Below are 109,875 nucleotides of genomic sequence, written 5' to 3' on the forward strand. Positions count from 1 at the left end.
GCCCACGCGACCCCCCACCCGGAAGGCGACCCCACCCCATGACCGGCACCACCGCGACCGTGACCGCCGACGAGAAGCTCAGCTGGCTCATCGAGGGCCTGCTGGAACGCACTTCGGGCGCCCGGCACGCGCTCGTGCTCTCCCGCGACGGGCTGAAGCTGTGCCGTACGGGAGGGCTCACCGTGGACCAGGCCGATCAGCTCGCCGCGATCGCCGCCGGGATCCAGTCGCTGACCCATGGGGCGTCCGTGGAGTTCGGGGACGGCAGTGGGGGCGTCCGGTCGGCGATGGCCGAGTTCTACGGCGGGGTCCTGTTCATCGTCGAGGCGGGCTCGGGCGTACACCTCGCCGTGGTCACCGACGAGGAGGCGGACGCCGGGGTCGTCGGGCACAACATGAGCGAGTTCGTGGAACAGCTCGGCGGACATCTGAGCGCGCAGCCGCGTACGTCATGAGCCGCCCGGGCAGGGACGACAAGCCCGATCGGCTCTACACCGTCACCCAAGGCCGCAGCCGGCCCGCGCCCGACACCCCGTTCGACCTGGTCACGCTGGTCGTCGCCGAGTGCGATCCGGTGCCGGGCATGCAGTCCGAGCACGCGGCGATCCTGCGGCTGTGCGAGCGGCCGACGGCGGTCGTGGAGCTCGCCGCCATACTGCGGCTGCCGGTGAGCATCACCCGGATCCTGCTGTCCGACCTCCTCGCCGCGGGCCGCGTCAGCGCCCGCCATCCGCGTACGGGACTCTCCTCCGGCGTCCCCGATCCCGACATCCTGGAGCAGGTGCTCGTTGGACTCCGTAACCTCTGACGGTCGTACGCCCATCGGCGCCGACCCCGTTCCCCTCGGCGGGCCCCGGTTCCAGACCGAACCGGCCGAGCTGTACCGCGAGATGCGGCGCGAGCACGGTGCCGTGGCGCCGGTGCTGCTCGACGGTGACGTACCGGCGTGGCTCGTCCTCGGCTATCGCGAGCTGCACCAGGTCACCGGCGATCCCGTGCTGTTCAGCCGGGACTCCGACCTGTGGAGCCAGTGGCCGCACATCCCCGACGACTGGCCGCTGCTGCCGATGATCGGCCGCAAACAGCCGTCGATCCTCTACACGGTCGGCGAACGGCACCGCGAGCGCGCCGCGATGATCAGTGACGCCCTCGAAGCCGTCGACCCCTTCGAACTGCGCGGCCACGCCGAGAAGTTCGCCGACGAACTGATCGACGCGATCTGCGCCAAGGGCGAGACGGACATCGTCGCGGACTACGCGACGCTGCTGCCCGTGCGCGTACTGGCGACCCTGTACGGGTTCGCCGACGAGCAGGGCCCCGGTCTGGTCACCGCCCTCAACGACATGATCAACGGGCGCCAGGACGCCATCGCGGGGCAGCAGCATCTCGCCTCGTCCATGGCGCGGTTGGTGGCGGACCGCGCGGAGCGGCCCGCGGACGACGTGGTGAGCCGCATGCTCGCCGACAGCTCCGGCTTCACGCACGAGGAGATCACCCAGGACCTCATGGTGATGATGGCCGCGGGCCATCAGCCGACGGCCGACTGGATCGGCAACTCGTTGCGGCTGATGCTGACGGACGACCGCTTCGCGGCCTCGCTGTTCGGCGGCCGGCACAGTGTCGCCGAGGCCATGAACGAGGTGCTGTGGGAGGACACCCCCACCCAGAACGTGGCCGGCCGCTGGGCCTCCCGCGACACCCAGCTCGGCGGGCGCCGTATCCGCGCGGGCGATCTGCTGCTGCTCGGCCTCCAGGCCGCCAACAGCGACCCGCAGGTACGCGTCGACGGCTCCGCCCTCACCGGTGGCAACAGCGCGCACTTCTCCTTCGGCCACGGCGAGCACCGCTGCCCGTTCCCGGCCCAGGAGGTCGCCGAGGTCATCGCGCGTACGGGCATCGAGGTGATCCTCGACCGGCTGCCCGACCTCGACCTGGCCGTACCGGCCGAGTCCCTCACGCGCCGTCCGTCCCCGTGGCTGCGGGGGCTGACGGAACTGCCCGTGCGGTTCTCCCCGATCTCTGCCCTTGGAGGCACGCCCGCATGACGACTCGTATCGCCCTGGATCCCTTCGTCACCGATCTCGAGGGCGAGAGCGCCCGGCTGCGTGCCGCGGGGCCGCTTGCCGCCGTGGAGTTGCCGGGTGGGGTTCCGGTGTGGGCGGTCACGCATCACGCCGAGGCCAAGCAGCTCCTCACCGATCCCCGGCTGGTGAAGGACATCAACGTCTGGGGCGCCTGGCAGCGCGGCGAGATCCCGCCGGACTGGCCGCTGATCGGGCTCGCGAACCCCGGCCGTTCCATGCTCACCGTGGACGGTGCGGACCACCGTCGTATGCGCGCCCTTGTCGCGCAGGCGCTCACGCCGCGGCGCGTGGAGCGGATGCGGGAGCGGATCACCAAGCTGACGACCGATCTCCTCGACGCGCTTCCCCAGGGCGCCGGCGAAGTCGTCGACCTGAAGGCGGCGTTCGCATACCCGCTTCCCATGTACGTCATCGCGGACCTCATGGGCATCGATGACTCCCAACTCCCCCGCCTCAAGGAGCTGTTCGAGAAGTTCTTCTCGACCCAGACGCCACCGGAGGAGGTCATCGCCACACTCACGGAACTGGCGGGGATCATGGCGGAGACGGTCGCGGCGAAGCGCTCCGCTCCCGGCGACGACCTGACCAGTGCGCTGATCCTGGCCTCCGAGGACGGCGACCACTTCACCGACGAGGAGATCGTCTCCACCTTGCAGTTGATGGTGGCGGCCGGTCATGAGACGACGATCTCCCTCATCGTGAACGCGGTCGTGAACCTGTCCACGCATCCCGAGCAGCGCGAGCTGGTGCTCGCCGGGGCCGCCGACTGGCCGTCGGTGATCGAGGAGACGTTGCGCTGGTCGACGCCCACGTCCCACGTCCTGATCCGTTTCGCGACGGAGGACGTGCCGGTCGGCGACAAGATCCTCCCGGCGGGCGACGCCCTGATCGTCTCGTACGCCGCGATCGGCCGTGACGAGAAGGCCCACGGGCCTTCGGCCGACGAGTTCGACATCACGCGCGTCCCGGAGAACCGCCACATCTCTTTCGGCCACGGCCCGCACGTCTGCCCCGGCGCGGCACTGTCCCGCCTGGAGGCGGCCGTCGCACTGCCCGCGCTGTACGAACGGTTCCCGGACCTGGACCTGGCAGTCCCGGTGAAGGAGCTCCGCAACAAGCCGGTGGTGACGCAGAACGATCTGTTCGAGCTGCCGGTGCGCTTGGGCCGGTGAGGTCCGCCTGGGGATGCGGTCGGGCGGCGCCTCGGGAGGGGTCCCAGGACCGGCGGTTTACAAATGCCGGGCGGGAATCCCCCCAACCAGGAGGTCCAACTGATGAGTACCGGTATGCGCAGGCGAGCCGCGACCACTGCCCTGACGCTGACCACGGCGGGCGCGCTGGGCTTCGGCCTGATGGCGCCGGCGGCGTACGCCGCACCCGGGCCCTGCTACGACGGGCGGTGCAAGACCACTGTGTCGGCACCCAAGACCATCAACGTCAAAAGCAGCAAGTTCGGGTTCGGGAAGCTGAAGATCACGTCCATCAGCTCCCGGTCCGTGAGGATGTCGGCCGCCGGCGGGGCACTCACCGGCAGCACCAGCCCGGGCGGCGTCGTCCAGTTCAACAACCTGAAGATCTGGGTCAAGTCGGTCTCCGGCAGCAAGGCCAAGCTGCAACTGTTCCCGACGCGCTACTGACCCTGCCTGACTCTGTCTGGCCCTGTCCGGGCCTTTCGTCGAACCCCGGCGCGTTCGTCTCGCGTCGGGGTTCGTCGTCTCACCCGACGGACGACGTTTCGCCCAGGTTTCCGGGAGCGGATAGGCTCCCGTCGTGGCTGAGATCCAGATTCCCGCTGACATCAAGCCCGCCGACGGACGATTCGGCTCGGGCCCCTCCAAGGTGCGGACGGAGGCGCTGGACGCGCTGGCCGCCACCGGTACATCCCTCATGGGCACCTCCCACCGCCAGGCCCCCGTGAAGAACCTCGTCGGCAAGGTCCGCGAAGGCGTGCGCGATCTCTTCTCCCTCCCCGAGGGGTACGAGGTCATCCTCGGCAACGGCGGCTCCACCGCGTTCTGGGACGTCGCGACCCACGGGCTGATCGAGAACAAGTCGCAGCACCTGAGCTTCGGCGAGTTCTCGTCCAAGTTCGCGAAGGCCGCGAAGCTCGCCCCGTGGCTGGCCGAGCCGGCCGTCATCGCGAGTGACCCGGGCACCCACCCGGACCCGCAGGCCGAGGCGGGCGTCGACGTCTACGCCTTTACGCACAACGAGACCTCCACCGGCGTCGCGGCCCCCGTCAAGCGGGTCGAAGGTGCCGACGAGGGCTCCCTCGTCGTCGTGGACGCGACGAGCGGCGCCGGCGGCCTCCCCGTCGACATCGCCGAGACGGACGTCTACTACTTCGCCCCGCAGAAGTCCTTCGCCGCGGACGGCGGCCTGTGGATCGGCATCTTCTCCCCGGCCGCCATCGAGCGCGCCGAGCGGATCCACGCGTCCGGCCGCCACGTCCCGGAGTTCTTCTCGCTCCCGACGGCGATCGACAACTCCCGCAAGAACCAGACGTACAACACCCCGGCCCTCGCCACCCTCTTCCTCCTCAACGACCAGTTGGAGTGGCTCAACGGCCAGGGCGGCCTGGACTGGTCGGTCCGCCGCACCGCCACCTCCGCCCGCACCCTCTACGGCTGGGCCGAGGACCTCAAGTACGCGAACCCCTTCGTCACCGACCCGGCCAAGCGCTCCCAGGTCATCGGCACGATCGACTTCTCGGACGAGGTCGACGCCGCCGCCGTCGCCAAGGTCCTGCGCGCCAACGGCATCGTCGACACCGAGCCGTACCGCAAGCTCGGCCGCAACCAGCTCCGCGTCGCGATGTTCCCAGCGATCGACCCGGCGGACATCGAGGCCCTCACGAAGTGCGTCGACTACGTCATTGAGCGGCTCTGACCACTCAAGTTCGTACTCAGGGACTCGGGTACGCGGATATCGGTCTCGTACGTTGATGGGGGCGCCCGGCACTTTCCCCGTGCCGGGCGCCCCCATTTCCGTACCGCCGAAATCACCTGCTGAGCTTCTGGAACCTGCGTACCGCCAACGGCAGGAAGATCGCCGTCAGGATCACCGGCCACACCCCGGACATCAGCAGCGCGTGCTGCTCGACCCAGGAGTCGCCGCTGCCGACCGGCGTCCCGAACAGTTCGCGCGTGGCCGCGGCCGTCGACGAGATCGGGTTCCAGGCCGCGACGAAGCCCAGCCAGTCCGGCATCAGCTGGGGCGCGACGAAGATGCTGGAGATCATGGTCAGCGGGAAGGCGACCGCGAACAGGCCGCCCGCCGCCTCCGGGTTGGGCACCAGCAGCCCGAGCCACACGCCGAGCCAGATCAGCGAGAGCCGCAGCCACAGCAGCAGGCCGAAGGCGAGCAGGAAGTCCAAACCGCCGTTCGGACGCCAGCCCATGGCGACCGCGGTGAGCATCAGGATCGTCAACTCCGCGCAGGCCACGATCAGATCGGTGACACCGCGCCCGGCGACGACCGCGGACGGCGCCATGGGCATGGAGCGGAAGCGGTCGATGACGCCGTTCGTGGAGTCGTACACGACGACCGTCGCGGTGTTGATGAAGCCGAAGGCCATCGTCATCACGAACATGCCCGGCATCAGGAAGTCCTTGTAGTCCCCGCCGCCGGGCACCTGCATCGCGCTGCCGAAGACGTACCCGTAGAGGAGGACGGAGAGGATCGGGAAGCCCAGCATCCAGGCGATGTTGACCGGTTGGCGCTGGTAGTGGGTGAGGCCGCGGCGCACGATGTTCCAGCAGTCGGCGAGGGCCCAGTAGGCACGACCGTGGCTGCTCTGTCCGGTCGTCAGGTCGAGCGCGCTCATGCCGCCGCCCCTTTCTTGGAGTCCTGGGGGTTCTTGGGGTTCTTGGGGTTCTTGGAAACGTCCGTACGGTGTCCCGTCAGGCGCATGAAGACGTCGTCGAGGCTCGGCCTGCGCAGCCCGATGTCTTCCACCTGGATCCCCTCGTCCTGAAGGGTGCGTGCCACCTCGGTGAGGGCGAGCACCCGGTCGGTCACCGGTGCGTGCACCTTCAACTCGGTCTCGTCCGTCTCCGGTTCGCCGTCTGCGACCCGGGCGACGACCTTCACAGCGCGCGGGATGTCGGCGCGCTCGGCGAGGACGACCTCGATACGGTCGCCGCCGACCGTGTTCTTCAGCCCGTCCGGGGTGTCGTCGGCGATGGCGCGGCCCTGGTCGATCACGGTGATGTGCGAGGCAAGCTTGTCGGCCTCCTCCAGGTACTGCGTGGTCAGCAGCACCGTGGTGCCGCCGGTCACCAACGCCCGTACGGATTCCCAGACTTCACCGCGACCGCGGGGATCGAGCCCGGTCGTCGGCTCGTCCAGGAACAGCACGCTCGGCGTGAGGATCATCGAGGCGGCGAGGTCGAGGCGACGCCGCATGCCGCCGCTGTACTTGCCGACTCCCTTGTCGGCCGCGTCGACCAGATCGAACTGCTCCAGAAGCTCACCGGCCCGCAGCCGTGCCCGCTTCCCGCCCAGGTGGAACAGCCGGCCGAACATCTCCAGGTTCTGCCGCCCCGTCAGCACCTCGTCCACAGCCGCGTACTGACCGGTGAGGCCGATCCGCGCCCGTACCTCCCGCGGCTGCCGTGCCACGTCCAGGCCCGCCACCTGCGCCTGTCCGCCGTCGAGCCTGATGAGCGTCGACAGGATGCGGACGGCGGTGGTCTTGCCCGCGCCGTTCGGCCCGAGCAGGCCGTGTACGGTGCCCTCCCGCACCGCCAGGTCGAAGCCGTCGAGGGCGCGCTTCTCCCCGTACCTCTTCTCGAGCCCTTCGGCCCGGACCGCGTAACCGCTCATGTGCACCCCTCCCGTGAATCCCGAACCACCCTGAAATCCCTGCGGCAACCCAAAACTGAGTACGCCGTACTCTTTTGAGAGTACACCGTACCCAGTTTCTGGTCCAAGGGATTATCCTGAAGCACATGGCGAGCACGTCGGGTCCGGACACCAGTGGCAGCGGAGACATCGTCCGCACCCTCGAACTGCTGTGGGACACGGGCCGCCGGCCCAGTCGTGGCCCGAAACCGGGCCTGACGCTCGACCGGATCGTGGAAGCCGCCATCGGGCTCGCGGACGCGGAGGGCCTGGAGGCCGTCTCGATGCGCCGGCTCTCCACAGAGCTCGGCACCGGCACGATGTCCCTGTACCGCTACGTCCCCGGCAAGGGCGAGCTGCTCGACCTGATGCTGGACCGCGTACATCGCCCGGCCGGGGACGACTCCGTCTTCGGTGAGGGCTGGCGGGCGGCTCTGGAGACCATGGCCCGCGAGACTCTCGCCCTCTACCGCCGCCATCCCTGGCTGCTCCAGGTGAACCAGTCCCGCCCGGTGCTCGGCCCGAGCGCCGTCGAGGGCATGGAGAAGGTACTCGTCCGCATCAAGCCCACGGGCCTGTCCGACCCCGAGCTGATCTCCGCGATCGTCATGATCGACGGGTACGTCGTCGGAGCCGCCCGCACGCAGCTGTACGAGAAGGAGGCGGAACGGAAGTCGGGCCTGACGGACACGGAGTTCTGGTCGGCCCAGGCCCCGGTGCTGGAGAAGGTCATGACCAGCGGCCGCTACCCCGTCCTCGCCTCGCTCGGCGAAGAGACCTTCGGGTCCGGCTTCGACCACTTCGAGTTCGGGCTGCAGCGCATGCTGGACGGGCTGGAGTCGTTCATCGCCCGACGCAGCAAAGAGTGACAAACAGGGCGGTCGGTGCCTCTATGGAGGCATGAGCATTCCCGTCACGCGCCCCGAGCTCGTCCCCTTCGCCAGGCAGTGGGCCGTGCTGCTGACCACCCACAAGAAGGACGGCACAGGCGTGGGTACTCCGGTGAGTCTCGTCGTGGAGGGCGACCACGCGTACTTCCGTACGCCGGGCAAGGCGTCGAAGGTCAAGCGGCTGCGCCGCGACCCGGAGGTGGAGCTCGCCCCCGCCACCCCGCGCGGCGCCCCCGTAGGGCCGCAGATCCACGCCCGGACCCGGCTGCTGGAGCACGGCAGCGAGGAGGACCGGCACGCGGCGAAGCTGCTGCGCCGTAAGCACCCGTTCCTGCAGGGCGTCCTCGTGCCGATCACCCACAAGGTGATGCGGACGCCGACGCTGCACTACGAGGTGCGGCCGGTGGGGAAGTGAGATGCGCGGCGGGGCTGCTTCTTGGCCTGAGTCGCCGGTGAGCCGGTCAGCCGGTCAGGACCCGCGCCTCAGCAGCCGCTTGAGCCCGTACAGGACGGCGAGCCCGGCGGCGAGAGCGATGGCGGCCATCTTGAAGTCGCCGTTCGACCCGTCACCGGCACTGTCCCCGTCGGCCGCCGAACTCCCGTCCTCCGAAGGGGACTTGCTGTCCTCCGCACCCGGTACGTTGCCGGGCTCGACGGAACTCTCCGTTCCCTCGCTCCCGAACAGCAGCGTGGACCCGTCGGGGGTGTAGGCCACCGACTCCCCCTGCCTCTGGAGCGGCACGCTTAGCCGCCCCTGCCTCTTCGGCTTCCCGCCGTTCCACTCGTACGCGACCCCGCCGAAGTACGCGCGCAGGGCGAGCTGTTCGCCGTCGGGCGCGAAGGCGCCGTCGGTGACCTCCAGGTCGATGTCGGCGATACGCTTGAAGACGTTGGTGCCGCTGGGGCTGAGCGTCGCGGGCTGCTCGTACAGCCCGCCCCCCTGCTCGTTCTTCGAGGCGATGTAGACCTTCCCGGTCTTCGGATGCACCATCAGCGCCTCCGCGTCCCGGGCTCCGTCCGCGTACTTCACGACGTACTGCGTGGCACGGACACTCTGGTCCCTGAGCTGCCCGGGCTCGGGCAGCTTGTAGATCCAGACGTACTCCCATGTGCCGCCGAGGTTGTCCCCGATGTCGCCCACGTAGAGGTCTCCGTCGGGCCCGATGGAGATGGCCTCTACGTCTCGGGGGGTGCCCACGCCCGTCATGGTGATCGTCGCGACGGTGTCGCCGGTCTTGCTGTCGATGGCGTAGAGGAAGGCACCCTTGTCCTGGTCGTTGTGGGTCCAGTAGATCCCCGGGTGGGCTCGGGAGGCGACGAGGCCGCTGGACTCGGTAATCCTCGGGTCCTTGATCGTGAACCCCTCCGAGCCGTCGTCCCCGTCGGCAGCGGTGGCGGGCGCGCCGAGCGCGAGGACGAGCAGGGCTGAGGCGAGGAACGACAACGAACGGCGCATGCCCCCAAGCGTGCCATCCCCGCGAGACGTTCACGCCCGCGAGGCGATCACGACCGCGTGTCCGGCCTCACACCCCAGCTCGGGCCTTGGCGAAACCTGCTTGCGCCTTGATCAAGGATGATGAGCGGATGCTCAGGTTCATGCCCGTAGGCGACTCCCAGACCATCGGCAGCGCGGGCGAACACACGTGGCGTTACCGGATGTGGCAGCACCTGCGCGCGACGTACGGCGGCCCGTTCCGCATCGTCGGCCCCCGCGAGACGCTCTACGACAAGGCGACGGACACCGCCGACTCGTACGAGTACGCCGACCCGGACTTCCCCCGCTCCCACCTGGCGGGCTGGGGCGAGGGCTGGCACCACATGACCCCACTGATCGCCGAGGCGGTACGCACGCAACGGGCGGACGTGCTGCTGGTTTCGCTGGGCCTGATCGACCTGGGCTTCTACACGGACGCGAGCCGGACGGCGGCGAACGCCCGCTCCTTCATCACCGAGGCCCGCTCGGCCAACCCCCGCGTGGCGATGGTCTTCCTGCCGGTGATCCCGAACGTGAGGGCGGATTCGGACGCGGATTTCGCCACCGAGGTCGCCCGCTTCAACGAGCTGCTGGCGAAGGCGGTGGCGGACCTGGACGAACCGTCGTCCCCGCTGTTGCTGGCCTCGGCCCCGGAGTCGTACGACCTCAACCTGGACACGGACGACGGCACGCATCCGAACGCCTCGGGCGAGCACAAGATCGCGGCCGCTTTCGCCGAAGCGATGTATCAAGCTTGGGACTTGGGGGAGCCGTACGAGGTCTGACGCCCTCCTCGTACGACCCTGCGTGACCCGGTCACCGTGCGTATCGTTGTACTGCGCGGCTGTACTCGACCGAGGGGCAGCCGGGGAGGAGCGCCACGATGACCGTCCTTGAAGACAGGATCAAGATGGCCGACATCAACGAACAGACTTTGGACGAGCTGTTCGACCGGATGAACGTCCCCGAGGGCTACAAGGCCGAGATCGTCGAGGGGACCTTCTACATGTCGCCGCAGCGGGACGTTCACTGGGAGACCATTCGCGCGATCATCTGGGCGCTCGAGGATCGCTTCGGCAGGCGCGCGAAAGTGTTCTCGGACGTCCGCATCGACTTCCCCGGCCATGAGAACGGCTTTGCCCCGGACGTGGTGAAACTGCGCGACGGCTCCGAGAAGGACGACGAGGGCCGCTGGCGCCACGAGGACGTCGAGTTCGTCGCCGAGGTCATTTCCAAGGGCACCGGCATGAACGACTACGGCCCCAAGAAGAAGGCCTACGCGCTCGCCGAAGTCCCTGTCTACCTCATCGCCGACCCCTACGTGGGCAAGTGCCGCCTGTTCACCCAGCCCAAGGACGGCGACTACGACAGCGACCTCTCCATCACCTACGGCGGAGACGTCGACATGACCGCCACCATCCTCGGCCTCACCCTCAAGACCGACGAGTTCCCGCGCGATTAGCGAGCCGCCCGCGTTCTCCGCCGCGTGATGCCAACCCGGGCGGCAACAGCGACCTGCCCGAGTGATCTCGTCCTCAGAACATCGTGTTGTCGTTGGCGGAGTTCTCCGGTACGTCCTGGATCACGTCCCAGTGCTCGACGATCTTTCCGTTCCGCACCCGGAAGAGGTCGATGATCGCCTGGCCCCGCTCCCCCGGCGCGTTCACGTAGTGGCTGTGGACCGCCACCAGGTCGCCCTCGGCGACGACCCGCTTCGGGGACACCTTCAGCTGCGGGAACGCGTCGAAGTACGCGCCCAGGCCGGACTTCACGCCCGTCACACCGTCGGCGATGGCCGGGTTGTGCTGGTGGTACTCGGGGCCCACGTACTTGTCGACGGCGGACAGGTCCTTCTCGACCAGGAGCTGGTCGACGTACGCCGTGACCAGCTTCTTGTTGTACGCGGTGAGCCGGCGCGGGCCCGGCTTGTTCGTGCGGGGCCAACTCTCCGTGGAGAACATGTCGTTGCCGTTCGCCGTGGTCGCCGGCACCTCCTGCCCCGTGTCCCAATGCTCGGCGATCTTCCCGTCCTGGAAGCGGAAGATGTCGAAGACGGCGCTGCCGCGCGTACTCGGCGTCAGGACGACGTTGGAGTGCACGAGCACCAGGTCGCCCTCGGAGATGACCCGCTTGATGTCGTACTTGGCGTCCGGGAACTGCTGGCTGAGGGCGGTGCCGAGGTTCTTGAGGGTCTCGGCGCCGTCGGGAGCGAGCGGGTTGTGCTGGATGTAGTCGGGCCGTACGAAACGGTCGACGACCGACGTGTCGCCTCGCTCGAACACGCCCTTGAGCACCTGGACGGCGACGGACTTCTGGTAGCCGAGGCGGGCGGAGTCGCCGTAGGCGACCTGGTGCGCGGGGGTGGCCGAGGAAGGAGCCGCGGCGGCGGGCACGACGGCCACAGCGGTGAGGGCTGCGGCGGCCATGAGCGCGGTGGCGAGGGTACGGCGGGCGGGTGCGGTGGCGGTCATGGGGTGCTGATCTCCGGTCCTGTGGGGGAGGAAAGCGGGAGGCATGGCATGCAGAGCATCTAGACATTGAAAGTTCAAGATCTTGCTCACCGAAGGAAAGCACTAACCGGCAGTTAGTGTCAAGATCGGTCCCAGCACCGGCCTGCCCTTGCGTAGAGCGCACTCCAAGCTCTTGGCTTAGCAGTCATGAAGTACACGCAGCTCGGACGCACAGGACTCAAGGTCAGCCGACTCGTCCTCGGCACCATGAACTTCGGTCCGCAGACCGACGAAGCGGACAGCCACGCGATCATGGACGGCGCGCTGGACGCGGGGATCAACTACTTCGACACCGCCAACGTCTACGGCTGGGGCGACAACAAGGGCCGTACGGAGTCGATCATCGGCAGCTGGTTCGCCAAGGGTGGCGAGCGGCGGGACAAGGTCGTGCTGGCCACCAAGGTGTACGGGAACATGGCGCCGGACGGCAGCACCGTGTGGCCCAACCACGACAAGCTGTCCGCGCTCAACATCCGGCGGGCGGTGGAGGCCAGCCTGAAGCGCCTCCAGACCGACTACATCGACATCTACCAGTTCCACCACATCGACCGGCGGACCCCCTTCGAGGAGATCTGGCAGGCGATCGACGTCCTGGTGCAGCAGGGCAAGATCCTGTACGCCGGATCCTCCAACTTCCCCGGCTACAAGATCGCCCAGGCCAACGAGATCGCCGCCCGGCGCGGCGGCACCATCGGCCTCGTCAGCGAGCAGTGCCTCTACAACCTCGCCGAACGCCGCGCCGAGATGGAGGTCATCCCGGCCGCGCAGGACTACGGCCTGGGCGTCATCCCCTGGTCCCCGCTGCACGGCGGCCTGCTGGGCGGCGTCATCAAGAAGGAGGTCGAGGGCGGGCGGCGTGCCTCCGGCCGGTCGGCCGACGCGCTCGCCAACACCGCCGTACGCGCCCAGATCCAGTCGTACGAGGACCTGCTCGACAAACACGGCATCGAGCCCGGCGAGGCGGCGCTGGCCTGGCTGCTCACCCGGCCGGGCGTGACGGGCCCGATCGTCGGCCCGCGCACCGCCGCTCAGCTCGACTCGGCCGTAGCGGCGGTCGACCTGGAGCTGTCGGAGGAGCTGCTGACCGGCCTGGACGAGATCTTCCCGGGTCCGGGGCCGTCGCCGGAGGCCTTCGCCTGGTAGCACCAGTGGGCCCAGCAGCACCGGGTGCACGCCTGCGCGCGTACGCATCCACGTACGCGTGCGGGCGGCAGCGGTCGACTACATGCCGAGCGCTGACGCCAAGGCCACCACCACGAACATCAGCACAAGTACGCCGGCCATGATCCGGTTACGTGTCTTCGGGTCCACGTGGTCGAGCGTAACCGCACGGCCTCAGATGCCCGAGCCGAGGGTCCAGCGGGCGAACGTCTCGTAGCGGGGGCGTTCGCCCGGTACGCCCGACTTGGGGAGATTGCTGCGGACCAGGCACAGCTCGGCCACGGTCCACGGGCGCCCGGCGAAGTCGTTCAGCAGGGCGGTGTACGGGGCGAAGTCCGCCGGGCCCCGGCTCCGGGCGACGGTGAGGTGCGGACGGTAGCGGCGGTGCTCCTCGATCGGGACGCCCGCCTTGCGTGCCGCCGCCTCCGCTCGCTCGGCGAGCAGCCGCATCGTGCCCACGTCCCCGGTCGCGCCGATCCACAGCGCCCGGCCGCCGAAGTGGCCTCCGGCCCGCAGTTCCAGCGCGAACGGATCCGTCCGGTGCGCCGCCCGCTCAAGCCTCGCCGACAGATCCGGTACGAGTGCGTCGTCGACCTCGCCGTAGAACGCGAGCGTGAAGTGCCAGCCGGGCCGGCCCGTCCAGCGCAGGCCCTCGGCACCCGGCAGCTTCCTCAACTCGTCGACGGCCGAAGCGAGTTCAGCAGTCACATCCTCCGGCGGCAGCACTGCGGCGAAGAGTCTCATGGAGCCAGTCTCCCCGCCGTGCGCCTTCGCGCCGGAGCGTCCGGGCTCCGGCCCGCCGAACGGCCGAGGCGCCCCCGCTCTACACCACCGTCGCCAACTCCCGCTCCCGCTTCCCCTCCCGCGGCACGAAGCGGACCCGCGGATGCCCGTGGTGCCAGCCCACCGACAGCCGCAGGCCGCCGACTCGGGCGAGGATCAGGCCCACCGTCGCCGCCGCCAGGAGCGAGATCAGGCCGCCGAACGCGAAGCCGGTGCGGGCGCCGAACGTGTCGGTGATCCAGCCGACGATGGGTGCCCCCAGCGGCGTACCGCCGACGAAGACCATCATGAACAGGCTCATGACGCGGCCGCGCATGGCGGGGTCGGTGGCCATCTGGACGCTGGCGTTGGCGGTGGTGTTGACCGTCAGGGCCGCCATGCCGGTGGGGATCATGAGCAGGGCGAAGAGCCAGTACGACGGGGACAGTGCCGCCGCGATCTCCAGTACGCCGAACAGCAGGGCCGCGCCGACCAGGATCCGCAGTCGCACCGAGCCGCGGCGGGCGGTGAGCAGGGCGCCGGCGACCGAGCCGACCGCCATGAGGGTGTTGAGGAAGCCGTACGTACCGGCGCCCGCGTGGTAGACCTCGTCGGCGAACGCGGTGAGCCAGATGGGGAAGTTGAAGCCGAAGGTCCCGACGAAACCGATGAGCACGATCGGCCAGATCAGTTCGGGCCGGGAGGCCACATAGTGCAGACCCTCGCGCAACTGGCCCTTGCCGCGCGGCACCCGCTCCACCTTGTGCAGTTCGCTCGTGCGCATCAGGAGCAGGCCGGTGATGGGGGCGAGGAAGGCGAGGCCGTTGATCAGGAAGGCCCAGCCGCTGCCGACCGTGGAGATCAGGACGCCCGCGACGGCGGGGCCGATGAGGCGGGCGGAGTGGAAGTTGGCCGAGTTGAGGCTGACGGCGTTGCGTACCTGGTCGGGGCCGACCATCTCGGAGACGAAGGTCTGCCGGGTCGGGTTGTCGACGACGGTGACCATGCCGAGCAGGAACGCGATCAGATACACGTGCCAGACCTGCACCTGGCCGCTGAGCGTGAGCACGGCGAGCGCGAGACCGCACAGGCCGAGCGCGCCCTGGGTGAAGAACAGCATGCGGCGCTTGGGGTAGCGGTCGGCGATGACTCCGCCGTACAGGCCGAAGAGCAGCATCGGCAGGAACTGCAGCGCGGTCGTGATGCCGACCGCGGCCGAGGAGCCGGTCAGGCTCAGCACCAGCCAGTCCTGGGTGATACGGGACATCCAGGTGCCGGTGTTGGAGACGATGGCTCCGGTGGCGAAGAGCCGGTAGTTCCGGATCCGCAGCGAGCTGAAGGTCGACGACTTGGCCGATTGGGCCGTTGGGGTGGTGGCGGTGGGGGAATCGGGGGTGTTCGGTCCGGGGGCGGAGTCTGCTCCGGGTCCCGTACTCAACAGGGTTCGCCTCCTTTGACTAGGGGTGCGGCCCGAAGGGCCTCGGTTGAGGGTGGTGGTGGGAGACGGGCGGGATCACGACGACATGGGCTGCGTACGGTTGTGCCTGCCCGTACGGCTACAGGTGCGCCAGCTTCTCCAGGACGGGCGCCGCCTCGCGGAGCTTGGCCCACTCGTCCTCGTCGAGGCCGTCGACCAGTGAGGCCAGCCACACGTTCCGCTTGCGGCGGCTCTCCTCGAGCATCGCCTCTGCCCGCTCGGTCTGCGTGACGACCTTCTGGCGCCGGTCGTCGGGATGCGGCTCCAGCCTGACCAGGCCCTTGGCTTCGAGCAAGGCGACGATGCGGGTCATCGAGGGCGGCTGCACATGTTCCTTGCGGGCGAGCTCGCCCGGCGTGGCGGTGCCGCAGCGGGCGAGGGTGCCGAGCACCGACATCTCGGTCGGGCTCAGCGACTCGTCGACCCGCTGGTGCTTGAGTCGGCGCGACAGGCGCATCACGGCGGATCGCAGAGAGTTCACGGCGGCAGCGTCGTCGCCATGGGTGAGGTCAGGCATGTTCTTTAGCGTAACTCATTACTCTCGCTAAAGACCACCCGAACGACCATTCTTGCCCGTGACCCCGGCCACCGAAGCCCGCCTTGATCCATATGAGTGAGATAGGGCCGAAACGTGATGCGCGACACAGCCGGCGGCGGCAACCCTCGTACCCTCGTGCCCATGGGGACCAGCGTGCTCAGTCTGCGGATGGACCGGGAGTTGCTCGAACGGCTCCGGGGCCATGCGGCGAAACGGGGAATGAGCGTCCAGGACTATGTCGTCCAGACGCTCATCCGGGATGACTTCGACGAGCGGTTCCAGGCCGCGGTCGAGGAGACGGAGAAGTTCTACGGGGTCACGTGACCCTCACTCCGCCGCGGCGGAGTGGAATCGGCGCCGGCATCCGTCCGGGCATCGATGTCGGCCTCGGCCGCGACGCGCTTGATCGCCGCGTCCCACCTGCGTACGTACCAGATGCCGATCAGCCCGAGTCCGGCACCGGCCAGGCAGGTCCACAGCCACCACAGATGCCCGTGGTCGTCGAACCAGCCGTAGAAGGGAAGCTGCGCCAGGAAGAGGACGAACCAGAGGATCGTGCCACCCGTGACGGTGGCGACAACGGGCCCTTCAAGGGGTTCCGGTGCCTCGTGCCTGGGTGTCCACTTCGCCATAGGGACAGCTTACGGGGGTTACGGAGGCGGCCCCCGTGCCCCGGGCGCCCCGTACAACTACGGCACCATTTACCGGCGTTCCCGTCCTCCCCTGGTCGGATCTTTACCGCACCCGGCGTGTGAAGCCCCAAATCCCCCCGTACCGTCGTCTGCATGACGCACATCGACGCGGGCGCCGAACTCGATCCCGTGCATCCAGTGCCGGCTCCCCTCACCTGGGCGAGAGGCCTGACCACCGCCGAGGTCGCCGAGCGGGTGGCCCGGGGCGAGGTCAACGACGTACCGGTACGCAGCAGCCGCTCCACGGTCGACATCATCCGCGCGAACGTCTTCACCCGCTTCAACGCGATCATCGGCGTCCTCTGGGTGATCATGCTGGCCGTGGCGCCGATCCAGGACAGCCTGTTCGGCTTCGTGATCCTCGCGAACACGGGCATCGGCATCATCCAGGAGTGGCGCGCGAAGAAGACCCTGGACTCGCTCGCGGTGATCGGCGAGGCACGGCCGACCGTACGCAGGGACGGGGCCGCCACCGAGGTCAGCACCTCCGAGATCGTGCTCGGGGACCTGATCGAGATCGGGCCCGGCGACAAGATCGTGGTGGACGGCGAGTGCGTAGAGACCGACAGTCTGGAGATCGACGAGTCGCTGCTCACCGGTGAGGCGGACCCGGTCGTCAAGCAGCCCGGCGACCAGGTCATGTCGGGCAGCTTCGTGGTGGCGGGCGGCGGCGCGTTCACCGCCACGAAGGTGGGGCGCGAGGCGTACGCGGCGCAGCTCGCCGAGGAGGCCAGCCGGTTCACGCTGGTCCACTCCGAGCTCCGCTCCGGTATCTCCACGATCCTCAAGTACGTGACGTGGATGATGGTCCCGACCGCGATCGGCCTCATCATCAGCCAGCTCGTCGTCAAGGACAACGACTTCAAGGACTCCGTCGCGCGGACCGTCGGCGGCATCGTCCCGATGGTCCCCGAGGGTCTGGTGCTGCTGACGTCGGTGGCCTTCGCGATCGGCGTCATCCGGCTCGGCCGCAAGCAGTGCCTCGTGCAGGAACTCCCCGCCATCGAGGGTCTCGCCCGCGTCGACACCGTCTGCCTCGACAAGACGGGCACGCTGACCGAGGGCGGCATGGACGTCCGCGAGCTGCGTGCGCTGGACGGCCACGACGAGGCGTACGTACGCACCGTGCTCGGCGCGCTCAGGGACTCGGACCCGCGGCCGAACGCGTCCTTGCAGGCGATCATCGACACCTACCCGAACGGCTCGGGCTGGCGGTGCCTTCAGTCGCTGCCGTTTTCCTCGGCGCGCAAATACAGCGGGGCGTCCTTCAGCGAGGGCGACGGCGAGTCGAGTACGTGGCTGCTGGGGGCGCCCGACGTACTGCTGCCCGACGGAGACCCGGCGCTCACCGAGACCGAGCGGCTCAACGAGGAGGGGCTGCGGGTGCTGCTGCTGGCCCGGGCCGCGCGCGAGCTGGACGATCCCGCGGTCGCCCAGGGCGCCGCGCCCACCGCCCTCGTCGTCCTGGAGCAGCGGCTACGCCCTGATGCCGCGGACACGCTGCGGTACTTCGACGAGCAGAACGTACGGGCCAAGGTGATCTCCGGCGACAACGCGGTGTCCGTGGGCGCGGTGGCCGGAAAACTGGGGCTCACGGGGAACGTCGTGGACGCGCGCCGGCTGCCCGCCGAGCAGAGCGAGATGGCCGAGGTGCTGGACACGGGCACGGTGTTCGGGCGGGTCACCCCGCAGCAGAAGCGGGACATGGTGGGCGCGCTCCAGTCGCGCGGGCACACGGTCGCGATGACCGGCGACGGGGTGAACGACGTGCTGGCCCTCAAGGACGCCGACATCGGCGTCTCGATGGGGTCCGGTTCGGAGGCCACACGGGCCGTGGCGCAGATCGTGCTGCTCAACAACAGCTTCGCGACGCTTCCGTCGGTGGTCGCGGAGGGACGGCGGGTGATCGGCAACATCACCCGGGTCGCGACGTTGTTCCTCGTCAAGACGGTGTACTCCGTGCTGCTGGCGATCATGGTGGTGATCTCGCAGGTCGAGTACCCGTTCCTGCCCCGGCATCTGACGCTGCTGTCGACTCTGACGATCGGGGTTCCGGCGTTCTTCCTCGCGCTGGCGCCCAACAAGGAGCGGGCGAGGCCGCACTTTGTGCGGCGGGTGATGCGATATGCGATTCCGGGTGGTGCTGTTGCTGCGGTGGCCACCTTTGCTACGTATCTGATCGCTCGGGAGTACTACAGCGGGCCGGGGTCCTTGGCTGCGGAGACCAGTGCGGCGACGTTGACGCTGTTTCTGATCTCCATGTGGGTGCTGGCGATCATTGCTCGGCCGTATACGTGGTGGCGGGTGGGGCTGGTCGCGGCGATGGGCCTCGGCTTCCTGCTGGTCCTCGTCGTGCCGTGGCTCCAGGACTTCTTCGCTTTGAAGTTGGTGGGGGCGCCTATGCCGTGGACTGCCGTCGGGATCGCGGTGGTTGCGGCGGCCACGCTGGAGTTCTCGTGGCGGTGGGTGGACCGGCGGTTTCCGGCGTAGGGCTCCGCGGGGGGGCGGTTTTCTTCCCCAGCCCCGCCCCTTCCCGAAACTGGGGGCTGCGCCCCCCCCAGGCCCCCGCCAAGGGGGGTGGGGGGTGACACTGCGTGTCGCGGCTGCGGGTGCATCGTGGCTGGTCGCGCAGTTCCCCGCGCCCCTAAAGAGCTTCAGTCGAACCAGCGGTCCCTCGCCAGCTCCTCTGTTCTTGACGGGTCCTCCAGCAGCGCAGCCACCTCGAAGCGGCGCGGCCACTGCCCCGCCGCCCAGGCCAGGCCCGCTGCCACGCCCTCCAGGGTGGCCGCGTGCAGGACGCCGTCGCGGGTGCGGCGCCAGTCGAGTTCGGTGCCGTCCACGAAGAGTTCCTCGTGTTCGACGTACGTGGCGGGGGTCGCCGGGCCCAGCAGGACGCGGACCGGGTCCGGGACCTCGTGTTCGGTGCCCTCGCTGGTCACCTCGCCCGTCACCGACTCGCTGAGGCGTCGGACCTGGAACAGTTCGGCCAGGTCGGCGGCTCGGGACGGGCGTACGGGGAGCAGGGGGACCCCCGTCGTGAACGGGAGCAGGTCCGGGGAGTCCACGACCACCGCTTCGGTCGCGTCCACGACCACGACCTCTCCGTCCCGCACCGCCCGCAGCTCTTCCGGCAGCGTCACCTGCTCCGGGTCCAGGTCCGCCAACACGCCGTAAAGCGCGTGCAGTTGGGGGGACGAGACCTCGCGGTCCGGGTCCGCGAGGCGGTCCAGGAGTTCGGCCGCGCCGCCGGGTTCGTCGAGGAGGGCGGCGACTGATGTGCGTACGCCGAGAGCCCGGAGTACCTGCTCGTCCTCGAAGCCGGTCGCGTCGGCGGCGTCGTACAGGCCATGGAGGAGGGGGTCACCGCCCGCGACGCGCAGGCCCGCCGGGCGGCGGCCGTCCAGGACCGGGTGGCCGCGCAGCCACCACGCCGTGTACGGGCGGACGATCTCGTGCGTGCCGTCCGGGAGCAGGACGCGTACCGGCTGGGTGAGGGCGTCGCGCAGGGGTGGGCGGGAGAGCAGGGCGAGGGCCTGTGGCCAGCGGTCGTCGTCGACGAGGTCGAGATCCCGTACGGCGACGATCTCCGTGGCGACCGGTGGCACGGGGGTGTCGGGCAGGCGGTCGAGTACGTCCTCGCACCAGACGTCCACGGCGTCGAGCAGGCCGATGTCGTCAGGTTCGGCGTAGTCGCCCTCGCGGGGTTCCAGTTCGTCCGGGTCGAGGACGACATCGGTGGCGCGTACGAGGGTGAAGTTCGCCAGCACGCCGCAGGCGGCCAGCGGCTGCTCGCCCCAGCGTTCGGCCAACTCGGCGTCCACGGAGGCCAGTTCGTCCTCGCGCATGACCTGAGCGAAGGGGCTGCCGGGGAGGACGAGTTCGCCGGCCGGGGCCAGTTCGCCCTCGTCGTCGGGGAGGGCGAGGGCGCCGAGCCAGGGTTCGTCGCCGGGTTCGAGGCCCGCGTCACGTACAAGGGCCAGGACGGTGTCGGCGAGTTCCTCGGCGTCCGGGGTGTCCTGCTCCCAGCCTGCGTCGTCGTCGAGGGAGGCGGCGACGGCCGTGCGGACCTGCGGGGTGGTGAGGATGGCGCGCGGGGTGGCGGGCAGGGCGCCCAGCTTCTCCAGAAGCGGGTGGGCGGCTTCCTGGTGGGCGACCTTGAGGCCGAGGCGGGCGAGGATGTCGGAGGTGGCGGCCCAGGTGTCGTGGGGGGTGGGACCGTCGGGGACCGGCAGGAGGATCTGGCGGGGGCCGATCGTCGTACGCCCGTCCGCGAGCGGCACGGGCAGTCCCGAGAGCCGGTCCGGGTCGACCCCGGCGAGGCTGTCGTACAGCCGCCGCCACCAGCCGGGCTCCTTCTCCAGCCCCGCGAGCCGGTCGATCGCCTCGCCCAGCGGTACGCGTGCGACGCCCAGCGTCCGCAGTTCCACGCGGCGTTCGAGCCCGGCGGGCAGGAGGCTGGGCAGCACCTCGGCGAGGACCCGTACGGTCTCGGCGCCGGCCCCTTCCACCACCTCGGCGTCGCGGGGGCGGAGAGCTTCGGGCAGGTCGGTGTCCTCCGCGCCCGGCGTGAGGGCCGGAGGCAGGAAAGCGGTACGCGGCAGCCGGTCCAGGATCGCCTGGCGCAGCGCACCGTCCAGCTCGCCCTTGCCGAGCGGCCCCGGCACGAGGTCGATGATCCCGGCCGAGACCGGCCGCCAGTCGGCGAGCAGTTCGGCGTACGCGTCCGCCGCCCGCTGTACGAGGAAGTCGGTCAGCGGGCCGGGGGCGGCATGACGGCGGGTCGTGTCGAGGGGAAAGGACGCGATGAGCAGGGCGGGCACGCCGAGGGCCTCGTCGCTGGGCGTGGGCGCGTGGACGACGGGGCTGGTACGGGGGCGGGCCGGGGCGCCGTCGGCGTCGACGGGTACGGCCCAGGTCACGGACCACTGCGGGCGCAGCCGCTCCTCTACGGGGCGGTCGGCCAGCAGAGCCGCTTCGAGGGGACCGTGCGCGGAGACGGTGCGCCAGCGCGTCGTACCGTCCCGCGAGTCCTCGACGGTGACGATGCCGCCTTCGCTGTGCCGCCGCAGCGTCCGTACCCCCTCGTCCCCCTCTCCGGTCTCCACGACGACCTCCTCCAGGCCGGGCAGGGCGAGGAGCAGGGCGTCGTCGACCGAGTCGAGGAGTCGCTCGGTGAGGTCCTGGGCTGCCGGGTCGCGCAGCGGGAGGATCACGACGGTGTCGTACGGGTCCGGGGCCGTGCCCTCGGCGGCGAACGGCAGCCTCAGCAGGGGCACATGGCCGTCGCGGCGGCGGATCTCGTCGTCCAGCCCTGGGCTGTGGCGGGCGGTGTCCGTGGCGGCTTCGCGGGCCTCGGCGAGGGACCAGCGGGCGCCGCCGTGCCGGCCGACGATGGCGGGCTCGTCGGTCACCGCGAGCACGGCGGCGAAGCCGACGCCGTAGCGGCCGACGGTGCCTTCGTGGTCCTCGCGCTTGGCGGAGGCCCGGAGGGTGGACAGCGACTCGACGCCGGCCGCGTCGAGGGGGGCGCCGGTGTTGGCGGCGACGAGGACGCCGCCGCGGAGGGTGAGCCGGAGGCGGCCCGGTACGCCGGCGCGGGCCGCGGCGTCGGCGGCGTTCTGCGCCAGCTCCACGACGAGGCGGTCGCGGTAGCCGCCGAGGGCCAGGTCCTCCTCGGCGTTCGCGTCCTCGCGGAACCGCGCCGGGCTGGTCGCCCAGGCGTCCAGCACCCCACGCCGCAGCCGGCCCGTCCCGAACGGGTCCGCGCCCTCGGCTGCCGGCCGCACGAACTTGGTCACGGTTCAGTCTCCTTCTTCGGGGGGCGGCCGGGGGTGCGTATCGGTCGCGGCACGAAGGTACCGGGTGCCTCCGGCGGTTGGGCGGGTGCGGGTGCGTTGTGGCTGGTCGCGCCGTTCCCCGCGGGGTGCCTCCGGCGGTTGAGCGGTTGGGTTCGCTGCTGGGTGCGGGTGCGTTGTGGTTGCTCGCGCCGTTCCCCGCGCCCCTTTGGGTCCGGTGGGTGGGTCGGGGCCGTGGGCCGGTGCGTCAGCCCGTCGCAGGCCGGGCATACGGCCCTGGGCTGGTAGAAGGTCCTGGTTCTCCGAGACCGAACCTACGCGACGGGCATACGACGCACCGGCCCACGGCCCCTCCCGCCGGGGGGAGGCTGCGGGCACGTGGTGGCTGGTGAGCATGGTGGCCGACGGCTCCGGGAGCGCCCCTTCAGGGGCGCGGGGAACTGCGCGACCAGCCACGACGCACCCGCAGCCGAGACACGACTGTCACCCCCCACCCCCTTGCGGGGGGCCTGGGGGCGCAGCCCCCAGTTTCGGGAAGGGGCGGGCCTGGGGAAAGAAAACCCCCGCCCACGCACCCGCACAGGTGGGATCAGGAATGACCCAGTTCCGCAGACGACTCGTCCGAGGCGACCGGCACGGACCCCGAGTCCGGTGACGGACGAAGGGGGAACGGGTCGACCCGGGTCTCGTCGATCACCGGCGGAGCCGGCCGCGGAGGCGCCGGCATGACCGCTGCCTCCGAGTGCCCCCCGCATCCGTACGCCAGCGAGACCACACGGCCGTCCGCCGGCGAGAACTCGTTGCCGCAGACACCGAACGCCTGCCCCAGCGACCCGCCGATGGGATACAGGAAACCGCAGCTCACACAGGGGGCCGGCGCCGCCTGGGCCATCGCGGTCTTGGGACCGTGTGTGTCCTCCCAGCGATCGGCCGCGGTATGGAGGCCGTACCGGGACAGCACCCGGGCCCGCCGCAGCCCCAGCTCCTCCGCGACGGCGGCGATCGAACCACGGGAGGGCACGACGGAAAGCGTTGCCGGCGGCCCGGCCGTCACCTCGAGGTCCTCCGCCTCGACGAGCTCGGCCATCTCCTGGGAGACGGGCGAGTTCGGCGCGGGCTCGTCCTCGCCGGTGAAACCGGGCTCAAGCCGGAGATCCTCCGCGTCCGTGGGGAGCAGATCGCCCGGCCCCATGTCCCCGGGCCGCAGCCGCTCGCTCCACGGCACCCACTCGGGGGCGAGCAGCGCGTCAGGGCCGGGCAGCAGCACCGTTTCGTCGAGCGTCACGATCTTCGCCCGCGAGGCCCGTGCGACGGTCACCGCCCAGCGCCAGCCGCGATATCCCGGCTCCTTGCACTCGAAGAAGTGCGTGACGACGCGGTCCCCTTCGGAGATGAGCCCGGAGTGCTCCCCGACGACACCGGGCGCGGCGGCCTCCTCGGCGGCGGCCCTGGCGAGGTCGACGGCCTCTGCGCACAGACGGTCGGGGGTGCGGCTTCGCGTTGTCGCGCTCACAGGTATCGCTTCTCTCCTACGCCGTCTCACGAGTGCGCCATCCTCGTCGGGGGTGCGGACGGAGCGGCTGGGGGCATCTCCCAGGCCCTTGAGGCACCGGGGTGGCCGCGTCGACGTCCGCGCCCGATCGCACTCGGGCGCACCTACACCATCCATTCTGCGGGATGGCCGTCAGGCGCGCGGCCGAGAGCCACCGTCGCGGGGCGCGCTACGCACGCTACCCTCTCGCCGCCGCCGGGCACACACCGAGTCGGCAGGCCTTTGCTGTTCTCCCGTGCTCCGCGCCGGGTTCCCGTGCCGCTCCGCGGGCCGGACCAATCAGTCCACTCGGCCCTCATACGCGCGGTAACCCCCTATCACCGCCCAACAAGGGGCACTATGACGGAGTGGCAACCGCAAGGTCGTCCCAAGGCGCCGCCGGATTCGGTGGAGGCGGTACCGAGGGAAGTGGTCGGATGAGCGGAGCAGGCCCGGTGCGCGGGGCCCTCCGTTCCGTCGGGCGTGCCCTGCACCTGCCATTCACCGGGACGGCTCGGGGCATCCGCAAGGCGACGCACGCGCACGGAGCGGGCGAATCAGGGCTCGGCAAGCTGATCGAGCTGCACGGGGTGAACGGCGCGGGCGACATGATGATCACCGTGGCGCTCGCCTCGACGGTCTTCTTCTCAGTCCCGACGGACGAGGCCCGCGGCCGGGTGGCGCTCTACCTGGCGATCACGATGGCCCCGTTCACACTCCTCGCCCCGGTCATCGGCCCGCTCCTGGACCGCCTCCCGCACGGCCGCCGCGCCGCGATGGCGAGCGCGTTCCTGGCCCGCGCGTTCCTGGCCCTGCTGCTGTCGGGCGCGGTCGTCACGGGCAGCATCGAGCTGTATCCGGCGGCGCTCGGCGTGCTGGTGGCGTCGAAGGCGTACGGCGTGGTCAGAAGTGCCGTGGTGCCCAGGCTCCTGCCACCCGCGTTCTCCCTGGTGAAGGCGAACTCGCGGGTCACGCTGGGCGGCCTCCTCGCCACAGGTGTGGCCGCGCCGATAGGGGCGGGGCTGCAGGCGCTGGGGCCCCGTTATCCGCTCTACGCCGCCTTCGTGATCTTCATGACGGGTATGTTCCTGTCCTTCTCGCTCCCCCACAAGGTCGACTCGGCCAAGGGAGAGGACAAGGCGCTGCTCGCCGCGGACGAGGAGCATCTGCACGGACCGCATCTGATCAAGGAGAAACTGCGGCGGCCCGGGCTGCGAACCGTCGGTACGTCCGTCACCCACGCGCTCGCCGCGAACGCGACGCTGCGCTGGCTGTCCGGGTTCCTGACCTTCTTCCTCGCGTTCCTGCTGCGCGAGCATCCGCTCGCGGGCGCGAGCGCGGCGGTCTCGCTCGGCATCGTGGCCGTCTCGGCGGGCGCGGGCAACGCCCTGGGCACGACGGTCGGGGCGGCGCTGAGGTCGCGGGCGCCGGAGCTGATCATCGTGACGGTCATCGCGGTGGTGCTGGGGGTGGCGATCACGGCGGCGGTGTTCTTCGGGGTGATCCTGGTGGCGGTGCTCGCCGCGTTCGCCGGCTTCGCGCAGGCCCTGTCCAAGCTGTCGCTGGACGCGCTGATCCAGCGGGACGTCCCCGAGCTGGTCCGTACGTCGGCGTTCGCGCGCTCGGAAACGCTGTTGCAGATGTCCTGGGTGGTCGGCGGCGCGATCGGCATCGCCCTGCCGCTCATCGGCACGCTCGGCATGTCGGTCGCCGCCGCCGTCGTCGCCACCGGCTGGCTCAGCACGGTCCGCGGGCTGCTGAGCGCGGCCAGGCACCATGGGGAACGCCCGCGAGCCCGGGTGGCGTAAAAGCGCTGCCCGCGAGCCCGGGTCGCGTAAAGCGCCCCAGTTGGCAGGGGCACCCCCCACGCCAGATAGCCTGCCTCCATGACCACCCTGCCCCGCGGCAGTGCCGCTACTGGACACGGCCCCGTTCGCCGTCGTCGCGCCGTCGCTGCCGTCGGCGCTGTTTCCGCCGGACTTCTCGTCTTGGCCGCCTGTGACAAGCCGACGCCGATGGCGACCGTCACGGTCGGCAAGACCTCGAAGAGCGCCGAGGCCGAGTGCTACGAGGACGGCGAGACCATCGCCCGCGAGAAGGCCGCGGAGTGCACCCGCGAGAAGGCCGCGGACACCATCAGCGTGCCGCAGGGCGAGACGCTGCGCATCGGCGTGGACCCGGAGATCGCGGACGAGGGCTGGGCCCTGTGGATCAACGGTCAGCAGGTCATCTCGCCGCTCAAGAAGACGTACTACGCCTTCCAGGGCGTCGACCTCTTCGCCGAGCAGCAGGGCCAGAGCGCGCCCGACGAGCTGAACATCAGCGTCGTCCAGCAGTCCGGTGAGGAAGTCCAGGGCGTGTGGAACTTCAAGCTCGAGAACGCGGACGCCTGAGGCGCTCGGCCCGCCGCCGCCCATGCGCATCCTCGTAGCCACCGCGGTCCCCGTCGAACGGGACGCGGTGGCTTCGGCGTTCGGCAGCGGCCCCGCCACCGTCGACCTGTTCGCCGCAGGTGTGGGCTCGGCAGCCGCCGCCGTCTCGACCGCGACCGCGCTCACCGCCGCCGCGCTGGCCGGAGAGCCGTACGACCTCGTCGTCTCCGCGGGCATCGGCGGCGGCTTCCAGCCCGAGGCCCCCGTCGGGTCCCTCGTCCTCGCCGACGAGATCACCGTCGCGGACCTCGGCGCCGAGACCGCGGACGGCTTCGTCCCGGTCACCGAACTGGGCTTCGGGGCCGTCACACACCGGCCGCCTCCATCACTCGTACGAGAAGTCGCGGCCGTCACGGGAGCCCGTACCGGCACCGTCCTCACCGTCAACACCGTGACCGGAAGCTCCGAACGGGCCGCCGAGTTGCGGCAGCGCCATCCGGGCGCGCTGGCCGAGGCGATGGAGGGATTCGGAGTGGCGGAGGCGGCTGCCGCGCACGGTGTTCCCGTGCTGGAGCTGCGCGCCGTGTCCAACCCCGTCGGCCCCCGTGACCGCGCCGCCTGGCGCATCGGCGACGCGCTCGCGGCGCTCACGGAGGCGTTCGGGAAGCTCACGCCCGTACTGGAGAGTTGGAACCCACATGACCGCTGAGCAGCCTGTGCAGATCGCCTACTCCCCCTGCCCCAACGACACCTTCGTCTTCGACGCCTGGGCCCACGGACGAATCCCCGGAGCACCCGCGCTCGGGGTGACCTTCGCGGACATCGACATCACCAACGGCATGGCCGAGCGCGGCGAACTGGATGTGCTGAAGGTGTCGTACGCCGTGCTGCCGTACGTCCTCGACCAGTACGCCCTGCTGCCCTGCGGGGGCGCGCTGGGGCGGGGCTGCGGGCCGCTGGTGCTGACGGCGGAGGAGGGAGTGGACCTCACCGGCCGCACGGTCGCGGTGCCGGGCGAGAGGTCGACGGCGTATCTGCTGTTCCGCCTGTGGGCAGCGGACACCCTCCCCGAGGGCGTCGGCGAGATCGTGGTCATGCCCTTCCACGAGATCATGCCCGCCGTACGGGACGGGCAGGTCGACGCGGGGCTCGTCATCCACGAGGCGCGCTTCACGTACCAGAAGTACGGGCTGCACAAGCTCGCGGACATGGGCGAGCACTGGGAGGACACCACCGGGCTGCCGATCCCACTGGGCGCGATCATCGCCAAGCGGTCGCTGGGCCAGGAAAGGCTGAAGCTGCTCGCCGAGTCCATCCGTACGTCCGTACGCGCCGCCTGGGATGACCCGGAGACCTCCCGTCCGTACGTCCTGGAGCACGCCCAGGAGATGGACCCGGCGGTCGCGGACCAGCACATCGGGCTCTACGTCAACGAGTTCACGGCGGACCTCGGCGAGGACGGCTACGCGGCGGTCAGGGGGCTGCTCACCCGCGCGGCGGCGGAGGGGCTGGTTCCGCCCCTCTCCGCCGACGCGCTGGCGTTTCCGTAGGAGTCTCTACACGTCCAGCTGATCCGCCACCGCCCGCAACAGGCCCGCGATCTTCTTGCCGGAGGCCTTGTCCGGGTAGCGGCCCTTTTCGAGCATGGGCGTGATGTTTTCGAGCAGAGTGGTCAGATCCTGGACGATCGACGCGAGTTCGTCCGGCTTACGGCGCTGGGCTGCCGCGACGGAGGGGGTCGGGTCCAGGATCGTCACCGAAAGCGCCTGGTCACCGCGCTGTCCGGCGACCACGCCGAACTCCACGCGCTGACCCGGCTTGAGAGCATCGACTCCGGCGGGCAGGACCGAGGAATGAACGAAGACGTCGCCGCCGTCGTCGCGGGAGAGAAAGCCGAAGCCCTTCTCGCTGTTGAACCACTTGACCTTGCCGGTAGGCACGTCTGTCCTCGTCCTCGTACTCGTCGGATGGTGCTCTGGCTGAATGATGAACGATCGGGAAAACTGCTCTGGAGAGCATTACAGCGGGTCGCGCGACCCGCCGGTACCAAGGCTAATGGTCCGGCGGCGGCTGACAAGACGTCCCCGGATTGTTCCTTCGCGCAGGGAACTACCCTGGTCGAGTGCGTGACAAAACCCAAGCGAATTCCGCCGAACCCGGTGACCGACTGGTCCGAACCGGCGGCATCGTCTTCTTTGTGGGGGCCGTGGCCACTTTGGTCACCGTGGCCCCGCTGCTGCTCGACAAGTCGCCCTTCCCGACGTACATGTTCGGACTGAGCATGCTGATGGGCGTGGGCTTCCTGATCGCGGGAGCGGGTGTCCTGCGAACGGTGGCGGCACAGCGCCGCCGGGCGCGCTCCGTGCAATAAGGGGTCTATGCGCGATACCGGTCCAGCCAGGCCGGGAACGCCGTCAGGTCCGCCAGCACGACATCCGCACCTGCCGTCCGCAGTTCCTCCGCGTCGCACGGCCCGGTGGCCACCGCGACGGACAGCGCCTCGGCGATCCGCGCACCGCGTACGTCACCGGTGTGGTCGCCGACGTACACACCCGCCCCGTACTCGCGCAGCGCCTCCGCCTTGCGCTCGGCCCACAGGTCGCCGATGACGGCGTCGGCGGCGATGCCGAGGTGCCCCAGGTGCAGCTTGGCATTCGGCTCATACTTGGCGGTGACGACGATCGCGCGCCCGCCCACGGCCTGCACGGCCGCGATCGCCTCGCGGGCGCCGGCCATCGCGAGCGTCCCGGTTATGGCGTGTGTGGGGTACATCTCACGGTAGACGTCGGCCATGGCGGCGACCTGGCCGGCCGGGAACCAGTTGACCAGCTCCTCCTCCAGCGGCGGGCCGAGCCGGGTGATGGCCAGATCGGCGTCGATGTACGTCCCCGTCCGCTCGGAGAGCGCCAGGTAGCAGGCGTGGATGCCGGGGCGGGAGTCGATGAGGGTCATGTCGAGGTCGAAGCCGACGGTCAGCACCGGAGAAGTCATATGGGCCATTGTGCCCAGGGGGTCGTACGAGCCATGCGCCCGACCGCTGGGCGCTCACAGCCACCCCATACACTCAGCGAAGCCTAACCAAACTTTTCAACCCCGTTCCCCCCTCGCGGAGTCACCGGCCCATGGCAGTCAGACGCGCTCTCGCGATGGCCGCCGCCCTCGTGGCTCTGCTGCTCGCGGTGCTGTTCAGCCTGGCCGTGGGCACCCGCGCGATCGCGCCGACCGCGGTCTTCGACGCGCTGCTGAACGGTGGTCACAGCGATGCCGCCGAGGTCGTACGAGGCCTCAGGGTGCCCCGTACGCTCATCGGCCTGATGGTCGGCGCGGGTCTCGCGCTGGCCGGAGCCGCATTCCAGGGCATCACGCGCAATCCCATCGCCGACCCCGGGATCCTCGGCATCAGCCAGGGCGCGTCGGTGGGTGTGGTGCTGGCGATCGCGTTCGCGGGGATCCACACGCTGACCGGGTATGTGTGGTTCGCCTTCGCGGGGGCGGCGATCGCCTCGGTTGCGGTGTATGCGATCGCGTCGAGCGGGCGGGGCGGGGCCACGCCGGTGAAGCTGGCGCTCGGCGGCGCCGCCATCAACGCGCTGCTCGTGTCCGTCACGACCGCCGTGCTCACCACCAGGGCCTCGGCACTGGACGAGTTCCGTTTCTGGCAGGTGGGTGCGCTGGCCGGGCGGGATGCGGAGATCGTGGGGCAGGTGTGGCCGTTCCTGCTCGTCGGGTTCGTACTGGTGTTGTCCGTGGCCCGCGGCCTGGACGCGCTGGCGCTGGGCGAGGACGTGGCGAAGGGGCTCGGGCAGCGGGTCGCGACGGTACGGGTCGTCGGCGGGCTCGGAGCCACGATCCTCACCGGCGTCGGGGTCGCCGCGGCCGGGCCGCTCGCCTTCATCGGCCTTGCGGTGCCGCACATCGCCCGCGCGATCGTGGGGCCCGCGCATCGGTGGGTGCTGCCGCTCTCCGCCCTCCTCGGGCCGACGATGCTGCTCGTCTCGGACACGGTCGGCCGGATCGTGTTCCCGCCGAGCGAGGTTCCGGCCGGGGTGATGACGGCGCTGATCGGGGTGCCGTTCCTGGTGGGGCTCGTGCGCAGGAAGGCGGTGTCGGTGTGACGACGGCGACGAAGCCGACCGTCACGGCGGCCGGATACACCGTGGTCCGCACCCGGCGGGCCACCTTCCTGCTGCACCGGCGGGCGACCGTGGTCGCCGGGGGCCTGGCCGTGCTGCTGGCGGCGGCCTGTCTCGCGTATCTCTCCGTCGGCGAAGCGTTCGTGGCGCCCGGCGAGGTCCTGAAGGTCCTGACGGGCCAACCGTCTGCGAACGAACTCGTCGTCGGGACCCTGCGCGCACCCCGGCTCGTCGTCGGACTGCTCGTCGGCGCCGCCTTCGGAGTGGCGGGCGGACTCATCCAGACCGTCGCCCGCAATCCCCTGGCCAGCCCGGACATCATCGGCATCAGCCAGGGCGCGAGCGCGCTGACGGTGGGCGCGATGACGTTCGGGGTGACGTCGTACGCGGTCCTGCCGTACCTGTCCGTCGCAGGCGGCATCCTCGCGGCGGCACTCGTGTACGCCTTCGCCTGGCGCGGCGGTCTGCAGGCCACCCGGTTCGTGCTGATCGGCATCGGGTTCGCGATCGCGCTGCGCTCGCTGACGACGCTCTTCATGACGAAGGGCGACTATCTGGTCGCCCAGCAGGCGCAGATCTGGATGACGGGTTCGCTGAACGGCCGCGGCTGGGCGGAGGCGGCGCCCCTCGGCTGGACGTTGCTCGTCCTCGTCCCGGCGGTGGCGTGGGCGGCCCGGGCCCAGCGGATGCTCGGGCTCGGCGACGACACGGCGACCGCGTTGGGCGTACGTCTGAACCGTGTGCGTCTCGGGCTCGTGGCGCTCAGCGTCGTACTCGCCTCGGTGGCGACGGGCGCGGCGGGGCCGGTCGACTTCGTGGCGCTCCTGGCACCGCAGATCGCCCGCCGGATGACGCGTACCGCACAGATACCCCTCCTCTGCTCGGCGCTGCTCGGCGCCGTCATCATCGTTCTGGCCGATCTGCTGGCACGGCGGCTGTTCGCACCGACGGAGGTGCCGGTCGGGGTGCTGACGGCGGCTGTCGGGGCGCCGTATCTGATCTGGCTCCTGGTCCGAAGCCGTACGGTGCGGTCGGACGTCGGGGCATGACCGGCAACGCCCTTGCCCCCTACGACCGTTGACGCTGAGCCCTCCACACCAGGTACAGCGCCGAGGCGACGGCCGCGCCCTTGAGAACCCAGGGCCAGGTCTCGGCGATCGCGTCGCTCATCTGGTCCCTGGCGATGGGGTCGCCCCAACGCCCCTCCGTCCGCCCCCACAGCCAGGTGATGCCCGCGGCGGCCACCAGACCGGGCACCCCCAGGACCGCCCACTTCGACTCGGCGGGAGTCAGACGCCGCGAAAAGTAGGCGATGAGCCAGCCGAGGGCGAGGACGACGAGGTTGCCGATGACGGCACCGGCGACGAGGAGGGCGGCGGCAAGCAGCAGCAGGGGGCTGGGGAGGCCGCCCCCGGTACGCGGGCGGGCCGAGGGAAGGAAACGGCGCCGCTTCTTCTCCGCCGCGGGCTCGGCCGCCTCGACCGGTACCGGTTCCTTGACCAGATCCTTGGGCTCGGCGAGCGGCGCGGGCTTCTTCGGCGCCGTTTCGTCGTCGTCCGACGGCGGCGGCTTGAGCAGCTCCGGGATCTCCACACCGCCCACAAACCCCGGCACGCTGTCCGTCAGCCCGAACGAACTCCGGTCCACCCGCCACCAGTCGGGCTGCCCGGACCCGAGTTCCTCCGTACTCGCAAGGTGCGGCGGAGAGGGCACGTCACCGGCGGACGGCTCCGCTGACCGCGGCCGCGGGACGACCCGCCACAGCCCCTTGGGCTGCTCCTCGGCTTCCTCCACGCGCGGGCCGGGCATGGCGGCCTTGGGCTCCCGTTCCCCACCACCGCTTCCCTCGCCGCCGGAGCCCGCCGCCGCGACCACCTCCTCCGGGCTGCCGAGGCGCGCGAGGATCCGGCGCACGGAGGCCGGGCTGTCGACGGTCGCCTTGGCCCGGCGCCGCTCGATCTCCCCACGCAACTCCGTCACAAGCCGCATACGCGTCCCCGACGGCAACTGTCGGCTCTGGGCCAGGTCACCCACCCGGCTCAGATAGTCGAATACGAGCTGATCGCTCTCAATCCCCACGAAGTCCCTCCGGGGGCGGCAGTGTTGGTCGTCCTCAGGCCCCTCGACACACTGACCGTATCGCGCCGGGTGCCTCCGGCGGTTGCACGGACCGCCTACGGGGGTGGGGTGTTGGGTTCGTGGGCGACTGCGGGCACGTCGTGGCTGGTCGCGCAGTTCCCCGCGCCCCTAAGGGGCGCGTCCCCGGAACCGCCAACCATCATGCTCACCAGCCACCATGTGCCCGCAGCCTCCCACCGGCGGGAGGGGCCGTGGGCCGGTGCGTCGTATGCCCGTCGCGTAGGTTCTGTCTCGGAGAACCAGGACCGTGTACCAGTCCAGGGTCGTATGCCCGGCCTGCGACGGGCTGACGCACCGGCCCACGGCCCCGACCCACCCACGCACCTAAGGGGCGCGGGGAACGGCGCGAGCAACCACAACGCACCCGCACCCAACAACGAACCCAACCGCCGGAGGCAACCCGCTACCGTGAACAGGATGAGCGTCAACGACCGGCCCCCCGAGGAACCCGCGAACCCCGCGGCAGCGGCACCGCCTCGCTCGCTCGCGGAGCAACTACGGGCCCGCGACGACGCCTCCCTCGCCGCCCTCTTCCAGGCCCGCCCCGACCTCATCACCCCCGTCCCCACCGACCTCACCCAGCTCGCCACCCGCGCAGGGACCCGCGCCTCCGTGGTCCGCGCCCTGGAGCACCTGGACCGTTTCGCCCTGCAGACGGCAGAGGCCCTGGCCGTGGCCCCGGACCCGGCAACGTACGACACACTCCTGGCCCTCCTGGCCGGCGACGACGGCGACCCGGAGGTCACCGGCGCCCTCCCCCGCGCGCTCGCGACCCTGCGCGAGCAGGCGCTGGTGTGGGGCGCGGACGACCGGCTGCGGCTGGTCCGTACGGCCCGCGAACTGCTCGCACCCTCGCCGCAGCATCCGTCCCCGACGGGCCTCGGCCCGACGGTCGCGGAGGCGACGGCGGGCATGTCCCCGGGCCGTATCCAGGAGATCCTCGCGTCGGCCGGGCTGCCCACGACGCACGACGCGGTGTCGGCGGTGGCGTCGCTGACCGAGCTGTTCACCGACCGCACCCGGATGCGGGCCCTGCTCGACGAGGCCCCGGCCGACTCCCTGGAGGTGCTGTCGCGGCTGGTCTGGGGCCCGCCGTACGGGCAGGTCACCGCCGACCCGGCCGCCCGCCTGCGCTGGCTCATCGACCGCGGACTGCTGCTGCCGACGGCACCCGGCACGGTCGTACTCCCCCGCGAGGTCGCCCTGCACATGAGGGCGGGCCGCGCGCACCGCGCAGTCGAACCCTTGCCCCCGGAGGTCGAACCCGCCGCCACACACCGTCCACAGGTTGTGGACGCGGCGGCGGCAGGCCAGGCGTACACCGCGCTCGCGACCGTCGAGGAGCTGCTCAAGGACTGGGACGAGGGCGGCCCGTCCGTGCTGCGCGCGGGCGGCCTGAGCGTACGGGACCTCAAACGCACCGCGGTGGCCCTGGACGTACCGGAGCCGATCGCGGCCTTCTGGGTCGAACTCGCTTACGCGGCTGGCCTGTTGGCCTCGGATGGCGAGGCCGACGAGCGGTACGCGGCGACCCCCGCGTACGACGAGTGGCGGGAACTGCCCGCAGCCGAGCGCTGGACGCGGCTCGCCACCGCCTGGCTGACCGCGACCCGCACGCCGGGCCTGGTCGGCGGCCGGGACGCCAAAGACCGTACGCTCTCGGCGCTGGGCCCGGGCCTGGACCGCTCTGCCGCGCCCGAGGTCCGCCACCGCGTCCTGGCCCTGCTCGCCGCCCTGCCCGAGGGCGCCTCGGCCTCCGCCGGCTCCCTGATCGCCCGCCTCCAGTGGGAGCGCCCCCTGCGCACCCCCCAGTCCCGGACCCGGACGGACGACCTGCGCACCCGCCTCGCCCAATGGACCCTGTCCGAGGCGGAGTTGCTCGGGATCACCGGCCGGGGAGCACTGTCCACGCACGGCCGGGCCCTGCTCGCGACGCCGTCCGACGCACCCCTCACGGGAGCCGAACTCGCCGCAGCCGCCTCCCGCGCCGGCCGCCTCCTCACCCCCCACCTGCCCACACCCCTCGACCACGTCCTGCTCCAGGCCGACCTCACCGCGGTCGCGCCGGGCCCGCTGGAGCGCCCGCTGGCGGACATGCTCGGGGTGCTCGCGGACGTGGAGTCGAAGGGCGGGGCGACGGTGTACCGGTTCACGCCGGGATCCGTACGGCGGGCCCTTGACGCGGGCCGTTCGGCCTCCGACCTGCATGCTTTCCTCGCCGCGCACTCGAGTACGCCGGTGCCGCAGCCCCTCGCGTACCTGATCGACGACGTCGCCCGCAGACACGGCCACCTGCGGATCGGCGCCGCGTCGGCGTACGTCCGCTGCGACGACGACGCCCTGCTGAACGAGATCCTCGCCGACAAGCGCTCCGCCGACCTCCGGCTGCGCCGCCTCGCCCCCACCGTGCTGGCCGCGCAGACCGACCCGGCCACGCTCCTCGACGGCCTGCGCGCGATGGGCTTCGCGCCCGCCGCAGAGTCGGCGGAGGGCGACGTACTGATCGCGCGCGCCCACGCACACCGCACCCCGCCGCGCACCGCCCCCGAGCCCGTACCCGACGGCCCGCCGGTCCCCGACGCCACCCTGCTGACCGCCGCGATCCGCGCCATCCGCGCCGGCGACCTGGCCTCCACGGCTCCCCGCAAAGCCACCCCCGCCGCGGCCCCGAACGGCTCCCTCCCCCGCACCACCTCCGCCGAGACCCTCGCCACCGTGCAGGCCGCCGTCCTCACCGGTGAGCCCCTGTGGATCGGCTACGTCAACGCCGAGGGCTCCGCAAGCCAGCGCGTCATCGCCCCGATCCGCGTGGAGGGCGGCTTCGTGACGGCGTACGACCACACGGCGGACGAAGTCCGCACGTACCCGCTGCACCGCATCACGGGCGTCGCGGAGCTGGCGGACGATCCGGCTTAGACCGTTGGCGAGTCATCCCGTCACCCGTACGGGCGTACGCGACGGATCATGCACACCACGCCGGGAATCATGCAACGCCACGCCGGGAGCTTCGCTCCCTTGAGGGACATTCGGCGGCTTATCGCATTGCGGCGCGAGCGGCCGGGCACCCATCGAGTGCCCTGATCAAGACGGCACCGCCCGGCTGGGAGCTCGGGCGCGTGCAGCAGAAAGGAAGTCCCACCATGCGTGCTGCCCGTCGTATCGCCACCGTTCTGACCGCCTCCGCCATGATGATCGGTCTCTTCGCCACCCAGGCCGCCGCCGTCATCGACCCCGGGGCCCTCCTCGGCCCCGGGGCCGCCCCCGGGGTCGCTGTGCCGGCCGCCCCCGAGGTCGCTCCGCTGGCCCTCCCCGAGGTCGCTGCTCTGCCGCTCTGACCCGCCCCCGCACACCCCACGGGCCGGACTCGGCGCACCGAGTCCGGCCCGTCCCCACCTCAGTTCCCGAAGTTCCCGACCGAGTTTCCGAAAGGTCCGAAAACAGTCATGCGTTCTCGTGCTGTCGCCACCACCCTGCTCGCCGCGGTTGCCCTCGTCGGCGTACTCGCCTCTCAGGCCCAGGCCGCGCCCGCGCCGCCCGCCGGGTCCGAGTCCCTCGTCCCATCCCTCACAGCCGGGTCCGAGTCCCTCGTCCCATCCCTCACAGAGGGCGTCGGCGGCGGCTTCGAGGGGAATGTGTTCAACAGCCCGCTGGTCAAAGACGTCACTCTCATGAAATAGCCCGGCGCATGCGGTAGCTGTCCCCGTCGAGCCGGACGATCTCCGCGTGGTGCGCGAGACGGTCGACCAGGGCGGGGGCGGCACCGCCGAAGATCTCCTCCCAGCGCCCGAGGGGGCGGTCGCTGGTCACGATCAGCGAGGCCCGCTCGTAGCGGTGGGCGACGAGCTGGAAGAGCAGGTGCGCGGTGGCCGCGTCGAAGGGGGCGTAGCCGACCTCGTCGATGATCAGCAGCGGGTACGCGTCGAGCGAGACCAGCTCCTCGGCGAGCCGACCGCCGTCCCGCGCCTCGGTCAGCCGGTACGCCCACTCCGTGGCGGTCGCGAACAGCACCCCGTGCCCCGCCTGGCAGGCCCGCACACCGAGCCCGACGGCGAGATGCGTCTTGCCGGTGCCGGGTGGCCCGACGAACACCGCGTTCCCGCGGGCGGCGACGAAGTCCAGCTTGCCGAGGCGGGCGACGGTCTCCCGGTCGAAGGACCGCGGGTGGCTCTCGTCGAAATCCTCGAGCAGCTTCCGGGAGGGGAAGTTGGCGTCCCGGACAAGGGTCTCGGTTCCACGGGGTTGGTACGGCGCGGGGAGCTCGACGGTGTAGGGGAGCGCCGAGTGGACTGCCGGCCGGGAGGTCCTCCTCACGACCGGAATCGACCCGGGCGGAACTGATACGGACGGACCCGAGACTGGCGAGGGCATCGGCTCAGGCTCCTGGGAAGCGTGGTCCGGAGCAGGGTGGCCCATGGGCTCATCGTGACCCGAGTCCGCTCCCGCCCCGGACATGTACCAGAGGATCGCCGCCGAGAGAATGAACGCCATGTGGATCACCGTTCCCCACATCAGCGAGTGGCGGGAAGTGTGGTGCACGTCCACGAACATCTGGAGCAGATGGACGGAGGAGATGCCCACGATGGCGGTGGCGAGCTTCACCTTCAGCACGTTGGCGTTGACGTGCGAGAGCCACTCGGGCTGGTCGCGGTGGCCCTCGAGTCCGATACGCGAGACGAAGGTCTCGTAGCCGCCGACGATCACCATGATCAGCAGGTTGGCGATCATCACGACGTCGACGAGCTTGAGCACGGCGAGCATGACGTACGTCTCGGTCGCGTGCCCGCTCACGATCTGGAGGATTAAAGTCCACAACTCGTTGAAGAACTTGTAGACGTACACGGCCTGGGCGGCCACCAGGCCGAAGTACAACGGCGCTTGAAGCCATCTGGTGGCGAACAGGGCGTAGCCGAGCGTCGTGGTGGGCGGGGATGCGGTGGGCTTGGGCGGGGATGCGGTGGGCTTCAGGAGCCGCCTGCGAGTTACCTGCACAGTCCGCCATTATTCGGGACTGAAGCCACAAAACAGAACTGACGCCACTCATTCGAATGAAAAGACATTCAATAGGACGGGACGCGGACGGCCCGCGGACCGGCCGCGGGCGGGATGCGGGGGACGCTGCCCGGGAGCGGACGCCCACCCGGTCCCCCACCCGGTCCACGACCGCACACGCCGACGATCAGGCACACTGGACGTTTGGCCGACTGGAAAGGGTGCCGCGTGTGAATGGTCCACTCATCGTTCAGAGCGACAAGACTCTCCTGCTCGAGGTCGATCACGAGCAGGCGGACGACTGTCGTCGGGCCATCGCGCCGTTCGCGGAGCTGGAGCGGGCGCCCGAGCACATCCACACGTATCGGCTGACGCCGCTGGGGCTGTGGAACGCGCGGGCCGCCGGGCATGACGCCGAGCAGGTCGTGGACGCGTTGGTGCAGTTCAGCCGGTATCCGGTGCCGCATGCGCTGCTGGTCGACATCGCGGAGACGATGGACCGGTACGGGCGGCTGACCCTGTCCAAGCACCCGGCCCACGGGCTGGTGCTGACGACCACCGACCGGCCCGTACTCGAGGAGATCCTGCGCTCGAAGCGGATCATGCCGCTCGTGGGCACCCGGATCGACCCGGACTCGGTGGCCGTGCATCCCTCCGAGCGCGGGCAGATCAAGCAGACGTTGCTGAAGCTGGGCTGGCCGGCCGAGGACCTCGCCGGGTACGTCGACGGCGAGGCGCATGCGATCGAGCTGGCCGAGGACGGCTGGGCGCTGCGGCCGTACCAGAAGCAGGCCGTGCAGAACTTCTGGCACGGCGGGTCCGGGGTCGTCGTCCTCCCCTGTGGTGCGGGAAAGACCCTCGTCGGCGCCGGGGCCATGGCTGAGGCCAAAGCCACCACCCTCATCCTCGTCACCAACACCGTCTCCGCCCGGCAGTGGAAGCACGAGCTGGTGCGGCGTACGTCGCTGACGGAGGACGAGATCGGGGAGTACAGCGGTACGCGGAAGGAGATCCGGCCGGTCACCATCGCCACGTACCAGGTGCTGACGACGAGGCGGAAGGGCATCTATCCGCACCTGGAGCTGTTCGACTCCCGTGACTGGGGGCTGATCATCTACGACGAGGTGCACCTGCTGCCGGCTCCCGTTTTCAAGTTCACGGCGGATCTGCAGGCGCGCCGACGGCTCGGCCTGACGGCGACGCTCGTACGGGAGGACGGCCGTGAGTCGGACGTGTTCTCGCTCATCGGCCCGAAGCGGTTCGACGCGCCCTGGAAGGAGATCGAGGCGCAGGGCTATATCGCGCCCGCGGACTGCGTCGAGGTCCGGGTGAATCTGACGGACTCCGAGCGGCTGGCGTACGCGACGGCCGAGACCGAGGAGAAGTACCGCTTCTGCGCGACCACCGAGACCAAGCGGAAGGTCACGGAGGCGTTGGTACGCCGCTTCGCGGGGCAGCAGACGCTCGTCATCGGCCAGTACATCGATCAGCTGGACGAGCTCGGCGAGCACCTGGACGCGCCGGTCATCAAGGGCGAGACCACCAACGCGCAGCGGGAGAAGCTCTTCGAGGCGTTCCGGCAGGGCGAGATCAGCGTGCTCGTCGTGTCGAAGGTCGCGAACTTCTCGATCGACCTGCCGGAGGCGACGGTCGCGATCCAGGTCTCGGGGACGTTCGGCTCCCGCCAGGAGGAAGCGCAGCGCCTCGGCCGCGTGCTGCGTCCGAAGGCGGATGGTCACCAGGCGCACTTCTACTCGGTGGTCGCCCGCGACACGCTTGACCAGGACTTCGCGGCGCATCGGCAGCGGTTTCTGGCGGAGCAGGGGTATGCGTATCGGATTGTGGATGCGGATGAGTTGTTGGCGGACAGCTGAGTGGGGGGTTGGGGCTGGGGTGCCCGCGGAGCGGCGGAACCAGGCTCACCGCCGGCGGCGAACGCCCGCCTCCTCGCCGTACTCCCCAAGCACGATCACATCGATCGCGGCGGACGCGAAGACCTTGACGGCGCGCACGGCGTCGCCGAGGAGGTGGCGGTGATGACGGTCGTCGTGGGCGGTCGCGCCGGCCGGCGGGCCGTGCCGGGCGGGGCCGGAGGCTGGGGTGAAGGTCGCTGCGCTCATGTTTCCATGATGCGTTTCGGCCATTCGGGTGACATCGGCCTCTGGGCCGAACCTCCGCGACCCCCGCATACGCCTCTGGGCTGACCCTTCCCCCTAGAGACCCACTAGGGGCAGTAGCCGCCAGGGAGTAGCCCAGGAGCAGGGCCGCGCAATAAACCATTGGCCCTGTCATCGGCCCCTAGCCTAAAATCGCCGCTCTTGCCCGCCTCCCTCCGTGGAGTGCTGTCGCCCGGACGGAAACCGGCCGGCACCCAGCCCCGCCGTACGACTCGTACGGCGACGAGGCACACCCACGCAGCAGCACCCCAAGCAGCAGGACCCCACGCTGCATGACCACGCCCGGAGGCCAGCCGCCGTGTCCACCCCGCCCGCCGACGACCCCCTCGACCCTCTCTCCCGCGAGCGCGCCCACCTCTCCCGTTCCCGCGCCGCCCTCCGTGCCATGCGCGAGGACGTCGAGTCCCTCGACATCCGGGATGTCACCGCGAACTGGGTCAACGCGGAAGCCCTCACCCACCAGATCGACGAGCGCATCAAGTCCCTCGCGGACCTCTCCCACACCCCGCTGTTCTTCGGCCGCCTCGACTACCTGCACGAGCCCGGCGCCGAGCAGGCGGAGGGCGCGGACGAATCAAAGGGGCGCGAAGCGCCTTCCTTGCAAGGGCGGCGGTGGGAGACGGGTGGGCGCTTCTACATCGGTCGCCGTCACGTCCACGACGCCGACGGCGACCCCATGGTCATCGACTGGCGCGCCCCGGTCTCGCAGCCGTTCTACCGGGCCTCCAAGAAGGACCCGCTGGACATCGCGCTGCGCCGCCGCTTCGGGTACACGGGCGGCGACCTCACCGCGTACGAGGACGAACACCTCACCGACCCCACCGAGGCCGATGTCACCAGCAAGCTGCTCCAGCAGGAGATCGAGCGCCCGCGCGTCGGCCCGATGCGCGACATCGTGGCGACGATCCAGCCCGAGCAGGACGAGATCGTACGCAGCGGGCTGGGCGGCACCGTGTGCGTGCAGGGCGGTCCGGGCACCGGAAAGACGGCGGTGGGTCTGCACCGGGTCGCGTATCTCCTCTACGCCCATCGCGAGCGGCTCGCCCGCACCGGCACCCTCGTCATCGGCCCGAACCGCTCGTTCCTCCACTACATCGAGCAAGTCCTGCCCGCCCTGGGCGAGTTGGAGGTCAAGCAGTCGACCGTGGACGACCTCGTCGCCCACGTCGAGGTACGCGGCACGGACGATGCACCGGCCGCCATCGTCAAGGGCGACGCCCGCATGGCCGAGGTCCTGCGCCGCGCCGTCCGCTCGCACGTCACGATGCCGACCGAACCGGTGGTCGTCGTACGCGGCTCGCGGCGCTGGCGCGTCCCGGCGTACGAACTGGAGGAGATCGTCCAGGAGTTGCTCGACCGCGACATCCGCTACGGCGCCGCCCGCGACGCCCTGCCGCAGCGCATCGCGCACGCCGTGCTCGTGCAGATGGAGCGGGCCGGGGAGGCACCGGACGACCGTGTGCAGGACGCCGTGGCCCGCAACTTGGCCGTGAAGGCGGCGGTGAAGGCGATCTGGCCGCCGGTCGACCCCGCTCGGCTGGTGCTGCGCCTGCTCTCCGACGCCGGCTTCCTCGCCGTACACGCGGACGGAATCCTCACCGAGGACGAGCAGAAGACCATCCTGTGGGCCAGGCCCGTACGGTCGCCGAAATCCGCCAAGTGGTCCGCCGCGGACGCCGTGTTGATCGACGAGGCCACCGATCTCGTCCAGCGCACCCACTCGCTCGGGCACGTGGTCCTCGACGAGGCGCAGGACCTCTCCCCCATGCAGTACCGGGCGGTGGGGCGGCGCTGCACGACGGGTTCGGCGACCGTGCTCGGCGATCTGGCGCAGGGCACCACGCCCTGGGCGACGCGGAGCTGGGACGAGGCGCTGGCGCACCTGGGCAAGCGGGACGCTGTCGTGGAGGAGCTGACGGCCGGCTTCCGCGTCCCGACGGACGTCATCACGTACGCGTCCCGGCTCCTCCCGCACATCGCGCCCGGGCTCACTCCGGTGGCGTCGGTCCGTGAGAATCCGGGTTTCTTCGAGGTACGGACGACTGTCGCCGACACCGAAGTGGTGGGCGCCTGCCGGGAGTTGCTGAGCCACGAGGGCTCGGTCGGCCTGATCGCGGCCGACGCGCGCATCCCGGCGTTGACCGAGGCGCTGACGTCGGCGGGGATCACGTATATCGGACCGGGCGAGGAGACGACGTACGAGACCCGCCTCACCCTGGTCCCGGCCTCGCTCGCCAAGGGCCTCGAGTACGACTACGTGGTCCTGGACGAGCCGCAGGCCGTGGTCGACGGCGAACCGGACGAACGGACCGGCCTCCGCCGCCTGTACGTGACCCTGACCCGAGCCGTCTCGGGCCTGATCGTGACGCACGCGGCACCGCTGCCGCCCCAACTTGCCTGATCCGCAGGTCGGTTCACCGGTCCGTTCACTGGGACGGCAGCCGCCAGTACTGCCGTTTGTCCTCGTCGCGTACGACGACGCCGAGTCTCGCCAGCTCCTTGCGCAGCTCCCGGGCGTCCTCGGCGTCGTCCTGCTTCTTGAGCGCCTTCTCGCGGGCCTTGAGCAGGGCGTTCGCCCCCTTGGGCAGGCCCGGAGTGTCCGGGACCCAGCGCCGGAACTCGGTCAGGTGCGGGTCCACGTCCGACCAGGTGTAGCCGTGCTCGGTGAAGGCGTCGGCAACGCGTCGCCTGGCCAGGCCGCAGTCCTCCCGGGCGAGTTCCTCGCTGTTGTGGCCGAGCAGCACGAGTTGTCTGCCGTCCAGGACGGCCAGGCGGATCTTGTCCCGCGCGAACTCCTGGGATGCGTCGCGGATGGTGAGCACCACGCGGCGGTCGGAGACGCGGACGGACAGCGATTCGTGCAGTGAGACAAAGGCCGCGAAGAGGCCCAGCAGCGCTCCGACGGTCACCGCGCCGATGGTCACCCACGGCTCGGGAATCGAGTCCAACAGCTTCGCCGGGCCCTTGAACGGCGCCCACCGCAAGGTCACGAGCCACCCCGCGAGCAGCCTGACCAGCTCGCCGACCACGGCTCCACCCACGACGCAGACGGCCAGGACGCCCCAGGTCGACTCGGCGAGCACGGTGGACTGGTCGGCCCGTGCGTCCGGCTCCTTCTGCATATCCACGCTCATGCGCCCTCCACCCGTTTTCTGCTGCGCAGCCCTCAGTGTGGCGAGGGGCGGGACACCCGTCATCAGCCGATGGTCTACGACGCTGCCACTTTGGTATGCGGGCTGCCCCCGGCGGTTGAGCAGGGCGCCTACCGGGAGGGTGGGTTCGGTTCATGGGCGACCGCGGGCCCATCGTGGCTGGTCGCGCCCACGCGGCGGAGTCGCAAATCGATATAGCCCCGCGCCCCTAAAAGCAAAAGCCTGCGCCCCGACGAACCCTCAACTTGCCCACCGGCGGGAGGGGTCGTGGGCCGGTGCGTCGTATGCCCGTCGCGTAGGTTCTGTCTCGGCCCGCCTGCGCCCTGTGTCAGCCGAAGGGTCGTATGCCCTGTTGGCGACGGGCTGACGCACCGGCCCGCGGCCCCGCACCCACCACGAACCCAGGGGCGCGGGGAACGGCGCGACCAGCCACAACGAACCCGCAGCCGCCCAACCGCCGGAGGCACCCCGCGGGGAACGGCGCGACCAGCCACAGTCAACCCGCAGCTTCAAAACGCGCCCAGCGGAGCGCTAAGCGCCGCCCGCCACTCGCGTACAGCGGCGGCGGAGACGGGCTCCGCCCACCCACCCCGCCGCGCCGCCCCGCCGATATGGAACGCGTCCACACCAGCGGCCCGCAGCCGCGGCACGTGGTCGAGACGGAGCCCGCCGCCCACCATGAGCCGCTGCTCATAGCCCGGCTCCCCGCGCCTCGCCGCCTCGGCGAGCAGCGTGGGGAGGCCGTCGTCCACACCGGCCGCCGAGCCCGCCGAGAGGTAGGTGTCGAGCCCGGGCAGATCCGCGAGCTGCTTGCGCAGGGCGTCGCGGTCCGCCGCCCGGTCGATCGCGCGGTGGAACGTCCAGCGGCAGCCGTCCAGTTCGGCGACGATCCGCTCCACCGCGGCCACGTCCACGTCACCGGCCTCGTCCAAAAATCCGAGCACGAACTCGTCGGCCCCCGCATCCCGCAACTCCCGTGTGGCGCGCACCAGTTCCCCGATTTCCCCGGTGTCACCGGCGGTGAACCCGTCCCCCAGCCGCAGCATCACGCGCAGCGAGATGTCGACGGCGGCCCGGATCTCGGTGAAGGTCCCGACCGACGGGGTGAGCCCGTCGGCCGCCATGTCGGAGACGACTTCGAGGCGATCCGCGCCCCCGGCCCGGGCTGCGACCGCGTCCCCGGCGTCGAGGGCGATCACCTCCAGGACTGCACGCTTGCTCATACGACCTCTTTCTTTGGGCGGCCTGGCCGACTACAGGTCTAGTCCAATTCAAGGGTACGTTGTGGAGGGGAACAATGACCCCATGGCCGACCCCGAAGCCCTGCGCACCCGCTGGCTCCACACCCTGCAACGGGCCCGCACCACCAGCACCCCCGACCCCGCCCCGTACGCCGACGACCTCCTCACCCGCTGGTCGGAGCCACAGCGCCGCTACCACACGCTCGATCACCTGACGGCGGTCCTGGACCACATCGACGTACTGGAGCGGTACGCGGACGACCCGGACCTGGTCCGCCTGGCGGCGTGGTTCCACGACGCGGTCTACCTCCCCGACCGCTCCGAGAACGAGGAACGCTCGGCCCGACTGGCCGAACGCGCCCTGACCGAAGCCGGCCTCCCGCCGGAGAAGACGGCCGAGGTCGCCCGCCTGGTCCGCCTCACGGTCACCCACGACCCGTCCCCCGACGACCCCAACGGCCAGGTCCTCTGCGACGCCGACCTGGCGATCCTGGCCGCACCCCCGAGGACGTACGCCGTCTACACGGCCGCCATCCGCGAGGAGTACGCCTTCGTCCCCTCCGAGGCCTTCCGCGAGGGCCGCGCCACGGTCCTGCGCCAACTCCTTGCCCTGCCACGCCTGTTCCGCACCCCGCACGGGGCGGCGCAATGGGAGGCGACGGCGCGCTACAACATCGGCGCCGAGCTGGAGCTGCTGCTCGGTTAGCCGCTGCCCGGTTATTCGGTGCCGTTCCGCGAGCCGAGCACCTATCGTCGCCCGCATGCGAGACATGGGCGGGGATCAGATACAGGAAGCCGTCGCGGGCGCCGTGGCGGTGCTGCGGACAGCGGCCGGGCAGCGGGACTGGAGCGTCAGGGCGGGCCGTCTCGACTGGAGTTGCCGCAGGACGGCGGAGCACATCGCGTCGGATCTCATCGCGTACGCGGGGCAGTTGGCGGGCCGCCCCACCGACCGGTACGTACCGTTCCGCATCGACTGCGGCGAGTGCGAGAACCCCGACGACGTCCTGGACGTCATCGAGGCGACCGGCACCCTGCTCGCCGCAGCCGTCCGCACCGCGCCGCGCGAGGCGCGGGCCTTCCACCCGTACCCCTTCCGCAGCGCGAACCGTGAGGGTTTCGCCGCGATGGGCATCGCCGAGGTGCTCCTGCACACGCATGACATCGCCGAGGGGCTGGGCATCGCGTACGAGCCCCCGGCCCGGCTCTGCGAGGACGTACTCACCCGGATCTTCCCGCACGTCCGGCCGGGACCCGACCACTGGCGCACCCTCCTGTGGGCGACCGGCCGCGGTGAGCTGCCCGGCCGCGCGCCGGTCACCGAGTGGCGCTGGAACAACAACCTCGTCATCCCCGCCGAGCGGCTCACCCTGCAAGGGGTCACGCCCGCTGCCGCCGCCGATCTGCAGGTCGGCGGCACCGGCGGCTTCGAGTGGATCGAGGGCGGCCCTTGCGAGAACACACGGTTCTCCGCCGGGATAGTGATGAAGGCGTACGAGACCGGAGTGCACCGCCCCGAGTGGGGCGTGTTCGTCCTCGTGCGCAGGGAGGACGGCCGGGCCATCGGCGGCATGGGCTTCCATGGCGTACCCGACGACGAGGGCCGCGCCGAGGTCGGCTACGACCTGGAGGAAGCGGCCCGCGGCAACGGCTACGCAACGGAGGCGCTGCGCGCGCTGTCCACGTGGGCGCTGGCGCGCGACGACGTGAAGCTGCTGTGCGCGAAGATCGACCACGCCAACGCCCCTTCCCAGGGCGTGGTGTCGCGTGCGGGCTTCACCCGGGTGCGGGAGGACGGGGAGCAGTACGTGTACGAGCTCCGCAGAAGCTGAGACCGCTCGCTCAGAGGGATTGCGTACGGCTCTTGCGCCTGCGCAGCCCCGCCCCGTAGAGCAGCCGCACCACCTCGCGGCTGCTGACCTCGACCGCTCCGGCGCGCACGACGTCCGCGTACCGATGCGACGGGATGTCGTAGTGGTCCCGCTCGAAGGCCCGGCGCGGGACGCCCAACTCCGCGGCGAACGCGTGCAGTTCGTCGTACGAGACGTCGCTGATCAGGTGCGACCACATGCGGCCGTGGCCCGGCCAGGCGGGCGGATCGATGTAGACCGTCACGAGGAGGGCGCCCCGCCGGGGCCGCCCGGACCGCCGATCGCCGAGCCGAGCGCGCCCACCGCCGAGACCTTCACCCCTGCCTTGTGGCACACCCAGTGCGGATCGGGCCCGAGTTCCGGTTCGACGTCGAGGGCGTGCGGGTCGCCGGCGCCGCAGACGGGGCACAGCGGCCAGCGCCCGTACCGCTCGAGCAGCGCGTCCTGTACGTCCTGGGCGACCAGCCCCGCCACATACTCGACGCCCTCCGGCCACTGCTCCACCCACCAGCGCCGCTGCACCACCGACGCCTCGACGAGCGAGACGACGTCGGCCTCGGCGACGTCGCCCGCGACGAGATCGGCGATCACGAGCGCACGGGCCGCGTGCAGCGCCTGCTCCAGGGGGCTGACGGGGTGTGAGGCGGCGGGAGGTTCCATACGCCCATTGTGCGCCTACGGCACAAGTGACGGCGCTCCGTGTGGGCCGCGCGCCCGTCAGGGCTGCGAGCCGCCAGGGCTGCACCCCGTAAGGGGCGCGGGGCTGTGTCGATATGCGGCTCCGCCGCGATGGGGGTCCCCCCGCTCTGGGGGTCCCCCCAGGCCCTTAAGGCACTGGGGGAGAAGTCGAGAGTGGGGAGCGACAAGCCACGACGGACCCGCAGCCGACACACGAACCCCAACCGCCCACCACCCAGGGGCGCGGGGAACTGCGCGACCAGCCCCCACTGCCCCGCAGCGAAAACCCCTCCGAGCCACCCCTTGACCCCTCCCGCCCACCGAAAATACCTTTCAAAGGTGACCCTCAACGTGAAGGAAACTTTCGCAGGCGAGGCCCCGCCCGCCCCCGCGGCCCTCGCCGCCAAGGTCCGCACCCTCGCCCCGTCGATGACCCGCTCCATGCAGCGCGTCGCCGAGACCGTGGCCGGCGACCCCGCAGGCTGCGCGGCCCTCACAGTCACCGGCCTCGCGGAGCGAACCGGCACCAGCGAGGCCACGGTGGTCCGCACCGCCCGCCTCCTCGGCTATCCCGGCTACCGCGACCTGCGCCTGGCCCTCGCCGGCCTCGCCGCCCACCAGCAGTCGGGCCGTGCGCCCGCCGTCACGGCCGACATAGCGGTCGACGACCCGATCGCGGACGTCGTGGCGAAACTGGCGTACGACGAGCAGCAGACCCTCGCCGACACCGCGGCCGGCCTGGACACGGTCCAGCTCGGCGCGGCCGTCTCCGCGCTGGCGGCGGCCGGCCGTATCGACGTCTACGGAGTCGGCGCCTCCGGCCTGGTCGCCCAGGACCTCCACCAGAAGCTCCTGCGCATCGGCCTCATAGCGCACGCGTTCAGCGACCCCCATCTCGCGGTCACCAACGCCGTGCAACTGCGCGCCAAGGACGTGGCGATCGCGATCACGCACTCCGGTTCGACCGGCGACGTCATCGAGCCGCTACGGGTCGCCTTCGAGCGGGGCGCCACGACAGTCGCGATCACCGGGCGCCCGGACGGCCCGGTCTCGCAGTACGCCGACCACGTCCTCACCACGTCGACGGCCCGCGAGAGCGAGTTGCGGCCGGCCGCCATGTCGTCCCGTACGAGCCAACTGCTGGTGGTGGACTGCCTGTTCATAGGGGTGGCCCAGCGGACGTACGAGACGGCGGCGCCGGCGCTGGCCGCGTCGTACGAGGCGCTGGCGCACCGGCACGCTTCCGCTCCGCGGGGAGCGCGGTAGAACCACAGGCCGTCTGTACGCTGCGGGCCGTACGTGGCTGGTCGCGCCCACGCGGCGGAGCCGCATATGTCACCGCCCCGCGCCCCTGAAGGGGCGCTACACCGACCCGGAGAACCAGAGAACCACCCCCGGAAAGAGCCGCCCCACATGACCTCCCCCGCCGACGCCTCCTCCGACCGCCATCCCGGCCCCACCCCCAACTACCGTGACGTACGGGACGAGTTGGAGACCCTGACCACCGAGGCGTTCCGTCCTGAGCTCGCTCGGATCGACCAGCTGCCCACCCTCGAGATCGCGAAGATCATGAACGGCGAGGACGCGACCGTACCGACCGCCGTCGCCGCGCAGCTCCCGCGGATCGCCGCCGCGATCGACGCCATCGCGGACCGTATGGCGCGCGGCGGACGCCTGGTCTACGCGGGCGCGGGCACCGCGGGCCGCCTCGGCATCCTCGACGCGTCCGAGTGCCCGCCCACCTTCAACACGGACCCCTCCGAGGTCGTCGGCCTGATCGCGGGCGGCCCGAGCGCCACGGTCAACTCGATCGAGGGCGCCGAGGACTCCAAGGAGCTGGCGGCCGAGGACCTGGACTCCCTGGGCATCACCGCAAACGACACGGTGGTCGGCGTCTCCGCCTCGGGCCGTACGCCGTATGCGATCGGCGCGGTGGAACACGCGCGCGCACTCGGCGCCCTGACCGTCGGCCTGTCCTGCAACGCGGACAGCGCGCTCGCGGCGGCGGCCGAGCACGGCATCGAGGTCGTCGTGGGCCCCGAGCTGCTCACCGGCTCGACGCGTCTGAAGGCGGGCACGGCCCAGAAGCTGGTCCTCAACATGCTCTCGACGATCACGATGATCCGCCTGGGCAAGACGTACGGGAACCTGATGGTCGACGTACGCGCCTCGAACGACAAGCTCCGGGCCCGTTCGCGCCGTATCGTCGCGCTGGCCACGGGCGCGCCGGACGACCAGATCGAAGCGGCCCTGAGCGCGGCCGACGGCGAGACGAAGAACGCGATCCTCGTCCTCCTCGCCGACATCGACGCCGCCACCGCCGCCCGCCTGCTCACCGAGGCGAACGGCCACCTCCGGGCGGCTCTTCAGGCGGCCCTCGCCGGCGACTGAGCAGCACCCGAGGAGCGGCTGAGCAGCGGCCCGAGCCGGCTCCCGGGGGGCGACGGTCACGCCCGAGCCCGGGCTCCCGGGGCGGACTGTCAGTGGCGCATGTGATTCTTGGGGGCGTCGGCAGCACAGCTCCCGGGAGGGGATGACCACCATGAACCACGCACAGCTGACCGCCCTGGGCCGCGCCCTGCGGCTTCTCGGCGAGCACGGCGAGTCCCTGGGCACGGACACACCCGACGCGAAGCTGCACGAGGTCAAAGCGGATCTGAAGCGGGCGCTGGACCTGCTCGAGGAGACCGTCACCACGGCGAAGCCCACCACGCGCTGCTCCGAGCACCCCACGGGCCCGGTCGACGAGGACGCCCCCGACCTGTGCCTGCTGTGCGAGACCCGCCGCCGCATCGCCCGCCGCTCGAAGGTCAACGACTCGTTCACCCAGGGCCGTTCGACCACCCCGGACGAGGCGGTCGAGCGCACGAAGTCCCGCTACGGCGTACGGGGCGACCGCCCCCAGCCCCAGCAGCGCTGGCTCCCCGAGATGTGGACGGGCCAGGTCTGGCAACTCTGCGGCACCCCCCGCCGCGACAAACAGGAAGCCGAGCTGTACCTCGCCGCCCAACGCCGGGGCCCCCACCCCGGCATGGCCTACCGCCTGGTCCACGAGTTCACCGACTACGAGGTGCTCCGCATCTGGGGCACACCGGTGAAGGTCGACATCGAGCCGATGGGGAACCTGTAGCCTCACCCGGCTTACGGCACGGAGCCGCGCTCCACGACCCAGACGGCAGGTGTCCCCGTTGGTTACGGCAACCGCCCTTCCCAGTTGATCCGACGCACCCGCGCCCGCAGCACCTCCCCGGGATCCGCCTCCCCCAACGCCTCCGGCGGGCAGTCCCACTCCCGCCCGCCGCCCACCGGCCTCAGCTGTACGTAGCCGCCCTCGCGCCCCATCACCTGGCCGAGCCGCCCGTCCCGTACGTCAATGGCGTACTTCCCGTTCTCCGCGCTCACTGGCGGGCCTCGTGCAACGCGTCGGCCAGGCGCTTCGCCGTGTTCAGGTTGCAGCGGCCGAGTTCGACGAGCGGGTACGGCTCCCTGGTCGCGGCCGTGACCGGGTCCACGCGGAGGGACGGCAGGACGACACCCAACTCTTCGAGTTCCTCCCGCAGTCGGGCCACGATCTCCTCGGCCTCCCGCAGCCACTCCTCCGATTGCAACGCCATGACCTGGCACCCTTCGCTCTGAGTATCCGCTTTCACCACCCAGAGTGGCCATCCCTCGCTAGCCTGAACAGAGTCGGCGTCCCAACAACACCTCGTGTACGACCGGGAGTTGCCCATGCCAGGACCGAAGGACCTCGATCCGTCCACCTCTCCCCGCGCCCTCCTCGGCGCCGAACTCCGCCACGCCCGCGAGAAGGCCGGCCTCAGCCAGGACGCCCTCGGGCAGGCCCTCTTCGTGAGCGGCTCGTTCATCGGGCAATTGGAGTCCGGTACGCGCCGGATTCAGCCGGACATGGCCCAGAAGCTCGACGAAATACTCGACACGAAGGGGTTCTTCGAGCGCAACTGCAAGGCCGCCAACAAGTCCAAGTACCCGGACCACTTCGCGGAGGCGGCGGAGGCGGAGCGGATCGCGACGGCGATCAGGCAGTACGCGTCACAGCTGATCCCGGGCCTCTTGCAGACACAGGCGTACGCGGAGGCGGTGTTCCGCGCGTACCACCCGACAGCGCCGGACGAGGTGATCGACGACCTGGTGACGGCACGTCTCGAACGCGCGCACATCCTCGACGATCCAACAACCCCGCTGTTGTGGGCGATTCTGGACGAGGCTGTCCTCAGGCGCGAGGTCGGCGGCGACGCGGTGATGGCGGAGGCACTGCGCCGCGTGGCGGACCTCGCGCGCAAGCACCGGATCATCGTCCAGGTGCTGCCGTTCGGAGCCGGGGCACACGCCGCGATGGACGGCCCTCTGAAGCTCATGGAGTTCGGCGATGCGCCCCCGCTCTCCTTCGTCGAAGGGCCGGACGTAGGGAAGCTGCTGGACGACCCGGCCACCGTCACCCGACACACACTGATGTTCAACCTCCTCCAGGCCGCCGCGCTCTCCCCGACGGAATCCCTGGCCTTGATCGAGTCAGTGGCGCAGGATTACGAACATGGAGAACAACACCCCTGAGTACGACCTGAGCGCGGCTATATGGCACAAGTCCAGCCACAGCGGCGGCAGTGGTGGCGACTGCCTCGAAGTCGCCACTTGGCGGAAGTCCAGCTACAGCGGCGGCCAGGGCGGCGACTGCCTCGAAGTCTCGCCAGACTTCCCCGCCCTCGTCCCCGTACGCGACTCCAAGAACCCCCACGGCCCGAAGCTCGTGTTCCGGGCCAAGGCTTGGTCTGCCTTCGTAGCAAACCTCAAGCACGACTAGGGAGCTGGCCGGTAGGCGGATGCGCGTCAGCGCCTCGCCTGCACGCCGGTGCGGCCGAGCGGCCGACAGCCGGTAGGCGGGGCAGGTGGGCCGCGGAAATGTGACAGTCCCGGGTCCGAGTGTCACATTTTTCCGCGATCGGTACGGAGGCGCGGGCAGCTGGACGCATCGGCGCAACTCCGAAGCGATCAAGGCGGGTACAGGCCGGTGGGGGCTGAACCGGAGCCACCCGCAGCCGCTCTGCCCGAAGCTCAAGCGCCGAGCTCCGAGCCCTGCTTCTGAGGATTGGGAGGCGGGCCTCAACCCGCCCACCCTCCCTGCGAGTTGACGTGACGCGACCGACTTGCCACGGACAGTCACATGGGCTTAGCGTGCCCGCATAACGAACAACCCCCGCTAGGTGCGGCAAACACCTGCGGGGGTTTGACCTACGAGATCGAGAGCACCGATCCCATGGCTGAAGCCAACCTTAGTGGCACCTTCCTGCCCGCGCACGCGTCCCCGCACCCCATGGCCAATCCGGGGTACGGAAAACGCAGCGCCCCGGACCAACTCCCCCGCACCGCCCACGACTTCGCCCACCTCCCGCCTCGCGAAGCCGCCATCGCCGCGTACATCGACCGCCTCCCCAACGGCGCCGACATCTCCGTAAAGACGCTGGCCAAGGCACTCCCGTACGGCCAGTGCGCACTCCGCACGGCCCTCAACAACCTTCAACTGGCGGGCCACTTGCGCCGGGGCCGCGAACATCTGGCCGACTCGGGAAGCCCACAGTGGATCACCCGAACGTGGTTCTCGCGGACGGCGCGGGACGACGACTGGTGGGCGGCGTTCACGCGGGGCGACGTACCGCAGGAGCAGGAAGCTTCAGCGGACCGGCGAGGGCCCACCCGCTCCCGCGCGTACATCCTCCTCGCGGCCCTCGGCCGTGCGACCCCGGCCCTGTCACTGTCGGCCGCGGCCTGCGCGGACCTCGCCCCGCTGCTCACGGAGTGGTTCGCAAGGGGCGCCACGGACGACCACGTACTCCAGGCCCTGACCGCAGGCCTCCCAACCCCGGTCCACAGCCCGGCCGCCCTCGTCCGCAACCGCCTGACCAGCAAGCTCCCGCCGGAGCCCACACCGGCTGCCGCACGCCCGCCCCTCCGCGTACTGGAGTGCGCGAAGTGCGGCGCCCCGGGCCGCCCAGAGGCCCTGCCCGGCGGCGTATGCGGGCCGTGCCGGGGCGAGCCCGGGCCCGCCCGTCCCGCAACGCCCCTGTCACCCTCAGCAGTCCACGCCCGCGTCGCCGAACTCCGCGCGGCGTGCCGTTCCCGCGAAAGGGCCACCACATGAACCCAGAGCACGCAGCCGCAGACGTGCATGGTTCTCCCAGCGAACTCGAAGAACTGCAGCGATTGCGAGACGAGGCGGACATCGCGCAGGCTCGGGAGCGCGAGGCCTCCCCAGCAGGACTGGCGCTCACCCATGACGCCTTCATGGCGCGACTGGAGGCCGAGGACCGCGGCGAGGCGGCGTCATGACCCACGCCGTTGCGTGGGAGCACTCGGCCACCTACCGGAGAGCTTCGGTCTCCTCTGCAGGGGCGTATGACCCCTCCTCGCCACGCCTTGCCGCCCGGTACCGTGGCGTATCTGGAGACCGATCCGAGGAGATCCGCATGACCGCACAGCCCGCAGAGCCGGTACCGTCGGCGCCTCTCCAGGTACCACGTACCGTCGACGGCATCATGGCTGCCCTGCCCTCGGCTTCAGCCCGCATGGAGTTCCGAACCTCTTTCGGGCAGGCCGCGACAAGCCAGGAGCGGGAAGACATCATCGACGCGTGGTGGGCCGTTGCCATGACCCCGGACTGGGATGACCGTCTCGCCGACTCGGAAGCCGGGCGCAACCTTGTCTCGCTCGACGACATTGCGAAGAGGGCCGAAGCACCGTGACCACTCCGAGGTGGATCTTGTTCTTCGGGCAGCATGCGGACGAAACCCTCGAACAACTTCGGGTGCGCGATCCCGAACGTCACGCGGTCGCCATCAAGCGGTTCCTCGATCTCGCCACCGACGCCGGCCAGGCGATCGACACAGGATGGCCTCCGCCAGGACGCCTCGCCCGAGGCGCGTACGTCACGATGTGGCGGGACATCGGCCTCACCGTCACCTACCTGCCGCACCCGGATCGGAGGGAAGTCCACGTCGTCGGAGTCCTCGGCAGTGGGCCCGTTGGCTGAAGCCGACCATACCCACTGTCTGGAAGCCCCGGAACGTGTGACGGCGGCCCCCTGGCACCAGGAGGGCCGCCCTCGACGTAGCGCAGGCAGAGTCAGCTCAGCGTGCGCAGCGACGCCGGGTCATACGCGGCCAACTCGTCCACGCGGCCCTCCAGCACCTTCGCCGCCCACTCCGGATCCTGAAGCAGCGCGCGGCCGACCGCGACCAGGTCGAACTCCTCGTTCTCCAGGCGGTCCAGCAGGTCGTCGATGTTCTTGGTCTGGGAGCCCTCGCCCAGGAAGGCCTTGGTGAAGTCGCCCTTCATGCCGACCGAGCCGACGGTGATGGTGGGCTTGCCGGTGAGCTTCTTCGTCCAGCCCGCCAGGTTGAGGTCCGAGCCGTCGAACTCCGGGTGCCAGTAGCGGCGCGTGGAGGCGTGGAAGGCGTCCACACCGGCCGAGGCGAGCGGGGTCAGCAGGGCCTCCAGTTCCGACGGGGACTCCGCGAGCCTCGCGTGGTACGCCTCCGCCTTCCACTGCGAGTACCGGAAAATGACCGGGAAGGAGGGCGACACCGCCGCGCGTACCGCCGCCACGATCTCCGCCGCGAACTTCGTACGGGACACCAGGTCGCCGCCGTACTCGTCGGCGCGGCGATTGGTGCCGGACCACAGGAACTGGTCGATCAAGTAGCCGTGTGCGCCGTGCAGTTCGACTCCGTCGAAGCCGATCCGCTCGGCGGCGGCAGCGGCTTCGGCGAAGGCGGCGATGACGTCGTCCAGGTCGGCCTGGGTCATGGCCTTGCCCGTGCCCTCCGTGCCGTCGAGGCGGATGCCGGACGGGCCGATGGCCGGGGCGTCCGCGTACGGGGGTTCACCGGCGGACCGCACCATGCCGATGTGCCACAGCTGCGGCACGATCGTCCCGCCCGCCGCGTGCACGGCCTCGGCGACCTTCGCCCACCCGGCCAGCTGCTCGTCACCGTGAAAGCGCGGGATGTCGTCGCTCTGCCCGGCCGACTCATGACCGACGTACGTCCCCTCGGTCACGATCAGTCCGACACCGGCGGCGGCCCGGCGCGCGTAGTACGAGGCCACGTCCTCCCCCGGGATGCCCCCCGGCGAGAAGTACCGGGTCATGGGCGCCATCGCGATCCGGTTCGGGACGGTGAGGCCGTTCAGGGAAACGGGCCGGGACAGAATCTGGGCCGCTCGGGAGGCGGAGGCGGTCGCAGTCACGTGTGGGACTCCTCGGAGGGGTCGGGCAGACATCGAGCGGGCATGGCATTCCGAACGGTATGTGCATACGCATCTACCGTGCGTATGCGTCAACTACTCACCCACCACCAGCATTCCGCCGCCCCGCCCCATCCCCTGTGATCCCGGCCACGCCCAAGACGCACACACCCCAGGACGCCCCCGGACGCGCCCGAGGGCGGCACCCCTGCGAACAGGGATGCCGCCCTCGGTACTGGACGGACGGGTCCGACCCGGCGAAAGAACCGGATCAGAAGTCCATGTCACCGCCCGGCATGCCGCCGCCGGCCGGGGCGGCGCCCGCCTTCTCCGGCTTGTCGGCGATGACGGCCTCGGTGGTGAGGAACAGCGCGGCGATGGACGCGGCGTTCTGCAGGGCGGAACGCGTGACCTTCGCCGGGTCGATGATGCCCTCGGCGATCATGTCGACGTACTCACCGGTCGCGGCGTTCAGACCGTGACCGACCTGAAGGTTGCGGACCTTCTCCACGACGACTCCGCCCTCGAGACCACCGTTGACGGCGATCTGCTTGAGCGGGGCCTCCAGGGCGAGCCGCACGGCGTTGGCGCCGGTCGCCTCGTCACCCTCGAGCTCCAGCTTCTCGAAGACCGTGGCGGCCTGGAGCAGGGCCACGCCACCACCGGCGACGATGCCCTCCTCGACGGCAGCCTTCGCGTTGCGGACGGCGTCCTCGATGCGGTGCTTGCGCTCCTTGAGCTCGACCTCGGTGGCGGCACCGGCCTTGATGACGGCCACGCCGCCGGCCAGCTTCGCCAGGCGCTCCTGGAGCTTCTCGCGGTCGTAGTCCGAGTCGGAGTTCTCGATCTCGGCGCGGATCTGGTTGACCCGGCCGTTGACCTGCTCGGTGTCACCGGCACCGTCGACGATCGTGGTCTCGTCCTTGGTGATGACGACCTTGCGGGCGCGGCCCAGGAGGTCCAGGGTCGCGTTCTCCAGCTTGAGGCCGACCTCCTCGGAGATGACCTCGCCGCCCGTGAGGATGGCGATGTCGCCGAGCATGGCCTTACGGCGGTCGCCGAAGCCCGGAGCCTTGACGGCGACGGACTTGAAGGTGCCGCGGATCTTGTTGACGACCAGGGTCGACAGGGCCTCGCCCTCGACGTCCTCGGCGATGATCAGCAGCGGCTTGCCGGACTGCATGACCTTCTCGAGGAGCGGCAGCAGGTCCTTGACGGCGCTGATCTTCGAGTTGGCGATCAGGATGTACGGGTCGTCGAGGACGGCCTCCATACGCTCCATGTCGGTGGCGAAGTACGCCGAGATGTAGCCCTTGTCGAAGCGCATACCCTCGGTGAGCTCCAGCTCCAGACCGAAGGTCTGGGACTCCTCGACGGTGATGACGCCTTCCTTGCCGACCTTGTCCATGGCCTCGGCGATGAGCTCGCCGATCTGGGTGTCGGCGGCGGAGATGGAGGCGGTCGAAGCGATCTGCTCCTTGGTCTCCACGTCCTTGGCCTGGTCGAGCAGGGCACCGGAGACCGCCTCGACGGCCTTCTCGATACCGCGCTTCAGGGCCATCGGGTTGGCACCGGCGGCGACGTTGCGAAGGCCTTCCTTGACCAGCGCCTGGGCCAGGACGGTCGCGGTCGTCGTGCCGTCACCGGCGACGTCGTCCGTCTTCTTCGCGACCTCCTTGACCAGCTCGGCGCCGATCTTCTCGTACGGGTCCTCGAGCTCGATCTCCTTGGCGATGGAGACACCGTCGTTGGTGATCGTGGGGGCGCCCCACTTCTTCTCGAGGACGACGTTGCGGCCCTTGGGGCCGAGGGTCACCTTGACGGCGTCCGCGAGCTGGTTCATGCCGCGCTCGAGGCCTCGCCGCGCCTCCTCGTCGAACGCGATGATCTTGGCCATGTGAAGTGGTCCTCCCGGACTGGGGTGGATTGCTCCGGACCGCGCTGGCGCCCGCGACGGACGGCCTGCCTGCCCCGTGGTTCCTTGCCCCACTTGGCCTGCGGGCCTCACCGACCCGGTCCTCGTTGTCACTCTCACCTTCAGAGTGCTAACGCCAATGATTAGCACTCGGGGTGGTCGAGTGCAAGCGCCTACCGGGGTGCGGACGGGCTGCCCGTGAGCATGCCGAAGGGCCCGTACCCCTTGAGGTACGAGCCCTTCGGAAGAAGAACGTGTCGCTGCAGATCAGTCGGCGCGTGCTTCAGCCGGCCACGCGGACCATGTCCGCCTGCGGCCCCTTCTGGCCTTGCGAGATCTCGAACTCGACCCGCTGGCCTTCCTCCAGGGTGCGGTAGCCGTCCATCTGAATCGCGCTGTAGTGGACGAATACATCCGCACCACCGTCGACCGCGATGAAGCCGTACCCCTTCTCCGCGTTGAACCACTTGACGGTGCCCTGAGCCATGCCTAACTCCCCTATTACTGGCCCTTGCACAGATCCACACTTCGCGGATCCGGGTCAGACCTCACCCCCCAACGGTTGGGGGTGTGCGCCGGAACGCGTCGACCGCGGCTGAATGTATCTGCCCAACTGCCGTCTGCAACAGGTCAATCGGACGAGAAATCTGGGCATGGCCGATCCGGAATGTACGGAGAATTCGCCCTAGACTTGGGCAAGTCGGGCTCCATAAAAGGAGCGAAAGGCGCAAAAGACCTGCACACTTTGGCTGCTTCTTATCGGCCGTCGAACAGGAATGCACATGCATTCGGTCCGGGGAGGCACCAGGTTCCCCAACTGTACCGCGCTCAACCATGCAGAATTGCCCCCTCCGCTTATCTCGCGGAGAGGGCAATTCGATGAACCCTGAGTTACCGGCATTACCGACGGTAACGATCAGCCTCCGGCGACCGCCGGAATGATCGAGACGCCGGCCCCGTCGGGCGTCGCCGTCTCCAGCCCCTGCTCGAACCGCACATCGTCGTCGTTCACGTAGACGTTGACGAACCGACGCAGCTTGCCCTGGTCGTCCAGGACGCGCGCCGCGATACCGGTGTGGTTCTTCTCCAGGTCGGCGATGACCTCGGCGAGGGTCGATCCTTCGGCGGCGACCTCGGCCTTGCCGCCGGTGTAGGTGCGAAGGATGGTGGGGATGCGGACGTTGACGCTCATGCGGATGACCTCCGGTCAGGTATGGAGCGCCCCGTAAGAGGCGCGGGGGTACGTCTACGGGGCTACGCCTGGAGGAGCCCGGCCTCACGGAACGATTCGAGGCTGGGGCGGATGGTCGCGGTAAGACCAGTGTCGGAGGCCACCGCATCCAACGTCTTGAGACCGTCACCGGTGTTGAGGACGACAGTCGTCAGGCTCGGGTCCAGCAGACCGTTCTCGATCAGCTTCTTCGCCACCCCCACCGTCACACCACCGGCGGTCTCCGCGAAGATCCCCTCGGTCCGCGCCAGCAGCTTGATCGCGTCGACGACCTGCTCGTCGTTGACGTCCTCCACGGCACCACCGGTACGCCGCGCGATGTCCAGCACGTACGGGCCATCCGCGGGGTTCCCGATGGCGAGCGACTTGGCGATCGTGTTCGGCTTCTGCGGCCGTACGACGTCGTGGCCCGCCTTGTAGGCGACGGACACCGGCGAGCACCCCTCGGCCTGGGCGCCGAAGATCTTGTACGGCTTGTCCTCGACGAGCCCGAGCTTGATCAGCTCCTGCAGACCCTTGTCGATCTTCGTGAGCTGGGAGCCGGAGGCGATGGGCACCACCAGCTGGTCGGGGAGCTGCCAGCCGAGCTGCTCGCAGATCTCGTAGGCGAGGGTCTTGGAGCCCTCGGCGTAGTACGGGCGCAAGTTGACGTTGACGAAGCCCCAGCCCTCGCCGGCCGGGTCGCCGATCAGCTCGGAGCAGAAGCGGTTCACGTCGTCGTAGTTGCCCTCGATGCCGACGAGTTCGCCGCCGTACACCGCGGCCATGACGACCTTGCCCTGCTCCAGGTCGTGCGGGATGAACACGCAGGAACGGAAGCCGGCGCGGGCGGCGGCGGCGCCGACGGCACCGGCGAGGTTGCCCGTCGAGGAGCAGGAGAGGGTCGTGAAACCGAAGACGCGGGCAGCCTCCAGGGCCTGGGCGACGACACGGTCCTTGAAGGAGTGCGTCGGGTTGCCGGAGTCGTCCTTGACGAAGAGCTTGCCGGGGTCGACGCCCAGCTCGCGCGCGAGGTTGTCGGCCTTGACGAGCTTGGTCCAGCCGGGGTTGATGTTCGGCTTGGTGGCCACGTCCGCGGGGACGGGCAGGAGAGGCGCGTACCGCCAGATGTTCGCGGGGCCCGCCTCGATCTGCTTACGGAGTTCCTCGGTGTCGTACGCCGAGAAGTCGTACGCGATCTCCAGCGGGCCGAAACACTCCTCGCAGGCGAAGACGGGGCCGAGCGGCACGCGGTGGCCGCATTCGCGGCAGGAGAGCGCTGCGGCGGGGCCGAGGTCTACGGAGTTCGTGGAGGGCGCCGAGTCGGCGGAGGTTTCAGCGTTCGTGGTGCTTGCAACTGTCTGCGCAGCCATGTGAGGCGAGGCCCTTTCTCCTCATCTTCCTCACGACGCATCTCGTCGTGAGACGGATTTGGCACCTTCACTAGCCGGGAGCCTCGCGGAATCGATCATCTTCGATCGGTACGAGAACCGGCTGGAGGGTTGCCGGGGCTTCAACGGGCCGTATCCCTCTGCCCCTCTGGATGAGCGCTATTCGGTTGTGAGTATGTGGTTGTCGGCTGGGCGACCCGCGACATGCGATGGTCATCAGCGTTGTTCAAGACTGTAACCGAAGGCCTGGATCGTGGAGAGACCAGTCCGAACCGCGAGATGACAGTCACATCAGCCTTCTGCCGCAGTGGGCACTCGCGACCCGGTCCAATGCAAGGGAGAGCCGCACGTGCTGGAAGACGTCGAGCGCTGGCTGAACACGCGCTCCTGGTCCGTTGGCGACCGCCCGCTGAAGAAGCTCATCGCCGCGAAGCGCGCGGCCAACTCCACGGTGAGCGTCGTACTGCCCGCGCTCAACGAGGAGGAGACCGTCGGCGAGATCGTCGCCGTGATCCGCCGCGAGCTGATGACCAAGAAGGTGCCGCTCGTCGACGAGATCGTCGTGATCGACTCGGGCTCGACGGACCGTACCTCGGAGGTCGCCGCCGACGCGGGGGCCCGGGTCGTGCACCGGGACGAGATACTCCCGCGCATCCCCGCCGTCCCCGGCAAGGGCGAGGTCCTGTGGCGCTCGCTGCTGGTCACGAGCGGGGACATCGTCGCCTTCATCGACGCCGACCTGAAGGAGTTCTCCGCGGACTTCGTCTCGGGGATCGTCGGTCCGCTGCTCACCGATCCGGGCGTCGACCTCGTCAAGGCGATGTACGACCGCCCGCTGAACCTGCCGGGCGATCCCACCTCCGGCAGGACCGCCGCAGGCCAGGGCGGCCGCGTCACGGAACTGATGGCCCGCCCGATCCTGAACATGCACTGGCCGCAGCTGGCCGGTTTCGTGCAGCCGCTCGGCGGCGAGTACGCGGCCCGCCGCTCACTGCTGGAGCAGCTGCCGTTCCCGGTCGGGTACGGCGTCGAGCTGGGCATGCTGGTCGACGCCCTGCACCTCGTGGGCCTCGACGCCCTGGCCCAGGTCGACGTAGGCGTCCGCAAACACCGCCACCAGGACGGCCAGGCCCTGGGCCGCATGGCCGCCGCGATCTACCGCACGGCGCAGCTGCGGCTGGCCCGCGGCCATATGGTCCGGCCGCGGATCACGCAGTTCGAGAGGGTCGAGGCGGGATTCGCGCCGCGTACGTACTCCGTGGACACGGAGGAACGACCGCCGATGGCGGAGATCGAGGAGTACGCGGAACGAAAGGCGGCGTAGGTAGCGACCGCGCCCCTGAAAAGAGGCCGCAGGCCCTCTTTTCAGGGGCGCGGGGCTGTATCGATTTGCGGCTCCGCCGCGGGGCGCGACCAGCCACAACGCACCGGCAGCCGCCATACGACACAGCGTCCCGAGCTCCTAGGCACCCTGCGGAACCTAGCGGCGCGCTCACCCTTGTATACGGCTGAGGCGTACGTTTGAGCGGTTCTGCCCTGGGCTAAGTTGAGCCGTATGGCATCAACGCAAGCCCAGATACTCGTCGCCTCCAACAGGGGCCCGATCTCGTACGCCCTGGACGAGAAAGGGACCCTCAAAGCCAAGCGCGGCGGCGGCGGCCTGGTCTCCGGCCTGTCCGCGATCGGCCCGGAGGCAGACGCGCTGTGGGTCTGCTCGGCGCTCGGCGACGGCGACCGCGAGGCCGTACGGCGCGGAGTCGGCGAGCACGGCGTACGGATGCTGGACATCGACGCCGACGTACACGAGGACGCGTACAACGGCATCGCGAACTCCGTGCTGTGGTTCGTGAGCCACATGCTGTACCAGACGCCACTGGAGCCGGCCTTCGACGCGGAGTTCCGGCGGCAGTGGGCGTCGTTCGAGACGTACAACCGCGCCTTTGCCGACGCGCTCGCCGAGGAGGCGGCACAGGGCGCCGCCGTGCTCGTGCAGGACTACCACCTGACGCTGGTCCCCCGCATGCTGCGCGAGCTGCGCCCCGACCTGCGGATCGGGCACTTCTCGCACACGCCGTGGGCTCCGCCGGAGTACTTCCGGATGCTGCCCGACGACATAGCCGCGCAGTTGCTCGGCGGGATCCTCGGCGCCGACCGGGCGGCGTTCCTGACCCAGCGGTGGGCGGACGCGTTCACCGACTGCTGTCATGCCGTCCTGGGCCCCGGTATCCCGTCGGGTACGCGGATCGGGGTGCACGGGCTCGGCGCGGACGCGGACTTCCTGCGGAAGCGGTCGCACGAAGCCGACGTGGACGAGCGGATCGTCGCACTGCGGGAGCAGATAGGTGCGGGCCGCAAGGCGATCGTGCGGGTGGACCGGACGGAGCTGTCGAAGAACATAGTGCGGGGGCTGCTGGCGTACCGGCAGTTGCTGGAGGACCAGCCGTCGTGGCGTGAGCGGGTCGTGCATGTAGCCCTCGCGTATCCGTCGCGGCAGGACCTGGCCGTGTACCGCGACTACATGACCGAGGTGCAACGGCTCGCGGACGAGATCAACTCCCAGTACGGGACGCCTGGTTGGACCCCGGTCGTGCTGCACCTGAAGGACGACTTCGCCCGCTCGCTCGCCGCGTACCGGCTGGCCGACGTGGCCCTCGTCAACCCCATCCGCGATGGGATGAACCTCGTCGCCAAGGAGGTGCCGGTCGTCTCCGACGAGGGGTGCGCGCTGGTGCTCTCGCGGGAGGCGGGGGCGTACGAGGAGCTGGGCGAGGATGCGATTGTGGTGAACCCGTACGACGTTGTGGGCACCGCCCGTGCCCTGCATGAGGCGCTGACGATGCCGCGTGACGAGCGGGCCGAGCGCGCCGAGCGGCTGGCCGCCGCGGCTACTGCGCTTCCTCCGGCCCAGTGGTTCTTGGACCAGCTTGAAGCGCTTCGCTCCGCGGGTTAGGCCGTTTTAACGCTGCGGGTTCGTTGTGGCTGGTCGCGCCCACGCGGCGGAGCCGCAAATCGATACAGCCCCGCGCCCCTGAAAAGAGGGCCCCTGCGGCCCGCTCTTTTCAGGGGCGCGGCTGGTTCAGTTGCGTTGCCAGTGACACCAGGAGGCGTACGACCCCCTCTGGGCCGTCCACCACCAGGTCCGCGCGCTTCTGCAGTTCCGTCACCTCGGTGCTGCCGCTGCATACCAGCAGGCCCGGGATGCCCTCGGAGCGGAGTTTGTCGACGGCTGCGAACGCAGGGAGGTCGCCCAGGTCGTCACCGACGTACGCCACCGCCCCGGCGCCGACCTCTCGTACGTACTCGCGTAGCGCGACGCCCTTGTCCATGCCCGGTGGGCGGAGTTCCAGGACCAGGCGGCCCGGTTCGACGACCAGGCCGTGGCGGGTGGCGAGGTCCGTGAGAGGTTCGCGCAGGGCCTCGAAGGCGGCCTGTGGGTCCTCGGCGCGGCGGGTGTGGACGGCGACGGCGCGGCCCTTCTCCTCGATCCAGGTGCCCTGCGAGGCGCCGGCCCGGTCGAGGACGCCGGGCAGCTCGGCGCGGACGGTGGCGACGCCGGGGTGGGGCGGGGGCGCCGTGACGGTGCCGGTGACCGCGTCCCAGCGTTCGGCGCCGTAGTGGCCGAGTACGACGAGGTGTTCAAGGCCGGGTACGCCCGCGAAACCGCCGTGGCGGACCGCGACGTCGGCCGGGCGGCCGGTGACGACGGCGACGGAGGCGACCTTCGGGGCGAGGGCGGCGAGCGCCGGAACTGCCTCGGGGTGGGCGCGGGCCTGCTCGGGGTCGGGGACGATCGGGGCGAGGGTGCCGTCGAAGTCGAAGGCGAGTACGGCCCGTTCGGGCCGCGCGAGGAGGGCGTCGAGGCCGTCACGTCCCGCCGGCGTCGCGGGAGTCGGCAATGGCGTCGGGGTCTTTGAGGGGTCCGCTTGGCTGCCCATACGGCGACCCTATCCGTCACCGATCCGTCAGCGCTCGGCCCGGCGAGCGTCCCGTATTCGGCGCAGCCGGTTCACGGTCACCGGGTCATGGGCCAGAGCACGCGGCGCATCAAGCAGGGCGTTGAGCAACTGGTAGTACCGAACCGGCCCCATCCCCAACTCCTCCCGTATGGCCCGCTCCTTGGCCCCGGGCGACTCCCAGCCACGCCGCTCCAGTGCGAGTACGTCACGCTCCAGCGGGGTCAGCTCTTCTGCCATGCCCCGCACGGTACCCGTGCCCCGAGGGGGCCGCAGGCCCCCCAGGGGCGCGGGGAACTGCGCGACCAGCCACAACAAACCCGCACCCGCCAAACGACATCGAGCCCCGAGCTATTAGGCACCCCACCCAGCCTGCGCAGCTACTCCGCGTTCTCGGCCGCCGAAGCCGACCGCTGCAGCGACCCGAGAACCGCTGCAGGCCGCGCATTCGGCCCCACCGCCTTGCCGATCTGCTGCTTGATGTCGGCGCTGACCTGCGCCCAGGACGTCTTGGCGACGGGATACAGCTCGGCGTTCTCAAGCTCGGACAGGAACGGGTCGAGATCCTTGTCGTTCTTGTCCTCGGCCATCGCATCGGAGGCGGAGGTGGTCACGGGCAGCAGGTTGTACTCGTGGGAAAACTCGAGCACGTTCTTCTCGCTGTAGACGAAGTCGAGGAACTCACCGATCTCCTCGCCGTTGCCGTTCTCCTTGAACGCCATCATCCAGTCGGCGACACCCATCGTGGCCTTGGCCCTGCCGTCGATCCCGGGCATCGGCACCATGCCGTACTCCACGCCCTTCTTCTCGGCGGCCTGCATCAGCGAGGGGTGACCGTTGAGCATGCCGACCTCGCCGCGGGCGAACGCCTCGAAGGCGTCGGCGCGGTTGAGTTCGCCGGGCGGGGTCGGCCCGGTGAGCCCCTTGCCCACCAGGTCGTTCTTGAGCCAGTTGAAGGTCGCGATGTTCTGGTCGGAGTCGATGCCGTACGAGCCGACGGTGCCGGTGTAGCTGTCGCCGCCGCTCAGCAGCCACATCATGGTCTCGGCCTGGGCCTCCTCGGGTCCGAGGGGCAGCGCGTACGGCGTCTCGACCCCGCGGGACTTCAGGGTCCTGGCGGCGGCGGCCAGTTCGCTCCAGCTCTGCGGCGGGGTGAGGCCGGCGTCGGCGAAGAGCTCCTTGTTGTAGAACAGCAGCCGCGTGGAGGAGGCGAACGGCATGCCGTACTGCACCCGGCCCACCTCGCCCGCCTCGGCGAGGCGTGAGACGAAGTCGGCCTGGACGGGTATGGAGAGCAGCTCGTCGACCTCGTACAACTGGCCCTTCGCGGCGTAGTCGGCGTACGCGCCTATCTGCGCCATGTCGGGCGCCTCCCCGTCGGCGACCATCTGTTTGACCTTGGCGTCGACCTCGTTCCACGAGTAAACGCTGACGTCGACCTCGATGCCGGGGTTCTTCTTCTCGTACGCCTTGACCAGCTTGTCCCAGTACTTCTGGGAGCTGTTCGCCTCGGAGTCGCCGTAGTCGGCGGCCACCAGCGTGAGCGTGGCGTTCTGGGTGGCCGCGGTGTCGCCGGAGCAGCCGCCGAGTGCAGCCGTCACGCCCATAGCGGACACCATCGAGATGAAACCTGTCACTCGTCGCCGCACCGCTGTTTTCTCCATCTGTCGCACTCGTCACGGAAGTTGAAGACCGGATAACCGGAATGCAAAGGTCTACAGTACGCGAGTGGACTAGACCTCTCGTGGGGTCAGGGGCGAGACTGTTCCCGTGAAACACGTCATCGCCCTCGATGTGGGCGGCACCGGGATGAAGGCCGCCCTCGTGGGGGCCGACGGCGCTGTGCCCTCCGGGGGCCGTATCGACCAGCGGCTACCGCCGCGGATCCCCAAGCACCCCCTGCTGCACCAGGTCCGCCGCGCCACAGGCCGGGAGCGCGGACCGGACGCCGTGGTGGAGTCGATCCTCGGCTTCGCTGCGGACCTGCGCGCGTACGGCGAGCGCCACTTCGGCGAGCCCGCGTCCGCCGTCGGCGTCGCCGTCCCCGGCATCGTGGACGCCGAGCGGGGCATCGCGGTGTACGCGGCCAACCTCGGCTGGAATGACGTACCCCTGCGGGATCTGCTCGGCGAGCGGCTGTCCGGCATGCCGGTCGCCCTCGGGCACGATGTGCGCACCGGCGGCCTCGCCGAGGGGCGGCTCGGGGCGGGGCGGGGAGCCGACCGGTTCCTGTTCGTGCCGCTCGGCACCGGGATCGCGGGCGCGATCGGTATCGACGGCCGGGTGGAGGCGGGCGCGCACGGCTTCGCGGGCGAGATCGGCCACATCGTCGTACGCCCCGGGGGCACCCCGTGTCCGTGCGGGCAGCGCGGCTGTCTGGAGCGGTTCGCGTCCGCGTCGGCGGTGAGCGCGGCCTGGGCCGAAGCATCCGGTGATCCGGAGGCGGATGCGGCCCACTGCGCGAAGGCCGTGCAGTCCGGGGACCCGCGGGCGGCTGCGGTCTGGCAGGAGGCGGTGGACGCGCTCGCGGACGGCCTGGTCACCGCGCTCACCCTGCTGGACCCGCGCACGCTGATCATCGGTGGCGGCCTGGCCGAGGCGGGGGAGACCTTGTTCACACCGCTACGGGCGGCGGTCGAGCGCCGGGTGACCTTCCAGAAGCTGCCCGCCATCGTCCCGGCGGCCCTCGGGGACACGGCCGGCTGCCTGGGCGCCGGGTTGCTGGCCTGGGACCTGCTGTCCACCACCCCTACTGCCCCCTCGGAGGTAACCACCTGATGGCCACTAGCAAAGTGCTCGCCGGTGCCCAGGTGGTGCTGCCCACCGGGATCGTGGACGGCGGACGCGTGATCGTCGAGAGCACACGTATTGCCGGGAGTGCTCCCGCGGACGCCGACGTACTGGATCTGACCGGCCACTGGCTGGTCCCCGGCTTCGTCGACATCCACAACCATGGCGGCGGAGGTGCGTCCTTCACCTCCGGGACGGTCGACGACATCCTCAAGGGCGTCCACACGCACCGCCTGCACGGCACCACGACGATCGTCGCGTCGACCGTCACCGGCGACATGGACGCGCTCGCCCAGCGCGCCGGACTGCTCTCCGAACTGGCCGAGCAGGGCGACATCGCGGGCATCCACTTCGAGGGACCGTTCATCTCGCCGTGCCGCAAGGGCGCACACTCCGAGGAACTGCTGCGCGACCCGGACCCGGCGGAGGTGCGCAAGCTGATCGACGCGGCACGCGGCCAGGCCAAGATGGTCACGCTCGCCACGGAACTGCCGGGCGGCGTCGACTCCGTACGCCTCCTCGCGGAGCACGGGGTGATCGCGGCGATCGGGCACACGGACGCGACGTACGAGCAGACGATGGAGGCCATCGAGGCGGGCGCCACCGTGGCGACGCACCTCTACAACGCGATGCCCGTCCTCGGCCACCGCGCTCCCGGCCCGATCGCCGCGCTCCTGGAGGACGAGCGGATCACGGTCGAGCTGATCAACGACGGTACGCATCTGCACCCGGCGTCACTTCAGCTGGCGTTCCATCACGCGGGCGCGGAGCGGGTGGCGTTCATCACGGACGCGATGGACGCGGCCGGTTTCGGCGACGGCCGTTACATGCTCGGCCCGCTGGAGGTCGAGGTCAGCGAGGGTGTGGCACGGCTGGTGGAGGGCGGCTCCATCGCGGGTTCGACCCTGACCCTCGACCGTGCCTTCAAGCGGGCCGTCACCGTGGACCGCCTGCCCGTCGAGGACGTGGTCACCGCCCTCTCGGCCACCCCGGCCAGGCTGCTCGGCCTGTACGACCGGGTGGGCTCCCTGGAACCGGGCAAGGACGCGGACCTGGTGATCCTGGACGCCGACTTCGCCCTCACGGGCGTGATGCGCCGGGGAGAATGGGTGGTTGAGCCCCAACTGGGCTGATTCTGCCGTTCGTTGAGCCGGGCGGCTGGCCTGCGGAACTGGGCCGACCGCCGTCTGGCTGGCATGATCGGTCATCCGGACAAGGGGGTTTCTGATGGATCGCCGTGGGAGAAGGAGCGGCGTCTGGTGCGTGCGATCGCAAGGCGCCGGAGCGCCCTCGATGGGGGTCCCCCCGCGCGAGGTTGTTCGAGCGTGGGGGAGGAGCCACGTGGGCGTTTCGGCAACGCGGCATGGGGGTCCCCCCGCTCGAGCGGAGCCGAGAGTGGGGGAGTGCGTGCCAGACGCCGCGACGCCGCGGAGATCCATCAGAAGCCCCCTTGGCAAGCGCGCACTTGGGGGAGGTCGGCCCAGGTGATCCTCACGGTCACGCTGAACACCGCTCTCGACATCACCTATCGCGTACCGGCCCTGCGCCCGCACGCCTCACACCGCGTCACCGAGGTGACCGAACGCCCCGGCGGCAAGGGCCTGAACGTGGCCAGGGTGCTGGCGGTGCTCGGCCACGCCGTGACGGTCACGGGTTTCGTGGGCGGGGCGACCGGGCGGGCCCTCCAGGGCCACCTCACGTCCACACCGGGCGTCGTGGACGCGCTGGTCCCGGTGGCGGGTCCGACCCGTCGCACGATCGCGGTGGTCGACACGACGACCGGTGACACGACTCAACTCAACGAGCCGGGCCCGCTCGTCTCCCCCGCGGAGTGGCGGGCGTTCCAGGACGCGTACGAGGACCTGCTGCCCGCCGCCTCCGCGGTGGCCCTGTGCGGCAGCCTCCCGCCCGGCGTCCCGGTCGGCGCGTACGCCCAACTCATCCGCACAGCCAGATCGTTGTCGGTCCCGGTCCTCCTCGACACCAGCGGCGAACCCCTGCGCCGAGGCGTCGCCGCCCGCCCCGACATCGTCAAACCGAACACCGACGAACTCGCCGAACTCACCGGCTCCCACGAGCCGTTGCAGGCCACGCGGGACGCCCGCCGCCGCGGCGCCCACGCGGTGGTCGCCTCCCTGGGCCCGGAGGGCCTCCTTGCCCTGAACGCGGAGGGTCACTGGCGAGCGACACCGCCACACCCGGTGGAGGGCAACCCGACGGGCGCGGGCGACTCGGTGGTCGCGGGCCTGCTGTCGGGTCTGGTGGAGAGCCTGCCGTGGCCGGAAAGGCTGGCCCGCGCGGTCGCGTTGTCGACGGCGACGGTACTGGCGCCTGCGGCGGGCGAGTTCGACCGGCGGGCGTACGAGGAGTTGCTGGGGCAGGTAACGGTGACGGGTGAGGCCAGCGCGGCGTAAGGGCACTGTCCAAACGCGGCTGGCATGAGGCGCCCCGATAGGGGCGCGGGGCTGTGGACATATGCGGCTCCGCCGCGGGGCGCGACCAGCCACGACGAACCCGCAGCTTACGAACTGCCCTTCCAGCGGAGCGCCTGGCGCCTAGTCCTTGACCTGGCCCTTCTTCAGCCACAGCTGGTCCAGAAGCACATCGCACTTGTCCCCGGCCTCGCAGGACAGCGAAATCGTGTTGCTGCCCTTGTTGAGCGTGGGCCACGCGTAGGTCTTCTGCCAGCCCTTCTCGAAGTCCTTGGCCTCCGCGAAGTTGCTCATGTTCAGCTTGCTGCCGAACGGCTTGCCGTTGACGATGAGCGTCATCTCCTGGTCATCGCCAGCGACGCTGTATCCCGCGAAGACGGTGTAGACACCGTCCTCGGGGATGTCGTTGACCGTCCAGGTGACCTTGGAGCCGACCGCGTTGAGGCCCACGTACGAACCGCCCTCGGCACTGGCGCCCTTGACGTCCGAAGCCACCGTCGCGGCGCCCTCGAGCTTCAGCGCCTTGGCGTCGATCTCCGGCAGCTTCACGTCCTCGTTCTGCGCCGGCTTAGAAGCCGACGGGCTCGGCTGGGTGTTCTGCTCGGCCGTCGGCGTCGACCCCGCCGCGTCGTCGCCCGGTGGGTCCTCGTCGCCGCCGAGCATCGCGACACCGATGCCGATCACGACGGCCGCGACCACGGCGATCGCACCGATCAGGAGCCCCTTGGTGTTGGGACCACGGCCACGGCCGCCACCGCCCAGGCCGCTGCCCGGCAGTGGCGTGCGCGTCGTGGGTGCGCCGCCGGGGAACGTCTCCGGCGCCTGGTAGTGGGACTGGCCGTACGTCCCCTGCCCCTGCTGGGCCGGAGCCTGCGCGTACTGCGCGGTCGGGGCTGTCTGGGAAGCCTGCTGGGCCTGCTGGCCGTACTGGCGCTCGCCGACCGCCCGCACCCGGTTGACCGAGCCGGGGTAGCCGTAGCCACCGCCTCCATCGGGCGGTGTGGCTCCGGCGGCCTGCCCGTCGGCGTACAGATAGCCGAACGGGTCGTCGTCCTCGGGCGTGCTCGCGCCGTTGTTGCCGGGCGTCATCCCTTGGTCTCCTCAACGGGTGTGGTGCAGATGCGATAGGTGAATAGAAGGGCGAGCCTACCCGCTCCAGGCGCCCCAAACGGGTGATTCAGCTCGCACACCACCGCTGACCTGCGCCTCAGCCCGCACGCCGATGAGCTTTGGGACGAGACCGTTTCTCTACGTACATCCGCTCGTCAGCGGACTTCAACACTTCGTCCGCAGTCATGCCGCAATGTGCCCATCCGATGCCGAAGCTCGCCCCGACCCGCATCGCGCGGCCGTCGACCCGTATCGGCTGGATGATCTCGTTGCGCAGCCGGACCGCGAGGTCCTGTGCGTCGGCCCGGCCGAGCCCGTCGGCGAGGACCACGAACTCGTCGCCGCCGAGCCGCGCGACCGTGTCCCCGTCCCGTACGCCGCCGCTCAGCCGTCGCGCCACCTCGATCAGCACCGCGTCGCCGGCGTTGTGCCCGAAGCGGTCGTTGATCGACTTGAAGCCGTCGAGGTCGCAGAAGAGAACCGCGAGCCCCTTCGTGCCGTCGTCCGTCTCGCCCTGCGGCGCGACGGTGTGTACGTGATGGTCGTACGCGTCGAAGGCCTCGGAGCCCGGCCGGAAGTCGAACCCGTGCCCGTTCGCGTCGTACACGGGCGCCCCGCCGTTTTCCCCATGCTGCCCGTACTCGCCGTGCTGCGCGTAGGCCGCGTCCAGCGCGTCCACCGGCCCGGGCGCCACGGACGCTGGGCGGCTGCACAGGCGGGCGGAGAGCCGGGCGCGCAGTTCGGCGGAGTTCGGCAGTCCGGTGAGCGAGTCGTGCGAGGCGCGGTGGGCGAGCTGGAGTTCGCGGCGCTTGCGTTCCTCGATGTCCTCGACGTGGGTGAGCAGGAAGCGCGGCCCGTCGGTGGCGTCCGCGACCACGCTGTTGCGCAGGGAGACCCAGACGTACGTCCCGTCGCGGCGCCCGAGCCGCAGTTCGGCGCGACCGCCCTCCGCGGACGTACGCAGCAGGGTGCCGATGTCCTCGGGGTGGACCAGGTCGGAGAAGGAGTAGCGGCGCATCGCGGAGGCGGGGCGGCCGAGGAGGCGGCACAGCGCGTCGTTGGTCCGCAGGATGCGCCCGTGCTGGTCGCCGCCCATCTCGGCGATGGCCATGCCGGAGGGGGCGTACTCGAAGGCCTGGCGGAAGCTCTCCTCGCTGGCGCGCAGGGCCTGCTGCTCCCGCTCCAGGCGGACGAGGGCGCGCTGCATGTTGGCCCTGAGCCGGGCGTTGCTGATCGCGATGGCCGCCTGGAACGCGTACATCTGCAGGGCCTCGCGTCCCCAGGCGCCGGGGAGCCGTCCGTTGCGCGGGCGGTCGACGGAGAGTACGCCGATCAGCTCGCCGCAGGCGCCGCCGGGCACGCCCGGCGTGTACATGGGCGCGAAGAGGCGGTCGGAGGGGTGCCACTCGTCCTCGAAGCGGGGCGCGGGGCCGTCGGTGTACCACTGCGGAACGTCGTCGTCGTCGAGGACCCAGCCCTCGGTGTGGGGTATGAAACGCAGGTCGCCCCAGGCCTCGCCCATGTTCAGCCGGCGCTCCCAGGAGGCGCGGGAGCCGACGCGGCCGGTGATGAGCGCCTCGGCGGCGGAGTTGCCCGCGAAGGCGGCGACGACGAGGTCTCCGTCGGGGCGTACGAGATTGACGGCGGCGATTTCGTAGCCCAGGCCCGTCACGACTCCGTCGGCGACGGTCTGCAGCGTGTCGGCGAGGCTGCGTGCCGTGTTCATGTCGGCCATGACCTGATGCAGCTGCCGCAGGGTCGCAAGACGGACGTACGGCTCCGACTCGGTCTCCATGCTCGCTCTCCCCGAGACCTCGACAGCAACTCCAGAGTTATCCGGGCTTCTCGACTGCGCTTCTCGTCTGTGTATCTCGTCTGTACTGGTACTGATCGACTGTCGACGGTGGACTGGTCGCCTACTGAATTGTTTGGCTGATCCCTGGGTCGCCTATCGATTGCAGCGTCTCCGCCACTGAATCACAGCGCGCTGCCCACTCGGTACACAGGGTCAACAAAATATGGCCCTTGTGACTCAAGTCACAACTGAACGTGAGCAATTGAGTAGAGTTTCTGCGTTTTCACCGTGCGTTTACTGAACGCAATTATGTGGAGTCTGTGAGGTTACAGGGCCCGGGACGGACACCGGTGGGACATCGACCGGTCGTCAGTCGGTGGCCGGTCGGTGGCCGGTCGGTGGTCGGTCGGTGGTCGGTCGTCGGTCCTAGGACCTGGCTCGGGCGCTGGTCCGATGTGCGGACCGGAGCGAGGAGCCTAGCGTTTTCCGGGTGCTGACGACTCCTCCTGCCCCAGGTGTGCCCCTGCCCCCCACCTCTGACGGGCATGCTGATGGGGTGAGTGACGACGAGTTCCGCGCCGCCATGTCCCGGCTGGCCGCGGGCGTGGTGCTGGTGACCGCGCACGAGCCCGCGCTGGATCCCGAGGGGCCGGGCGGTGAGGACGTCGGGATGACGGCGACCGCCTTCATGTCCGTGTCCCTGGATCCGCCCCTGGTCCTGGTCAGCCTGCGCGAGGGCTCCCGCATGGACGACCTGCTCGACGAGCAGCCCCTGTGGGCGGTCTCGGTCCTCTCCGAGAGCCAGCGCCACATCGCGGGCCGCTTCGCCATGAAGGGCCGTATCTCCGACCGCCTCCTCTTCGAGGACATTCCGTACGTACGCGGAGAGGCGTCCGGGGCGCTGCTCGTGGGCGGTGCCCTGGCGACCCTGGAGTGCAGGACGGAGCAGCGGGTGCCCGCGGGTGATCACACGCTGGTGATCGGGCGGGTGCTGGCGGCGTCGGTGCCGAGTGCGGACGGGGGGCCGTTGGCGTACTTCCGGGGGCGGTACCGGCAGTTGGGGTAACCGAACCAGCGAAATTCGATCGCTTACGGTCCCCAGTCGCGCCCGGAGCGCCCGCGCTTGGTGTCGGATCGCTGCTTCTTCTGCCTCAGCCGGCGTTCGTTGATGCCGCGGGGGATGCGGGTGGGCCGGCGGGGTTTGGGCGGCGGGGCGGTGGCTTCGGCGAGCAGGGCGGCGAGGCGGACGGCGGCGGTCTCGCGGTTGCGCCACTGGGAGCGGTGTTCGGAGGCTCGTACGCTGACGACTCCGTCGACGAGCTTCGGGGCGAGCCGTTCGAGGGCGCGGGCCTTCCACACCGGAGGCAGGGCTTCCGTCTTCGCGAGGTCGAACCGGACCTCCACCTGGGTGTCACTCGTGTTGACATGCTGGCCACCGGGCCCCGAGGAGCGCGAGAAACGCCACACCAGCTCGGCCTCGGGGAGCGAGACGGAGCCGCGGATGACGTAGGGACCAGACATGGCTCCATGGTCGCGTGCGTGTCCGGTCCACGTCACGCGCTTTTTCCAAGGCCCGGGTTCGGGCTTCCGGGGCCCCGAGTAAAGAAAGTAAAGAGAGCGGAACCTGGGGGACCCCCCGCGGCGTTCATAGGGGTGACGGTAGCTTCGTCCCCGTACGAAGCACCGAGTTCAACCGCACCGCACTTGTCGTACGTACGTCAACGATGGAAGGACTCCCAACAATGGCTGTAAGCCTGTCCAAGGGTGGCAACGTCTCGCTCACCAAGGAGGCTCCGGGCCTGACCGCTGTCACCGTGGGCCTCGGCTGGGACGTCCGCAGCACCACGGGGACCGACTTCGACCTGGACGCCTCGGCCATCGCGGTCAACCCCCAGGGCAAGGTCTACTCCGACGGCCACTTCATCTTCTTCAACAACAAGCAGACCCCGGACCAGACCATCGTCCACACCGGCGACAACCGCACGGGTGAGGGCGCGGGCGACGACGAGGCGATCAACGTCAACCTCGCGGGCCTCCCCGCCGACATCGACAAGATCGTCTTCCCGGTCTCCATCTACGACGCCGAGACCCGCTCCCAGAACTTCGGCCAGGTCCGCAACGCCTACATCCGCATCATCAACCAGGCCGGCGGCACGGAGATCGCCCGCTACGACCTCTCGGAAGACGCCGCCACGGAGACCGCCATGGTCTTCGGCGAGCTCTACCGCAACGGCGCCGAGTGGAAGTTCCGCGCAGTGGGCCAGGGCTACGCCTCGGGCCTCGTGGGGATCGCGCAGGACTTCGGCGTGAACGTCTGAGGTTCGGCACGCCTGTTTTTGTCGGAGCCCCCGGTCACTCGGTGACCGGGGGCTCCGCCGTCATCGCTGCTGCTCGGCTTTGATGTGGCGTATGAGGCCTGCCAGGCCAAGAGGGGGCATGGCGAGTACGTCGGCGGGGGTGTCGCTTTCACGGAGGAGGAGGTGTGCTTCGGTGCGGGCGACTTCTACGCAGTTCCCGCCCTCCACACCTGAGAAGGACGACTTCTGCCACTGCACGGACACTGCGTTGCCCCTCAGAGTTCTCGCACGATGTGATGGATGAGCTGCCGGGATTCCGGCTCGCTCAGGGACGAGCGCTCGGCGATGTCGAGCAGCTGCCGGTACCTGTTCAGCTTGGCCTCATCTCCCAGGAAGAAGCTCCCCATGGGGCTGTCCAGCTGCACTGTGTCGAGTTGGGGCACGACTGCGCCGGCGTACAGCGGGGCGTCTGTCGCCTCGATGAACTCCTCGCAGGTGAAGGGGAGGACGCGCACCGTCACCGTGGGCCACTCCGAGGCCTCCAGCAGGTAGTCGAGCTGGCCCTTGGCAATCTTGCGGCCGCCGAAGCGCATACGCAGCGCTGCCTCGTGGACGATGGCCTGGAATGGGGGCGGCTTGTCCCGCTCGAAAATCCTCCGGCGCGTCAGCCTGAACTCGACCCGCGCGTCCACGTCCTCAGCGGGAAGCACTGGCCTGTAGCTGCGATGGATCGCCCGGATGTATTCCTCGGTCTGAAGAATGCCGGGCACGTTCACCACCTGGACGCTGCGCAAGTACGTTGCGTGGTGCTCCAGTTCGGCGATGTCCAGGAAGCCGGGGGCGAGCACGCCCCGGTACTCCTCCCACCAGCCCTTCGCCCGCTCCTCGGCCATCGCACACAGAGCATCGACCAGCTTCTTGTCCGAAGCCGAGTACAGCGTCGCCAGCCGCCGAATGCGCTCCGCGCTGACACCCCAGCGCCCCGACTCGATATGGCTGATCTGCGCCTGGTTGCCGCCGAGGAACGCCCCCGCCTCGCGGGCCGCCATCCCTGCCGCCTCCCGGAGCTTTCGCAGCTCCGCGCCGAGGCGGGCCTGGCGGGCGGTGGGGTTGCTCCTGGGTGGCATCCGTTTCCTCCTGGTCGAGCGGTCCAAGTCTGCCGTCCGTGCGTACGACGGGTCCACTCACACGAGTGGCTTTTCCGTCACATACATGTGCCGTCTCATAGATGTGCCCTACTGTCTGTCCTGTCAGCGCGCAGCACGCCAGTGAATCCGCAGTGCAGGCGCCCACCCCACGGTGCCCGAGCCACGGTGGCTCTCGCCGCGCAACACCTCGACATGTACAGGGAGTTGAAAGACATGAACGACAACGCCGACCCGCCGACGTACCAGCTCACCACCCCCAACTCGCCCCTCAGCCCGAAGATCTGCCGAGACACCGTCGCCATACTCCTCGCCGCGAATGGCCACGCCCCGCACCTCGCCGACACCGCCCGCACCCTCGTCTCCGAGGTCGTCACCAATGCCGTACGGCACACCGGTACGCCAACCATCAGGCTGGAGACGGCAGTTCTGGTCGACGGCGTACGCGTGGCCGTGTACGATGACGGACCCGCAGGGCTGCTGCTCTCCTCCGAAGCCGCACAGGACAGCGAAGGCGGGCGCGGTTTACTCCTCGTACAAGCACTCGCGCACACATGGGGCGTCGGCCCGGCGTACAACCCCGGCCGGAACGGCAAACACGTCTGGTTCGAGCTTCAAAGTCCCAGCGTGCCGCTGGAGCGATGACGGCTCGCGGGCTCCCCACCCCTACCGCGCAAAAACGTGAACACTCAGCGGGAGTTTGCTCACCAGGCGCTCAAACGAGCACCTGGTGAACATCACGGCGCAACGTGCTCACGAAAATGTGCACCAGCACCCACAGGCCCGCCCCCAGGACCTGTCGGCCGACTGCCGCATCCGTCCGCGGTCCGCTCAGGCCTCGTCCCACTGCTCAAGCCGCGGACGCGGCGCGCAGCAAGCGGAGTTGGCCGATCTCGGTGGCGTTCTTCATCAGTTCCGCGTTCACCCAGGCGAGCATGTGGGCGATGGTGTGCTCGGGGTCGTTCGGCCAGGGGAACGGGGCGGTGGCGTCCAAGTCGGTGTCGGTGAGGCGGTCGAGTATCGCCAGCCAGTCACCGCGGAGGCCGCGCAGCCACTCGACGGCCGCCCTACCGTCGCCCGGCCATGTGATCTCGGTCCGCTCCCGAGGCGTCCGTCCCCGCGCATGGTCGATGGTCACGCTCCACCACCAGCCGATATGCCAGCTCAGCCAGCCGATCGTGGGGACCGGGACGGGCTCGGGCTCGGTTTCCGCCCAGTCCGGAACCCATGCCCCGTCGGCATCCGGGCGCACCGTCCAGCAATGCGGGGTGGGCTCCCACAGGAAGTCCTCGGGCTCCAGCCGCTCCAGGTGGTACTCGAACAGCGACCAGGTCAGCTCGAACTGCCAGCGCAGCAGCTCACATCGGGATGCGTTCATCGGCCGGCCAGACCGTGGTCCCGGAACGCATGTGCTCGCGTCACCACGTCGTCGTACAACTCGGCCTGGAAAACCAGGACATCGCTGTCTTGCCGAGTGCGTAACCCGACCTTGTCGCCACGTATCACTCGCCCTTGCTATCCCAGATGCCATGGCCGGGCAAGGAAATTACCCGGCACCGCGATCGACCCGGCACACGTTCTAACCTGCGGACATGTTCCTCGAACCGCGCACCCCGCGCCCGGCCGCCCGTATCGCCGTACTCGACCCAGACGGGGCCGTCTTCCTCTTCCGGTACGACAACGAAGAGGTCGGCGTCCACTGGGCCATGCCCGGCGGCGGTCTCGAACCCGGCGAGAGCCCGCGCGAGGGCGCCCTGCGCGAACTCCGCGAGGAGACGGGCTGGAGCGACCTCACCCCCGGGTCTCTCCTGTGCACCTGGGAGCACGACTTCACACGCGCCGGCGTCCCCGTCCGCCAGCACGAGCACATCTACGTGGCGTATGGACCACGCCGCGAGCCGGACGGCGGCGACCACATCCGCGCCATGCACAGCGAGGAGGGCATGCTGGGCTGGAAGTGGTGGACCCGGAAGGAGCTCGCCGACGCAGCGGAATCCGTATGGCCGCCCGAACTTCCGCGGCTGCTCGCGGAGTTGGACGGGCGTGAGGCGTGACGCGCGGGGACGCTGAGGGCGAGCCCTGACGCGGGTGCGGTCAGGCGTGGTCCGGCTTTCCGTTCCCGTACAGCCAGTCGTCCCAGATCGCGCTGAAGTCCTCGTCCGGTGCCTGCTGTTCCACGTACGCGGTGAAGTCGGATGTGCTCGCGTTGCCGTGGCGGTGGGTGGTCGGCCAGCCGCGGAGGATGTCGTGGAAGGTGGCGTCGCCGGTCGTTTCGCGGATCTTGTGGAGGACCATGGCGCCGCGCTGGTAGACGGGGTCGTCGGAGATGTGCGCGGCACTCGTCGGGCTCGCGGGCGGGAAGGACCACAGGTTTTCGTAGGTGTCCTCGCCGTGGTCGTACAGCGCGTCGAAGGTCTCCTGAGCCGTGTCGCCGCCGTGGTCCTCCTGCCAGAGCCACTCCGCGTATGTCGCGAAGCCCTCGTTGAGCCACATGTCGCGCCAGGACGCGGGGGTGACGGAGTTGCCGTACCACTGGTGGGCCAGTTCGTGGACGAGGAGGGCGGTGTCGGGGGCGCCGGGGAAGACGGGGCGGGTCTGGGTCTCCAGGGCGTAGCCCGCGTCGTTCGCGCGGTCGACGATCGCGCCGGTGGAGGAGAAGGGGTACGGGCCGAAGTTCTCCTCCGCCCACCGCATGATCTCGGGGATACGGGCGAGGATCTCGGCGCTCGCCGTCGACTGGTCGGGGTCGACGGCCACGTACACCGGCAGGCCGTTCGCGGTCTTCGAGCGGCGCGTTTCGTACTCGCCGATCGCGATCGTCGCCAGGTACGTCGCCATCGGCTCCCCGACGTGCCAGGCGAAGGTCGTGCGGCCCTTCTCCGTCTTCTCGCGCCTCAACTCTCCGTTCGACACCGCCTTCAGGCCCTCGGGAACGGTGATCGTGATGTCGTACGCGGCCTTGTCGCTCGGGTGGTGGTTGCCGGGGAACCAGGCCATCGAGCCGGTGGGCTCGCCGAGGGCGAGGGCGCCGTCCGCCGTCCTCAGCCAGCCCTCCTGCGAACCGTCCGGGTCGGTGATCGTGTCGGGGGTGCCGGAGTAGTGGACGGTGGTGCGGAAGGTCGTGCTCCTGTCGAGGTCGTCGGGCGGGCGGATGGTCAGTTCGTGGTCGCCGGCGCGGTGGAAGCGGGCGGACGCGTCGTCCACTTCGGCCGCGGTGACCTTCATGCCCTTGAGGTCGAGGTTGAACGAGGTGAGGTCATGCTTCGCCCGCGCTTCGATCTCCGCCGTTCCCGTCAGGCGGCGTGAGGTGGGGTCGTAGGTGAGGGTCAGGGCGTAGTGGGTGATGTCGTAGCCGCCGTTGCCCGCCTTCGGGAAGTACGGGTCGTTCAGGCCGGGGGCGCCGACCGTGTCCCGCGCGCTGCCGCCGGTGCACGCGGTGAGGGCGAGTGCGAGGGCGGACGCGACGGCCGGTACGAGGCGGGCGGGGCGGGGCACGTTCGCGATCCTAGGGGGATCGGGGCTGGGCCAAGGCCAGGACGGCGCTGAGGTCGGGGCTGGGATCGGGGCACGTCAGGGCCACACGCGGGCGTGACACCATCACATACGTGCTCGACATCGGCTACGCCCTCTCCGCCCGCTTCCCGGATCCTCCGCAGACCGACTACCGCCGCGCGGACGTCCGCGCCCTGCGGCACGACCTGTTCTGCGGCGACGTCTATCTCGCCGACACCAAGACGGACCGGGAACTGTCCACAGCCTGGGGATGGGTGCCGGTACTCGACTTCGCGTGGGCGCTGTGCGACATCGTGGAGCGGATCGACCGGGATCCGGCGGGGTCGCGTGCGTCGCGCCCGCAGCGGGCCGAGCTGGACTTCACCGAGTCGACCGACCGGATGCTCTTCGAGCGGCGCTTCGGGTGGGTGGATATCGAAGCCGACTGGATGCCGGTAGAGGAGCCTGCGCTGACCTTCTCGCACGCCGAACTCCGGCGTGAGGCACGGGACTTCCTGCACGATCTGATCGCCGACCTGTGCGATCTGCATGACGCTCTCGCGGAGAACCCGGCGATCTGGACACTCCAGGCGCGTTTCCCCAGGGTGCGCTGACGCGGTGCGGGTGCGTGGGCGGGGGGTTCTTTCCCCAACCCCGCCCCTTCCCGAAACGGGGGGCTCCGCCCCCGGACCCCCGCAAGGGGGTGGGTGTTGCGTCTCGACTGCAGGCCCGTCGTGGCTGGTCGCGCAGTTCCCCGCGCCCCTGACGGGGCGCTCCCGGAACCGCCAGCCACCACGCGCACCAGCCACGACGAACCCCGCAGCCTCCCCCCGGCGGGAGGGGTCGTGGGCCGGTGCGTCGTATGCCCGTCGCGTAGGTTCGGTCTCAGGAAACCAGGACCCTGTACCAGGCCAGGGCCGTATGCCCGGCCTGCGACGGGCTGACGCACCGGCCCACGGCCCCGACCCACCACCCACCCAGGGGCGCGGGGAACGGCGCGAGCAACCACAACGCACCCGCACCCGCCCAACCGCCGGAGGCACCCCGCAGCAAGCAACGAACCCAACCGCTCAACCCTCGGCGACCACCCGAACCCCCATCTCCGCCGCCAACACCGCCGCCAGATCCATCAGCTGAGCCGGACTGATCACCGCCCCCGCCAACCGGTCCACCCCCCGCGCGATATCCACCTCAACCGCCCCCCGAAGGTCCACATCCGTCAGCGTCGCCGCGCTGAAGTCCACCCCCTTCAGTGCGCAGTCGACGAACTCCACCCGCTCCAGCCGTGCACCCCCGAAGTCCGGCTCCACCAGCACGCAGCCCTCGAAGACCACGTCACGGAGCCGGCCCTTGCGCAGGTTCAGGTAGTCGATCTTGCCGCCACGGATCAGTACCCGCTCCAGTACGGCACCGTGCAACTGGACGCCACCCAGCCGCGCGTCCACCAGCTCCACGTCACGGAGGGTCGACTCGGCGAGGTCGGTGCCGACGCCTCGTATGCCCGTGAGGACCGAGTCCAGGACACGGACGTGGCGCAGCCGGGTCTCGTCCAGGGCGCACCCCGCCAGCGCGCAGTCCATGAAGCGGGCGCACGCGCCGTCCTGCCCGGCGAAGTCCGCCTCCCGGAACTCCAGTCCGTCGTAGTCCCCGTCCGGCTCCAACTCGCCGCCCCCGTACGGCTCCAGCGAAGGCAACCGCACCTCTGGCCGCCGCGCCCCTTTCACACCCGTACCCCCGCTCATACCCGTACCGCCAGCTCCGCCCGCCGTTCTCCTCGCCATGCCCCCCATCCTGCACCCCACCACTGACAAACCACCTGACCTGCACAAACGCCCGCGATGTCACACACCGAGCCCCTCACCGAGTCATACCTACGAGTCACGCACACGCAGGCACCCACACGCACGCACACCGGACCAGTAGGGAGACCCCCAGCCATGCACCGCATCACCGTCGTCGGCGGCGGCTTCGCCGGCCTGACCGCGGCCATCACCGCCGCCGAGGCGGGCGCCAAGGTCACCGTGTACGAGGCCCACCACACCCTCGGCGGCCGCGCCCGCACCGCGGAGGGGCCGTACCGGACGAACGAAGGCCCGCACGCCCTCTACAAGGGCGGCCCCCACTGGACCTGGCTCAGGCAACGCGGCCTGATCGGCGAACTCGCCCCACTCCCACCCCTGGAAGCGGCCCGACTACGCCTCCGCCACAAGGGCGCCCTCCGCCGCACCCCACCCTTCGCGATGCTCAAGCTTCTCCGTCGTACGCCCCAACAAGCCCCCGTGGACGTCGACTTCAAGTCCTGGGCCACCGAGATCGCCGGAGAAGAGGGCGCGAACGCGGCCGCGTACTACTCTGCCGTCGCCCTCTTCCACCACGATCCGGGCGCCCTCTCCGCCGCCTTCGTGCAGGAACGGCTGCGGCGCGCCACGAAGTTGCCCCCGGAGGCGCACTACCCGCGCGGCGGCTGGGCGAGCGTCATCGACCGGATGGCGGCCCGCGCCTGGAACCTGGGCGTGCGCATGGAGACCCTCTCCCGCGTCGACAGCCTCGACGACCACGGCAGGCACGGGCCCGTCATCGTCGCCACCTCCCTCGACGCCGCCCGCCGACTCCTCCACGACGACTCGCTGACCTGGACGAGCGGTCGTACGGTCCTGATCGATCTGGCCGTACGCACCCGCCGGGGCGACGCGTTCGCCGTGTCCGACCTGGACGCGGCGGGCTGGATCGAGCGGTTCACCGCCCAGGACCGTACGCTCGCCCCGGCCGGCGAACAGCTCATCCAGGGCCAGATCCCGATCGCGCCCCACGAGTCGCGGGCCGCCGGCATCGCCCGCGCCGAGAAACTCCTCGACCTCGGCTTCCCGGGCTGGCGCGAGCGCGTGACCTGGCGCCGCGAGGCCATCGCCAACGGCCGTACCGGCGCCGTCGACCTGCCCGGCACCAGTTGGCGCGACCGGCCCGCCGTCGACCGCGGCGACGGCGTCTACCTCGCGGGCGACCAGGTCGCGGCGCCCGGCGTCCTCTCCGAGGTGTCCTTCAACAGCGCCCTGACAGCCGTGTCCCTCGCCTTCGACATCCCGCGCAGGGCAAGGCTTGACCTCAAGGAAGCTTGAGGTACGAGGCTGAGGGCACGACAGCGCACGAGCTGACCCGAGGAGACTCCCCATGCACGCCATCCGCCTGCACGCCTTCGGCCCGGCCGAGAACCTCACCTACGAGCAGGTCGAGGACCCGGCACCAGGCCCCGGCCAGGTCCGTATAGCCGTCGCTGCGGCAGGCGTCCACCTCCTCGACACCGCGATTCGCGAGGGCATTCCGGGCCCGCTCCCCGAGCTGCCCGCCCTGCCCACCATCCCCGGCCGCGAAGTCGCCGGCACCGTCGAATCCCTCGGCGAGGGCGTGGCTCAACTCTGGCTCGGCAAGCGGGTCGTGGCGCATCTGGGCTTCGCCCCGGGCGGGTACGCCGAACTGGCCGTCACCGACGCCGACCGCGTCCACGAGATCCCCGAGAACCTGGACTTCGCGCAGGCCGTCGCCATGGTCGGCACGGGGCGTACGACGATGGGGATCCTCCAGTTCGCCGAGCTCGGCCCCACCTCCGTGGCCGTGATCCCGGCCGCCGCGGGCGGCATCGGCACCCTCCTCGTGCAGTACGCCAAGCACGCCGGCGCCACCGTGATCGGCCTCGCGGGCGGCCCGGAGAAGGTGGCCCGCGTCGAGAAGAACGGCGCCGATCTCGCCGTCGACTACAAGGACCCGAGCTGGCCCGACGAGGTCAAGTACTTCCTCTGGGGCCGGAAGGCCACGGTCGTCTTCGACGGCGTAGGAGGCGAGGTGGCCCGTACGGCCGTCGACTTCCTCGGCCCCGGCGGCAAGCACATCGTCTTCGGCTGGTCCGGCGAGGGCCTGCACGACGGTAGTCCGCTCATCGTCGAGGGCGTGTCCGAGCAGGTCCTCGGCCCGGTGATGATGATGAAGGCGGGCGGCCCCAACCCCGTACGCACCCTGGAACTCCGCGCCCTCACCGAGGCCGCCGCCGGCCGCCTCACCCCGGCCGTCCAGCGCTTCCCCCTCACCGAGGCGGCAGCCGCGCATCGGGCGCTGGAGAATCGCGGCACGATTGGAAAAGTGGTCCTGGAGCCCTGAGTTCGGAACCCGGAGGAGACACCCACGGCCCCAACGGCTAACGTCGCGCTCCATGAGCAGCACGGAAAGCGCGGGCGCCACCCACGACACCACCCCCGCCCGCACCGTCATCAACGGCGGCATATCGTTCTGGTACGCACAACAGGGCCTCCCCACGCCCCGCGAACCCCTCCCCTCGGACGCCGCCGCGGACGTCGTCATCGTCGGCGGCGGCTACACCGGCCTGTGGACCGCGTACTACCTGAAAAAGGCCGCCCCTTTCCTCCGCATCACCGTCCTTGAACAGAAGTTCTGCGGCTACGGCGCCTCCGGCCGCAACGGCGGCTGGCTCTACAACGGCATCGCCGGACGCGACCGCCACGCGCGCGTGCACGGCCACGAGGCCGCCGTACGCCTCCAGAAGGCGATGAACGAGACTGTGGCGGAGGTCGTCCGGGTCGCCGAGGAAGAGGGCATCGACGCGGACATCCACCAGGGAGGCGTACTCGAAGTCGCCTACACGCCCGCCCAGTTGACCCGCCTCAAGGCCTTCCACGAGACGGAGCTCTCGTACGGCGAGAAGGACCGCGAGCTGTACGGCGCCCGCGAGACCGCCGAGCGCATCCGCGTCGCCGACGCCGTCGGCTCCTCCTGGACCCCGCACGGCGCCCGTCTGCACCCCGTCAAGCTCGTCCAGGGACTCGCGAAGGCCGTCGAAGCACTCGGCGTCACCATCCATGAGTCGACCCCCGTCACCGAGATCCGCCCGAAGCACGCGGTCACTCCGTACGGCACCGTCCGCGCCCCCTACGTCCTGCGCTGCACCGAGGGCTTCACCGCCTCGCTGAAGGGACAGAGACGCACCTGGCTCCCCATGAACTCCTCGATGATCGCCACCGAACCGCTCACCCCCGAGCAGTGGGAGTCGGTGGGCTGGGAGGGCCGCGAAACCCTCGGCGACCTGGCCCACGCGTACATGTACGCCCAGCGCACCGCCGACGACCGCATCGCCCTCGGAGGCCGCGGTGTCCCGTACCGCTTCGGCTCCCGCACGGACAACGACGGCCGTACGCAGCCGGCGACCATCGAGGCGCTACGGGCGATCCTCCTCCGCTTCTTCCCGCAGCTCACCGGCGTCGAGGTGACCCACGCCTGGTCCGGCGTCCTCGGCGTCCCCCGCGACTGGTGCGCCACCGTCACCCTGGACCGCTCCACCGGCCTCGGCTGGGCCGGCGGCTACGTCGGCTCCGGAGTCGCCACCGCCAACCTCGCCGCCCGCACCCTGCGCGACCTGATCCAGCAGGACTCCGGGCAGTCCGGCGCGAGTGACCTCACCACCCTGCCCTGGGTCGGCCACAAGGTCCGCAGGTGGGAACCGGAGCCGTTGCGCTGGATCGGGGTACACGGCATGTACGCGACGTATCGAGCCGCCGACCGCCGCGAACGCAGCACGCATGCCGCGCAGTCGTCCCGGCTGGCACGTGTCGCCGACCGGGTCGCGGGCCGCTGAGGCAGGGGGCACACATGAACACCACCGTCATCGACACCGTCCGCTACACCGCCGACGGCCAGCTCCTCGACATCCACCACGCCGCCGCCTCCGACGCGCCCACCGTCCTCCTCTGGCACGGCCGCGGCCCCGCCGAACGCGACGTCCTCGGCGCCCTCGCCGCCACCGTCGCCCGCCTCGGCGCCACCGTCATCGTCCCCGACTGGCGCCCCGACGCCCCCGACGGCGGACGCCCCCACCTCGCGGCCTCCCTCCGCTTCACCTGGGACTACGTAACAGACCCCGCCCGCGTCGTACTCGTCGGCTGGTCCCTCGGCGGCCGGGCCGCCATGGCCACCGCCCTCCAGCCGCACCCGCCGGAAGGCTGGCGCCCCGCAGCGGTCGTCGGCATCGCCGCCCGCTACAACCAGCCCGAACCCCTCCTCGGCCTCCCCTCCCCCATGGCCGTCTGCGCCACCGCACCGCCCCTGCCGATCCACCTGGTCCACGGCACGGCCGACAGGGTCTGCGACTTCAACAACGCCCTCGAGTTCCAGTCGGTCCTCGCCGACTGCGGCCGCCCGGCTCCGCTCACCGAGCTCACCACCGACCACTCGGGCGCGGTCATGGCCGAGTACGCCCCGGAACTGGGCCGCTGCCGCCCCGTCCACGGCGGCATTCCGTACGAGGAAGGGCTCCGCACCGCCCACGTCATCGCGTCGGCGGCGGGACTGCCGAGCGAAAAAGCCCAGGTGAACGAGTGAGCCGTCGGCCCGGGGCACCCGTTGCCCCAGGCCAACAGCCTCCCGGCTGAGCGAGGGCAGCCATCCCCCTCGCGATACCTGACCAAGTCACTTCGCGGCGATGCCCTCCATGCCCGCCTCCGCGAAGACCGGCAGGTCCTCGGCAGTCGTGACCTTCGTGAGGGCGCCGTTCTTCTCGACACGGAAGCCATCGACGGTTCCGGAGACCGCGTTCTGCACGTAGACGAACTTCTCGTCCTGCGTCACGGCGAGGTCGATCACGCCCTGGGAATTGGCGGAGGGCGGGGTGGCGATGCCCACGTCGTTGGTCAGCGCCAGCTCGCCGCTCTCGGCCATGCGGTAGCCGCTGACCGTCGAGTTCCCGGTGTTGCCGCCGTAGAAGTAGTTCCCGGCGCGCACCAGCCAGCACAGCGTCTCCTGACCGTTGGCCAGCGGCTCCTGCAGCACCTTCAACTTGCCGCTGCGCCGCACCTGGTACGCGGTCACCGTCGACTTCTCCGCCTCCGCGACCAGCATCCGCTTCCCCGACTTGTCGAAGCTGATCGCGAACGGCACACCGCCCGCGGACTTGTTGACGACCGGCTCGGCAACGGCCGGCACCCCGTTCCGCTTCAACGGGAACACCTCGACCGTGTTGGCGGCCTTGGTGGTGACCACCAGACTGCGGCCGTCCGGAGTGAACTCGACCTCACCGGGTGAGGTGTCGAAGCGCGGCACATCCTCGTTGTCCAGCCCCAGCGAACGGTTCGAGCCCTTCAGCGGCTTGAGCCCCTTCTCGCTGATCGTGAAGCCCTGAACGCTGCCCTCGCCGCCCGCGTTCATCACGTACGCGACCTTCCCGCGCACCGCGATGCTCGCCGGGAACTCCCCGCCCGAATCCACCTGCTGCGGATCCTTCAACTCCGTCCCCTCGACCCGGAACGACGTCACCGTGCCACTGCCCGCGTTGACCGCAAGGAGCATCCCCGACGCGTCGTCGTAGACGAGCGAGCCCTGAGAGGCGAGCGAGTCGGTGGGCGCGTCGACCTGGTCACCGCCCTTGCCGCCGGTCGCGAACTCCCCCGCCGGCGACAACTTGCCGTCATCAGCACGCGCGAACACATGAATCGTGTTCCCGTCCAGCTCATTGCCCTGCACGAACACGGCCTGATCGGCTCCGGCGGACGTGGTGGCGTACTGCCCGGCATTGGCCACGGACACCACCGCCGTCACAGCCCCCACCGAGGCGAGCACCCCGGCCCCGATCATGACCCGCCGCGTCCTGGACTTCGCCCTGTGCCCACTGCGACGGCCATTCCTGTCGTACGTGCTCACGTCCGGCTCCTCGGTCTCTCGTCCCCCAGTCCGCGCCCTGCGAACAGCACCAGAGTGACCAGTGGGAAGCGCGAGACGACCCGGAACAGAGGCCGCGTCAGGGTCTCGTAAGCGCTGCGTCAGAGTCTCGTAAGAAGCACGGCCGTTCAGACCGATCCGGCGGGCTGCTGTCCGGCCAGGGCCTTGAGCCGCTTGCCCGAGCGCCGGCCCGCCCACAGCACCACCAGGAGGGCCAGGCTGAGGAGCGGGTAGCCCATCGCGATCCTCGCGACGGCCAGCCAGCCCGTGCGGTCCTCGTCGTACAGCCACTGCCAGACGGCGACCTGGGCCCCGAAGACACTCACCAGCGTGAGCGTGGCGATGTCGTAGTAGTGCCGCGAGGGCTTGTCCTTCAGCCAAGTGGTCCCCGTGCCGTTGAGCGCGCCCCAGACGACTCCGGTCAGCGGCCGACGCACCAGGACGGACAGCAGGAAGAGCACAAGGAGGGCGACGTTGGCCCAGATGCCCGTCAGGAAGAAGCCCTTGGCCGAGCCGGTCTTCCAGGCGACGAACGAGGCGACCGCGACGCCGAACAAAGCGGTCACACAACGCGCCTCCTCGTCCGCGTCAACGCCCTCCACCCATACGTTCAACCGCTCCCGCCACGGCGCTAGGTAGGCGATCCTGGTGCCGTCGGGCGAGATCGATGCGCCGGCGCGGACGGGCGCGCCGAAGAAGTCCTCGACAGCAAGGCGCGGGACCACGCGCGGGGTCGCGGACATACGTCAACTCCTCCTGGGTTCGCTTCAGTTCGGTCGGTGTACTTCTCAGTACTGGATGGCGACGGGGTCGCCGACGACTCCGCCGGTGACCGGGCGGCCGTATCCGGCGCGGGCCGAGTGGTCGTTGCCGTGTACGGCCCAGCTGTAGAGGTGCAGTTCGAGACCGTCGGGGTCGTTGAACACCAGCAGCCAGCCGATGGACGCCTCGATGACGGGCGAGTGCGGGATGTCTTGTGCGTCCAGGTGCGCGGCCCAGACCTCCACGTCGGCCCGCCCCTGTACGGCGAAGCCGACGGGGTCGAAGCCCTGACAGCCGCGTGCCGCCTCCGGGTTCTCGCGGAACGCGACGAGGACGGCACCCAGGCCCGGCACCTCGCCCGCCGCGCCCCGTACGACTCCGTCGGCATCGGGAAACTCCCACGTGACCTTGAGGCCGAAGACGCGGCCGTACCAGTCCAGCGAACGGGACAGGTCGGTGACGGGGATCTTCACATGGTGGATCCCGGCGAGCTCGGGCATGGTTGCCACCCCTCCCAATTCCACCATTGCCGTCGAAGACTCCCCATGGCCCTGCTCCACCGCATGCTCTTCAGCGGTCGGCCAGAGCGCGGGCACGGAGGACGGCGGCTCCCGGTCCGGTGAGCTGGGACAGGGCGACGTGGCGGCCGGAAACAAGGAGCAGCAGGGCAGCGATCGGGCCGTTGATCTCGGCGCCTTCCCCGCTCGACCACGGGACATCGGTGGCCACGAGGCGGAAGCCGCGCAGCCGCTTGCGGGCGTGGAACGGGAAGCCCATCCTCCATGTGTGCTCGGCGGAGTAACGGGCGGCCTCCAGCGCCATCGGGCGATCGATGCCGAGTGGGATGGCGATGTCCTGGCCGTGGACGAGGACATCCATCATGGCGTCGGCGAGTTTCTGGCCCGGTGCCAGGTGCCGGGATCCGGATGCCGCCCGGAGTGCGGCCACGAGCTCGACCGGGGGACGTGCCGCTTCCCGCCGGGCGGTGTTGTCGACCATGCGGTTGAAGCTGCCGCGCGCGCGGACGGCCTCGATCAGGATCGGCACCAGTCGGGCTCGCGGTCCGATGCTCAGATGGGCTGCCACTTCGCGCACGGTCCACCCCTCGCAGAGCGACGGGCAGGTCCACTGCTCTTCGGTCAGTGAGGCGAGCAGATCGGCCAGACCGGCCCGTTCGTCATCGATGACCTGCCACATCGCCGCCTTCTCCATGCCCGCTCCCCCAGCGTTTTTGGTACGATGACCTGACCAGTTAAGTCAGCCTCACTGACTAAATTAATCAGAACCTCTGACCACCGTCAAGGAGTGGCGTGGCCGAAGACCTCAACATCGGGCTCCTGCTCTTCGTCCCCTACCGGGCCTTGGAGAACCGAGCCTTCGCCGCCGTGGCCGCCGCGGGCCACAACGACATCACACCGGCACAGGCGAAACTCCTGCAGCGCGTCAACGACAACGGCTCCCGGCTCAGCGAACTCGCGGAAGCCGCCCAGGTGACCAAGCAGACCGCCGGCTACCTCGTCGACCAGCTCGAAAACGCCGGATACGTGGAACGCACCTCCGATCCCACCGACGCCCGCGCCCGCCTGGTGCGCCTGACAGATCGCGCACGCTCCCTACGCCCCATCGGTGACCGGGCCATCGCCGAGATCGAGGCAGAGTGGACCGCCCACCTCGGCAAGCGCCGCATGGACCAGCTCCGCGACACCCTCACCCGGCTTCGCGAGATCACCGACCCCTATCTGGAACGCTGAGCCACCACCGCCAGCCGGAACCGGGGCCGAAGATTGTCGCTGGCCGACCACGGAGAAGATCGGACCCGATCCGGCGCTGGCCGCTCTGGTGATCTCTAACCTCAGCCGTCTGCTGCTGGTAGTAGTCCCACATAATCTCCTCAGCAGTCGTCTCGCCCTTCGGCGGCAAGCCTGGTGAGCGCCGAGGGCCCCTGGCAACGCTCTCCTCGTTGCGCGACGACTCTCGCTGCGCGCTCTCGTCCGCCTCTCGATCCCGGTGATGAGAAGCAAAGAGCTCGACCGAGAACAAGAGAGCAACCGGCGGCCAGCCCGCAACGAGAATCGATCGCCAGGCGAACGTAGGAGCTGCCGCCACATTCGCCGCCAGGGAGACACCGATGCCAAGTAAGAACGCCATCCATACCGTGGAGCGTGCCCGCCGGCTGACGTGACGGGCGGGCTTCAGGAGTCCGACCGTGGCCAGCAGAAGCAGCCCGTCGACAGACAACAGCCACAAGGTGGCACTCGTGACGTCCGCCCCGCCCTGCAAAGCGAATTCCCGCTGATGCACGTAAGAGGCGTACGCGGCCACTGACGCCACGACCAGGGCGCACAGCCACGCCGCACCCACGTCTCAAGGTCAGCCGCGCGGGAACCGTCCTTGCGGGGCTCCTCGGCGGCCCTCATCGAGGCTCACCGCCCTTGCGGCAGCCCGCCCGCGGGACCTCGACCGTAGCCGAAACTACGAGCTCACGGGCCCCGCGGCGGGTTATCCATGCTGTTGGAGCCCCCTGTCGGATTCGAACCGACGACCTTCGCTTTACAAGAGCGGCGCTCTGACCAGCTGAGCTAAGGAGGCGGGCGCACCTGCACACGCGCCGTACGCGCATGGGTGCCCGTGCAGTGTACCCACGTCATAGCCGGGCCCTGTCGAAAATTTCCGCGAAGTTCACAGCTCCCCGACTACTGACAGAACAGGCATACGCCAGGTACCGTCCTGACCCAGTCCGCCCTGTGTGGACTACACCACAACGGAATCACCCGTAGTGGCACCACCTTCCACAACGGATCGTCCGGCACGTTCCTGCCGGTAGAAGGGGGCCCATCACCATGGCCACTGTCTCGTTCGACAAGGCGACCCGGATTTACCCGGGTTCCGAGAAGCCCGCCGTCGATGGTCTCGACATCGAGATCGAGGACGGCGAATTCCTTGTTCTGGTCGGTCCGTCCGGCTGCGGCAAGTCCACCTCGCTCCGGATGCTCGCGGGGCTCGAGGACGTGAACGCCGGCTCCATCCGCATCGGTGACCGCGACGTCACGCATCTGCCGCCGAAGGACCGGGACATCGCCATGGTGTTCCAGAACTACGCGCTGTACCCGCACATGACGGTCGCCGACAACATGGGCTTCGCGCTCAAGATCGCGGGTGTCAACAAGGCCGAGATCCGCCAGAAGGTGGAGGACGCGGCGAAGATCCTCGACCTCACCGACTACCTGGCGCGCAAGCCGAAGGCGCTCTCCGGTGGTCAGCGGCAGCGTGTCGCGATGGGTCGGGCCATCGTGCGTGAGCCGCAGGTGTTCCTCATGGACGAGCCGCTGTCGAACCTCGACGCCAAGCTGCGTGTGTCCACGCGTACGCAGATCGCGAGCCTCCAGCGCCGTCTCGGCATCACCACCGTGTACGTGACCCACGACCAGGTCGAGGCCATGACGATGGGTGACCGGGTGGCCGTACTGAAGGACGGTCTGCTCCAGCAGGTCGACTCGCCGCGCAACATGTACGACCGGCCGGCGAACCTGTTCGTCGCCGGGTTCATCGGCTCGCCGGCCATGAACCTCGTCGAGGTCCCGATCACGGACGGCGGCGTGAAGTTCGGCAACAGCGTGGTGCCGGTCAACCGGGAGGCCCTCTCGGCCGCCTCGGACCGGGGCGACCGCACCGTCACGGTCGGCGTCCGCCCGGAGCACTTCGACATCGTCGAGCAGAACGGCGGCGCCGCGAAGGCCCTCACCAAGGAGACCGAGGACGCCCCGGCGGGCCTCGCCGTCTCGGTGAACGTCGTCGAGGAGCTGGGCGCCGACGGTTACGTCTACGGCAGCGCCAAGGTCGACGACGAACTCAAGGACCTGGTCGTCCGCGTCAGCGGCCGCGCGGTCCCGGAGAAGGGCGCCACGCTGCACGTCGTGCCGCGGCCGGGCGAGACCCACGTGTTCTCGACGTCCACGGGTGAGCGCCTCACCGACTGAGACCCCCGTACCGGGTGAATTCGCCCACGTTGACGGAAGGGCCCCGCAGCTTGCTGCGGGGCCCCTTTTCTTGTCGACAAATACCCCGGCAGACCAGTCATTTCGATCCCCGTACGTCAACTACGCGCCCGAATTTGAGCGTTGGCCGTCACTCGAACTGATTACCAAATGTCGCCAAATCATTACCCTGCGCTACCCTCACTCGCGTGAAGCACTCCACTAACCCCTCGACGCGACACGGCCGCCGCCCCGCCGACCGCCCGACGCGGCACAGCCGCGGCCCGGCCCACCGGATCGGCCGTACTCTCGCCCTCGTTCTGCCCGTCGTCCTGGTGCTCTCCGGGACTCTCGCGGTCGCCCGGGTTCCCTGGTCGGGGAGCGACTCCTCGGCCTCGGTGCTCGCCGCCTCCGCCGAGAACGCGTCCTCGCGCCCCGCGTCCCGCGCCCCGCAGGACGTGCTGCGCGACCAGCTCCTGCTCGAGCTCCAGGAGAAGGACGCGGGGGTGGCACTCACGCACCTCCAGGAGGCGGTGAACGGCCGCCCGTCGCTCGCCAGGCACTGCGCCTCCATCGCCCGCGCGCTGGGCCGTGCCGCCGTGAACAAGTACGGCCCGTCCCGCGCCCAGTCGTTCTCCCGCCCCGTCTGCGACACGTCCTTCGCCACGGGCGTCGCCGCCGGGCACGGCTGACGTCGGGCCGGGTGGCGCGGCCCGACGCCGACGCAGGCCCCGAACGGGGCGCGACGTACAGTGCGCTCATGAAGCATCCGAGCGCCGCGTCGCGCCCCGTTCAAGCCGTTGTCCTGGCCGGTGGCCAGGGCTCCCGGCTGCGTCCCTACACCGACGACCGGCCCAAGCCGATGGTCGAGATCCCCGGCACCGGGACCCCGATCATCGGCCATCAGCTGGCCTGGCTCGCCGAGGAGGGCGTGACGGACGTGGTCGTCTCGTGCGGCCATCTCGCCGAGGTCCTCCAGCAGTGGCTGGAGTCGGCCGAACTCCCCCTCCGCGTCACCACCGTGGTCGAGAAGGAGCCCCTGGGCCGCGGCGGCGGCCTCAAGTTCGCCGCCAAGCACCTCCCTCACCCGGACCGCCCCTGGTTCGCGACGAACGGTGACATCTGGACCCGTTTCTCGCTGCGCGACATGGCGGACTTCCACACCGAGCGCGACGCGGTGGCGACCCTCGCGCTGGCCCGCCCCCGCATCCCGTGGGGCGCCGTCGAGACCGACGACTTCGGTCACATCACGGACTTCATCGAGTCCCCGCCGACGTCGTACGAGGTCAACGCGGGTGTCTACGTCTTCTCCCCCGAGTTCACCGACCTGCTGCCCGACCTCGGCGACCACGAGCGCACCACGTTCCCGCGCCTGGCCCGCGAGCGCCGCCTGTTCGGCTGTCCGATCCCGCAGGGCGCGTACTGGCGCGCCATCGACACCGCGAAGGACCTCACGGAGGCGGCCAAGGAGCTGGCGGCACTGGGGCGTTGAGCCCGGCCGTACGTACGTCAAGCCGTACGTACGTCAATGGGGCCCCGCACTCGTCAAAGTGCGGGGCCCCAACTGCGTACCGGCGAAAGCCTGTTACCCGAGCAGACCGCCCACAAGGCTGCCGTCGTCCGAGCCGCCGCCGGAACCGCCGGACCCGTCACCCGAGCCGCCGCCCGAGTCGCTGCCGCCGCTCGTGCCTCCGGGAGACCCCGTCCCGCCCGTGGCGCCGCCCGAGGAGGACGGGCCCGCGCTGGTGCTGGGCGCCTCGGGGGGTGCCGTCTGCTGGGCGGGCGGGGCCTGGCCCGTGCCCTGGGTTTCGCTGGGTCGGCCGGTGCCTGCGGTGGCCGACTCGCGGGACGCACCCGGTGTGGTCGAGGCGTCCTCGGAGGGGCTGGCCGAAGTCGCGCCCTGGGTGGGCGAGTTGGCGGCCGAGGGGCTCTCCGAACGGCGGTCCTTGCCGGGCTCCTCGGGGAGCGGGGAGCCGGGCAGTTCGTTGCGCGGGGCCTCGCCGGGGCCGGGGACGACCACGCGGTCGGCGTCGCGGACAGCGCCGCCGAGCATCGAGCCGACGAGCAGCGTGAGCCCGACGACGACGGTGGCAACGAGGGCGCCGCGGCGCAGGACGTAGCGGCGCAGGTCCCAGATGTCGGCGCGCGGTCCGAGCCTGCGCCAGGCGCCACCCGCGAGGCGGCCGTCGATGGAGTAGACGGGGGCGCCCGCGATGATCAGCGGGGTCCAGGCGGCGAGGTAGATGATGTCGGGCGCGTCGTAGGCGGGGACGCTCTTCCAGCTGACGGTGATCAGGAGCGCGGCCGACAGCAGCGCGCCGACGGCGGCGGCGGCCCGCTGCCACAGCCCGAGGACGGTGAGGACGCCGACGATCACCTGGAAGAAGGCGATGAGGAGTCCGGCGCCGATGGGGTGCTCCAGTGCGAACTGGCGCAGGGGTTCGGCGACTTCCCAGGGGTGCAGCGTGTTGAGCCACTTGACCATGGAGCCGCGCTTGCCGCCGTCGAAGTAGACGGGGTCGCAGAGCTTGCCCATGCCGGCGTAGATGGAGATGAAGCCGAGGAAGACGCGCAGGGGGAGCAGGACGACGCCGAGGTTCATCCGGCGGCCGGGGTAGTACGCGTGCCGTACCGGGTCGGCGTGGTGTCGCCTGGGCCGGCCGTCGTCCTCGGTCTCGTCGTCGTATGCGTCGGCCTCGAACTCGCCTTCCGCGTACGGGTGTTGGTCGTACTCGTCGTCCGCGCTGCCCGATGTGCGCATCTGCGGAAGGATGGGGGTCTCGGGGGTGCGGGGACCGCCGATGGTGGGGGTCGCGACGGTGGCGTCGGTGTCGTATCCGCCATATCCGCCGTATCCGGCGCCGCTGTAGCCGTTGCTGTCGTACCCGTCGCCGTCGAGGCGCGGGATGACCTGGGTCGCGCCGGCGTCGCCCGTCGGGTCCGCGACGCCGTGGTGCACGCTTGTGCTCCGCGCGGCCTGCAGCAGGCGGGTGGCGCCGGTGTCGTCGGGTGCGGACTTCCCGCTCCAGACGACAGGGGCGCGGCGGCGGGTGCCGGCGACGGGCCTGCGCGAGGGGTCGGCGGAGCTCAAGTGGCGTGCGACGCGCGGGGACTGCGTACGGGACGCGGTGCCCAGCTGCACGCGGAAGCTCGCATGATTGACGATGACCTGCGCCGGATCGCTCGGCACCTTCACCATGCTCAGCGCGGGAGCGTCGTCGAAGCCCGACGTGCGGTCCCCCGTGGGTGTGCGGGGTGTTCTGGTGTCCACACTCATCTAACCGAGTGACGTGTCGTTAGGACACTGCCTTGACCGCCCCGATCTGTCCGGACCCCGTCAAGATCACCAGCCTCAGGCCCGCCGCCGCGAGGCCTCGTACAGCACAACTCCCGCCGCCACACCGGCATTCAGCGACTCGGCGCCGCCCGGCATGGGGATCCGTACGCGGTAGTCGCAGGTCTCACCGACCAGCCGGGACAGGCCCTTGCCCTCGCTGCCGACGACGATGGCGACGGGGCCGCCGAGGGCTTCCAGGTCGCCGAGTTCGAGCTCGCCGTCGGCGGCCAGGCCGACGACGATGATGCCCGCCTTCTTGTACGCCTCCAGGGTGCGCGTCAGGTTGGTGGCGCGGGCGACGGGCGTACGGGCGGCGGTGCCGGCGGAGGTCTTCCAGGCGCCGGCCGTCATGCCGGCGGCGCGGCGCTCGGGTACGACGACGCCGTGGCCGCCGAACGCCGACACGGAGCGGACGACGGCGCCGAGGTTGCGCGGGTCGGTCACACCGTCGAGCGCGACGATCAGCGGGTCCTGGCCCGCGTCGTACGCGGCGGCGGCGAGATCCTCGGGGTGCGCGTACTCGTACGGCGGGATCTGGAGGACGAGGCCCTGGTGGTTGAGGCCGTTGGTCATGCGGTCGAGTTCGGGGCGGGGGGCCTCCATGAGGTGGATGCCGCCGCGCTCGCCGGCGAGCTGGAGCGCCTCGCGCACCCGCTCGTCGTTGTCGATGAACTGCTGGACGTAGAGCATGGTCGCGGGCACGCCCTCGCGCAGCGCCTCGACGACCGGATTGCGGCCGACGACGAGCTCGGAGGTGGACTTGCCGCCGCGGCCCTTGGGGGCGGGGCGGCGGGCGGTCTGCTTCGCCTTGGCGGTGGCGACGCGGTTCTTCTTGTGCCCCTTGCGCATCTCGGCGGGCGGGGTGGGGCCCTTGCCTTCCAGGCCCCGGCGTCGCTGGCCGCCACTGCCGACCTGCGCGCCCTTCTTGCCGGACATGCGGCGGTTGTTAGCGGCCATGACCTACCTGTCTGTGAGAAAGCGTGCGTGCGTACGTCTCGGAAAGTGTCGTACGTCTATGAAGTGTGCCGCCCGGAAGGCCGGGCGGCACAATCGATCAAGGAATCGACCGAGGATCAAGGAACGCTCAGCGCGGGCCGAGCGTCCAGCGCGGGCCGGTGGGGCTGTCCTCGATGACGAGGCCGGACTGGTTGAGCTGGTCGCGGATGGCGTCGGCAGTGGCCCAGTCCTTGCGGGCCCGGGCCGCCTCACGCTGGTCGAGGACCAGGCGTACGAGGCTGTCGACGACCCCGTGCAGATCGTCGCCCCGGTCGCTCTCGCCGGCCCAGTGCGCATCGAGCGGGTCGAGACCGAGAACGCCGAGCATGGCCCTGACCTCGGCGAGCCGGGCGACAGCCGCGTCCTTGTCGTCGGCGGCCAGCGCGCTGTTGCCCTGCCGGACGGTGGTGTGCACGACGGCGAGGGCCCCCGGCACTCCCAGGTCGTCGTCCATGGCCTCGGCGAAGGCGGGCGGCACGTCGGCGGCGGGCTCGACCGGCTTCCCCGCCATCTCCACGACCCGCTGGACGAAGCCCTCGATGCGCGCGAACGCCGACTCGGCCTCGCGCAGGGCGTCTTCGCTGTACTCGATGGTGGAGCGGTAGTGCGGGGTGCCGAGGTAGTAGCGCAGCACGATGGGCCGCCAGTGCTTGACCATCTCGCTGACGAGCACGGAGTTGCCGAGCGACTTGGACATCTTCTCGCCGCTCATGGTGACCCAGGCGTTGTGCACCCAGTACTTGGCGAACTCGTCCCCGTACGCCCTGGCCTGCGCGATCTCGTTCTCATGGTGCGGGAAGATGAGATCGATCCCGCCGCCGTGGATGTCGAAGGCGGAGCCCAGGTACTTGTGCGCCATGGCACTGCACTCCAGGTGCCACCCGGGCCGCCCCCGCCCCCACGGCGTCTCCCAGCTCGGCTCGCCGGGCTTGGCGGACTTCCACATGGCGAAGTCCCGCGGATCCCGCTTGCCGGTCTCGCCGTCCTCGGAGGGCTGGCGCAGGTCGTCCAGGTCCTGGTTGGAGAGGGCGAGGTAGCCGGGCAGGGAGCGTACGTCGAAGTAGACGTTGCCGTCGGCCTCGTAGCCGTGCCCGCGCTCGATGAGCGTGCGCATCATCTCGACCATCTCGGTGACGTGGCCGGTGGCGCGGGGTTCGTACGTGGGCGGCAGGCAGCCGAGGGCTTCGTAGCCGTCGTTGAACGCCCGCTCGTTCTCGTAACCGATCGACCACCAGGGCCTGTTCTGCTCCGCGGCCTTCCTGATGATCTTGTCGTCGATGTCCGTGACGTTGCGGATGAACGTCACGTCGTAGCCGCGGTACGCGAACCAGCGGCGCATGATGTCGAAGTTCAGGTTCGACCTGACGTGCCCGATGTGCGGGGCGGCCTGCACGGTGGCACCACACAGGTAGATCGAGACGCAGCCCGGCGTAAGCGGGACGAAGTCACGGATCTGCCGGGCGCTGGTGTCGTACAGGCGAATAGTCACGGGTCTAAGGGTAGTGGGTGTCCCTCCGGGGGTTCAGCGGGTTGCCTCCGGCGGTTGGGCGGGTGGGTTCGTTTTCGGGTGCGGCTCCGTTGTGGTTGCTCGCGCCCACGCGGCGGAGCCGCACATCGATACAGCCCCGCGCCCCTGAAAAGCCTGCGGCTCCACTCACCACCAGCCACGACGTGCCCGCACTTGCCCACCGGCGGGAGGGGCCGTGGGCCGGTGCGTCGTATGCCCGTCGCTTAGGTTCTGTCTCGGAGAACCAGGACCTTGCACCAGTCCAGGGCCGTATGCCCGGCCTGCGACGGGCTGACGCACCGGCCCACGGCCCCGACCCACCCACGCACCCCAGGGGCGCGGGGAACGGCGCGACCAGCCCCGACGCACCCGCACCCGCCAAACGAACCCAACCCTCCACCCCCGTAGGCGCCCCCGCTCAGCCAGTGCTAACGACAAGCGCCGTGGCGACCGCCAGCAACCCCTCGTCCCGCCCCGGGAAGCCGAGGCCATCCGTCGTGGCGCCCGAGACCGACACGGGCGCCCCCACCGCATCAGAGAGCAACTTCTGCGCCTCGTCGCGGCGTTTGCCGATTTTGGGCCGAGGCCCGACGACCTGGACGGCGACGTTGCCGATGCGGAAGCCGGCGGAACGGACGATACGGGCCGCCTCGGTGAGCAGCGTGATGCCGGACGCCCCGGACCACTCGGGCCGCCCGGTACCGAAGTGAGCGCCGAGGTCACCGAGCCCGGCGGCAGAGAAGAGCGCGTTGCAGGCGGCGTGCGCGACGACGTCCGCGTCGGAGTGCCCGGCAAGACCGGGCCCTTCGCCCTCCCACTTCAGCCCGGCGCACCACAGCTCCCGCCCCTCTTCGAAGGCGTGAACGTCGGTACCGATCCCGACCTGCGGCAACAAGAAGGGCAGGGGCGCCTCAGAAGCCATCGTTCGCCCTCCGCCGCGCCAGTACCGCCTCGGCCAGCACCAGATCGAGCGGTCGGGTGACCTTGAAGGCCTCCTCGTGCCCCGGCACGACCACGACGGGCTTGCCCAACTGCTCGACCATGCTCGCGTCGTCGGTGACCCCCTCCGTGACGGTCTCATGGGCGTGCAGCAGGGTGTCCCGGTCAAAGCCCTGCGGAGTCTGTACGGCACGCAGCCGACCCCGTTCGGGAGTGGCGACGACCGGTTCGGGCGAGCCGTCGGTACGCGGCTCGACCTCTTTGACGGTGTCCGTGAGAGGCAGCGCCGGTACGACGGCGGGGGCCCCGTCCCGTACCGCCTCGATGACCGCGTCGACGGTGTCGACGGGCACCAGCGGCCGGGCCGCGTCGTGCACGAGCACGATGTCGATGCCCGGCGGCAGCACATCGAGGCCGAGCTTCACGGACTCCTGCCGGGTGTCGCCGCCGGGCACGACGAGGAAGTCGGTGCGCTCGGGCAGCGAATGCGTGTCCAGGAGCGACTTGACCTCGGCGGCACCGTCGGGCGGCGCCACGACGACGACCAGCGAGACGGCACGCGACGCGGCCATCGCGCGTACTGCGTGAATGAGCATGGGAGTGCCGTTCAGCGCGCGCAGCGCTTTGGGGGCGCCCGGCCCGAGGCGCACGCCTCGGCCCGCGGCCGGGATCACGGCCGCGGTGCCGGCCCCGGAACGGCGTGAATCGTCAGACATCGGTTCCTGTCGGGTGTGTGTACGTACGGGTGTGTACGGGTGTGTACGGTCACGTCCTGCCGTCGGTCCGGCGTCCACCGGACGTCAATCCGGCGCCCACGAACGCCGCCCGGCACGCACCGGTTTGACCCGCCGGTTCGCGCCGGTTTGACGACCGGCCCCGTATGGGTATGGCCTCAGCGTGCCGGGCGCGACGCCTTGACCGGGGACCCTTCCGTGACATCTGGTCGAGCCAGCTGCCCGGGCCCGGCACGCCAAGTATCGGCGGCCGGAAATTCATTACCCAGCCTCCGGAGTACGGTCGTACGGTGTTCTGGGTACGAGCATGCCGCAGCGCCCGGCGACAGAACTTACGTCATCGGGCACCGCGGCATTTCAATTACGTACGCCGGACCGCTCGTTTCGCTCTGGTCGGAAGCGATCAAAGAGTGACGGGCGTCAGGACGCGAGGACCTCGTCGAGCAGGGCCTCGGCCTTGTCCTCGTTCGTGTTCTCCGCGAGGGCGAGCTCGCTCACCAGGATCTGCCGAGCCTTGGCGAGCATGCGCTTCTCACCGGCGGAGAGTCCACGCTCGCGCTCACGACGCCACAGGTCACGGACGACTTCCGCGACCTTGATGACATCGCCGGAGGCGAGCTTCTCGAGATTTGCCTTGTAACGACGCGACCAGTTCGTGGGCTCCTCGGCATACGGCGCGCGCAGCACTTCGAAGACCCGGTCCAGCCCGTCCTGACCGACCACATCACGCACGCCGACGAACTCCGCATTGTCCGCTGGCACACGCACCGTCAGGTCGCCCTGGGCGACCTTCAGCACCAAGTAGGTCTTGTCCACGCCTTTGATCTGACGAGTTTCGATGGCCTCGATCAGCGCGGCCCCGTGATGGGGATAGACCACGGTGTCGCCAACCTTGAACGTCATGTGACAGGTACCCCTTCCGTGGCTATCCAGAGTAACACGAGAACCGCATCTTCTGAATGGCGTTTTCGCAGGTCAGGGCACATCTCGGGGCTTGACAACCACGACAGGAACGTGCTTCGAGGGGGCGAGAGGAGGGGGTATTCGCAGGTCGGAGCGGTTCCTCGGGGGAGGCGAAACCCGCCCGTTACAAGCCTTCGAAGGCTTACTCGCGTGGCCGAACGTCCAGATTTGTCGGGTTCCGAGGGCGGGACTTGCGCTACTCCGTTCGGTGACCGGGGACCGGTACGAGACGAATCCGGAATTGATCACGACAGGCCGAAGATCAATTCTGCGGACTCCCGATCGCATTCCTTATGGGAAATGTTGTCAACGTGACTCACGTGCTCTTTGTGTGCGGAGACATGGCGGAGTGACATGAGGGGCGCGCACCTCGACGCGACGGTTGGCGCGACAGTCGCGACGAGGCCGGGAGATCCGTATAGGCGGGTCGGGTGCGGGGACGTGGTGGTGGCTCGGTAACCTGAAGCCGCTGACAGACCCTTAAGGGTGGCTTTATAAGTACGCCGCCCTGCTCCGCCCACGTTCAAGGAGTTGCCGCCGCCGTGAGCAGCAGCCTTCGACGCGGCGCCCTCGCCGCCGCCGCCATCGCGTTCTCGATCGCCTCGCTCGCCGCGTGCGGCGCCGGAAACAACGCCCAGTCGCTGGAGATCAAGCCCGACAACGCCGCGACCAGCGTCGGCGACATCCAGATCCAGAACGCCGTGGTGATCACCCAGCCCGCCCCGGAGTCGACGGGCCCGGCCGCGATCTCCGCGACCCTGTTCAACAACGGCAGGAGCGACGAGACGCTGGAGTCGATCCGCGTGGAGGGCGTCAAGGACCCCGTCACGCTCAGGCCCGCCGAGGGTTCCGGCCCGATCACGGTCCCGGCCGATGGCTCGGTGATCCTCGGCGGCAAGGGCAATGCCTCCGCCGTAGTGACCGGCAGCCGCGAGACCTTGAAGAACGGTAACGCGCAGCTGGTCACCTTCACCTTCAGCGAGACGGGTCAGGTCAAGCTGCGGGCGTTCGTCGTCCCGGCCGACGGCTTCTACGCCGAGTGGGGCCCGTCCGCGACTCCCCAGGCACCGGGTTCCGAGGGGTCCGGAAGCCCGAGCCCCACCCAGTCCCCCTCGGCCACGCCGACCGAGCCGGAGTCCGGTGAGGACGACGCGGACGGGGCCGGGCAGGGGGCCACGGACGCGGCCTCGCAGAGCGCGACGCCCACGGCTCCCCAGGGCGGCGAGGACGCGGTCGGGGAGGACTGAGCGGCGTACGGCCACGGAAGTCTCGTACGTACGCGGACCTCTTCTCGTACGTACGAAGGGCGGGACCCCCGGCGCTTGCCAGGAGTCCCGCCCTTCGTCGTGCTCAGCGTGCGCGAGGTTCGGTTTACGGCTCGAACTTGTAGCCGAGACCTCTGACCGTCACCAGGTAGCGCGGCGCGCCCGGGTCCGGCTCGATCTTGGCGCGGAGGCGCTTGACGTGGACGTCGAGGGTCTTGGTGTCGCCCACGTAGTCGGCGCCCCAGACGCGGTCGATGAGCTGCATACGGGTCAGCACGCGGCCCGCGTTGCGCAGCAGCATCTCCAGGAGGTCGAACTCCTTGAGGGGGAGGTCGACCTTGGAGCCGGAGACGGTGACCACGTGACGGTCGACGTCCATGCGGACCGGGCCGGCTTCCAGTGCGGCGGGGGTGACCTCCTCGGGCTCGCCGCGGCGGCGCAGTACGGCGCGGATGCGGGCGACCAGCTCGCGCGACGAGAAGGGCTTGGTCACATAGTCGTCGGCTCCTATTTCCAGGCCGACGACCTTGTCGATCTCGCTGTCCTTGGCGGTGACCATGATCACCGGGACGTTCGAGCGGCTGCGCAGCTGGCGGCACACTTCGGTGCCGGGCAGTCCGGGCAGCATCAGATCGAGCAGGACGAGATCGGCGCCGTTGCGCTCGAACTCGTCGAGGCCATCGGGCCCGGTGGCCGCGATGGCGACCTCGAAGCCCTCCTTGCGGAGCATGTAGGACAGGGCGTCGCTGAAGGACTCCTCGTCCTCGACGACGAGCACTCGGGTCACGGAAGGACCTCCGGGGCAGAAAGCGATTCGTACGGGGATGTTGGGGGGGTTGTGACGGTGGTCGTTCCGTCGGGCGGCCCGGCGTCGACGTCGTCGGCGAGTCCGGACATGTGGTCGGTCGCGCGGTCGCGGGCCACGCCCGCCTCCGGCAGCCGGAGGGTGAAGGTGGAGCCCTGACCCTCGGAGCTCCACACCGTGACCTCCCCGCCGTGCGAGGCGGCCACGTGCTTGACGATCGCCAGGCCCAGGCCCGTACCCCCGGTGTGGCGGGAGCGGGCCGGGTCGACGCGGTAGAAGCGCTCGAAGATGCGCTCCCGGTCCTTCTCGGAGATGCCGATGCCCTGGTCGGTGACGGCGACCTCGATGTGGTCTCCGCCGGGTGCGGGGACCCGGCGCGCGGCGATTCCCACGCGCGTACGGGCGGGCGAGTAGTTCACGGCGTTCTCGACGAGGTTGCCGAGGGCGGCGGCCAGCTGGCCGCGGTTGCCCCAGATCTGCAGGTCGGCGGTTCCGCCCGCCCGTCGCCCACCACCACCCTCCTCCGAGGTCCCTACGGGCCCGCCCCCCACATTGGCGGCCATGGTGATCTGCTTTGTGCCGGCCTGGTGGCGGCAGCGGTCGATGGCCTCGGCGACGAGTTCGTCCACGCGTACGGGCTCGGCGTCCTCCAGGGGGTCGTCGTTCTGGACCCGGGAGAGGTCGATGAGTTCCTGGACGAGGTTGGTGAGGCGGGTGGCTTCTATCTGCATGCGTCCGGCGAAGCGCTCGACGGCTTCCGGGTCGTCGGAGGCGCCCATGACCGCCTCGGAGAGGAGGCTGAGCGCGCCGACGGGGGTCTTGAGTTCGTGGCTGACGTTGGCGACGAAGTCGCGTCGTACGGCCTCGATGCGGCGGGCCTCGGTGAGGTCCTCGACGAGGAGGAGTACGAGGCGGGAGCCCAGCGGGGCGACGCGGGCGGACACGGCGAGGGCTTCGCCACGGCCGGTGCCGCGGCGGGGCAGGTCCAGCTCGACCTGCCGTATCTCGCCGTCGCGCCGGGTGTCGCGGGCCATCTGCAGCATGGGCTCGACGGCGAGTTTCCCGCCGCGTACGAGACCGAGGGCGTACGCGGCGGAGCTGGCCTTGACCACGGCGTCGGCCTCGTCGAGCACGACGGCGGAGGAGCGGAGCACGGACAGGACCGTGTCGACGCCCGGCGGAAGCACCGGGTCCGTGTGCAGCGACGTGCGCGTCGGCCGCTTCTGCTCGCGCTCGCTCCAGCGGAACGCCAGCATGGCGATGACGCCGGTGAGCACACCGGCGATCGCTGCCGCTGCGGCGACCGCCGCGTTCACGTCCATGGCTCCAGGTTAGGCATGACGTACGGCCCCCTTACAGCGTCCAGAGTGTCAGCTCGAACACTCGTCGCCCAGAGTTCACCGTGGAGACCGTGTCGGTTCACTTGCTCCGAGCGGCTTCGGAGGAACGCATACCGACAGTGAGGTGCGATGTCGCCCATAGTTCACCTGGGTGATGGGGATGGTTCATTTGAGGTGGCGGAAACGGACGCGTTCACGCCGGACCGTGGGAGCGTGGGGTACGCGAGCCCCTCGGAATCCTGCGGGAATCCCGCATGGGAAACCATGTACGAGGATCCGTGTACGGGTTCCGGAAGCTGACGTAAGAGAGGGACATCCTGATGCGCGACGCGTACCACGAGGAACTTGACTCGATCGGCGAGGGCCTGGTCGAGATGGCCCGGCTCGTCGGGTCGGCGATCGGGCGCGCCACGACGGCGATCCTCGACTCCGATCTGAAGCTGGCGGAGAGCGTGATCGCGGGCGACCAGAAGGTCGACGATCTCCAGCACGAGCTCGAGGCGCGGGCGATAGCCCTGCTGGCGCGGCAGCAGCCGGTGGCGACGGACCTGCGGATCGTGGTCACGTCGCTGCGGATGAGCGCGGACCTCGAGCGCTCGGGCGACCTGGCCCAGCATGTCGCGAAGCTCGCCCGCCTCCGCTTCCCGGAGCGTGCGGTTCCGCAGGACCTGCACGCCACGATCCTGGAGATGGGCCAGCTCGCGCAGCGCCTGATGGCGAAGGCGGCGGAGGTCATCGTCACGAAGGACGTCGACCTCGCGCTCCAGCTGGAGCAGGACGACGACGCGATGGACACGTTGCACCGCGCTCTCTTCCAGCACCTCATGGACGACCGCTGGAAGCACGGCATCGAGACGGCCGTCGACGTCACGCTGCTGGGCCGCTACTACGAGCGCTTCGCGGACCATGCGGTGTCGGTGGCGAACCGGGTGGTGTACCTGGTGACGGGGGAGCACGCGGACGAGATTCAGCCGGACATCCAGCCGGTTACGGGGGTTGAGGGGGCGTAAGCGCTCCGCTGCAAGGGCGTACGGGTCTGTTGCGGGGGCGTACGGGTCGCTGCACGGGCGTGCGGGTTGGTGGTCGGTGCGTGGGAGCCTCGGTGCGCCGTTGATGCGCCGGACGGTGGGGGCCTGCAATGGGCGCAGGCACCAGCCTTCGAGGAGGGACCATGGCCGAATCCCCCACCACCCCTGACCCGACCCGGGAGCGCGAGACCGAGCAGCCCGCCGAGATCATCAGCCTCCCGCTTGTCGCCGCCTGTGGCTGCGGCGCGGGGTGCAAGTGCGGCTGCCAGTCGGGGAGTCCTTGCCAGTGCGGTTGAGTTCGTAGGGCTTGTTCGGGGCTCGTACGACGGCTCGGGGCTCGAGTCGTCGTACGAGCCCCGTCGTATGAGCGGTGTCGTACGGGCGCAGCATGGAGGAGAGGGGGAGAACGGCCCTCTCGGGGTGCAGCCACCTGCACCCTCGATGCGGTAAAGCACTCCATGGTTCCGGCAAGCGGGCGACGGCATGGTTGAACCCAGCGAATCCCAGAGGTTCACAGCTCCCAGCTGGAAGGAAACTCCCATGAAGTCGCTGCTGGCCACAAAGACGAGCACCACTCAGAGGGCGGTATGAGAGCGCTTAGTAGGTTCCGGGCTGCGGACGCTAGCCCCGAGTCGGGAGAGCAGAAGAGACCACCCCGCGCGGACGAGGGTGGTCTCTTCGCCCACCGCTGAGCAGGTGCACGGCAGGCTGAAACACCCGGGTGTTTCAGCTGCTTGTCCGCCGCGGCTACCGAAGAGCGCGATGGCGCCCAGCGCGGTACGGCGGCTGTCGCGCGCGAGCGCATGAATCCCGAAGTTACGTCAGACCGCGAAGATGCACCGGGAGCTGGGAGAAGTCCCTGGCCACGGCGTTGGGGACCCAGCAAGGCTCAGGAGAACTCACGGGATGTCGCACACTCGGCCTCCCCGCCGGCCCGGTCCGCGCACCGTTGCAGCCCGCCGACCGGGAGGTGGTCGACGGGCTGCTCGCGGCGTACGAGGCCGCCACTCAGGGAGCCGGCGGCTGGGCGGAGCCAGGGGCCGGAGCGGGCTCCGGAGCCTCGGCGGGCTCCGGAGCCTCGGCGGGCGCGGGAGCCTCGGCGGGCGCGGGAGCCTCAGGCGCAACACCGCCCGTGGGGGAGCCGTCACCGATCACCAGGACCGCATTCTCAAGCACATCCTCCATCGGGTCGTTGAGCTGACTGGCATCGACCACCTGGACCTGGGGGCTGTACGTAATCTGGGGCCCGTAGTACGTCGTATTGCCGGGCCCGGCGGCGCATGCGACCTCGGCCGACAACCAGGTTGCCAGGGACACCGTCACGGCCCCGGTCAGCCAACGGGCTCCGGCCCTCACCTGCTTCTTCATCATGTGGTCGGCCACTCCAATGTTGGTTCGGCGTCTGATCAGAGACTGCATCACTCACTTATCTGCCTGAACCGTCTCGAGGTCACGGCCAGTTACCCGGTTGATCGGTAACGATTTCGTCGGTGACTGAGCGGGGCTGGTGCGGAGCGTGACGTTACGAGGGCCGCACGGGTTCTTCGAGTGTGACCAAGATGGGCACGTCCGTGCTCCTGGATGCCGGGGAGAGCACCAAGGCTCTTGCCGAGTACCTCGGGCACTCGGACCCGGGCCTGACTCTGAAGGTGTACGCGCACCTCATGCCGAGCAGCCGTGACCGGGCCCGGAAGGCTCTCGGCAGGGCACTCAGGCCCCAAGATCACTTGGGCTGAGGTTCCAGGGAGGTTCCAGAGCACGAAAATGCCTCCCACCCGCGCCGTATGCGCAGGTGGGAGGCATGATCACCAAACCTACTTCTTCTTGCCCTGGGTCTGGCGGGCCTGTTCTTCACCACTGGTCAGCCGCATGCGCACCTCAACTGACCTGCGGTCGGGCGGTCATTGTTGGTCGTTGTCTGTCGTCGTCGGTCGCCCTCGGAGGGCCCAGAGAGGGCCCGAGGCGGTGTCGCTCCTGGCCCTCAGTAACGAAAAGGAGCAGCGCCATCAGCCGAGGTCAGGAGTGGCTGTTCAGCGACGTCCTTGCAGCGTCCTCGAAGGCCGCTCGAACCGCAATGAAGCGTTGATTCAGTTCCTCGGAAGCCGGCGACTCGAACGGGAACTCGTTGGCACACGCGGCAAGCTGGAATCCAGCAAATGCCACGGCACCAGGTCCTTCAAGGCTCACGAGAGTGGAGGCCCGAACCAGGGCCGCACGTTCCTCGCCCCCGCGCTGCCCCAACAAGCCTATCTTCTCCGCAGCTAGGAGCAGTTCAACGTACGCCTGCCGCCTCCTGTCCTCGGCTTGGGAACGTCTTTGCTCGTCAAGCGTGGCCTGGACGGTGTGAAGCAACGCGTCGGCCTGGCGGTTGCCGGCGTGCCTTGCAGCATCAGCCTGTCTGTGGCCAGCGCTCCGCGTGAACCAACCGGTGACGATGCTGCCTGCAAGTGCCGACCCCGCTGCGATCAGTGCGATCTCCAAGTCACTCATGACTGGCATTGTGGTTCAGCAATTGTGGGGCGGGCCCCGGTTCGCAGTCCGAGACCGACACATTACGAGTTGTCCGATCTTGATCCGGGGGTGTCCATGGGCGTCCCCGGAACGGCTCGCATGGCTGGTCAGAGGGCCTTCCGGACTTCGCCGGAAACCAGCGGACCACCCCGGAACGAGCGGTGATTGAGACCACGACTGAGACCGCGACCTCTTCGTCCCGAAGCAACTTGGGGGAGTGCTCGACCTCGGGCCCGACCCGCTCTGAGCTGCTGCGATCGTCCTTCGGTGTCCGTGAGCGTCCGTCACCGTCCGACTGCGTTGTCATGCAGTTAGACACTCACTTGGCGCGACCTGTGTTCGGCGGTGGTGTGCGCCCAAAGAGCGCTGGCGTAGCGTCACTCCTTTTCGCACTGGGTCTTGCAGCCAAAGTCGGGCACCAGCCTGTTCGCAGGTCCGAACAGTTCAGGTGCTCCGAGAGACGATCGTCATTGGTCATCCGTGGCTGTCGCAGGTTGCCTTCGGACGGCCCAGAGACGGCCCAGCGGGCACCTCGAAGCCGTCAGATTTCGTACGGCTCAGCCGTGCGAGCAAAGCCCACAAGCCCGATCGCCGTGCCTGGTCCGGTCACCGCTCACTCCCGCGGAAGCCTCCCTTGCTGCCGCGGACGCTAGGGAGATCGAAAGAATCCAACCGCGGCTTCACAGATATGGCCCTTTGACTCCTCCGCAGTTGGGATTCATCAACTGAGGTGCAAATTTTTGAGCGCTCTGACCACCTCAGTTGACCCGCTGGCGTCGCGTCCGCTAGCGTTCCGCGAAGTGGCGACGCGTCAAGTGCCGTCCTTACAGGGGGGATTCTGAGCATGCCCACGCCTTTGAAGCCGGTGACCACCGGCCTGCCCGTCAATCTCCGGGAGATCCGCAAGGGGGTCATGGCGAACGGCGTCATCGACTGTGAGAACCTGCTGGCCATCGTCAACGACCCTCAAGAGGTTGAGGACGCCACCAAGCGCGCCCAGAAGGCCGGACGGCCGATCAGCGAGTACGCCCGCACGCGCGCTGAGATTCAGCGGCTCCTCGGCACTGCCGGCAGCAAGAAGGCCAAGAACGTCGGTGAGTACGCCGACTACATTGCGGCCGGCCTGAGAGGGGACTACGACGACGCTTGGTCACTGCCACAGATCACCCTGTGGTCGCCGCGGCCGCTGGTCATCTCTGAGGACGGCTCGTCGGCCCTGCCGATCAAGGACGGCCTCTACGCTCTCGACAGCGAGACTCAGGTCACCGCCTGGCACCGAATCAAGAACAACCCGAGTGCCTACGACGTGGAGGACTTCGACTTCGGCGCGATCCCGCTGTCGTTCGAGATCTTCCACGGCATCGGCGTCATGGCCGCCCGCCAGATCTTCCACGACCGCAACCTCAAGGGTGTTCCGGTCGACAAGTCCTTGGCCATGTCCATGGACGGCCGCGACTTCGGCACCACCGTGACCCGCAAGCTGATGGAGTCGCTGAAGGTGCCGAGCGGTGAAGCTGCGCTTCCCCTGTCCAGCCTGATCCTCACCGGCAAGCGCCAGGTGTCGGATAAGGCCGTGGAGTGGATGACGATGTCGGTCCTGCGGACCCTCGTCGCCACGGCCATGCTCGGTAAAGCTGGTATCCACGCCGCGTCGACCGGCATTGAGTACGAGGACATCCCCGCCAATGAGAACGGCGATCGTCCCGACAAGGCTGTCGTCCAGCGCGAGGTCATGGAGACGGTCGGCGCGTTCCTCCAGGAGAACGCCGCGCTCTTTCATGCCAAGACTGCCGTCACTGCCCCCGCCGTCGTAGCCGGCCTCGGCGCGACCATGAACCGCACCATGTCCTGGAGTGCTGACCCCATGCCCGAGGGCGTCACCCTGGAGCGCATGTTGGAAGGTATCGAGTGGGAGCGCGAGGCGAAGTACTGGGGTGGCGTCGCGGCCAAGGTAACCGACGGGGGGACCGTCTCCTGGGCCGGCGGCGCCCGCGACTCCGGCCACAAGGTCTACGACGCGCTGAACCGCCCGGAGAGCGACACGGGTAAGCAGATCCGCGGACGGTTCTAGCTTCGCTCTCGCGCAAGGCTAGAAATACCGTCGTCGCGGCGACGTGACCATGAGTTCAGGTCCCACACCCACCGCAGACGAACGGCCCCGACCAGGTGAATCGGTCGGGGCCGTTCCCATGCGTCCTGTCCTTCAGTGTCCGTGGTGCCCCGCTAGTTCCTGGCTGATCAGGCACGGCAGCGAGACGGACACCTTCTGATCCGTAGCTCTAGCCGGATCGGTCAGCGGCGGTCATTTCGGTCGCTACGAGGCCCCGGAAGGACGGTGACGGACGGGGGCGGTTGCTGGGGTTGCGGTACTGCGCTGCTGTACCGCAAGGAGCTGATTCCGCACGAAAATCAACCGCCAATTCTTCACTAGAAGGAAGCATCACATGTCAACGAACTAGAGACAGGCGGGGCCTTTCGATTTCGCGAATCCCATTCCCGCTCTTTTCTCCACTTCGAACAGTGAAGACCAAGCCAAATACCCAGCTGCTCAGCTCTTCAGAACTCACGTGCAACTCTTGCGCTATATCACGTAGGCTCGAATTCTTGGCCTGCGTCATCTTGAAGACTTTTTCGAGAAGTTGCGACTTTTCCCGCGCCGGGAGCCCGTTGGGCTCACCAGTGCGAAACCCGCGCTTTCCCAGATCGACGCAAGCTCGCCTATAGTGCCAATCCGAAAGCATATCAAGTTCGTGCAATCTATAGGTCAACGCCATGGCGGAGACCATCCAGACACTTTTCGCTTTCACGATCTGCGAGACCATTGGCGTTTTCTGCATCCTCGCCATAATGCTTGCCTTAGGCATTAGGAAAGCGCTGGCAAACGCGTTCGCATCCCGCTCGGCCTGAGGCCCGACTAGGGAGTTCTCTTCCCCATGCAAGACCAGATGGGCAAGCTCGTGAGCAGCGTCGAACCGCCCTCGCTCCGGCGTCTTGAGAGTGTTAAGGAAGACAAAAGGAGTCCCATCTCGCCACATAGAAAAAGCATCTACGTCCTTGTACTCAGGTGGCAATGAAAACACTCGAACGCCGTGAGCCTCAAGCAGATGGACCATGTTGGAAATAGGAGAGCTATCCAGCCCCCAACGAGCGCGCAATACCTCTGCAGCCGTTTCCGGATCGAACTGCCCCAGGCTGGGCAGCTTATTCTCCGGCAACTTATAGCGTCGCTCTATCCAATCATTCAGTTCCAGCGCAAGACGGCTCGCAGCGAGCGCCCCGTCTCTCGGCCCGGCAGTAAGTTTACTTCGCGCCCGGAAGGAGACGTTATCAGGCTCAATGAGATCGATCTCTGATGCGTAGAAAAAGGACTCAGGGAACCTTAGTGCGGAGGACAAGCGAGAAAGGGTTTCGCTTGTCGGCTCCGTCCGCCCACGCTCATAATTCGAAAGGCTTTGGACGCTTACATCTGCCAGGTCGCCTAGCTCCGCGAGCGTGAGCCCTCTCCTCTTTCGGGCGAGCGCGATGCGCGAGGAAGAAATCACGTTGCCCTCGCCGTCCTTGAAATTGGCCGTTTGTCCTATCTCACCGCTCTTCGACCGGCACGTCGAAGTCAGTGGCAGCGTCAGCGTAGTCGAACACCTTTGTGAATCGGATGGTGGGGAGGAGGATCCTCTGCTTCCAGTCGTCGATCTTGCCGCGCGGCC

General features: G+C 69.8%; 111 protein-coding genes, 1 tRNA gene, 3 pseudogenes and 1 riboswitch (1 of these 116 cut by a window edge). Of the genes and pseudogenes, 60 read left to right on the forward strand and 55 right to left on the reverse strand.

The features are described 5' to 3' along the window. The first annotated feature begins 38 nt into the window (after positions 1 to 38). The 6 genes from ACYVO6_RS34325 (at position 39) to serC (ending at position 4,973) form a co-directional block, all read left to right on the forward strand. Positions 39 to 455 (forward strand): roadblock/LC7 domain-containing protein, encoded by a 417-nt coding sequence (locus tag ACYVO6_RS34325; protein ID WP_352377434.1) that lies wholly within the window; start codon positions 39 to 41, stop codon positions 453 to 455. Then, a complete protein-coding gene (locus ACYVO6_RS34330) occupies positions 452 to 808 on the forward strand; it encodes a DUF742 domain-containing protein (protein ID WP_461068130.1) in 357 nt (118 codons plus the stop codon). Before ACYVO6_RS34325 ends, ACYVO6_RS34330 begins: the two co-directional genes overlap by 4 nt. Next, on the forward strand, positions 789 to 2,045 hold the full coding sequence (locus ACYVO6_RS34335; protein WP_461068132.1) for a cytochrome P450: 1,257 nt from the start codon (positions 789 to 791) through the stop codon (positions 2,043 to 2,045). The genes ACYVO6_RS34330 and ACYVO6_RS34335 overlap by 20 nt, the downstream gene beginning before the upstream one ends. Beyond that, positions 2,042 to 3,256 carry a cytochrome P450 family protein gene (locus ACYVO6_RS34340; protein ID WP_461068134.1) on the forward strand — a complete coding sequence of 405 codons (1,215 nt, stop codon included), beginning with the start codon at positions 2,042 to 2,044 and terminating at the stop codon, positions 3,254 to 3,256. The genes ACYVO6_RS34335 and ACYVO6_RS34340 overlap by 4 nt, the downstream gene beginning before the upstream one ends. Before the next feature lie 102 nt (positions 3,257 to 3,358). Further along, positions 3,359 to 3,721 carry a hypothetical protein gene (locus ACYVO6_RS34345; RefSeq protein ID WP_461068136.1) on the forward strand — a complete coding sequence of 121 codons (363 nt, stop codon included), beginning with the start codon at positions 3,359 to 3,361 and terminating at the stop codon, positions 3,719 to 3,721. Positions 3,722 to 3,854: 133 nt separating this feature from the next. Next, positions 3,855 to 4,973: a phosphoserine transaminase gene (gene serC / locus ACYVO6_RS34350; protein WP_461068138.1), complete on the forward strand. Its 1,119-nt coding sequence runs from the start codon at positions 3,855 to 3,857 to the stop codon at positions 4,971 to 4,973. A gap of 112 nt (positions 4,974 to 5,085) precedes the next feature. On the opposite strand, the gene ACYVO6_RS34355 is transcribed toward serC, so the two are convergent. Together ACYVO6_RS34355 and ACYVO6_RS34360 are read right to left on the reverse strand one after the other, a co-directional pair. Beyond that, positions 5,086 to 5,910 carry an ABC transporter permease gene (locus ACYVO6_RS34355; RefSeq protein ID WP_461068140.1) on the reverse strand — a complete coding sequence of 275 codons (825 nt, stop codon included), beginning with the start codon at positions 5,908 to 5,910 and terminating at the stop codon, positions 5,086 to 5,088. Continuing rightward, positions 5,907 to 6,911, reverse strand: a complete 1,005-nt coding sequence (locus ACYVO6_RS34360; RefSeq protein WP_461068142.1) for an ATP-binding cassette domain-containing protein — start codon at positions 6,909 to 6,911, stop codon at positions 5,907 to 5,909. Before ACYVO6_RS34360 ends, ACYVO6_RS34355 begins: the two co-directional genes overlap by 4 nt. A 125-nt stretch (positions 6,912 to 7,036) precedes the next feature. Here ACYVO6_RS34360 and ACYVO6_RS34365 point away from each other — a divergent pair, with 125 nt between their 5' ends. Then, on the forward strand, positions 7,037 to 7,798 hold the full coding sequence (locus ACYVO6_RS34365) for a TetR/AcrR family transcriptional regulator (protein WP_461068144.1): 762 nt from the start codon (positions 7,037 to 7,039) through the stop codon (positions 7,796 to 7,798). 31 nt (positions 7,799 to 7,829) lie between these two features. Further along, a complete protein-coding gene (locus ACYVO6_RS34370; protein ID WP_461068146.1) occupies positions 7,830 to 8,234 on the forward strand; it encodes a PPOX class F420-dependent oxidoreductase in 405 nt (134 codons plus the stop codon). Positions 8,235 to 8,288: 54 nt separating this feature from the next. Here ACYVO6_RS34370 and ACYVO6_RS34375 read toward each other — a convergent pair whose 3' ends face one another. After that, a complete protein-coding gene (locus tag ACYVO6_RS34375) occupies positions 8,289 to 9,275 on the reverse strand; it encodes a WD40 repeat domain-containing protein (protein ID WP_461068148.1) in 987 nt (328 codons plus the stop codon). Between the two features lie 128 nt (positions 9,276 to 9,403). Between ACYVO6_RS34375 and ACYVO6_RS34380 the strand changes: the two genes are divergently transcribed. Together ACYVO6_RS34380 and ACYVO6_RS34385 are read left to right on the forward strand one after the other, a co-directional pair. Beyond that, positions 9,404 to 10,078 (forward strand): SGNH/GDSL hydrolase family protein, encoded by a 675-nt coding sequence (locus ACYVO6_RS34380; protein WP_461068150.1) that lies wholly within the window; start codon positions 9,404 to 9,406, stop codon positions 10,076 to 10,078. A gap of 98 nt (positions 10,079 to 10,176) precedes the next feature. Further along, the gene (locus ACYVO6_RS34385) at positions 10,177 to 10,755 is read left to right on the forward strand and encodes a Uma2 family endonuclease (RefSeq protein WP_461068151.1); all 579 of its coding nucleotides are present in this window, start codon (positions 10,177 to 10,179) and stop codon (positions 10,753 to 10,755) included. 73 nt (positions 10,756 to 10,828) lie between these two features. On the opposite strand, the gene ACYVO6_RS34390 is transcribed toward ACYVO6_RS34385, so the two are convergent. Then, complete coding sequence (locus ACYVO6_RS34390; RefSeq protein WP_461068153.1) at positions 10,829 to 11,764, reverse strand: nuclear transport factor 2 family protein; 936 nt, start codon at positions 11,762 to 11,764, stop codon at positions 10,829 to 10,831. A 186-nt stretch (positions 11,765 to 11,950) separates the two neighbouring features. On the opposite strand from ACYVO6_RS34390, the gene ACYVO6_RS34395 reads away from it, so the two are divergent. Continuing rightward, positions 11,951 to 12,946, forward strand: a complete 996-nt coding sequence (locus tag ACYVO6_RS34395; protein ID WP_461068155.1) for an aldo/keto reductase — start codon at positions 11,951 to 11,953, stop codon at positions 12,944 to 12,946. Between the two features lie 192 nt (positions 12,947 to 13,138). Here the strand turns inward: ACYVO6_RS34395 and thpR are convergent, their stop codons facing one another. From thpR to ACYVO6_RS34410, 3 genes are all read right to left on the reverse strand, one after another. After that, the gene (thpR, locus tag ACYVO6_RS34400) at positions 13,139 to 13,708 is read right to left on the reverse strand and encodes an RNA 2',3'-cyclic phosphodiesterase (protein ID WP_461068157.1); all 570 of its coding nucleotides are present in this window, start codon (positions 13,706 to 13,708) and stop codon (positions 13,139 to 13,141) included. A gap of 79 nt (positions 13,709 to 13,787) precedes the next feature. Further along, a complete protein-coding gene (locus tag ACYVO6_RS34405; protein WP_461068159.1) occupies positions 13,788 to 15,164 on the reverse strand; it encodes an MFS transporter in 1,377 nt (458 codons plus the stop codon). A gap of 118 nt (positions 15,165 to 15,282) precedes the next feature. After that, the gene (locus ACYVO6_RS34410; RefSeq protein WP_461068161.1) at positions 15,283 to 15,720 is read right to left on the reverse strand and encodes a MarR family winged helix-turn-helix transcriptional regulator; all 438 of its coding nucleotides are present in this window, start codon (positions 15,718 to 15,720) and stop codon (positions 15,283 to 15,285) included. Positions 15,721 to 15,882: 162 nt separating this feature from the next. Here ACYVO6_RS34410 and ACYVO6_RS34415 point away from each other — a divergent pair, with 162 nt between their 5' ends. After that, the gene (locus tag ACYVO6_RS34415) at positions 15,883 to 16,065 is read left to right on the forward strand and encodes a ribbon-helix-helix protein, CopG family (RefSeq protein ID WP_461068163.1); all 183 of its coding nucleotides are present in this window, start codon (positions 15,883 to 15,885) and stop codon (positions 16,063 to 16,065) included. Here the strand turns inward: ACYVO6_RS34415 and ACYVO6_RS34420 are convergent. Next, entirely contained in the window at positions 16,050 to 16,373 is a 324-nt protein-coding gene (locus ACYVO6_RS34420; protein WP_461068165.1) for a DUF2530 domain-containing protein, read from the reverse strand. The two genes, ACYVO6_RS34415 and ACYVO6_RS34420, sit on opposite strands and share 16 nt — an antisense overlap. A gap of 153 nt (positions 16,374 to 16,526) precedes the next feature. Here ACYVO6_RS34420 and ACYVO6_RS34425 point away from each other — a divergent pair, with 153 nt between their 5' ends. Then, positions 16,527 to 18,923, forward strand: coding sequence for an HAD-IC family P-type ATPase (locus ACYVO6_RS34425; protein WP_461068167.1), 2,397 nt, complete (start codon positions 16,527 to 16,529; stop codon positions 18,921 to 18,923). Positions 18,924 to 19,087: 164 nt separating this feature from the next. Here ACYVO6_RS34425 and ACYVO6_RS34430 read toward each other — a convergent pair whose 3' ends face one another. Together ACYVO6_RS34430 and ACYVO6_RS34435 are read right to left on the reverse strand one after the other, a co-directional pair. Continuing rightward, positions 19,088 to 22,231, reverse strand: a complete 3,144-nt coding sequence (locus ACYVO6_RS34430; protein ID WP_461068169.1) for a sacsin N-terminal ATP-binding-like domain-containing protein — start codon at positions 22,229 to 22,231, stop codon at positions 19,088 to 19,090. Positions 22,232 to 22,817: 586 nt separating this feature from the next. Next, positions 22,818 to 23,741: a DUF3027 domain-containing protein gene (locus ACYVO6_RS34435; RefSeq protein WP_461068171.1), complete on the reverse strand. Its 924-nt coding sequence runs from the start codon at positions 23,739 to 23,741 to the stop codon at positions 22,818 to 22,820. A 386-nt stretch (positions 23,742 to 24,127) separates the two neighbouring features. Between ACYVO6_RS34435 and ACYVO6_RS34440 the strand changes: the two genes are divergently transcribed. The 4 genes from ACYVO6_RS34440 to ACYVO6_RS34455 all read left to right on the forward strand — a co-directional run bounded on the left by ACYVO6_RS34440 (position 24,128) and on the right by ACYVO6_RS34455 (position 27,681). Then, the gene (locus ACYVO6_RS34440; RefSeq protein ID WP_461068173.1) at positions 24,128 to 25,567 is read left to right on the forward strand and encodes an MFS transporter; all 1,440 of its coding nucleotides are present in this window, start codon (positions 24,128 to 24,130) and stop codon (positions 25,565 to 25,567) included. A 78-nt stretch (positions 25,568 to 25,645) separates the two neighbouring features. Beyond that, on the forward strand, positions 25,646 to 26,152 hold the full coding sequence (locus ACYVO6_RS34445) for a hypothetical protein (RefSeq protein ID WP_461068175.1): 507 nt from the start codon (positions 25,646 to 25,648) through the stop codon (positions 26,150 to 26,152). Between the two features lie 22 nt (positions 26,153 to 26,174). Then, entirely contained in the window at positions 26,175 to 26,840 is a 666-nt protein-coding gene (locus tag ACYVO6_RS34450; RefSeq protein WP_461068177.1) for a futalosine hydrolase, read from the forward strand. Next, the gene (locus ACYVO6_RS34455; RefSeq protein WP_461068179.1) at positions 26,830 to 27,681 is read left to right on the forward strand and encodes a 1,4-dihydroxy-6-naphthoate synthase; all 852 of its coding nucleotides are present in this window, start codon (positions 26,830 to 26,832) and stop codon (positions 27,679 to 27,681) included. Before ACYVO6_RS34450 ends, ACYVO6_RS34455 begins: the two co-directional genes overlap by 11 nt. A 6-nt stretch (positions 27,682 to 27,687) precedes the next feature. Here the strand turns inward: ACYVO6_RS34455 and ACYVO6_RS34460 are convergent, their stop codons facing one another. Next, complete coding sequence (locus ACYVO6_RS34460; RefSeq protein ID WP_033329496.1) at positions 27,688 to 28,071, reverse strand: cold-shock protein; 384 nt, start codon at positions 28,069 to 28,071, stop codon at positions 27,688 to 27,690. Positions 28,072 to 28,253: 182 nt separating this feature from the next. Between ACYVO6_RS34460 and ACYVO6_RS34465 the strand changes: the two genes are divergently transcribed. After that, a complete protein-coding gene (locus tag ACYVO6_RS34465; protein WP_461068181.1) occupies positions 28,254 to 28,502 on the forward strand; it encodes a hypothetical protein in 249 nt (82 codons plus the stop codon). Positions 28,503 to 28,507: 5 nt separating this feature from the next. Here the strand turns inward: ACYVO6_RS34465 and ACYVO6_RS34470 are convergent, their stop codons facing one another. Further along, positions 28,508 to 29,131, reverse strand: coding sequence for an HAD family hydrolase (locus ACYVO6_RS34470; protein ID WP_461068183.1), 624 nt, complete (start codon positions 29,129 to 29,131; stop codon positions 28,508 to 28,510). Between the two features lie 122 nt (positions 29,132 to 29,253). Between ACYVO6_RS34470 and ACYVO6_RS34475 the strand changes: the two genes are divergently transcribed. Next, entirely contained in the window at positions 29,254 to 30,246 is a 993-nt protein-coding gene (locus tag ACYVO6_RS34475; protein ID WP_461068185.1) for a FecCD family ABC transporter permease, read from the forward strand. Next, a complete protein-coding gene (locus ACYVO6_RS34480; RefSeq protein ID WP_461068187.1) occupies positions 30,243 to 31,313 on the forward strand; it encodes a FecCD family ABC transporter permease in 1,071 nt (356 codons plus the stop codon). Before ACYVO6_RS34475 ends, ACYVO6_RS34480 begins: the two co-directional genes overlap by 4 nt. Before the next feature lie 19 nt (positions 31,314 to 31,332). Here the strand turns inward: ACYVO6_RS34480 and ACYVO6_RS34485 are convergent, their stop codons facing one another. Beyond that, entirely contained in the window at positions 31,333 to 32,343 is a 1,011-nt protein-coding gene (locus ACYVO6_RS34485; RefSeq protein ID WP_461068189.1) for an HAAS signaling domain-containing protein, read from the reverse strand. Positions 32,344 to 32,820: 477 nt separating this feature from the next. Here ACYVO6_RS34485 and ACYVO6_RS34490 point away from each other — a divergent pair, with 477 nt between their 5' ends. The 3 genes from ACYVO6_RS34490 (at position 32,821) to ACYVO6_RS34500 (ending at position 36,080) form a co-directional block, all read left to right on the forward strand. Continuing rightward, positions 32,821 to 35,319, forward strand: a complete 2,499-nt coding sequence (locus ACYVO6_RS34490; RefSeq protein ID WP_461068191.1) for a helicase C-terminal domain-containing protein — start codon at positions 32,821 to 32,823, stop codon at positions 35,317 to 35,319. Between the two features lie 224 nt (positions 35,320 to 35,543). After that, complete coding sequence (locus ACYVO6_RS34495) at positions 35,544 to 35,738, forward strand: hypothetical protein (RefSeq protein ID WP_461068193.1); 195 nt, start codon at positions 35,544 to 35,546, stop codon at positions 35,736 to 35,738. Positions 35,739 to 35,846: 108 nt separating this feature from the next. Next, complete coding sequence (locus tag ACYVO6_RS34500; protein ID WP_461068195.1) at positions 35,847 to 36,080, forward strand: hypothetical protein; 234 nt, start codon at positions 35,847 to 35,849, stop codon at positions 36,078 to 36,080. Here ACYVO6_RS34500 and istB read toward each other — a convergent pair. Beyond that, positions 36,070 to 37,368: an IS21-like element helper ATPase IstB gene (gene istB, locus ACYVO6_RS34505; protein ID WP_461068598.1), complete on the reverse strand. Its 1,299-nt coding sequence runs from the start codon at positions 37,366 to 37,368 to the stop codon at positions 36,070 to 36,072. The genes ACYVO6_RS34500 and istB overlap by 11 nt on opposite strands. Positions 37,369 to 37,622: 254 nt before the next feature. On the opposite strand from istB, the gene ACYVO6_RS34510 reads away from it, so the two are divergent. Next, complete coding sequence (locus ACYVO6_RS34510; RefSeq protein WP_461068197.1) at positions 37,623 to 39,266, forward strand: DNA repair helicase XPB; 1,644 nt, start codon at positions 37,623 to 37,625, stop codon at positions 39,264 to 39,266. Between the two features lie 45 nt (positions 39,267 to 39,311). Here the strand turns inward: ACYVO6_RS34510 and ACYVO6_RS34515 are convergent, their stop codons facing one another. Beyond that, positions 39,312 to 39,512, reverse strand: a complete 201-nt coding sequence (locus ACYVO6_RS34515; RefSeq protein WP_461068199.1) for a hypothetical protein — start codon at positions 39,510 to 39,512, stop codon at positions 39,312 to 39,314. Positions 39,513 to 39,867: 355 nt separating this feature from the next. On the opposite strand from ACYVO6_RS34515, the gene ACYVO6_RS34520 reads away from it, so the two are divergent. Further along, positions 39,868 to 41,970 (forward strand): HelD family protein, encoded by a 2,103-nt coding sequence (locus tag ACYVO6_RS34520; RefSeq protein ID WP_461068201.1) that lies wholly within the window; start codon positions 39,868 to 39,870, stop codon positions 41,968 to 41,970. A gap of 25 nt (positions 41,971 to 41,995) precedes the next feature. Here ACYVO6_RS34520 and ACYVO6_RS34525 read toward each other — a convergent pair whose 3' ends face one another. Both ACYVO6_RS34525 and ACYVO6_RS34530 read right to left on the reverse strand, forming a co-directional pair. Then, positions 41,996 to 42,703, reverse strand: coding sequence for a YqeB family protein (locus tag ACYVO6_RS34525; RefSeq protein ID WP_461068203.1), 708 nt, complete (start codon positions 42,701 to 42,703; stop codon positions 41,996 to 41,998). 527 nt (positions 42,704 to 43,230) lie between these two features. After that, positions 43,231 to 43,944, reverse strand: a complete 714-nt coding sequence (locus ACYVO6_RS34530; protein ID WP_461068205.1) for a copper homeostasis protein CutC — start codon at positions 43,942 to 43,944, stop codon at positions 43,231 to 43,233. An 82-nt stretch (positions 43,945 to 44,026) separates the two neighbouring features. On the opposite strand from ACYVO6_RS34530, the gene ACYVO6_RS34535 reads away from it, so the two are divergent. Both ACYVO6_RS34535 and ACYVO6_RS34540 read left to right on the forward strand, forming a co-directional pair. Further along, positions 44,027 to 44,668, forward strand: coding sequence for an HD domain-containing protein (locus ACYVO6_RS34535; protein ID WP_461068207.1), 642 nt, complete (start codon positions 44,027 to 44,029; stop codon positions 44,666 to 44,668). 55 nt (positions 44,669 to 44,723) lie between these two features. After that, entirely contained in the window at positions 44,724 to 45,794 is a 1,071-nt protein-coding gene (locus ACYVO6_RS34540) for a GNAT family N-acetyltransferase (protein WP_461068209.1), read from the forward strand. 10 nt (positions 45,795 to 45,804) lie between these two features. Here ACYVO6_RS34540 and ACYVO6_RS34545 read toward each other — a convergent pair whose 3' ends face one another. Beyond that, a complete protein-coding gene (locus ACYVO6_RS34545) occupies positions 45,805 to 46,077 on the reverse strand; it encodes a DUF4031 domain-containing protein (RefSeq protein ID WP_461068211.1) in 273 nt (90 codons plus the stop codon). Then, positions 46,074 to 46,493 (reverse strand): hypothetical protein, encoded by a 420-nt coding sequence (locus tag ACYVO6_RS34550; RefSeq protein WP_461068213.1) that lies wholly within the window; start codon positions 46,491 to 46,493, stop codon positions 46,074 to 46,076. The genes ACYVO6_RS34545 and ACYVO6_RS34550 overlap by 4 nt, the downstream gene beginning before the upstream one ends. 357 nt (positions 46,494 to 46,850) lie before the next feature. Between ACYVO6_RS34550 and ACYVO6_RS34555 the strand changes: the two genes are divergently transcribed. The 3 genes from ACYVO6_RS34555 to ACYVO6_RS34565 all read left to right on the forward strand — a co-directional run bounded on the left by ACYVO6_RS34555 (position 46,851) and on the right by ACYVO6_RS34565 (position 49,641). Continuing rightward, complete coding sequence (locus ACYVO6_RS34555) at positions 46,851 to 47,777, forward strand: MurR/RpiR family transcriptional regulator (protein ID WP_461068215.1); 927 nt, start codon at positions 46,851 to 46,853, stop codon at positions 47,775 to 47,777. Between the two features lie 147 nt (positions 47,778 to 47,924). Further along, positions 47,925 to 48,902 carry an N-acetylmuramic acid 6-phosphate etherase gene (gene murQ / locus ACYVO6_RS34560; RefSeq protein WP_461068217.1) on the forward strand — a complete coding sequence of 326 codons (978 nt, stop codon included), beginning with the start codon at positions 47,925 to 47,927 and terminating at the stop codon, positions 48,900 to 48,902. 151 nt (positions 48,903 to 49,053) lie between these two features. Continuing rightward, the gene (locus tag ACYVO6_RS34565) at positions 49,054 to 49,641 is read left to right on the forward strand and encodes a hypothetical protein (RefSeq protein ID WP_461068219.1); all 588 of its coding nucleotides are present in this window, start codon (positions 49,054 to 49,056) and stop codon (positions 49,639 to 49,641) included. A gap of 62 nt (positions 49,642 to 49,703) precedes the next feature. Here ACYVO6_RS34565 and ACYVO6_RS34570 read toward each other — a convergent pair whose 3' ends face one another. Both ACYVO6_RS34570 and ACYVO6_RS34575 read right to left on the reverse strand, forming a co-directional pair. Continuing rightward, positions 49,704 to 49,913: a hypothetical protein gene (locus tag ACYVO6_RS34570; RefSeq protein WP_461068614.1), complete on the reverse strand. Its 210-nt coding sequence runs from the start codon at positions 49,911 to 49,913 to the stop codon at positions 49,704 to 49,706. Beyond that, positions 49,910 to 50,125: a hypothetical protein gene (locus ACYVO6_RS34575; protein ID WP_461068221.1), complete on the reverse strand. Its 216-nt coding sequence runs from the start codon at positions 50,123 to 50,125 to the stop codon at positions 49,910 to 49,912. The genes ACYVO6_RS34570 and ACYVO6_RS34575 overlap by 4 nt, the downstream gene beginning before the upstream one ends. Before the next feature lie 115 nt (positions 50,126 to 50,240). Here ACYVO6_RS34575 and ACYVO6_RS34580 point away from each other — a divergent pair, with 115 nt between their 5' ends. From ACYVO6_RS34580 to ACYVO6_RS34605, 6 genes are all read left to right on the forward strand, one after another. Continuing rightward, positions 50,241 to 51,083, forward strand: a complete 843-nt coding sequence (locus ACYVO6_RS34580; protein WP_461068223.1) for a helix-turn-helix domain-containing protein — start codon at positions 50,241 to 50,243, stop codon at positions 51,081 to 51,083. Beyond that, positions 51,064 to 51,330, forward strand: a complete 267-nt coding sequence (locus tag ACYVO6_RS34585; RefSeq protein WP_461068225.1) for a DUF397 domain-containing protein — start codon at positions 51,064 to 51,066, stop codon at positions 51,328 to 51,330. The genes ACYVO6_RS34580 and ACYVO6_RS34585 overlap by 20 nt, the downstream gene beginning before the upstream one ends. Before the next feature lie 453 nt (positions 51,331 to 51,783). Continuing rightward, a complete protein-coding gene (locus ACYVO6_RS34590) occupies positions 51,784 to 52,665 on the forward strand; it encodes a hypothetical protein (protein ID WP_461068227.1) in 882 nt (293 codons plus the stop codon). Further along, positions 52,662 to 52,853: a hypothetical protein gene (locus tag ACYVO6_RS34595; protein WP_461068229.1), complete on the forward strand. Its 192-nt coding sequence runs from the start codon at positions 52,662 to 52,664 to the stop codon at positions 52,851 to 52,853. Before ACYVO6_RS34590 ends, ACYVO6_RS34595 begins: the two co-directional genes overlap by 4 nt. A gap of 137 nt (positions 52,854 to 52,990) precedes the next feature. After that, entirely contained in the window at positions 52,991 to 53,266 is a 276-nt protein-coding gene (locus ACYVO6_RS34600; protein ID WP_461068231.1) for a hypothetical protein, read from the forward strand. Then, on the forward strand, positions 53,263 to 53,553 hold the full coding sequence (locus ACYVO6_RS34605; RefSeq protein ID WP_461068233.1) for a hypothetical protein: 291 nt from the start codon (positions 53,263 to 53,265) through the stop codon (positions 53,551 to 53,553). Before ACYVO6_RS34600 ends, ACYVO6_RS34605 begins: the two co-directional genes overlap by 4 nt. A 92-nt stretch (positions 53,554 to 53,645) precedes the next feature. On the opposite strand, the gene ACYVO6_RS34610 is transcribed toward ACYVO6_RS34605, so the two are convergent. From ACYVO6_RS34610 to thrC, 5 genes are all read right to left on the reverse strand, one after another. Next, positions 53,646 to 54,770 carry an NADH:flavin oxidoreductase gene (locus ACYVO6_RS34610; RefSeq protein WP_461068235.1) on the reverse strand — a complete coding sequence of 375 codons (1,125 nt, stop codon included), beginning with the start codon at positions 54,768 to 54,770 and terminating at the stop codon, positions 53,646 to 53,648. A gap of 268 nt (positions 54,771 to 55,038) precedes the next feature. Further along, a complete protein-coding gene (gene groL / locus ACYVO6_RS34615) occupies positions 55,039 to 56,664 on the reverse strand; it encodes a chaperonin GroEL (RefSeq protein ID WP_461068237.1) in 1,626 nt (541 codons plus the stop codon). A gap of 301 nt (positions 56,665 to 56,965) precedes the next feature. Further along, complete coding sequence (locus tag ACYVO6_RS34620) at positions 56,966 to 57,169, reverse strand: cold-shock protein (RefSeq protein WP_003986833.1); 204 nt, start codon at positions 57,167 to 57,169, stop codon at positions 56,966 to 56,968. A 429-nt stretch (positions 57,170 to 57,598) separates the two neighbouring features. Further along, positions 57,599 to 57,874, reverse strand: coding sequence for a MoaD/ThiS family protein (locus tag ACYVO6_RS34625; RefSeq protein WP_033322392.1), 276 nt, complete (start codon positions 57,872 to 57,874; stop codon positions 57,599 to 57,601). A 62-nt stretch (positions 57,875 to 57,936) separates the two neighbouring features. Further along, entirely contained in the window at positions 57,937 to 59,265 is a 1,329-nt protein-coding gene (thrC, locus tag ACYVO6_RS34630; protein ID WP_461068239.1) for a threonine synthase, read from the reverse strand. 18 nt (positions 59,266 to 59,283) lie between these two features. Then, a riboswitch (SAM riboswitch) is annotated at positions 59,284 to 59,442 on the reverse strand. A 190-nt stretch (positions 59,443 to 59,632) separates the two neighbouring features. Between thrC and ACYVO6_RS34635 the strand changes: the two genes are divergently transcribed. Both ACYVO6_RS34635 and ACYVO6_RS34640 read left to right on the forward strand, forming a co-directional pair. Then, positions 59,633 to 60,607 carry a glucosyl-3-phosphoglycerate synthase gene (locus ACYVO6_RS34635; protein WP_461068241.1) on the forward strand — a complete coding sequence of 325 codons (975 nt, stop codon included), beginning with the start codon at positions 59,633 to 59,635 and terminating at the stop codon, positions 60,605 to 60,607. A gap of 231 nt (positions 60,608 to 60,838) precedes the next feature. After that, on the forward strand, positions 60,839 to 62,233 hold the full coding sequence (locus ACYVO6_RS34640; protein WP_461068243.1) for an alpha,alpha-trehalose-phosphate synthase (UDP-forming): 1,395 nt from the start codon (positions 60,839 to 60,841) through the stop codon (positions 62,231 to 62,233). 109 nt (positions 62,234 to 62,342) lie between these two features. Here the strand turns inward: ACYVO6_RS34640 and otsB are convergent, their stop codons facing one another. From otsB to ACYVO6_RS34655, 3 genes are all read right to left on the reverse strand, one after another. Then, on the reverse strand, positions 62,343 to 63,218 hold the full coding sequence (gene otsB / locus ACYVO6_RS34645) for a trehalose-phosphatase (RefSeq protein ID WP_461068245.1): 876 nt from the start codon (positions 63,216 to 63,218) through the stop codon (positions 62,343 to 62,345). 27 nt (positions 63,219 to 63,245) lie between these two features. Next, positions 63,246 to 63,476 carry a DUF3263 domain-containing protein gene (locus ACYVO6_RS34650; RefSeq protein ID WP_461068247.1) on the reverse strand — a complete coding sequence of 77 codons (231 nt, stop codon included), beginning with the start codon at positions 63,474 to 63,476 and terminating at the stop codon, positions 63,246 to 63,248. Positions 63,477 to 63,616: 140 nt separating this feature from the next. Beyond that, positions 63,617 to 64,900, reverse strand: coding sequence for an ABC transporter substrate-binding protein (locus tag ACYVO6_RS34655; protein ID WP_461068249.1), 1,284 nt, complete (start codon positions 64,898 to 64,900; stop codon positions 63,617 to 63,619). Positions 64,901 to 65,006: 106 nt separating this feature from the next. Between ACYVO6_RS34655 and ACYVO6_RS34660 the strand changes: the two genes are divergently transcribed. The 3 genes from ACYVO6_RS34660 (at position 65,007) to ACYVO6_RS34670 (ending at position 68,440) form a co-directional block, all read left to right on the forward strand. Further along, positions 65,007 to 66,014 carry an ROK family protein gene (locus tag ACYVO6_RS34660; protein ID WP_461068251.1) on the forward strand — a complete coding sequence of 336 codons (1,008 nt, stop codon included), beginning with the start codon at positions 65,007 to 65,009 and terminating at the stop codon, positions 66,012 to 66,014. Next, positions 66,014 to 67,159, forward strand: a complete 1,146-nt coding sequence (nagA, locus tag ACYVO6_RS34665; RefSeq protein ID WP_461068253.1) for an N-acetylglucosamine-6-phosphate deacetylase — start codon at positions 66,014 to 66,016, stop codon at positions 67,157 to 67,159. The genes ACYVO6_RS34660 and nagA overlap by 1 nt, the downstream gene beginning before the upstream one ends. A gap of 351 nt (positions 67,160 to 67,510) precedes the next feature. Further along, the gene (locus ACYVO6_RS34670) at positions 67,511 to 68,440 is read left to right on the forward strand and encodes a 1-phosphofructokinase family hexose kinase (protein WP_461068255.1); all 930 of its coding nucleotides are present in this window, start codon (positions 67,511 to 67,513) and stop codon (positions 68,438 to 68,440) included. Positions 68,441 to 68,581: 141 nt separating this feature from the next. Here the strand turns inward: ACYVO6_RS34670 and ACYVO6_RS34675 are convergent, their stop codons facing one another. Both ACYVO6_RS34675 and cdgB read right to left on the reverse strand, forming a co-directional pair. Next, positions 68,582 to 69,547 (reverse strand): carbohydrate-binding protein, encoded by a 966-nt coding sequence (locus ACYVO6_RS34675; RefSeq protein WP_461068257.1) that lies wholly within the window; start codon positions 69,545 to 69,547, stop codon positions 68,582 to 68,584. Positions 69,548 to 69,665: 118 nt separating this feature from the next. Further along, positions 69,666 to 71,363 (reverse strand): diguanylate cyclase CdgB, encoded by a 1,698-nt coding sequence (gene cdgB / locus ACYVO6_RS34680; RefSeq protein WP_461068258.1) that lies wholly within the window; start codon positions 71,361 to 71,363, stop codon positions 69,666 to 69,668. A 490-nt stretch (positions 71,364 to 71,853) separates the two neighbouring features. Here cdgB and ACYVO6_RS34685 point away from each other — a divergent pair, with 490 nt between their 5' ends. Beyond that, on the forward strand, positions 71,854 to 72,429 hold the full coding sequence (locus ACYVO6_RS34685) for a flavin reductase family protein (RefSeq protein ID WP_461068260.1): 576 nt from the start codon (positions 71,854 to 71,856) through the stop codon (positions 72,427 to 72,429). Positions 72,430 to 72,452: 23 nt separating this feature from the next. On the opposite strand, the gene arfB is transcribed toward ACYVO6_RS34685, so the two are convergent. Further along, entirely contained in the window at positions 72,453 to 72,884 is a 432-nt protein-coding gene (gene arfB / locus ACYVO6_RS34690; RefSeq protein WP_033322368.1) for an alternative ribosome rescue aminoacyl-tRNA hydrolase ArfB, read from the reverse strand. A 221-nt stretch (positions 72,885 to 73,105) separates the two neighbouring features. Here arfB and ACYVO6_RS34695 point away from each other — a divergent pair, with 221 nt between their 5' ends. Next, positions 73,106 to 73,681: a TerD family protein gene (locus ACYVO6_RS34695; RefSeq protein ID WP_461068263.1), complete on the forward strand. Its 576-nt coding sequence runs from the start codon at positions 73,106 to 73,108 to the stop codon at positions 73,679 to 73,681. A 60-nt stretch (positions 73,682 to 73,741) separates the two neighbouring features. On the opposite strand, the gene ACYVO6_RS34700 is transcribed toward ACYVO6_RS34695, so the two are convergent. Together ACYVO6_RS34700 and ACYVO6_RS34705 are read right to left on the reverse strand one after the other, a co-directional pair. Then, positions 73,742 to 73,924 carry a DUF397 domain-containing protein gene (locus tag ACYVO6_RS34700; protein ID WP_461068265.1) on the reverse strand — a complete coding sequence of 61 codons (183 nt, stop codon included), beginning with the start codon at positions 73,922 to 73,924 and terminating at the stop codon, positions 73,742 to 73,744. An 11-nt stretch (positions 73,925 to 73,935) separates the two neighbouring features. Then, on the reverse strand, positions 73,936 to 74,787 hold the full coding sequence (locus ACYVO6_RS34705) for a helix-turn-helix domain-containing protein (RefSeq protein ID WP_461068267.1): 852 nt from the start codon (positions 74,785 to 74,787) through the stop codon (positions 73,936 to 73,938). 234 nt (positions 74,788 to 75,021) lie between these two features. Here ACYVO6_RS34705 and ACYVO6_RS34710 point away from each other — a divergent pair, with 234 nt between their 5' ends. Next, positions 75,022 to 75,450 carry an ATP-binding protein gene (locus ACYVO6_RS34710; RefSeq protein ID WP_461068269.1) on the forward strand — a complete coding sequence of 143 codons (429 nt, stop codon included), beginning with the start codon at positions 75,022 to 75,024 and terminating at the stop codon, positions 75,448 to 75,450. A gap of 205 nt (positions 75,451 to 75,655) precedes the next feature. On the opposite strand, the gene ACYVO6_RS34715 is transcribed toward ACYVO6_RS34710, so the two are convergent. Continuing rightward, a complete protein-coding gene (locus tag ACYVO6_RS34715; RefSeq protein ID WP_461068271.1) occupies positions 75,656 to 76,183 on the reverse strand; it encodes a DinB family protein in 528 nt (175 codons plus the stop codon). 226 nt (positions 76,184 to 76,409) lie between these two features. Here ACYVO6_RS34715 and ACYVO6_RS34720 point away from each other — a divergent pair. Further along, positions 76,410 to 76,859, forward strand: a pseudogene (locus ACYVO6_RS34720) (NUDIX hydrolase); the annotation flags it as partial. A gap of 40 nt (positions 76,860 to 76,899) precedes the next feature. On the opposite strand, the gene ACYVO6_RS34725 reads toward ACYVO6_RS34720, so the two are convergent. Beyond that, the gene (locus ACYVO6_RS34725; RefSeq protein WP_461068273.1) at positions 76,900 to 78,300 is read right to left on the reverse strand and encodes a M1 family metallopeptidase; all 1,401 of its coding nucleotides are present in this window, start codon (positions 78,298 to 78,300) and stop codon (positions 76,900 to 76,902) included. A gap of 110 nt (positions 78,301 to 78,410) precedes the next feature. Between ACYVO6_RS34725 and ACYVO6_RS34730 the strand changes: the two genes are divergently transcribed. Then, positions 78,411 to 78,911 carry a hypothetical protein gene (locus ACYVO6_RS34730; RefSeq protein ID WP_461068275.1) on the forward strand — a complete coding sequence of 167 codons (501 nt, stop codon included), beginning with the start codon at positions 78,411 to 78,413 and terminating at the stop codon, positions 78,909 to 78,911. 456 nt (positions 78,912 to 79,367) lie between these two features. On the opposite strand, the gene ACYVO6_RS34735 is transcribed toward ACYVO6_RS34730, so the two are convergent. Beyond that, the gene (locus ACYVO6_RS34735; RefSeq protein WP_461068277.1) at positions 79,368 to 80,078 is read right to left on the reverse strand and encodes a pentapeptide repeat-containing protein; all 711 of its coding nucleotides are present in this window, start codon (positions 80,076 to 80,078) and stop codon (positions 79,368 to 79,370) included. A gap of 156 nt (positions 80,079 to 80,234) precedes the next feature. On the opposite strand from ACYVO6_RS34735, the gene ACYVO6_RS34740 reads away from it, so the two are divergent. From ACYVO6_RS34740 to ACYVO6_RS34755, 4 genes are read left to right on the forward strand one after another with little or no spacing between them, the layout of a single operon-like run. Next, positions 80,235 to 81,413: an FAD-dependent oxidoreductase gene (locus ACYVO6_RS34740; RefSeq protein WP_461068279.1), complete on the forward strand. Its 1,179-nt coding sequence runs from the start codon at positions 80,235 to 80,237 to the stop codon at positions 81,411 to 81,413. Between the two features lie 52 nt (positions 81,414 to 81,465). Then, positions 81,466 to 82,446 carry a zinc-binding dehydrogenase gene (locus ACYVO6_RS34745; RefSeq protein WP_461068281.1) on the forward strand — a complete coding sequence of 327 codons (981 nt, stop codon included), beginning with the start codon at positions 81,466 to 81,468 and terminating at the stop codon, positions 82,444 to 82,446. Between the two features lie 52 nt (positions 82,447 to 82,498). Further along, a complete protein-coding gene (locus ACYVO6_RS34750) occupies positions 82,499 to 83,935 on the forward strand; it encodes an NAD(P)/FAD-dependent oxidoreductase (protein WP_461068283.1) in 1,437 nt (478 codons plus the stop codon). 14 nt (positions 83,936 to 83,949) lie between these two features. Continuing rightward, on the forward strand, positions 83,950 to 84,678 hold the full coding sequence (locus ACYVO6_RS34755; protein WP_461068285.1) for an alpha/beta hydrolase: 729 nt from the start codon (positions 83,950 to 83,952) through the stop codon (positions 84,676 to 84,678). Between the two features lie 87 nt (positions 84,679 to 84,765). Here ACYVO6_RS34755 and ACYVO6_RS34760 read toward each other — a convergent pair whose 3' ends face one another. The 4 genes from ACYVO6_RS34760 to ACYVO6_RS34775 form a co-directional block, all read right to left on the reverse strand. After that, entirely contained in the window at positions 84,766 to 85,992 is a 1,227-nt protein-coding gene (locus tag ACYVO6_RS34760; RefSeq protein WP_461068287.1) for a lactonase family protein, read from the reverse strand. Positions 85,993 to 86,138: 146 nt separating this feature from the next. Beyond that, a complete protein-coding gene (locus ACYVO6_RS34765; protein WP_461068289.1) occupies positions 86,139 to 86,753 on the reverse strand; it encodes a DUF3159 domain-containing protein in 615 nt (204 codons plus the stop codon). 45 nt (positions 86,754 to 86,798) lie between these two features. Continuing rightward, positions 86,799 to 87,272 (reverse strand): VOC family protein, encoded by a 474-nt coding sequence (locus ACYVO6_RS34770; protein WP_461068291.1) that lies wholly within the window; start codon positions 87,270 to 87,272, stop codon positions 86,799 to 86,801. Positions 87,273 to 87,342: 70 nt separating this feature from the next. Beyond that, on the reverse strand, positions 87,343 to 87,984 hold the full coding sequence (locus ACYVO6_RS34775) for a maleylpyruvate isomerase family mycothiol-dependent enzyme (protein ID WP_461068293.1): 642 nt from the start codon (positions 87,982 to 87,984) through the stop codon (positions 87,343 to 87,345). A 98-nt stretch (positions 87,985 to 88,082) separates the two neighbouring features. Between ACYVO6_RS34775 and ACYVO6_RS34780 the strand changes: the two genes are divergently transcribed. Continuing rightward, a complete protein-coding gene (locus ACYVO6_RS34780; protein WP_461068295.1) occupies positions 88,083 to 88,523 on the forward strand; it encodes a MarR family winged helix-turn-helix transcriptional regulator in 441 nt (146 codons plus the stop codon). Here the strand turns inward: ACYVO6_RS34780 and ACYVO6_RS34785 are convergent. After that, positions 88,498 to 89,133, reverse strand: a complete 636-nt coding sequence (locus tag ACYVO6_RS34785; RefSeq protein WP_461068297.1) for a DUF2637 domain-containing protein — start codon at positions 89,131 to 89,133, stop codon at positions 88,498 to 88,500. The two genes, ACYVO6_RS34780 and ACYVO6_RS34785, sit on opposite strands and share 26 nt — an antisense overlap. Positions 89,134 to 89,284: 151 nt before the next feature. Continuing rightward, a tRNA-Thr gene (locus ACYVO6_RS34790) sits at positions 89,285 to 89,361 on the reverse strand. Positions 89,362 to 89,612: 251 nt separating this feature from the next. Between ACYVO6_RS34790 and ACYVO6_RS34795 the strand changes: the two genes are divergently transcribed. The 3 genes from ACYVO6_RS34795 (at position 89,613) to ACYVO6_RS34805 (ending at position 92,238) form a co-directional block, all read left to right on the forward strand. Next, complete coding sequence (locus ACYVO6_RS34795; protein ID WP_461068299.1) at positions 89,613 to 90,749, forward strand: ABC transporter ATP-binding protein; 1,137 nt, start codon at positions 89,613 to 89,615, stop codon at positions 90,747 to 90,749. A 206-nt stretch (positions 90,750 to 90,955) separates the two neighbouring features. Continuing rightward, positions 90,956 to 91,438, forward strand: coding sequence for a hypothetical protein (locus tag ACYVO6_RS34800; RefSeq protein WP_461068301.1), 483 nt, complete (start codon positions 90,956 to 90,958; stop codon positions 91,436 to 91,438). 68 nt (positions 91,439 to 91,506) lie between these two features. Next, entirely contained in the window at positions 91,507 to 92,238 is a 732-nt protein-coding gene (locus ACYVO6_RS34805) for a nucleotidyltransferase family protein (protein WP_461068303.1), read from the forward strand. Between the two features lie 93 nt (positions 92,239 to 92,331). On the opposite strand, the gene ACYVO6_RS34810 is transcribed toward ACYVO6_RS34805, so the two are convergent. The 6 genes from ACYVO6_RS34810 to ACYVO6_RS34835 all read right to left on the reverse strand — a co-directional run bounded on the left by ACYVO6_RS34810 (position 92,332) and on the right by ACYVO6_RS34835 (position 99,162). Then, on the reverse strand, positions 92,332 to 94,023 hold the full coding sequence (locus tag ACYVO6_RS34810) for a DoxX family protein (RefSeq protein WP_461068305.1): 1,692 nt from the start codon (positions 94,021 to 94,023) through the stop codon (positions 92,332 to 92,334). A gap of 75 nt (positions 94,024 to 94,098) precedes the next feature. After that, entirely contained in the window at positions 94,099 to 95,040 is a 942-nt protein-coding gene (gene rlmB / locus ACYVO6_RS34815) for a 23S rRNA (guanosine(2251)-2'-O)-methyltransferase RlmB (protein WP_461068307.1), read from the reverse strand. A gap of 127 nt (positions 95,041 to 95,167) precedes the next feature. Continuing rightward, positions 95,168 to 96,568, reverse strand: coding sequence for a cysteine--tRNA ligase (gene cysS / locus ACYVO6_RS34820; RefSeq protein ID WP_461068309.1), 1,401 nt, complete (start codon positions 96,566 to 96,568; stop codon positions 95,168 to 95,170). Between the two features lie 436 nt (positions 96,569 to 97,004). Then, positions 97,005 to 97,508: a 2-C-methyl-D-erythritol 2,4-cyclodiphosphate synthase gene (gene ispF / locus ACYVO6_RS34825; protein ID WP_461068311.1), complete on the reverse strand. Its 504-nt coding sequence runs from the start codon at positions 97,506 to 97,508 to the stop codon at positions 97,005 to 97,007. Next, positions 97,498 to 98,241: a 2-C-methyl-D-erythritol 4-phosphate cytidylyltransferase gene (ispD, locus tag ACYVO6_RS34830; RefSeq protein ID WP_461068313.1), complete on the reverse strand. Its 744-nt coding sequence runs from the start codon at positions 98,239 to 98,241 to the stop codon at positions 97,498 to 97,500. Before ispD ends, ispF begins: the two co-directional genes overlap by 11 nt. 438 nt (positions 98,242 to 98,679) lie before the next feature. After that, positions 98,680 to 99,162, reverse strand: coding sequence for a CarD family transcriptional regulator (locus ACYVO6_RS34835; RefSeq protein ID WP_003953493.1), 483 nt, complete (start codon positions 99,160 to 99,162; stop codon positions 98,680 to 98,682). 602 nt (positions 99,163 to 99,764) lie between these two features. On the opposite strand from ACYVO6_RS34835, the gene ACYVO6_RS34840 reads away from it, so the two are divergent. After that, the gene (locus tag ACYVO6_RS34840) at positions 99,765 to 100,469 is read left to right on the forward strand and encodes a DUF461 domain-containing protein (RefSeq protein WP_461068315.1); all 705 of its coding nucleotides are present in this window, start codon (positions 99,765 to 99,767) and stop codon (positions 100,467 to 100,469) included. A 124-nt stretch (positions 100,470 to 100,593) separates the two neighbouring features. Here the strand turns inward: ACYVO6_RS34840 and ACYVO6_RS34845 are convergent, their stop codons facing one another. Together ACYVO6_RS34845 and ACYVO6_RS34850 are read right to left on the reverse strand one after the other, a co-directional pair. Beyond that, entirely contained in the window at positions 100,594 to 101,274 is a 681-nt protein-coding gene (locus ACYVO6_RS34845) for a response regulator transcription factor (RefSeq protein ID WP_149509342.1), read from the reverse strand. Further along, positions 101,271 to 102,614 carry a sensor histidine kinase gene (locus ACYVO6_RS34850; RefSeq protein ID WP_461068318.1) on the reverse strand — a complete coding sequence of 448 codons (1,344 nt, stop codon included), beginning with the start codon at positions 102,612 to 102,614 and terminating at the stop codon, positions 101,271 to 101,273. The genes ACYVO6_RS34845 and ACYVO6_RS34850 overlap by 4 nt, the downstream gene beginning before the upstream one ends. A gap of 338 nt (positions 102,615 to 102,952) precedes the next feature. Here ACYVO6_RS34850 and phoU point away from each other — a divergent pair, with 338 nt between their 5' ends. From phoU to ACYVO6_RS34865, 3 genes and pseudogenes are all read left to right on the forward strand, one after another. Then, a complete protein-coding gene (gene phoU / locus ACYVO6_RS34855; protein ID WP_461068320.1) occupies positions 102,953 to 103,642 on the forward strand; it encodes a phosphate signaling complex protein PhoU in 690 nt (229 codons plus the stop codon). Between the two features lie 161 nt (positions 103,643 to 103,803). Continuing rightward, positions 103,804 to 103,956, forward strand: a complete 153-nt coding sequence (locus ACYVO6_RS34860; RefSeq protein ID WP_461068322.1) for a hypothetical protein — start codon at positions 103,804 to 103,806, stop codon at positions 103,954 to 103,956. Between the two features lie 620 nt (positions 103,957 to 104,576). After that, positions 104,577 to 104,675 (forward strand): annotated as a pseudogene (locus ACYVO6_RS34865) (4-hydroxy-tetrahydrodipicolinate synthase); the annotation flags it as partial. On the opposite strand, the gene ACYVO6_RS34870 reads toward ACYVO6_RS34865, so the two are convergent. Beyond that, complete coding sequence (locus ACYVO6_RS34870) at positions 104,669 to 105,043, reverse strand: hypothetical protein (RefSeq protein ID WP_461068616.1); 375 nt, start codon at positions 105,041 to 105,043, stop codon at positions 104,669 to 104,671. The pseudogene ACYVO6_RS34865 and the gene ACYVO6_RS34870 overlap by 7 nt on opposite strands. Positions 105,044 to 105,225: 182 nt before the next feature. Between ACYVO6_RS34870 and ACYVO6_RS34875 the strand changes: the two are divergent. After that, positions 105,226 to 105,396: pseudogene (locus ACYVO6_RS34875) on the forward strand (site-specific integrase); the annotation flags it as partial. 280 nt (positions 105,397 to 105,676) lie between these two features. Here the strand turns inward: ACYVO6_RS34875 and ACYVO6_RS34880 are convergent. Next, positions 105,677 to 106,150: a hypothetical protein gene (locus ACYVO6_RS34880; protein WP_461068324.1), complete on the reverse strand. Its 474-nt coding sequence runs from the start codon at positions 106,148 to 106,150 to the stop codon at positions 105,677 to 105,679. Positions 106,151 to 107,015: 865 nt separating this feature from the next. On the opposite strand from ACYVO6_RS34880, the gene ACYVO6_RS34885 reads away from it, so the two are divergent. Further along, complete coding sequence (locus ACYVO6_RS34885) at positions 107,016 to 108,242, forward strand: DNA sulfur modification protein DndB (RefSeq protein WP_461068326.1); 1,227 nt, start codon at positions 107,016 to 107,018, stop codon at positions 108,240 to 108,242. A 376-nt stretch (positions 108,243 to 108,618) separates the two neighbouring features. Here ACYVO6_RS34885 and ACYVO6_RS34890 read toward each other — a convergent pair whose 3' ends face one another. Then, the gene (locus ACYVO6_RS34890; protein WP_461068328.1) at positions 108,619 to 109,713 is read right to left on the reverse strand and encodes a helix-turn-helix domain-containing protein; all 1,095 of its coding nucleotides are present in this window, start codon (positions 109,711 to 109,713) and stop codon (positions 108,619 to 108,621) included. Positions 109,714 to 109,753: 40 nt separating this feature from the next. Continuing rightward, on the reverse strand, positions 109,754 to 109,875 hold the final stretch of the coding sequence (locus ACYVO6_RS34895; protein WP_461068330.1) for a hypothetical protein. The gene runs 559 nt beyond the window's last position; the window shows 122 of its 681 coding nt (coding positions 560-681); its start codon lies beyond the right edge, outside the window — the gene reads right to left on this strand; its stop codon occupies positions 109,754 to 109,756.

It is taken from the genome of Streptomyces pseudoechinosporeus, from assembly GCF_054783935.1.

Bases quoted from the DNA above. Each gene is read 5' to 3' on its own strand.
- ACYVO6_RS34540 (WP_461068209.1), top strand. From the start codon at position 44,724: ATGCGAGACATGGGCGGGGATCAGATACAGGAAGCCGTCGCGGGCGCC.
- ACYVO6_RS34380 (WP_461068150.1), top strand. From the start codon at position 9,404: ATGCTCAGGTTCATGCCCGTAGGCGACTCCCAGACCATCGGCAGCGCG.
- ACYVO6_RS34740 (WP_461068279.1), top strand. From the start codon at position 80,235: ATGCACCGCATCACCGTCGTCGGCGGCGGCTTCGCCGGCCTGACCGCG.
- ACYVO6_RS34525 (WP_461068203.1), bottom strand. From the start codon at position 42,703: ATGAGCGTGGATATGCAGAAGGAGCCGGACGCACGGGCCGACCAGTCC.
- ACYVO6_RS34620 (WP_003986833.1), bottom strand. From the start codon at position 57,169: ATGGCTCAGGGCACCGTCAAGTGGTTCAACGCGGAGAAGGGGTACGGC.
- ACYVO6_RS34625 (WP_033322392.1), bottom strand. From the start codon at position 57,874: ATGAGCGTCAACGTCCGCATCCCCACCATCCTTCGCACCTACACCGGC.
- ACYVO6_RS34705 (WP_461068267.1), bottom strand. From the start codon at position 74,787: ATGCCACCCAGGAGCAACCCCACCGCCCGCCAGGCCCGCCTCGGCGCG.
- ACYVO6_RS34360 (WP_461068142.1), bottom strand. From the start codon at position 6,911: ATGAGCGGTTACGCGGTCCGGGCCGAAGGGCTCGAGAAGAGGTACGGG.
- otsB (WP_461068245.1), bottom strand. From the start codon at position 63,218: ATGGGCAGCCAAGCGGACCCCTCAAAGACCCCGACGCCATTGCCGACT.
- ACYVO6_RS34500 (WP_461068195.1), top strand. From the start codon at position 35,847: ATGCGTTCTCGTGCTGTCGCCACCACCCTGCTCGCCGCGGTTGCCCTC.
- ACYVO6_RS34515 (WP_461068199.1), bottom strand. From the start codon at position 39,512: ATGAGCGCAGCGACCTTCACCCCAGCCTCCGGCCCCGCCCGGCACGGC.
- ACYVO6_RS34410 (WP_461068161.1), bottom strand. From the start codon at position 15,720: ATGCCTGACCTCACCCATGGCGACGACGCTGCCGCCGTGAACTCTCTG.
- cdgB (WP_461068258.1), bottom strand. From the start codon at position 71,363: ATGGAGACCGAGTCGGAGCCGTACGTCCGTCTTGCGACCCTGCGGCAG.
- ACYVO6_RS34575 (WP_461068221.1), bottom strand. From the start codon at position 50,125: ATGGCGTTGCAATCGGAGGAGTGGCTGCGGGAGGCCGAGGAGATCGTG.
- ACYVO6_RS34580 (WP_461068223.1), top strand. From the start codon at position 50,241: ATGCCAGGACCGAAGGACCTCGATCCGTCCACCTCTCCCCGCGCCCTC.
- ACYVO6_RS34735 (WP_461068277.1), bottom strand. From the start codon at position 80,078: ATGGCGAGGAGAACGGCGGGCGGAGCTGGCGGTACGGGTATGAGCGGG.
- ACYVO6_RS34470 (WP_461068183.1), bottom strand. From the start codon at position 29,131: ATGGCCCATATGACTTCTCCGGTGCTGACCGTCGGCTTCGACCTCGAC.
- ACYVO6_RS34885 (WP_461068326.1), top strand. From the start codon at position 107,016: ATGCCCACGCCTTTGAAGCCGGTGACCACCGGCCTGCCCGTCAATCTC.
- phoU (WP_461068320.1), top strand. From the start codon at position 102,953: ATGCGCGACGCGTACCACGAGGAACTTGACTCGATCGGCGAGGGCCTG.
- ACYVO6_RS34450 (WP_461068177.1), top strand. From the start codon at position 26,175: ATGCGCATCCTCGTAGCCACCGCGGTCCCCGTCGAACGGGACGCGGTG.
- ACYVO6_RS34585 (WP_461068225.1), top strand. From the start codon at position 51,064: ATGGAGAACAACACCCCTGAGTACGACCTGAGCGCGGCTATATGGCAC.
- thpR (WP_461068157.1), bottom strand. From the start codon at position 13,708: ATGAGACTCTTCGCCGCAGTGCTGCCGCCGGAGGATGTGACTGCTGAA.
- ACYVO6_RS34370 (WP_461068146.1), top strand. From the start codon at position 7,830: ATGAGCATTCCCGTCACGCGCCCCGAGCTCGTCCCCTTCGCCAGGCAG.
- ACYVO6_RS34755 (WP_461068285.1), top strand. From the start codon at position 83,950: ATGAACACCACCGTCATCGACACCGTCCGCTACACCGCCGACGGCCAG.
- ACYVO6_RS34880 (WP_461068324.1), bottom strand. From the start codon at position 106,150: ATGAGTGACTTGGAGATCGCACTGATCGCAGCGGGGTCGGCACTTGCA.
- ispF (WP_461068311.1), bottom strand. From the start codon at position 97,508: ATGGCTTCTGAGGCGCCCCTGCCCTTCTTGTTGCCGCAGGTCGGGATC.
- ACYVO6_RS34650 (WP_461068247.1), bottom strand. From the start codon at position 63,476: ATGGCAGAAGAGCTGACCCCGCTGGAGCGTGACGTACTCGCACTGGAG.
- ACYVO6_RS34590 (WP_461068227.1), top strand. From the start codon at position 51,784: ATGGCTGAAGCCAACCTTAGTGGCACCTTCCTGCCCGCGCACGCGTCC.
- ACYVO6_RS34390 (WP_461068153.1), bottom strand. From the start codon at position 11,764: ATGACCGCCACCGCACCCGCCCGCCGTACCCTCGCCACCGCGCTCATG.
- ACYVO6_RS34375 (WP_461068148.1), bottom strand. From the start codon at position 9,275: ATGCGCCGTTCGTTGTCGTTCCTCGCCTCAGCCCTGCTCGTCCTCGCG.
- rlmB (WP_461068307.1), bottom strand. From the start codon at position 95,040: ATGGCCGCTAACAACCGCCGCATGTCCGGCAAGAAGGGCGCGCAGGTC.
- ACYVO6_RS34640 (WP_461068243.1), top strand. From the start codon at position 60,839: ATGGCATCAACGCAAGCCCAGATACTCGTCGCCTCCAACAGGGGCCCG.
- ACYVO6_RS34550 (WP_461068213.1), bottom strand. From the start codon at position 46,493: ATGGAACCTCCCGCCGCCTCACACCCCGTCAGCCCCCTGGAGCAGGCG.
- ACYVO6_RS34710 (WP_461068269.1), top strand. From the start codon at position 75,022: ATGAACGACAACGCCGACCCGCCGACGTACCAGCTCACCACCCCCAAC.
- ACYVO6_RS34425 (WP_461068167.1), top strand. From the start codon at position 16,527: ATGACGCACATCGACGCGGGCGCCGAACTCGATCCCGTGCATCCAGTG.
- ACYVO6_RS34325 (WP_352377434.1), top strand. From the start codon at position 39: ATGACCGGCACCACCGCGACCGTGACCGCCGACGAGAAGCTCAGCTGG.
- groL (WP_461068237.1), bottom strand. From the start codon at position 56,664: ATGGCCAAGATCATCGCGTTCGACGAGGAGGCGCGGCGAGGCCTCGAG.
- ACYVO6_RS34770 (WP_461068291.1), bottom strand. From the start codon at position 87,272: ATGCCCGAGCTCGCCGGGATCCACCATGTGAAGATCCCCGTCACCGAC.
- ACYVO6_RS34765 (WP_461068289.1), bottom strand. From the start codon at position 86,753: ATGTCCGCGACCCCGCGCGTGGTCCCGCGCCTTGCTGTCGAGGACTTC.
- ACYVO6_RS34695 (WP_461068263.1), top strand. From the start codon at position 73,106: ATGGCTGTAAGCCTGTCCAAGGGTGGCAACGTCTCGCTCACCAAGGAG.
- ACYVO6_RS34340 (WP_461068134.1), top strand. From the start codon at position 2,042: ATGACGACTCGTATCGCCCTGGATCCCTTCGTCACCGATCTCGAGGGC.
- ACYVO6_RS34415 (WP_461068163.1), top strand. From the start codon at position 15,883: ATGGGGACCAGCGTGCTCAGTCTGCGGATGGACCGGGAGTTGCTCGAA.
- ACYVO6_RS34805 (WP_461068303.1), top strand. From the start codon at position 91,507: ATGAAGCATCCGAGCGCCGCGTCGCGCCCCGTTCAAGCCGTTGTCCTG.
- ACYVO6_RS34395 (WP_461068155.1), top strand. From the start codon at position 11,951: ATGAAGTACACGCAGCTCGGACGCACAGGACTCAAGGTCAGCCGACTC.
- ACYVO6_RS34655 (WP_461068249.1), bottom strand. From the start codon at position 64,900: ATGGAGAAAACAGCGGTGCGGCGACGAGTGACAGGTTTCATCTCGATG.
- ACYVO6_RS34385 (WP_461068151.1), top strand. From the start codon at position 10,177: ATGACCGTCCTTGAAGACAGGATCAAGATGGCCGACATCAACGAACAG.
- ACYVO6_RS34420 (WP_461068165.1), bottom strand. From the start codon at position 16,373: ATGGCGAAGTGGACACCCAGGCACGAGGCACCGGAACCCCTTGAAGGG.
- ACYVO6_RS34835 (WP_003953493.1), bottom strand. From the start codon at position 99,162: ATGACGTTCAAGGTTGGCGACACCGTGGTCTATCCCCATCACGGGGCC.
- ACYVO6_RS34750 (WP_461068283.1), top strand. From the start codon at position 82,499: ATGAGCAGCACGGAAAGCGCGGGCGCCACCCACGACACCACCCCCGCC.
- nagA (WP_461068253.1), top strand. From the start codon at position 66,014: ATGGCCACTAGCAAAGTGCTCGCCGGTGCCCAGGTGGTGCTGCCCACC.
- thrC (WP_461068239.1), bottom strand. From the start codon at position 59,265: ATGGCTGCGCAGACAGTTGCAAGCACCACGAACGCTGAAACCTCCGCC.
- ACYVO6_RS34445 (WP_461068175.1), top strand. From the start codon at position 25,646: ATGACCACCCTGCCCCGCGGCAGTGCCGCTACTGGACACGGCCCCGTT.
- ACYVO6_RS34565 (WP_461068219.1), top strand. From the start codon at position 49,054: ATGAACCACGCACAGCTGACCGCCCTGGGCCGCGCCCTGCGGCTTCTC.
- ACYVO6_RS34595 (WP_461068229.1), top strand. From the start codon at position 52,662: ATGAACCCAGAGCACGCAGCCGCAGACGTGCATGGTTCTCCCAGCGAA.
- murQ (WP_461068217.1), top strand. From the start codon at position 47,925: ATGACCTCCCCCGCCGACGCCTCCTCCGACCGCCATCCCGGCCCCACC.
- ACYVO6_RS34745 (WP_461068281.1), top strand. From the start codon at position 81,466: ATGCACGCCATCCGCCTGCACGCCTTCGGCCCGGCCGAGAACCTCACC.
- ACYVO6_RS34330 (WP_461068130.1), top strand. From the start codon at position 452: ATGAGCCGCCCGGGCAGGGACGACAAGCCCGATCGGCTCTACACCGTC.
- ACYVO6_RS34455 (WP_461068179.1), top strand. From the start codon at position 26,830: ATGACCGCTGAGCAGCCTGTGCAGATCGCCTACTCCCCCTGCCCCAAC.
- ACYVO6_RS34675 (WP_461068257.1), bottom strand. From the start codon at position 69,547: ATGACGCCCGGCAACAACGGCGCGAGCACGCCCGAGGACGACGACCCG.
- arfB (WP_033322368.1), bottom strand. From the start codon at position 72,884: ATGTCTGGTCCCTACGTCATCCGCGGCTCCGTCTCGCTCCCCGAGGCC.
- ACYVO6_RS34345 (WP_461068136.1), top strand. From the start codon at position 3,359: ATGAGTACCGGTATGCGCAGGCGAGCCGCGACCACTGCCCTGACGCTG.
- ACYVO6_RS34860 (WP_461068322.1), top strand. From the start codon at position 103,804: ATGGCCGAATCCCCCACCACCCCTGACCCGACCCGGGAGCGCGAGACC.
- ACYVO6_RS34600 (WP_461068231.1), top strand. From the start codon at position 52,991: ATGACCGCACAGCCCGCAGAGCCGGTACCGTCGGCGCCTCTCCAGGTA.
- ACYVO6_RS34495 (WP_461068193.1), top strand. From the start codon at position 35,544: ATGCGTGCTGCCCGTCGTATCGCCACCGTTCTGACCGCCTCCGCCATG.
- ACYVO6_RS34810 (WP_461068305.1), bottom strand. From the start codon at position 94,023: ATGAGTGTGGACACCAGAACACCCCGCACACCCACGGGGGACCGCACG.
- ACYVO6_RS34715 (WP_461068271.1), bottom strand. From the start codon at position 76,183: ATGAACGCATCCCGATGTGAGCTGCTGCGCTGGCAGTTCGAGCTGACC.
- ACYVO6_RS34355 (WP_461068140.1), bottom strand. From the start codon at position 5,910: ATGAGCGCGCTCGACCTGACGACCGGACAGAGCAGCCACGGTCGTGCC.
- ACYVO6_RS34490 (WP_461068191.1), top strand. From the start codon at position 32,821: ATGAGCGTCAACGACCGGCCCCCCGAGGAACCCGCGAACCCCGCGGCA.
- ACYVO6_RS34365 (WP_461068144.1), top strand. From the start codon at position 7,037: ATGGCGAGCACGTCGGGTCCGGACACCAGTGGCAGCGGAGACATCGTC.
- ACYVO6_RS34475 (WP_461068185.1), top strand. From the start codon at position 29,254: ATGGCAGTCAGACGCGCTCTCGCGATGGCCGCCGCCCTCGTGGCTCTG.
- ACYVO6_RS34795 (WP_461068299.1), top strand. From the start codon at position 89,613: ATGGCCACTGTCTCGTTCGACAAGGCGACCCGGATTTACCCGGGTTCC.
- ACYVO6_RS34850 (WP_461068318.1), bottom strand. From the start codon at position 102,614: ATGGACGTGAACGCGGCGGTCGCCGCAGCGGCAGCGATCGCCGGTGTG.
- ACYVO6_RS34530 (WP_461068205.1), bottom strand. From the start codon at position 43,944: ATGAGCAAGCGTGCAGTCCTGGAGGTGATCGCCCTCGACGCCGGGGAC.
- ACYVO6_RS34775 (WP_461068293.1), bottom strand. From the start codon at position 87,984: ATGGAGAAGGCGGCGATGTGGCAGGTCATCGATGACGAACGGGCCGGT.
- ACYVO6_RS34535 (WP_461068207.1), top strand. From the start codon at position 44,027: ATGGCCGACCCCGAAGCCCTGCGCACCCGCTGGCTCCACACCCTGCAA.
- ispD (WP_461068313.1), bottom strand. From the start codon at position 98,241: ATGTCTGACGATTCACGCCGTTCCGGGGCCGGCACCGCGGCCGTGATC.